The organism is Streptomyces sp. NPDC090077 (assembly GCF_044747545.1).
In the GTDB taxonomy this organism is placed as follows: domain Bacteria; phylum Actinomycetota; class Actinomycetes; order Streptomycetales; family Streptomycetaceae; genus Streptomyces.
This window is the reverse complement of the sequence record NZ_JBIVEG010000016.1, coordinates 1-113,295: the sequence shown is the minus strand read 5'-3', so window position 1 is coordinate 113,295 and position 113,295 is coordinate 1. Positions and strand designations below refer to the sequence as shown.

General features: G+C 72.2%; 111 protein-coding genes and 2 tRNA genes (1 of these 113 only partly in view). 92 read left to right on the top strand and 21 right to left on the bottom strand.

From position 1 onward, the window contains the following. Positions 1–400: the 5' portion of an SsgA family sporulation/cell division regulator gene (locus ACIPW5_RS24945; RefSeq protein ID WP_030011909.1), read on the bottom strand. 14 nt of this gene lie to the left of the window's left edge; the window shows 400 of its 414 coding nt (coding positions 1–400); its start codon is at positions 398–400; its stop codon lies beyond the left edge, outside the window. 177 nt (positions 401–577) lie between these two features. On the opposite strand from ACIPW5_RS24945, the gene ACIPW5_RS24940 reads away from it, so the two are divergent. Next, positions 578–1,015: a TIGR02611 family protein gene (locus tag ACIPW5_RS24940; protein WP_401248900.1), complete on the top strand. Its 438-nt coding sequence runs from the start codon at positions 578–580 to the stop codon at positions 1,013–1,015. A gap of 84 nt (positions 1,016–1,099) precedes the next feature. Further along, positions 1,100–1,171, top strand: a tRNA-Val gene (locus tag ACIPW5_RS24935). A gap of 68 nt (positions 1,172–1,239) precedes the next feature. Here ACIPW5_RS24935 and ACIPW5_RS24930 read toward each other — a convergent pair. After that, positions 1,240–3,588, bottom strand: a complete 2,349-nt coding sequence (locus ACIPW5_RS24930; RefSeq protein ID WP_401248898.1) for an SCO7613 C-terminal domain-containing membrane protein — start codon at positions 3,586–3,588, stop codon at positions 1,240–1,242. Between the two features lie 119 nt (positions 3,589–3,707). Here ACIPW5_RS24930 and ACIPW5_RS24925 point away from each other — a divergent pair, with 119 nt between their 5' ends. Both ACIPW5_RS24925 and ACIPW5_RS24920 read left to right on the top strand, forming a co-directional pair. Continuing rightward, a complete protein-coding gene (locus tag ACIPW5_RS24925; RefSeq protein WP_401248895.1) occupies positions 3,708–4,181 on the top strand; it encodes an SRPBCC family protein in 474 nt (157 codons plus the stop codon). A 38-nt stretch (positions 4,182–4,219) separates the two neighbouring features. Next, a tRNA-Val gene (locus ACIPW5_RS24920) sits at positions 4,220–4,291 on the top strand. A 75-nt stretch (positions 4,292–4,366) separates the two neighbouring features. On the opposite strand, the gene ACIPW5_RS24915 is transcribed toward ACIPW5_RS24920, so the two are convergent. After that, positions 4,367–5,092: a 3'-5' exonuclease gene (locus ACIPW5_RS24915; RefSeq protein ID WP_401248892.1), complete on the bottom strand. Its 726-nt coding sequence runs from the start codon at positions 5,090–5,092 to the stop codon at positions 4,367–4,369. A gap of 230 nt (positions 5,093–5,322) precedes the next feature. Here ACIPW5_RS24915 and ACIPW5_RS24910 point away from each other — a divergent pair, with 230 nt between their 5' ends. Both ACIPW5_RS24910 and ACIPW5_RS24905 read left to right on the top strand, forming a co-directional pair. Then, positions 5,323–5,901, top strand: coding sequence for a DUF4365 domain-containing protein (locus ACIPW5_RS24910; RefSeq protein ID WP_401248889.1), 579 nt, complete (start codon positions 5,323–5,325; stop codon positions 5,899–5,901). Further along, the gene (locus ACIPW5_RS24905; protein WP_401248887.1) at positions 5,901–7,109 is read left to right on the top strand and encodes a hypothetical protein; all 1,209 of its coding nucleotides are present in this window, start codon (positions 5,901–5,903) and stop codon (positions 7,107–7,109) included. The genes ACIPW5_RS24910 and ACIPW5_RS24905 overlap by 1 nt, the downstream gene beginning before the upstream one ends. A 9-nt stretch (positions 7,110–7,118) precedes the next feature. On the opposite strand, the gene ACIPW5_RS24900 is transcribed toward ACIPW5_RS24905, so the two are convergent. After that, positions 7,119–7,829 (bottom strand): hypothetical protein, encoded by a 711-nt coding sequence (locus ACIPW5_RS24900; RefSeq protein ID WP_401248884.1) that lies wholly within the window; start codon positions 7,827–7,829, stop codon positions 7,119–7,121. A 72-nt stretch (positions 7,830–7,901) separates the two neighbouring features. Further along, positions 7,902–8,369 (bottom strand): GNAT family N-acetyltransferase, encoded by a 468-nt coding sequence (locus ACIPW5_RS24895; RefSeq protein WP_401248881.1) that lies wholly within the window; start codon positions 8,367–8,369, stop codon positions 7,902–7,904. A gap of 358 nt (positions 8,370–8,727) precedes the next feature. Here ACIPW5_RS24895 and thrS point away from each other — a divergent pair, with 358 nt between their 5' ends. Both thrS and ACIPW5_RS24885 read left to right on the top strand, forming a co-directional pair. Next, a complete protein-coding gene (gene thrS, locus ACIPW5_RS24890; protein ID WP_007263076.1) occupies positions 8,728–10,704 on the top strand; it encodes a threonine--tRNA ligase in 1,977 nt (658 codons plus the stop codon). 85 nt (positions 10,705–10,789) lie between these two features. Next, on the top strand, positions 10,790–11,350 hold the full coding sequence (locus tag ACIPW5_RS24885; protein WP_401248879.1) for an HIT family protein: 561 nt from the start codon (positions 10,790–10,792) through the stop codon (positions 11,348–11,350). A 33-nt stretch (positions 11,351–11,383) separates the two neighbouring features. Here ACIPW5_RS24885 and ACIPW5_RS24880 read toward each other — a convergent pair whose 3' ends face one another. The 3 genes from ACIPW5_RS24880 to ACIPW5_RS24870 all read right to left on the bottom strand — a co-directional run bounded on the left by ACIPW5_RS24880 (position 11,384) and on the right by ACIPW5_RS24870 (position 15,962). Beyond that, positions 11,384–11,791 carry a DUF1992 domain-containing protein gene (locus ACIPW5_RS24880; RefSeq protein WP_401248876.1) on the bottom strand — a complete coding sequence of 136 codons (408 nt, stop codon included), beginning with the start codon at positions 11,789–11,791 and terminating at the stop codon, positions 11,384–11,386. Between the two features lie 51 nt (positions 11,792–11,842). Next, complete coding sequence (locus ACIPW5_RS24875) at positions 11,843–13,525, bottom strand: hypothetical protein (protein ID WP_401248873.1); 1,683 nt, start codon at positions 13,523–13,525, stop codon at positions 11,843–11,845. A 232-nt stretch (positions 13,526–13,757) separates the two neighbouring features. Beyond that, positions 13,758–15,962: an elongation factor G-like protein EF-G2 gene (locus ACIPW5_RS24870; RefSeq protein WP_401248870.1), complete on the bottom strand. Its 2,205-nt coding sequence runs from the start codon at positions 15,960–15,962 to the stop codon at positions 13,758–13,760. A gap of 254 nt (positions 15,963–16,216) precedes the next feature. On the opposite strand from ACIPW5_RS24870, the gene pgsA reads away from it, so the two are divergent. The 15 genes from pgsA to ACIPW5_RS24795 all read left to right on the top strand — a co-directional run bounded on the left by pgsA (position 16,217) and on the right by ACIPW5_RS24795 (position 31,317). After that, positions 16,217–16,882: a phosphatidylinositol phosphate synthase gene (gene pgsA / locus ACIPW5_RS24865; RefSeq protein ID WP_401248868.1), complete on the top strand. Its 666-nt coding sequence runs from the start codon at positions 16,217–16,219 to the stop codon at positions 16,880–16,882. Continuing rightward, entirely contained in the window at positions 16,882–17,784 is a 903-nt protein-coding gene (locus tag ACIPW5_RS24860; protein ID WP_401248866.1) for a phosphatidylinositol mannoside acyltransferase, read from the top strand. The genes pgsA and ACIPW5_RS24860 overlap by 1 nt, the downstream gene beginning before the upstream one ends. Then, positions 17,784–18,947 (top strand): glycosyltransferase family 4 protein, encoded by a 1,164-nt coding sequence (locus tag ACIPW5_RS24855; RefSeq protein ID WP_401248864.1) that lies wholly within the window; start codon positions 17,784–17,786, stop codon positions 18,945–18,947. Before ACIPW5_RS24860 ends, ACIPW5_RS24855 begins: the two co-directional genes overlap by 1 nt. 28 nt (positions 18,948–18,975) lie before the next feature. Further along, a complete protein-coding gene (locus ACIPW5_RS24850; RefSeq protein WP_401248861.1) occupies positions 18,976–19,518 on the top strand; it encodes a hypothetical protein in 543 nt (180 codons plus the stop codon). A gap of 136 nt (positions 19,519–19,654) precedes the next feature. Further along, on the top strand, positions 19,655–20,572 hold the full coding sequence (gene pdxS / locus ACIPW5_RS24845; protein ID WP_007263067.1) for a pyridoxal 5'-phosphate synthase lyase subunit PdxS: 918 nt from the start codon (positions 19,655–19,657) through the stop codon (positions 20,570–20,572). Positions 20,573–20,580: 8 nt separating this feature from the next. After that, entirely contained in the window at positions 20,581–21,171 is a 591-nt protein-coding gene (pdxT, locus tag ACIPW5_RS24840) for a pyridoxal 5'-phosphate synthase glutaminase subunit PdxT (RefSeq protein WP_401248858.1), read from the top strand. 57 nt (positions 21,172–21,228) lie between these two features. Then, on the top strand, positions 21,229–21,981 hold the full coding sequence (locus ACIPW5_RS24835) for a YebC/PmpR family DNA-binding transcriptional regulator (protein WP_389614386.1): 753 nt from the start codon (positions 21,229–21,231) through the stop codon (positions 21,979–21,981). Positions 21,982–22,101: 120 nt separating this feature from the next. After that, positions 22,102–22,638: a crossover junction endodeoxyribonuclease RuvC gene (ruvC, locus tag ACIPW5_RS24830; RefSeq protein WP_401248855.1), complete on the top strand. Its 537-nt coding sequence runs from the start codon at positions 22,102–22,104 to the stop codon at positions 22,636–22,638. After that, positions 22,635–23,270 (top strand): Holliday junction branch migration protein RuvA, encoded by a 636-nt coding sequence (ruvA, locus tag ACIPW5_RS24825; RefSeq protein ID WP_401248852.1) that lies wholly within the window; start codon positions 22,635–22,637, stop codon positions 23,268–23,270. The genes ruvC and ruvA overlap by 4 nt, the downstream gene beginning before the upstream one ends. Positions 23,271–23,328: 58 nt before the next feature. Beyond that, positions 23,329–24,390 (top strand): Holliday junction branch migration DNA helicase RuvB, encoded by a 1,062-nt coding sequence (gene ruvB, locus ACIPW5_RS24820; RefSeq protein ID WP_401248849.1) that lies wholly within the window; start codon positions 23,329–23,331, stop codon positions 24,388–24,390. A 164-nt stretch (positions 24,391–24,554) separates the two neighbouring features. Next, positions 24,555–24,998: a preprotein translocase subunit YajC gene (yajC, locus tag ACIPW5_RS24815; RefSeq protein WP_401248846.1), complete on the top strand. Its 444-nt coding sequence runs from the start codon at positions 24,555–24,557 to the stop codon at positions 24,996–24,998. A gap of 150 nt (positions 24,999–25,148) precedes the next feature. After that, a complete protein-coding gene (secD, locus tag ACIPW5_RS24810; protein WP_401248844.1) occupies positions 25,149–26,951 on the top strand; it encodes a protein translocase subunit SecD in 1,803 nt (600 codons plus the stop codon). A 3-nt stretch (positions 26,952–26,954) separates the two neighbouring features. Then, positions 26,955–28,004, top strand: a complete 1,050-nt coding sequence (secF, locus tag ACIPW5_RS24805) for a protein translocase subunit SecF (RefSeq protein ID WP_401248841.1) — start codon at positions 26,955–26,957, stop codon at positions 28,002–28,004. Then, on the top strand, positions 28,001–28,558 hold the full coding sequence (locus ACIPW5_RS24800; protein ID WP_401248838.1) for an adenine phosphoribosyltransferase: 558 nt from the start codon (positions 28,001–28,003) through the stop codon (positions 28,556–28,558). The genes secF and ACIPW5_RS24800 overlap by 4 nt, the downstream gene beginning before the upstream one ends. 332 nt (positions 28,559–28,890) lie before the next feature. Beyond that, complete coding sequence (locus ACIPW5_RS24795; RefSeq protein ID WP_401248835.1) at positions 28,891–31,317, top strand: RelA/SpoT family protein; 2,427 nt, start codon at positions 28,891–28,893, stop codon at positions 31,315–31,317. Between the two features lie 76 nt (positions 31,318–31,393). Here ACIPW5_RS24795 and ACIPW5_RS24790 read toward each other — a convergent pair whose 3' ends face one another. The 3 genes from ACIPW5_RS24790 to ACIPW5_RS24780 form a co-directional block, all read right to left on the bottom strand. After that, entirely contained in the window at positions 31,394–32,644 is a 1,251-nt protein-coding gene (locus ACIPW5_RS24790) for a hypothetical protein (protein WP_401248832.1), read from the bottom strand. Positions 32,645–32,898: 254 nt separating this feature from the next. Next, positions 32,899–34,128 carry a DUF349 domain-containing protein gene (locus tag ACIPW5_RS24785; protein ID WP_401248829.1) on the bottom strand — a complete coding sequence of 410 codons (1,230 nt, stop codon included), beginning with the start codon at positions 34,126–34,128 and terminating at the stop codon, positions 32,899–32,901. Between the two features lie 189 nt (positions 34,129–34,317). Next, entirely contained in the window at positions 34,318–35,100 is a 783-nt protein-coding gene (locus ACIPW5_RS24780; protein ID WP_401248826.1) for a peptidylprolyl isomerase, read from the bottom strand. Between the two features lie 152 nt (positions 35,101–35,252). Here ACIPW5_RS24780 and ACIPW5_RS24775 point away from each other — a divergent pair, with 152 nt between their 5' ends. From ACIPW5_RS24775 to ACIPW5_RS24755, 5 genes are all read left to right on the top strand, one after another. Then, a complete protein-coding gene (locus tag ACIPW5_RS24775; protein WP_401248824.1) occupies positions 35,253–35,963 on the top strand; it encodes an MBL fold metallo-hydrolase in 711 nt (236 codons plus the stop codon). Positions 35,964–35,971: 8 nt separating this feature from the next. Then, positions 35,972–37,231, top strand: coding sequence for a histidine--tRNA ligase (gene hisS / locus ACIPW5_RS24770; RefSeq protein ID WP_401248821.1), 1,260 nt, complete (start codon positions 35,972–35,974; stop codon positions 37,229–37,231). Positions 37,232–37,393: 162 nt separating this feature from the next. Next, positions 37,394–38,008, top strand: a complete 615-nt coding sequence (locus ACIPW5_RS24765) for a vitamin K epoxide reductase family protein (protein WP_401248818.1) — start codon at positions 37,394–37,396, stop codon at positions 38,006–38,008. A gap of 53 nt (positions 38,009–38,061) precedes the next feature. Continuing rightward, the gene (locus tag ACIPW5_RS24760) at positions 38,062–39,417 is read left to right on the top strand and encodes a replication-associated recombination protein A (protein ID WP_401248815.1); all 1,356 of its coding nucleotides are present in this window, start codon (positions 38,062–38,064) and stop codon (positions 39,415–39,417) included. Between the two features lie 159 nt (positions 39,418–39,576). Continuing rightward, positions 39,577–40,254: an HNH endonuclease family protein gene (locus tag ACIPW5_RS24755; protein WP_401248812.1), complete on the top strand. Its 678-nt coding sequence runs from the start codon at positions 39,577–39,579 to the stop codon at positions 40,252–40,254. 13 nt (positions 40,255–40,267) lie between these two features. Here the strand turns inward: ACIPW5_RS24755 and ACIPW5_RS24750 are convergent, their stop codons facing one another. Next, positions 40,268–40,948, bottom strand: a complete 681-nt coding sequence (locus ACIPW5_RS24750) for a DUF2470 domain-containing protein (RefSeq protein WP_401248809.1) — start codon at positions 40,946–40,948, stop codon at positions 40,268–40,270. 277 nt (positions 40,949–41,225) lie between these two features. Between ACIPW5_RS24750 and rpsD the strand changes: the two genes are divergently transcribed. From rpsD to nusB, 15 genes are all read left to right on the top strand, one after another. Then, a complete protein-coding gene (rpsD, locus tag ACIPW5_RS24745; RefSeq protein ID WP_385532979.1) occupies positions 41,226–41,837 on the top strand; it encodes a 30S ribosomal protein S4 in 612 nt (203 codons plus the stop codon). Between the two features lie 275 nt (positions 41,838–42,112). Then, positions 42,113–42,541 carry a DUF948 domain-containing protein gene (locus ACIPW5_RS24740; protein WP_401248805.1) on the top strand — a complete coding sequence of 143 codons (429 nt, stop codon included), beginning with the start codon at positions 42,113–42,115 and terminating at the stop codon, positions 42,539–42,541. A gap of 8 nt (positions 42,542–42,549) precedes the next feature. Continuing rightward, a complete protein-coding gene (locus ACIPW5_RS24735) occupies positions 42,550–42,894 on the top strand; it encodes a DUF6167 family protein (protein WP_401248802.1) in 345 nt (114 codons plus the stop codon). Next, complete coding sequence (alaS, locus tag ACIPW5_RS24730) at positions 42,894–45,563, top strand: alanine--tRNA ligase (protein WP_401248799.1); 2,670 nt, start codon at positions 42,894–42,896, stop codon at positions 45,561–45,563. Before ACIPW5_RS24735 ends, alaS begins: the two co-directional genes overlap by 1 nt. A 2-nt stretch (positions 45,564–45,565) precedes the next feature. Next, the gene (gene ruvX, locus ACIPW5_RS24725) at positions 45,566–46,036 is read left to right on the top strand and encodes a Holliday junction resolvase RuvX (protein ID WP_401248797.1); all 471 of its coding nucleotides are present in this window, start codon (positions 45,566–45,568) and stop codon (positions 46,034–46,036) included. A gap of 128 nt (positions 46,037–46,164) precedes the next feature. After that, complete coding sequence (gene mltG, locus ACIPW5_RS24720) at positions 46,165–47,880, top strand: endolytic transglycosylase MltG (protein WP_401248794.1); 1,716 nt, start codon at positions 46,165–46,167, stop codon at positions 47,878–47,880. Positions 47,881–47,887: 7 nt separating this feature from the next. Beyond that, a complete protein-coding gene (locus tag ACIPW5_RS24715; RefSeq protein WP_401248791.1) occupies positions 47,888–48,715 on the top strand; it encodes a shikimate dehydrogenase in 828 nt (275 codons plus the stop codon). Positions 48,716–48,902: 187 nt separating this feature from the next. Further along, entirely contained in the window at positions 48,903–50,087 is a 1,185-nt protein-coding gene (gene aroC, locus ACIPW5_RS24710) for a chorismate synthase (protein WP_401248788.1), read from the top strand. Beyond that, entirely contained in the window at positions 50,084–50,602 is a 519-nt protein-coding gene (locus ACIPW5_RS24705; protein WP_401248785.1) for a shikimate kinase, read from the top strand. The genes aroC and ACIPW5_RS24705 overlap by 4 nt, the downstream gene beginning before the upstream one ends. Next, the gene (gene aroB, locus ACIPW5_RS24700; protein WP_401248782.1) at positions 50,599–51,690 is read left to right on the top strand and encodes a 3-dehydroquinate synthase; all 1,092 of its coding nucleotides are present in this window, start codon (positions 50,599–50,601) and stop codon (positions 51,688–51,690) included. The genes ACIPW5_RS24705 and aroB overlap by 4 nt, the downstream gene beginning before the upstream one ends. Continuing rightward, positions 51,687–52,127: a type II 3-dehydroquinate dehydratase gene (gene aroQ, locus ACIPW5_RS24695; protein WP_007263037.1), complete on the top strand. Its 441-nt coding sequence runs from the start codon at positions 51,687–51,689 to the stop codon at positions 52,125–52,127. The genes aroB and aroQ overlap by 4 nt, the downstream gene beginning before the upstream one ends. A 46-nt stretch (positions 52,128–52,173) precedes the next feature. Beyond that, a complete protein-coding gene (locus tag ACIPW5_RS24690) occupies positions 52,174–52,905 on the top strand; it encodes an AAA family ATPase (protein WP_401248779.1) in 732 nt (243 codons plus the stop codon). A 77-nt stretch (positions 52,906–52,982) separates the two neighbouring features. Then, a complete protein-coding gene (locus ACIPW5_RS24685) occupies positions 52,983–54,089 on the top strand; it encodes an aminopeptidase P family protein (RefSeq protein ID WP_401248776.1) in 1,107 nt (368 codons plus the stop codon). 59 nt (positions 54,090–54,148) lie between these two features. Further along, positions 54,149–54,715: an elongation factor P gene (gene efp / locus ACIPW5_RS24680; protein WP_401248773.1), complete on the top strand. Its 567-nt coding sequence runs from the start codon at positions 54,149–54,151 to the stop codon at positions 54,713–54,715. 2 nt (positions 54,716–54,717) lie between these two features. Next, the gene (gene nusB, locus ACIPW5_RS24675; RefSeq protein WP_362472942.1) at positions 54,718–55,149 is read left to right on the top strand and encodes a transcription antitermination factor NusB; all 432 of its coding nucleotides are present in this window, start codon (positions 54,718–54,720) and stop codon (positions 55,147–55,149) included. 193 nt (positions 55,150–55,342) lie between these two features. Here the strand turns inward: nusB and bldD are convergent, their stop codons facing one another. Continuing rightward, positions 55,343–55,843, bottom strand: coding sequence for a transcriptional regulator BldD (gene bldD, locus ACIPW5_RS24670; protein ID WP_007263032.1), 501 nt, complete (start codon positions 55,841–55,843; stop codon positions 55,343–55,345). Positions 55,844–56,092: 249 nt separating this feature from the next. Between bldD and pyrR the strand changes: the two genes are divergently transcribed. The 14 genes from pyrR (at position 56,093) to ACIPW5_RS24600 (ending at position 72,554) form a co-directional block, all read left to right on the top strand. Further along, entirely contained in the window at positions 56,093–56,680 is a 588-nt protein-coding gene (pyrR, locus tag ACIPW5_RS24665) for a bifunctional pyr operon transcriptional regulator/uracil phosphoribosyltransferase PyrR (protein ID WP_401248770.1), read from the top strand. A 106-nt stretch (positions 56,681–56,786) separates the two neighbouring features. After that, entirely contained in the window at positions 56,787–57,782 is a 996-nt protein-coding gene (locus tag ACIPW5_RS24660; RefSeq protein WP_401248767.1) for an aspartate carbamoyltransferase catalytic subunit, read from the top strand. Positions 57,783–57,784: 2 nt separating this feature from the next. Beyond that, entirely contained in the window at positions 57,785–59,071 is a 1,287-nt protein-coding gene (locus ACIPW5_RS24655; protein WP_401248765.1) for a dihydroorotase, read from the top strand. Continuing rightward, a complete protein-coding gene (locus ACIPW5_RS24650) occupies positions 59,068–59,649 on the top strand; it encodes a hypothetical protein (RefSeq protein ID WP_401248762.1) in 582 nt (193 codons plus the stop codon). The genes ACIPW5_RS24655 and ACIPW5_RS24650 overlap by 4 nt, the downstream gene beginning before the upstream one ends. Beyond that, positions 59,646–60,794, top strand: a complete 1,149-nt coding sequence (gene carA / locus ACIPW5_RS24645; RefSeq protein WP_401248759.1) for a glutamine-hydrolyzing carbamoyl-phosphate synthase small subunit — start codon at positions 59,646–59,648, stop codon at positions 60,792–60,794. The genes ACIPW5_RS24650 and carA overlap by 4 nt, the downstream gene beginning before the upstream one ends. Next, positions 60,787–64,095, top strand: a complete 3,309-nt coding sequence (gene carB / locus ACIPW5_RS24640; RefSeq protein ID WP_401248756.1) for a carbamoyl-phosphate synthase large subunit — start codon at positions 60,787–60,789, stop codon at positions 64,093–64,095. Before carA ends, carB begins: the two co-directional genes overlap by 8 nt. Before the next feature lie 79 nt (positions 64,096–64,174). Beyond that, positions 64,175–65,284, top strand: a complete 1,110-nt coding sequence (locus ACIPW5_RS24635; protein WP_401248754.1) for a quinone-dependent dihydroorotate dehydrogenase — start codon at positions 64,175–64,177, stop codon at positions 65,282–65,284. After that, on the top strand, positions 65,281–66,123 hold the full coding sequence (gene pyrF / locus ACIPW5_RS24630) for an orotidine-5'-phosphate decarboxylase (protein ID WP_401248751.1): 843 nt from the start codon (positions 65,281–65,283) through the stop codon (positions 66,121–66,123). Before ACIPW5_RS24635 ends, pyrF begins: the two co-directional genes overlap by 4 nt. 282 nt (positions 66,124–66,405) lie before the next feature. Further along, positions 66,406–66,729: an integration host factor gene (locus ACIPW5_RS24625; protein WP_030234009.1), complete on the top strand. Its 324-nt coding sequence runs from the start codon at positions 66,406–66,408 to the stop codon at positions 66,727–66,729. 61 nt (positions 66,730–66,790) lie between these two features. After that, complete coding sequence (gene gmk, locus ACIPW5_RS24620) at positions 66,791–67,354, top strand: guanylate kinase (RefSeq protein ID WP_401248748.1); 564 nt, start codon at positions 66,791–66,793, stop codon at positions 67,352–67,354. Between the two features lie 28 nt (positions 67,355–67,382). Further along, positions 67,383–67,655 carry a DNA-directed RNA polymerase subunit omega gene (rpoZ, locus tag ACIPW5_RS24615; protein WP_004948662.1) on the top strand — a complete coding sequence of 91 codons (273 nt, stop codon included), beginning with the start codon at positions 67,383–67,385 and terminating at the stop codon, positions 67,653–67,655. A 90-nt stretch (positions 67,656–67,745) separates the two neighbouring features. Further along, a complete protein-coding gene (gene coaBC / locus ACIPW5_RS24610; RefSeq protein ID WP_401248745.1) occupies positions 67,746–68,972 on the top strand; it encodes a bifunctional phosphopantothenoylcysteine decarboxylase/phosphopantothenate--cysteine ligase CoaBC in 1,227 nt (408 codons plus the stop codon). A 194-nt stretch (positions 68,973–69,166) separates the two neighbouring features. Beyond that, positions 69,167–70,375, top strand: coding sequence for a methionine adenosyltransferase (gene metK, locus ACIPW5_RS24605; protein WP_125817760.1), 1,209 nt, complete (start codon positions 69,167–69,169; stop codon positions 70,373–70,375). A 79-nt stretch (positions 70,376–70,454) separates the two neighbouring features. After that, positions 70,455–72,554: a primosomal protein N' gene (locus ACIPW5_RS24600; RefSeq protein WP_401248742.1), complete on the top strand. Its 2,100-nt coding sequence runs from the start codon at positions 70,455–70,457 to the stop codon at positions 72,552–72,554. A 238-nt stretch (positions 72,555–72,792) separates the two neighbouring features. On the opposite strand, the gene ACIPW5_RS24595 is transcribed toward ACIPW5_RS24600, so the two are convergent. Continuing rightward, a complete protein-coding gene (locus tag ACIPW5_RS24595; protein WP_401248739.1) occupies positions 72,793–73,308 on the bottom strand; it encodes a hypothetical protein in 516 nt (171 codons plus the stop codon). Between the two features lie 247 nt (positions 73,309–73,555). Between ACIPW5_RS24595 and fmt the strand changes: the two genes are divergently transcribed. Then, complete coding sequence (gene fmt, locus ACIPW5_RS24590; RefSeq protein WP_401248736.1) at positions 73,556–74,500, top strand: methionyl-tRNA formyltransferase; 945 nt, start codon at positions 73,556–73,558, stop codon at positions 74,498–74,500. A 52-nt stretch (positions 74,501–74,552) separates the two neighbouring features. Beyond that, a complete protein-coding gene (locus ACIPW5_RS24585; protein ID WP_401248733.1) occupies positions 74,553–76,019 on the top strand; it encodes an RsmB/NOP family class I SAM-dependent RNA methyltransferase in 1,467 nt (488 codons plus the stop codon). 21 nt (positions 76,020–76,040) lie between these two features. On the opposite strand, the gene ACIPW5_RS24580 is transcribed toward ACIPW5_RS24585, so the two are convergent. Next, positions 76,041–77,294: an MFS transporter gene (locus tag ACIPW5_RS24580; RefSeq protein ID WP_401248730.1), complete on the bottom strand. Its 1,254-nt coding sequence runs from the start codon at positions 77,292–77,294 to the stop codon at positions 76,041–76,043. Between the two features lie 134 nt (positions 77,295–77,428). On the opposite strand from ACIPW5_RS24580, the gene rpe reads away from it, so the two are divergent. From rpe to ACIPW5_RS24555, 5 genes are all read left to right on the top strand, one after another. Then, a complete protein-coding gene (rpe, locus tag ACIPW5_RS24575) occupies positions 77,429–78,115 on the top strand; it encodes a ribulose-phosphate 3-epimerase (protein WP_401248727.1) in 687 nt (228 codons plus the stop codon). Between the two features lie 138 nt (positions 78,116–78,253). Further along, a complete protein-coding gene (locus ACIPW5_RS24570; protein WP_042800630.1) occupies positions 78,254–79,267 on the top strand; it encodes a sugar-binding transcriptional regulator in 1,014 nt (337 codons plus the stop codon). A 194-nt stretch (positions 79,268–79,461) separates the two neighbouring features. Beyond that, a complete protein-coding gene (locus ACIPW5_RS24565; RefSeq protein WP_401248724.1) occupies positions 79,462–79,611 on the top strand; it encodes a CarD family transcriptional regulator in 150 nt (49 codons plus the stop codon). 49 nt (positions 79,612–79,660) lie between these two features. Beyond that, positions 79,661–80,101 (top strand): ribonuclease domain-containing protein, encoded by a 441-nt coding sequence (locus ACIPW5_RS24560; protein WP_401248721.1) that lies wholly within the window; start codon positions 79,661–79,663, stop codon positions 80,099–80,101. Further along, a complete protein-coding gene (locus ACIPW5_RS24555; RefSeq protein ID WP_401248719.1) occupies positions 80,098–80,469 on the top strand; it encodes a barstar family protein in 372 nt (123 codons plus the stop codon). Before ACIPW5_RS24560 ends, ACIPW5_RS24555 begins: the two co-directional genes overlap by 4 nt. 154 nt (positions 80,470–80,623) lie before the next feature. Here ACIPW5_RS24555 and ACIPW5_RS24550 read toward each other — a convergent pair whose 3' ends face one another. The 5 genes from ACIPW5_RS24550 to ACIPW5_RS24530 all read right to left on the bottom strand — a co-directional run bounded on the left by ACIPW5_RS24550 (position 80,624) and on the right by ACIPW5_RS24530 (position 84,059). Beyond that, entirely contained in the window at positions 80,624–81,103 is a 480-nt protein-coding gene (locus ACIPW5_RS24550; RefSeq protein ID WP_401248716.1) for a group II truncated hemoglobin, read from the bottom strand. Next, a complete protein-coding gene (locus tag ACIPW5_RS24545; protein ID WP_401248713.1) occupies positions 81,100–81,429 on the bottom strand; it encodes a putative quinol monooxygenase in 330 nt (109 codons plus the stop codon). The genes ACIPW5_RS24550 and ACIPW5_RS24545 overlap by 4 nt, the downstream gene beginning before the upstream one ends. A 77-nt stretch (positions 81,430–81,506) precedes the next feature. After that, on the bottom strand, positions 81,507–81,998 hold the full coding sequence (locus ACIPW5_RS24540) for a hypothetical protein (protein ID WP_401248709.1): 492 nt from the start codon (positions 81,996–81,998) through the stop codon (positions 81,507–81,509). 55 nt (positions 81,999–82,053) lie between these two features. Next, complete coding sequence (locus ACIPW5_RS24535; protein WP_401249032.1) at positions 82,054–83,697, bottom strand: FAD-dependent oxidoreductase; 1,644 nt, start codon at positions 83,695–83,697, stop codon at positions 82,054–82,056. A 95-nt stretch (positions 83,698–83,792) separates the two neighbouring features. Then, positions 83,793–84,059, bottom strand: coding sequence for a UBP-type zinc finger domain-containing protein (locus ACIPW5_RS24530; protein WP_401249029.1), 267 nt, complete (start codon positions 84,057–84,059; stop codon positions 83,793–83,795). A 283-nt stretch (positions 84,060–84,342) separates the two neighbouring features. Between ACIPW5_RS24530 and ACIPW5_RS24525 the strand changes: the two genes are divergently transcribed. From ACIPW5_RS24525 to ACIPW5_RS24395, 27 genes are all read left to right on the top strand, one after another. After that, the gene (locus tag ACIPW5_RS24525) at positions 84,343–85,167 is read left to right on the top strand and encodes a type 1 glutamine amidotransferase domain-containing protein (RefSeq protein WP_401248706.1); all 825 of its coding nucleotides are present in this window, start codon (positions 84,343–84,345) and stop codon (positions 85,165–85,167) included. Positions 85,168–85,186: 19 nt separating this feature from the next. Next, on the top strand, positions 85,187–86,830 hold the full coding sequence (locus ACIPW5_RS24520) for a thiamine pyrophosphate-binding protein (protein ID WP_401248705.1): 1,644 nt from the start codon (positions 85,187–85,189) through the stop codon (positions 86,828–86,830). 65 nt (positions 86,831–86,895) lie between these two features. Continuing rightward, positions 86,896–87,327, top strand: a complete 432-nt coding sequence (locus ACIPW5_RS24515; protein ID WP_401248702.1) for a nuclear transport factor 2 family protein — start codon at positions 86,896–86,898, stop codon at positions 87,325–87,327. Between the two features lie 13 nt (positions 87,328–87,340). Continuing rightward, positions 87,341–87,796, top strand: a complete 456-nt coding sequence (locus tag ACIPW5_RS24510; protein ID WP_401248699.1) for a nuclear transport factor 2 family protein — start codon at positions 87,341–87,343, stop codon at positions 87,794–87,796. A gap of 16 nt (positions 87,797–87,812) precedes the next feature. Further along, complete coding sequence (locus ACIPW5_RS24505; protein WP_401248697.1) at positions 87,813–88,184, top strand: nuclear transport factor 2 family protein; 372 nt, start codon at positions 87,813–87,815, stop codon at positions 88,182–88,184. A gap of 15 nt (positions 88,185–88,199) precedes the next feature. Continuing rightward, positions 88,200–89,804, top strand: coding sequence for a GMC family oxidoreductase (locus tag ACIPW5_RS24500; protein WP_401248694.1), 1,605 nt, complete (start codon positions 88,200–88,202; stop codon positions 89,802–89,804). Continuing rightward, positions 89,797–90,408 carry a DJ-1/PfpI family protein gene (locus ACIPW5_RS24495; RefSeq protein WP_401248692.1) on the top strand — a complete coding sequence of 204 codons (612 nt, stop codon included), beginning with the start codon at positions 89,797–89,799 and terminating at the stop codon, positions 90,406–90,408. Before ACIPW5_RS24500 ends, ACIPW5_RS24495 begins: the two co-directional genes overlap by 8 nt. Next, positions 90,408–90,839: a VOC family protein gene (locus ACIPW5_RS24490; RefSeq protein WP_401248689.1), complete on the top strand. Its 432-nt coding sequence runs from the start codon at positions 90,408–90,410 to the stop codon at positions 90,837–90,839. The genes ACIPW5_RS24495 and ACIPW5_RS24490 overlap by 1 nt, the downstream gene beginning before the upstream one ends. A 1-nt stretch (position 90,840) precedes the next feature. After that, the gene (locus ACIPW5_RS24485) at positions 90,841–92,664 is read left to right on the top strand and encodes an AGE family epimerase/isomerase (protein ID WP_401248686.1); all 1,824 of its coding nucleotides are present in this window, start codon (positions 90,841–90,843) and stop codon (positions 92,662–92,664) included. 40 nt (positions 92,665–92,704) lie between these two features. Next, the gene (locus ACIPW5_RS24480; RefSeq protein ID WP_401248683.1) at positions 92,705–93,043 is read left to right on the top strand and encodes an STAS domain-containing protein; all 339 of its coding nucleotides are present in this window, start codon (positions 92,705–92,707) and stop codon (positions 93,041–93,043) included. Further along, positions 93,040–95,184 carry a glycogen debranching protein GlgX gene (gene glgX, locus ACIPW5_RS24475; protein WP_401248680.1) on the top strand — a complete coding sequence of 715 codons (2,145 nt, stop codon included), beginning with the start codon at positions 93,040–93,042 and terminating at the stop codon, positions 95,182–95,184. The genes ACIPW5_RS24480 and glgX overlap by 4 nt, the downstream gene beginning before the upstream one ends. A gap of 27 nt (positions 95,185–95,211) precedes the next feature. Then, on the top strand, positions 95,212–95,523 hold the full coding sequence (locus tag ACIPW5_RS24470) for an STAS domain-containing protein (RefSeq protein ID WP_007262990.1): 312 nt from the start codon (positions 95,212–95,214) through the stop codon (positions 95,521–95,523). 17 nt (positions 95,524–95,540) lie between these two features. Then, a complete protein-coding gene (locus tag ACIPW5_RS24465; RefSeq protein WP_401248677.1) occupies positions 95,541–96,008 on the top strand; it encodes an ATP-binding protein in 468 nt (155 codons plus the stop codon). Further along, positions 95,990–97,249: a PP2C family protein-serine/threonine phosphatase gene (locus ACIPW5_RS24460; RefSeq protein WP_401248674.1), complete on the top strand. Its 1,260-nt coding sequence runs from the start codon at positions 95,990–95,992 to the stop codon at positions 97,247–97,249. The genes ACIPW5_RS24465 and ACIPW5_RS24460 overlap by 19 nt, the downstream gene beginning before the upstream one ends. Continuing rightward, the gene (locus tag ACIPW5_RS24455; protein WP_401248672.1) at positions 97,249–97,995 is read left to right on the top strand and encodes an AAA family ATPase; all 747 of its coding nucleotides are present in this window, start codon (positions 97,249–97,251) and stop codon (positions 97,993–97,995) included. Before ACIPW5_RS24460 ends, ACIPW5_RS24455 begins: the two co-directional genes overlap by 1 nt. 69 nt (positions 97,996–98,064) lie before the next feature. Then, the gene (locus tag ACIPW5_RS24450) at positions 98,065–98,805 is read left to right on the top strand and encodes a type 1 glutamine amidotransferase domain-containing protein (protein WP_401248669.1); all 741 of its coding nucleotides are present in this window, start codon (positions 98,065–98,067) and stop codon (positions 98,803–98,805) included. A 26-nt stretch (positions 98,806–98,831) separates the two neighbouring features. Further along, positions 98,832–100,316 (top strand): aldehyde dehydrogenase family protein, encoded by a 1,485-nt coding sequence (locus tag ACIPW5_RS24445; protein ID WP_401248666.1) that lies wholly within the window; start codon positions 98,832–98,834, stop codon positions 100,314–100,316. Positions 100,317–100,340: 24 nt separating this feature from the next. Continuing rightward, positions 100,341–100,961: an NADPH-dependent F420 reductase gene (locus ACIPW5_RS24440; RefSeq protein WP_401248663.1), complete on the top strand. Its 621-nt coding sequence runs from the start codon at positions 100,341–100,343 to the stop codon at positions 100,959–100,961. After that, entirely contained in the window at positions 100,952–101,458 is a 507-nt protein-coding gene (locus ACIPW5_RS24435) for a (2Fe-2S)-binding protein (protein ID WP_401248660.1), read from the top strand. The genes ACIPW5_RS24440 and ACIPW5_RS24435 overlap by 10 nt, the downstream gene beginning before the upstream one ends. Positions 101,459–101,463: 5 nt before the next feature. Beyond that, positions 101,464–103,890, top strand: coding sequence for a xanthine dehydrogenase family protein molybdopterin-binding subunit (locus ACIPW5_RS24430; protein WP_401248657.1), 2,427 nt, complete (start codon positions 101,464–101,466; stop codon positions 103,888–103,890). Continuing rightward, a complete protein-coding gene (locus tag ACIPW5_RS24425; protein WP_401248655.1) occupies positions 103,887–104,708 on the top strand; it encodes an FAD binding domain-containing protein in 822 nt (273 codons plus the stop codon). The genes ACIPW5_RS24430 and ACIPW5_RS24425 overlap by 4 nt, the downstream gene beginning before the upstream one ends. Positions 104,709–104,787: 79 nt before the next feature. Beyond that, positions 104,788–106,002: an MFS transporter gene (locus ACIPW5_RS24420; protein WP_401248652.1), complete on the top strand. Its 1,215-nt coding sequence runs from the start codon at positions 104,788–104,790 to the stop codon at positions 106,000–106,002. Further along, entirely contained in the window at positions 105,999–107,486 is a 1,488-nt protein-coding gene (locus tag ACIPW5_RS24415; RefSeq protein ID WP_401248649.1) for an ATP-binding protein, read from the top strand. The genes ACIPW5_RS24420 and ACIPW5_RS24415 overlap by 4 nt, the downstream gene beginning before the upstream one ends. Before the next feature lie 13 nt (positions 107,487–107,499). After that, positions 107,500–107,841 (top strand): nuclear transport factor 2 family protein, encoded by a 342-nt coding sequence (locus tag ACIPW5_RS24410; protein WP_030656331.1) that lies wholly within the window; start codon positions 107,500–107,502, stop codon positions 107,839–107,841. An 85-nt stretch (positions 107,842–107,926) separates the two neighbouring features. Continuing rightward, positions 107,927–108,571, top strand: coding sequence for a TMEM175 family protein (locus ACIPW5_RS24405; protein ID WP_401248646.1), 645 nt, complete (start codon positions 107,927–107,929; stop codon positions 108,569–108,571). Between the two features lie 74 nt (positions 108,572–108,645). Continuing rightward, the gene (locus ACIPW5_RS24400) at positions 108,646–109,932 is read left to right on the top strand and encodes an IS701 family transposase (RefSeq protein WP_401248643.1); all 1,287 of its coding nucleotides are present in this window, start codon (positions 108,646–108,648) and stop codon (positions 109,930–109,932) included. Continuing rightward, complete coding sequence (locus ACIPW5_RS24395; RefSeq protein ID WP_401248641.1) at positions 109,932–111,098, top strand: XdhC family protein; 1,167 nt, start codon at positions 109,932–109,934, stop codon at positions 111,096–111,098. The genes ACIPW5_RS24400 and ACIPW5_RS24395 overlap by 1 nt, the downstream gene beginning before the upstream one ends. Here the strand turns inward: ACIPW5_RS24395 and ACIPW5_RS24390 are convergent. Beyond that, entirely contained in the window at positions 111,067–111,432 is a 366-nt protein-coding gene (locus ACIPW5_RS24390; protein ID WP_401248638.1) for a hypothetical protein, read from the bottom strand. The two genes, ACIPW5_RS24395 and ACIPW5_RS24390, sit on opposite strands and share 32 nt — an antisense overlap. Positions 111,433–111,670: 238 nt before the next feature. Between ACIPW5_RS24390 and ACIPW5_RS24385 the strand changes: the two genes are divergently transcribed. After that, on the top strand, positions 111,671–113,113 hold the full coding sequence (locus ACIPW5_RS24385; protein ID WP_401248635.1) for a GuaB1 family IMP dehydrogenase-related protein: 1,443 nt from the start codon (positions 111,671–111,673) through the stop codon (positions 113,111–113,113). Positions 113,114–113,295 lie beyond the last annotated feature (182 nt).

The following is a 113,295-nucleotide window of genomic DNA, read 5'->3' as shown; positions in this document are numbered from 1 at the left end:
GGATGTGGGACAGCTCCTTGTCGAGGTCGAAGTGCCGGTGCTCGGTCCCGGGTGGGACCGCGGCGTCCGTCCGCTTGAGGAACGACTCGAGGGCTCGGGCGGGTGCTTCGAGCAGCGCTTCTCCCTCCGGTGAGCTCAGGGCGATGCAGACGACGCCCTGGCCGTGGCTGCGGGACGGCCAGACGCGGACGTCGCCGGTGCCGGTGGGCCGGTGGAGGCCCTCCGCGAGGAGGTCGCGGGCGAATACCCATTCGACCGTCTCCTCGGCGCCGGTGTGGAAGGTGGCGTGCACGGCGTAGGGGTCGGCCGTGTCATACCGCAGGCCCGCCGGAACAGGCAGTGAGGACTCGCTCGACACAACGAGGCGCAGGTGCAGCTCGCAGCTGACCGTGGTGTTCATAAGCGCCAGGGCCTTTCGCTCAGTGTGCGCTCGGGGATTCGCACGTCGGCGAAATCGACATGCCACCTACGGTGCCGTTGTAAACCCCTCTGACCGTTTTGCGGAGCTCTGGGTCCCTCGGACGGCGGATCCAAAGCAGCATTCACGTGTGCTTCCGGCTCCGGTAGATTCGTCGCCATGAATACGGGGAGTGACCGCGGAACCAGCGAATCCGTCAGCACCGAGCCGGACGCCGAAGAGGCTCCGCACGAGTCGAAGGCGCCCGCCTTCATCAAGGCCAACCGCAGCCTGCACCTGAGCTGGCAGGTCGGCGTCTTCATCGTCGGCCTCGCCGTCATCGGCGCGGGCGTCGCCATGCTCGTCCTGCCCGGCCCCGGCTGGGTCGCGATCTTCGCGGGCCTGGCGATCTGGGCCACCGAGTTCGCCTGGGCCTCCCTCGTCCTGCGCTGGACGAAGCGCAAGGTGACCGAGGCCGCGCAGAAGGCGCTCGACCCGAAGGTGAGGCGGCGCAACATCATCCTCACCAGCGTCGGCCTCGCCATCGCGGCTGCGCTGATCGGCTTCTACCTGTGGAAGTACGGCCTCACCCTGCCGTGGAACATCAAGGACCAGTGACCGGCACGTCCGGCGCCCGCCCGGTGCCGGTCCGGGGGGTGTCACGGAGCACCGCTGACATGCGGTAATGTTTGCGGTGCGTCCGGGCGATTAGCTCAGTGGGAGAGCACTTCGTTCACACCGAAGGGGTCACTGGTTCGAACCCAGTATCGCCCACCCGGAGCAGCGGCCCGGAGACTCGGAAGAGTCTCCGGGCCGCTGTCGTACGCCCGGCCCCCGCACCCTCAGCGCAGCCGCCCGATCGCCTCCCGCAGCCGGCGGGCGTCGCGCAGCCGCTTCTCGTACGTCGCCCCCACCGCCAGCAACAACAGGCCCGCCAGCGCCGGCGGCAGCCAGCGCGGCAGCACCCCCGCCACCTGCACCACGTACGGGGCCAGCTCGTGCAGCGCCACCGCCGCCAGCACCGCACCGCCCAGCAGCAGCGGCGCCCCGAGCCGGCGCTGCGCACCTGCCAGGGTGACGGCCAGCGCGGCCGTCCCCAGCAGCAGCGGCCGCTGCCAGTGCGCGTCGCCCCAGACGGCGACCATGCTCGGCAGCAGCGCCGCCCCCAGCCCAGGCCCGTACGCGGACCAGGACGAGGCCCCCGGATCCCGGCGGCGGCGCAGCAGCCCCACCGCCAGCGCCGGCACCGCCACCGGCAGCGCGTACGCCTCGGGCACCGCCACCCCCCACGCCGCGAGCCGCACCCAGGCGCCCGCCACGCACAGCGCCCCCGCCGCCCAGCCCAGAGCGCGCCGCTCCACCCGCAGCGCCGCCCCCGCGCAGACCGCCCCGGACAGCCCGAGCACCAGCGCCAGCACCGGCGCGTCACCCGCCGCGAGCGCCACCGCCACCGCCAGGAGCCCCGCCCCGGCCGCCGCGGCCTCCGCCGCGACCCGCACCGGGCCCAGCCGGGGAGCCAGGGCCGCCACCAGCGCCGGGACCGCCAGCAGCGCCACCGCCCGCCAGGACCAGGGCAGCCCCGCCACCGCGCCCAGCGCCACCGCCAGCGCCGCCGCGTACCCGACGGCACCCACCGCGCAGCCCGCCCGCACCGGCACCGTCGCGGCCCCGTGGGCGGCCCCCAGGGCGCAGCAGGCGGCCAGCACCCCGAACACCGCGAAGGTCGCCGCCCGGCCGTCCAGGGCGGCCAGGGACACGCCGAGGGCCCCCACGGCCGCGCACCCCCCGGCTGCGAACGCCACCGCCCGCGCCGGAGCCCGCAACGCCGCCACCCCGGCCGCCGCCACCACCCCGAGCTGCGCGGCGAACACCGCCCAGGCCGGCAGGCCCGGCCGCATCGGCGCCGCGAAGAGCGCCGCAGCGGCGCACACCACCGCCGACGCCCCCGCCACCGGCCGCGGCAGCACCCCGCCCGGCAGCCACAGCGCGCCCGCCGCGAGCAGTAGCGCCACCGCGAGCCCCGCACCCGGCCCGCCCTGCTGCGGGGCCGTCGCCGCCCACACCTCGCGCAGCACCGCCCCCCGGGCCGCGAGCGCCACCGCCACCGCCGACAGCCCCGCGAGCGCCCCGAGGGCGGCCACCGCCGCCCCGGCCCGCAGCAGCCCGCGCCGCACCGCCCCCGGGACGGCGCCCGAGCCCGCCCGCACCGCCGCCGCCGACAGCGCGAGCGCCGCCGCCACCCGCGCCGCGACCGCCCACCACGCGGAGCCCGCCCCGGCCGGGACCAGTGCCCCGACCGCCGACACCGCCGCCAGGCCCCCCACCAGGGCGGCCGCCGAAGCCCGCGGCTCGCGCCATGCCACCGCCACGCCCAGCAGGCCCCCCGCCGCCAGCAGTAGCGCCGGCCCGGCCGCGCCCGGCTCCGCGAGGGACCGGGCCAGCCCCACCGCCAGCGCCGACCCGCCCAGCACCCCCGAGCACACCCAGGCGGGCACCCGTACCGCCTGGCGCGCCACCGCCGCCGCCAGGGCCGCGTCCAGCGCCGCCGTCGCCAGCAGCGCCGCGCCGGCCCCCAGCGGGCCCGCCCCCGCGGCGGCCGCCGCCAGCGGCAGCGGCAGCTGCGCGACCCCCACCGCGGCGAGCAGCGGCAGCCGCAGCCGGCCCAGGGCCGCCCCGTACCCGGCCCAGACCCCCGCCAGCACCGCCGAGGCCCACGCCGTGTACGCGACCCCGTCCGCACCGGGCAGCCCGACCGCGTGCACCGCGTACGCGTCCAGCACCGTCAGCAGCAGCCCGACCCCCGCGACCGCCTCCGCCGTCGACCGCAGCCCGCGCCGCAGCAGCGCGGCGGGCGCGGCCAGCGCCGCCGCCGTGAGCAGCGCCAGCACCGCCGAGCGCCCCCCGATCCCCAGGGAGCCCCAGCTGACCAGGGTGAACGCCAGCGCGGCCACCGCCAGCAGCACCGCGCCCAGGGTCAGCAGCACGTTCTGGGCGCCCCGCTTCGACACCGGGGCGACGGGCGCGGGCACGGGCACGGGCGGCGGGAACGGCGCCGACGGCAGCGGCTGCGCCGCCAGGAAGCGCAGCAGCCAGTCCCGGCGGGCCAGCAAGTACGCGCGCCGGGCGTCCAGTCGGGCCAGCTCGCCGTCGATGAGCGCCAGCTCGTGGGCCGGCGGCAGGGGGGAGTCCATGCTCGGAGTGTGGCGCCCGTCACGCCATCAGGACATGGGCGTGCGTACTCAGATGAACGGTGAGTACCTACTCGGGACACCGGCCGCACGGCAGCCCTCCGGCGGGCCAGACTGGAGCCATGCCGCGCTGGACGCACTACCGCTTCCGCAGCGTGTGGGACCTCGACGCCCCGCCCGCGCTCGTCTACTCCGTGCTCGCCGACGCCGCCCGCTACCCGGACTGGTGGCCCCAGGTCCGCGGGGCCGAGCGGATCGACGCGCGCACCGGGACCGCGCTGATCCGCTCGGTCCTCCCGTACGGGATCCGCGTCACCGTCACCGAGCTGCTCCACGACCCCGCGCACGGAGTCCTCGAAGCCGCCCTGAGCGGTGACATCGAGGGCTGGGCGCGCTGGACCGTCCGCCCCCGGGGCGGAGCCGGCACCGGCCGTACGCGGGCGGTCTACGAGCAGGAGGTCGAGGTGCGGGCCGCCCTGCTGCGCAGGTTCGCGCTCGCCGGCCGGCCGCTGTTCCGGCTCAACCACGCGCTGATGATGCGGGCCGGACGGCGCGGCCTGCGGGCCCTGCTGGCCGCTCCGCCGGAAGCGGTTTGATCCGGCCCCGAGGCTCTTGTATTGTTCAGTCCGTTCCCGGGCGATTAGCTCAGCGGGAGAGCACTTCGTTCACACCGAAGGGGTCACTGGTTCGATCCCAGTATCGCCCACCGGGACAGGCCGGTCCGTCTGATGACGGACCGGCCTTCCGCATGTCCGGCCCCGTTCCCGCAGGTCCCCCCGGATCAGGCGGCCTGCGGCAGCTCCGGGCGCAGCGGCCAGTGCGGATCCACCGCCTCCGGAGTGCCCTGCCGGGCGAACCACGCCTGCAGCCCCCGCGCCTGTGCCGCGTGCCACACCGCCTGGAGCGTGTGCAGCTCCGCCGGGGTCAGCCGCTCCAGCCGGGCCGCGAACCGCCGCCCGACCGCCCGTACGACCTCCAGCGCCGCCTGCGCGTCCACCGACGCGTCGTGCGCCCCCTCCAGGTCTATCCCGTAGTGCGCGCACAGGTCCCCGAGCGTGCGCCGGCCCTTGCGGTAGCGGTCCAGGTGCTTGTCCAGGACCCGCGGATCCAGCACCGTCAGCGGCCTGTTGTCCAGGTACCGCGCCAGCGTCGACGCCCGGTGCCGGCGCAACTCCCGGTCCAGCAGCGTCAGATCGAACGGCGCGTTCATCACCACCACCGGCCGCCCCGCCACCTGCTGCTCGCCCAGTGCGCGGGCTATCTCCTCCACCACCGGCGCCGGCCAACGGCCGTTGCGCTGGAGGTGCTCGTCGGTCAGGCCGTGCACTTCCGTGGCGCCCGGCGGCACCGGAACGCCCGGATTGACCAGCCACCGAGTGGAGCGGACCCGGCCGCCCGCACACTCCTGCACGACGAGCGCGGCGGACACGATCCGGTCCTGCTCGACGTCCACCCCGGTGGTCTCCGTGTCGAAAGCGGCCAGCGGCCCCTCGTACCAGCGTGTCATGGCGAACTCCTCGTCCCCGGTCGGCGGACGGGCCGCACCGGGCACCTCCGCCCCATGACGCGCCGACCCCCGCCGATTCCGTGATACCCGGGCTGTTTGCCCCGTACGCCGTTTGCGGGCAGCCGGGTGCGGAGACAACTCCCTCGGGGGGTCGCACGCATGACCGGTCGTCACCCCGCCACTCCCGTTCACCGTTCACGGCAGGGCCCGGAAGGCATGGGGAGCCGGCCATGGCGCTCACACAGCCCGAACCGGGCGGGGTGCTGCACGGACAGGGCGATCCGCTGACCGGACCGCTGCGCGGCACACTCGCCACCACCGCCTGCATGGAGACCCTCCAGGTGGGCTACCTGCACGCCGTAGCGGCCGCGGCCGGCTGCTCGCTCTCCCAGCCCTTCCCCGACAACGGCGTCGACTGGCACGTCAGCCACGGCGCGCCCGAGCACGTGGTCGACGACGAGGTGACCATCAAGGTGCAGCTGAAGGCGACCTACCAGATACCGCCCCGCCCCGCCGGGGCCAGCTTCGGCTTCACCCTGGACAACGAACACCTGGTGAAGCTGGCGCGGACACCCGTCGCCGTCCACAAGATCCTCGTGGTGATGCTCGTACCGCGGCAGCGGGACCAGTGGTTGAGCGCCGGGCACGACCGGCTCGACCTGCGGCACTGCTGCTACTGGACCAACCTCGCCGGCCACCCCGTGACCGGCCGCCGCCGCACCACCGTACGGATCCCGACGGACCGGATCTTCGACGACCGGGCGCTGTGCGAGATCATGACCCGGGTCGGGTCGGGAGGGACACCCTGATGGACCGGTACCCCGCGCACCTCGAACCGCTGCCCCGCCCCGGACCCGCACCGGGCACCCCCGATCCGGGGCAGGTCGACCCCCAGGTCCTCGGCGCGCTGCTGCACCGGCACGGCTGGCTGCGGCGCGGCGGCGCGGCGGGCCGCTACGGGCGGTGGACCCCGCCGGACCGGGCCGGGACCAGCCTGCTCGTCCCCGAGAACCGGGGCTTCCCCGACTGCGCCGACCTGCTGGAGGAGGCGCTCACCGCGCTGTCCCGCAGCGGGACCCCCGCCGCCCGGGAGGTGCTCCTCGGACTGAGCGTCCCCAGTGACGAGGTCCGCTGGGAGCGGGAGGTCCCGCAGGGGCCCTACGGCTTCCAGGGCGAGGCCGCCTGGCCCGCGCAGGAGCGGCTGCGCTCGGCCGCCCGCCGGCTGCTGCTGGCCGGGGCCCTCGCCGACCGGGCCCGCGCCGGGTACTACGGCGCCCGCCACCGCGCACAGGCCGAGCGCTTCCTGGACGGGGTGCTGGTGGGGCCCGCCCCGGGCGGGCGCAGGCTCGCCGCGTACGTACCCGTGGCGGTGGGGCGCGGGGCGGTGACCCGGCTGCACCACGCGCTGCACGCGGCGCGGGAGGCGGTGGACTACCAGCGGGCGACCGGCGGCATGGAGGCCTTCGACGCCGCCGTGGCCGCGGGGGTCAGCCGGGAGCTCGCCGAGGCGCTGATCTCCCTGGTCCGGGGCTCCGAAGGGGCCCGGATCGCACTGGCCTGGGCACCGGCGGCGGGGGTCCCGGCCGGGTGCGCGGCACGGCCCGAGCCGGTGGAGTTCTCCCCGGGCGACCTGCCGGTGCTGCGGGAGGCCGCCGCCCGCTACACCCGCGCCGAGCCGGCCGTCGCCGTCCGGCTCGCGGGGGCCGTGGTGCGGATGCGGCGCTCGGCGTCCGGCGGCGGGGGGACGGTCCGGCTGCGGGTGCTGTCCGGCGCGGACGTCCCGTACGTACGGGCCGCGCTGGACGAGGAGGGCTACCGGACCGCCGTCCACGCCCATCTGGCCGGACTCCCGGTCAGGGTCAGCGGCCGGCTCTCCCGCCGGGGCGGCTTCCGCCGCCTGGCCCGGGCCTCGGACGTGCAGCCGGTCCCGCTCGACGCGATGGAGCGGGACCGGCTGATGAAGACCCTGGACGCGTCCTACGACCCGGAGGAGGACGTCCTCCCGTCCGACGACTGACGCCGCCGGCTACGGCGCGACCGGGGCGGCGGTGTCGGGGCTCTCGGGGGGCTTGCTCCCCACGAGGGCCTCCGCGGGGTCGCCCCGCTCGACGGTGACCGGGACACCGCCGGTGATCTTCTCCAGGCGGGCCTTCAGGTCCTGCGACGCGGCCCCCGCCTCGGTGCTCGTCACCACGACCCCGGACGCGTCCCGGGCCGCCGCGAAGCTGTACAGCGGGAAGGCCGGCCGACCCTGGTCGGCGGTGAGCCGCTCCACGGCGGCCATGAGCGCGCGGTGCGTGTAGCGGCTGAGGTAGAGGTCGGCGCGGCCCGGATCCACGGACGGGTCGGCCTTCCGGGCGGCCTCCAGCAGCAGCCGGCCCCGGGCCAGGTCGGTCACGCACACCATGACCCGGCCCGCGGGCCGGTCGGTGGTGTGGGTGCCGTAGACGTCCGCGAAGGCCCCGTACCCCTGGGCGCCGACGGCTTGCGACAGGCGCGCGGCCTCGGGGGTGTTCGCCGGGGTCCCGTCGATGGTGGTGGGCGGGGCGCCGGGCCCGGAGCGGTCGGCACCCGGGCAGGGCCGCGCCCCGCCCGCGGACGGCGACCCGGACGGCGCTGCGGACAACGGCGCGGGCGGCGCCGGCGGCTTGGCCACCGGACCGGAACCGGCGGCGGCCCCGCAGCCGGTGAGCAGCGCGGCGGCGATGCAGGTGAGCGTGACGGCGGTACGGCGCATGGTTCCTCGTTCCCCCTGGGTTCCCTGTGCTTCGGGCGCCCCTCGGACGCACCCGCCCGCCGACCGGTTCCCCTAGGCCGTTCCGGCCGATGTGAAGGAGGCCATCCGCAGGCCGGGGACGGGGGAGAAGTCCGCGCCGCGGGTGAAGCCGAGGCGCTCGTACAGGGCCACCGCCGGGGCGTTGTCCGCGCCCGTCGTGACCTCGACCCGGCGGTCCGGGAAGAGCTCGGCCAGGGCGTGGCGCACCAGCAGCGAGGCCACGCCCCGGCGGAACCAGGCCGGGTCCACGCACAGCCGGTCGACGGACACGCCGTCGCGCGTCTCCTCCCAGGCCAGGAACCCGGCGACGGCGCCCGCCTCCGTCACCGCGCCCAGCCAGCGCAGCGGCCTCGCCCGCATCTCCTCCAGGCCCTCGCCGAGCGCCGGGATGCCGTCGAAGCCGATCAGCTCCGCCTCGACGGCGTAGGCGGCCAGGCCGATCCGGTGCACGGCGGTGGCCGTCGCGTCGTCGGAGAGGTCCAGCAGACGGGGGTGCGGCACGGGGGCGGGTCCTTCCGGGTACGGACGGGCGGGAACGGAGCAGGGGCGGGCCCGGCCACGCTACCCGGCACGCCGGGGCTGGACCGGTGGTTTTCCGGGCCGGACCGGCACGGCGCACGAGCCGGGTACGCCGTGGCGCGGCCGACCGCCCACGGCCCGGCTGCCGCGCACGCCAGCCGGTGCCCCCGGCGGCGCGCGGCCGGGGCGGGACAGCGGGGCCGGAAGGGGGGCCCGTCAGCCGCCCCGCGGCGGGGCTCGGGGGGCGCCCCCGTTAACCGTTTCGCGGCGCAGCCACTCGGCTCGGTACGATTCAGGCGCGCGGCGTTCGCTCGCGCGTCCCTTGAGTCAGGAGAGACCGGTGTCAGACGTCCGTGTGATCATCCAACGCGATTCCGAGCGGGACGAGCGCGTGGTGGCCACGGGCACTACGGCGGCGGAGCTCTTCGCCGGCGAGCGCACCATCGTCGCCGCGCGCATCGCCGGTGAGCTGAAGGACCTCTCGTACGAGGTGAAGGACGGCGAGACCGTCGAGCCCGTGGAGATCTCCTCCGAGGACGGCCTCAACATCCTGCGCCACTCGACCGCGCACGTCATGGCGCAGGCCGTGCAGGAGCTGTTCCCCGAGGCCAAACTGGGCATCGGCCCGCCGGTCCGCGACGGCTTCTACTACGACTTCGACGTCGCCAAGCCCTTCACTCCCGATGACCTGAAGACCATCGAGAAGAAGATGCAGGAGATCCAGAAGCGCGGGCAGAAGTTCGCCCGCCGCGTGGTCTCCGACGAGGCGGCCCGCGAGGAGCTCGCGGACGAGCCGTACAAGCTGGAGCTCATCGGCATCAAGGGCTCCGCGTCGACCGACGACGGCGCGAACGTCGAGGTGGGCGGCGGCGAGCTGACCATCTACGACAACCTGGACGCCAAGACCGGCGAGCTGTGCTGGAAGGACCTCTGCCGCGGTCCCCACCTGCCCACCACCCGCAACATCCCGGCGTTCAAGCTGATGCGCAACGCGGCCGCCTACTGGCGCGGCAGCGAGAAGAACCCGATGCTCCAGCGCATCTACGGCACCGCCTGGCCCTCGAAGGAGGAGCTGAAGGCGCACCTCGACTTCCTCGCCGAGGCCGAGAAGCGCGACCACCGCAAGCTCGGCAACGAGCTCGACCTCTTCTCCATCCCGGACGAGATCGGCTCCGGCCTCGCCGTCTTCCACCCCCGCGGCGGCATCATCCGCCGGGTCATGGAGGACTACTCGCGCCGCCGGCACGAGGAGGAGGGCTACGAGTTCGTCTACTCCCCGCACGCCACCAAGGGCGCCCTCTTCGAGAAGAGCGGCCACCTGGACTGGTACGCGGAGGGCATGTACCCCCCCATGCAGCTCGACGGTGGTACCGACTACTACCTCAAGCCCATGAACTGCCCGATGCACAACCTGATCTTCGACGCGCGCGGCCGCTCCTACCGTGAGCTCCCGCTGCGCCTGTTCGAGTTCGGCACCGTGTACCGGTACGAGAAGTCCGGCGTGGTCCACGGCCTGACCCGCGCCCGGGGCTTCACCCAGGACGACGCGCACATCTACTGCACCCGCGAGCAGATGGCCGAGGAACTCGACCGCACGCTCACCTTCGTGCTCAACCTGCTGCGCGACTACGGTCTGACCGACTTCTACCTGGAGCTGTCCACCAAGGACCCGGAGAAGTTCGTCGGCTCGGACGAGGTCTGGGAGGAGGCCACCGCGGTCCTCCAGCAGGTCGCCGAGAAGCAGGGCCTCCCGCTGACCCCCGACCCGGGCGGCGCGGCCTTCTACGGCCCGAAGATCTCCGTGCAGGCGCGCGACGCCATCGGCCGCACCTGGCAGATGTCGACCGTCCAGCTGGACTTCAACCTGCCGGAGCGCTTCGACCTGGAGTACACCGGCCCCGACGGCTCCCGCCAGCGCCCGGTCATGATCCACCGCGCGCTGTTCGGCTCCATCGAGCGGTTCTTCGCCGTGCTGCTGGAGCACTACGCGGGCGCCATGCCGCCGTGGCTGGCCCCGGTCCAGGCGGTCGGCATCCCGATCGGCGACGGCCACGTGGAGTACCTCCAGGAGTTCGCGGCCGCGGCGAAGAAGCAGGGTCTGCGGGTCGAGGTGGACGCCTCCTCCGACCGGATGCAGAAGAAGATCCGCAACCACCAGAAGCTCAAGGTCCCGTTCATGATCATCGTCGGTGACGAGGACATGGCCGCGGGCACCGTCTCCTTCCGCTACCGCGACGGTTCGCAGGAGAACGGCATCCCGAAGGACGAGGCGCTGGCCAAGCTGGCCAAGGTCGTCGCCGACCGCGTCCAGGTCTGATCCCGGGACCGGCCGGAGCAGGGGCGGGGCCCCCGGAAAGTGATCACTTTCCGGGGGCCCCGCTCGTTCGTCCGGGCGAGGTCATATGCTGCATGGCATGACGATTGAGCCGGAGCGGCAGAACGGTGTGGGCACGCACGACGGGTTCCAGCGCCTGTGGACCCCCCATCGGATGGCCTACATCCAGGGCGAGAACAAGCCGACCGGCCCGGAAGCCGGGGACGGCTGTCCCTTCTGCGCGATTCCGGAGATGTCCGACCAGGACGGCCTGGTCGTGGCGCGGGGCAAGCACGTGTTCGCGGTGCTGAACCTCTACCCCTACAACGGCGGCCACCTGATGGTCGTCCCGTACCGGCACATCGCCGACTACACGGAGCTCGACGGTCCGGAGACGGCCGAGCTGGCGGACCTGACCAAGCGGGCCATGGTCGCGCTGCGTAAGGCCTCCGGGGCGCACGGTTTCAACATCGGGCTCAACCAGGGCAGCGCCGCCGGCGCCGGCATCGCCGCGCACCTGCACCAGCACATCGTGCCCCGCTGGGGCGGGGACACGAACTTCATGCCGGTCGTCGGGCACACCAAGGTGCTCCCGCAACTGCTCGCGGACACCCGCCAGATGCTCGCGGACGCCTGGCCCAACGACTGAGCGGCAGACCGGCCGGCAGACCGGCCGGACCGGTCAGCCCGTACCGTCCCGGTCCCGGCGCCGCTCCGCCAGGACCGCATCCACGTCGAACTCGCCGATGCCCAGCGGCGGTCCCGGCGGGGGCCGCCGCAGGGCCGCGCGGATCTTCTCGTTGACCTCGGCCAGGATCTCCCGGGCCCGGCGCTCGCTCCCGGCCGCCAGGGCCGCCTCCCGGGCGTCCTCGGCCTCCTTGCGCAGGGCCAGCGCCGGCGGCAGCACGGCGAAGCCCTCGCCGTGCAGCTTGCCCCTGATCCACCACATCTCGTCGTACGGGGCGTCCAGCGAGGCCATCGGCTTGCCCCAGCCCGGCAGGTCCGCGAACTCGCCCCGGTCGGCGGCCTCCCTGATCTGCCGGTCCACGAAGGACTCGAAGCTGACTCCGGGCGGCTTGCGTTCGGTCATGACGGCTCCTCCCCGTGGCGGCAGGTACTCCTCCAGCCTACCCATCCGTCCCTAGCCGTCGTAGACGTCCGCCTTGCGCGGGGACGGCTCCTGGATGAGGCCGTTCATGATCGAGGACCGGTTGGTGAAGGCCGCGGTGTCCACGCCGTTCTCCTCCAGCACCTTGAACGTCGCCGCGTGGACGGACCGCAGCACCGGGGCCACGGTGCGCAGCGCGTCGTCCGCCATGAAGCGGTGGCGCCACATGGAGCCCGCCCAGACGTGCCGCAGGCCGAAGGGCTCGGGCAGGACCAGCTTGCCGCCGAAGTACTCCAGCAGCGGCGGGTACCAGGTCAGCGGGGCGCGCGCGGCGAGGCGGACCACCTCCATGGTGTCCACGAGCGGCAGCGGCCGTTCCACAGTCTCCCAGAAGCGGATGGACTTGGGGACCTCGACCACCGGGGGCTTGGACTTGGTGGTGAACAGCCCGTGTACCGGGCCGAGGGCGTGGGCGGTGACGTCCACGCGCAGGGTCTTGTAGAGGACGGTGACGGTGACCAGCATCGTGATGACGAGCTGGCCGTCCCAGAGCGGGTACTGGATGCCGAGGTAGTGCCGGTTGCCGGCGCTGAACTGCTGCTCGTTGCAGATGCGGGTGATCTCGTGCGGCTTGACCAGGAAGGTGTCGACGGTGTCGCCGCTCGGACGCGCCACCTCGCCGGCGCCCTCGCCGACGGGGGTGACGATCCAGTGCTGGATCGAGGCGGCCGGGAAGCCGCCGGTGTGCAGGGGCCCGCGCTCCAGCTTGCGCAGCTGCGCGTCGATCCCGCGTATGACGTCCCAGCTGCGGAAGGGGTGGATCTCGTGCCCGTCCTTCTTGGGGTTGAGCTCCTCGGCCATCTGCCAGCTGCCCCAGCGGATGCCCATGCCGAGGATGCCCTTGGGGCCGGCGTAGAAGACGGAGTTGCTGCGGTCCTCGGCGGTCAGCTTCGCCAGCTGGTGGCGCAGGTCCTCGCGGGCCTTCTCGTCGGGGTTGCCGGGCACCGCCTCCGGGATCTTGGCGGCGACGGGGGCGCCGCCCCCAAGCAGGCCGTCCCAGCGGGAGCGCAGGTCGGCGGCGGTCCTCTCGCAGATCCGGCGGGCCAGGAACCAGCCGAGGACGGGGGCGATGATCGCGCCGAGCAGGTAGAGCTCCAACAGGCCGCTGCCGGGCTGGCGGTACACCACCCGGTAGAGCAGCACGATGCCGACGAGGACCACGCCGACCACCAGGGCGGTGCCCACCCAGGTGCTCTTCTTGCCGTCGCCCTTGGCCAGCGTCTTGCGCAGCTGGAACAGGCCCAGCCAGAGCAGCAGCCCGGGGAGGAACACCACCCCGGCGACCAGCATGATCAGACGCAGCTTGCGGTCGCGTTCCTTGCGGATGCGGGAGGCCGCCAGGCAGTGCTCGACGACGGTCTGCGGGTCGGCGCCGAAGGACTGGATCAGCGGTTTGCGGCCGGCGCCGAGGGTGCGGGCCTCGACGGCGCGGCAGAAGGCCTCGCCGAGGTTGGGTTCGAGGAGGGAGATCTTCGGGGCCTTGACCGAGGCGGGGTGGTTCTCGCTGTTCGCCCCGAGTATGGAGGACAGCGCGGTGTCCTTGCCCCCGTCGCGGTACGCGGCGGAGGCGAGGGCATTGGTCGCCGCGGTCTGGCCGCCGCCCCCCTGGAGAGGAATCTGTGCTCCGGGCCTGAAGTCGAAACCGTCGTCCGCCACCGCTGCCCCCATCGCCGTGCCACTGTGCTCTTTGCCCGTGGTGCCGTCGTGCCGTCGTGCTGGTCGTACCGCCGCCGTTCGCGGCGTGTCGCGCCCTGCCGTGTCGCGCTCTGTCGTCGTCCGTTGTGCTCTCCGTCGCGGCGAAGAGCCTATATGCGGACCCGTCCCCATGGTCATGGGACAGGGAAATACCGCCCACCGCAAGCCGGTTGGGTGGGCGGTACCCGGTGCGCTATGTCAACTGGCTTCCCTTCTCTGCCTGTTCGCGCATCTTGTCCGCGAGGTGGGCCGGCATGGGCTCGTGCCGGGCGTACGCGCGGCTGAAGCGGCCCGTGCCGTGGGACACGGAGCGCAGGTCCACGGCGTAGCGGCCGATCTCGATCTCCGGGATCTCGGCGCGCACCCGGGACCGGCCGGGGCCGGCCTGCTCGGTGCCGACGACGCGGCCGCGGCGGCCGGCGAGGTCGCTCATGACCGGGCCGACGTACTCGTCGGGCACCTCGACGTCGAGTTCGGCGACGGGCTCCAGCAGGTGGATCGGGATGTCGGCGGCGGCTTCGCGCAGGGCGAGGGCGCCGGCGGTCTGGAAGGCGGCGTCGGAGGAGTCGACCGAGTGCGCCTTGCCGTCGCGCAGGGTGATGCGCACGTCGACCAGCGGATAGCCGGCCGCGATGCCGCGGGCGGCCTGGGCGCGCACGCCCTTCTCGACGGACGGGATGAACTGGCGGGGAACGGCGCCGCCGACGACCTTGTCGACGAACTCGATGCCGCTGCCCGGCGGCAGGGGTTCGACCTCGATCTCGCAGATGGCGTACTGGCCGTGGCCGCCGGACTGTTTGACGTGCCGCCCGCGTCCGGCGGCCTTGGCGCCGAAGGTCTCGCGCAGGCTGACCTTGTGGGGGACGGGGTCGACCTGGACCCCGTAGCGGGTCTTGAGCCGTTCGAGGACGAGGTCCTGGTGGGCCTCGCCCAGGCACCACAGGACGAGCTGGTGGGTGTGCGGGTTCTGCTCCAGCCGCAGGGTGGGGTCCTCGGCGACCAGGCGGGCCAGGCCCTGGGAGAGCTTGTCCTCGTCGGCCTTGCTGTGGGCCTCGACGGCGAGGGGGAGCAGCGGCTCGGGCATGGGCCAGGGCTCCATCAGGAGCGGGGCGTCCTTGGCGGAGAGGGTGTCGCCGGTCTCGGCGCGGGTGAGTTTGGCCACGCAGGCGAGGTCGCCGGCGATGCAGGTGCCGAGGGCGCGCTGCTGCTTGCCGAAGGGGGAGGTGAGGGTGCCGATGCGCTCGTCGACGTCGTGGTCCTCGTGCCCGCGGTCCTCCAGGCCGTGGCCGGAGACGTGGACGGTCTCCTCGGGGCGCAGGGTGCCGGAGAAGACGCGGACCAGGGAGACGCGGCCGACGTAGGGGTCGGAGGAGGTCTTGACGACCTCGGCGAGCAGCGGTCCGGCCGGGTCGCAGGTGACGTCGGGGCGGGGGGAGCCGTCGGGGGCGGTGACGGTCACGGGGGCGCGTTCGGCGGGGGTGGGGAAGCCGCCGGTGATCAGTTCGAGGAGTTCCACCGTGCCCAGGCCCTGGCGGGCGCCGTCGGGGGCGGGGGCGGCCATCAGGACGGGGTGGAAGGTGCCCCGGGCGACGGCCCGCTCCAGGTCGTCGATCAGCGTCTTGACGTCGATGTCCTCGCCGCCGAGGTAGCGGTCCATGAGGGTCTCGTCCTCGCTCTCGGCGATGATCCCCTCGATGAGGCGCGAGCGGGCTTCGTCGATGAGGGCGAGTTCGGCGGGGTCCGGGTCGCGTTCGGCGCGTTCGCCGGAGGTGTAGTCGTACACGCGCCGGGAGAGCAGGCCCAGCAGGCCGTGGACGGGGGCGTGGCCGTCGGGTCCGGCCGGTCCGTGCAGCGGGAGGTAGAGCGGGATGACGGCGTCCGGGTCGTCGGCGCCGAAGGTCTCCCCGCACACGGCGGTCATCTGGGAGTAGTCGGCGCGGGCTGCCTCCAAATGGGTGACGACGATGGCGCGCGGCATGCCGACGGCCTCGCACTCGTCCCAGACCATCCGGGTGGCCCCGTCGATCCCGTCGGCGGCGGAGACGACGAAGAGGGCGGCGTCCGCGGCGCGCAGACCGGCCCTGAGTTCCCCGACGAAGTCGGCGTATCCGGGGGTGTCCAGGACGTTGATCTTGATTCCGGCCCATTCGACGGGGACCAGGGACAGCTGGACGGAGCGCTGGCGGCGGTGCTCGATCTCGTCGTAGTCCGAGACCGTGCCCCCGTCCTCGACCCGTCCGGCCCGGTTCACGGCCCCCGCGGTCAGGGCCAGGGCCTCGACCAGAGTGGTCTTCCCGGCGCCGCTGTGGCCGACCAGCACGACGTTCCGTACGGAGTCGGGCCGGTCGGCCGTCAGTGCCCTGCCGGCGGCTCCGGCTTGGTGTGATGTGGCTCCCATGCTTCTCGTGCCTCCTGGTGTCGCGGTGAGGAGGGTGATCGGGGTCCTTCGAGCTTTGCACTGCCGTCACACTGCGTCCATACGTGGTACCGGCCACGGTCGGCCGCGCGGCGGGAGGGTGACGCGGGCCCGTGGTGGGCGGGGAGCCGGAGCGAACCGGTGGGTGCGCGGCGCTGCGGGCGCGGGGTGCTGGCTACGATGGGCCAGCCGGTGGCCGTGGTGGCCCCTCGGCCCAGCGACCCTCTGGGAAGGCCATGCTGAACAAGTACGCGCGTGCGTTCTTCACGCGTGTTCTCACGCCGTTCGCCGCATTTCTCCTGCGCCGGGGGGTGAGCCCGGACGCCGTCACCCTCATCGGCACCGCCGGAGTGGTGGCCGGAGCGCTGGTCTTCTTCCCCCGCGGCGAGCTGTTCTGGGGAACGATCACCATCACCCTCTTCGTCTTCTCCGACCTGGTGGACGGCAACATGGCCCGCCAGGCCGGGACGTCCAGCCGGTGGGGGGCGTTCCTCGACTCCACGCTCGACCGGGTGGCCGACGCGGCGATCTTCGGCGGCCTCGCGCTCTGGTACGCGGGCCTGGGCGACGACAACGCGCTGTGCGCGGTGGCGATCTTCTGCCTGGCCAGCGGGCAGGTGGTCTCGTACACGAAGGCCCGCGGCGAGGCGATCGGGCTGCCGGTCGCCGTCAACGGGCTCGTCGAACGCGCCGAACGCCTGGTGATCTCCCTGGTCGCGGCCGGCCTGTCCGGGCTGCAGACCTTCGGGGTCCCGTCGTGGATCGGGGTGCTGCTCCCGGTGGCGCTGTGGATCGTGGCGGCGGGCTCGCTGGTCACCCTGATCCAGCGGGTGGTCACCGTACGCCGCGAGGCGGCCGAGGCCGACGCGGCGGCCGCCGCCGCCGAGGGTGGCGCGCTCTGATGGGGACGGCACGGGACAAGCTGGTCGACGGGCTGTACGGGCTCGGCTGGGCCGGCGTGAAGAAGCTCCCCGAGCCGGCGGCGGTGGCCCTCGGCCGGAAGATCGCGGACGTGGCGTGGAAGCGGCGCGGCAAGAGCGTGCTGCGGCTGGAGTCCAACCTGGCCCGGGTGGTGCCCGACGCGACCCCCGAACGGCTGCGCGAGCTGTCGCACGCGGGCATGCGTTCGTACATGCGCTACTGGATGGAGTCCTTCCGGCTGCCCGCCATGGACCCGAAGCGGTTCGGCGAGGACGTCCAGCTGAAGGACGACCACATCCTGCGCGAGGCCATCGCCTCCGGCCGCGGGGTCATCGCCGCCCTGCCGCACCTGGCCAACTGGGACCTCGCCGGCGCGTGGGTCACCGGCCACCTCGGCGTTCCCTTCACCACCGTCGCCGAGCGGCTCAAGCCCGAGTCCCTCTACGACCGCTTCGTGGCCTACCGGGAGAGCCTCGGCATGGAGGTCCTGCCGCACAACGGCGGCGCCTCCTTCGGCACCCTGGCGCGCCGGCTGCGCTCCGGCGGCCTGATCTGCCTGGTCGCCGACCGGGACCTGTCGGCCTCCGGGGTCGAGGTGGACTTCTTCGGCTCCCGCGCCCGGATGCCCGCCGGTCCCGCGCTGCTGGCGCAGCAGACCGGGGCGGTGCTGCTGCCGGTCACCCTGTACTACGGCGACAGCCCGAAGATGTACGGCCGCTTCCACCCCGAGGTGGAGGTGCCCGAGCAGGGCACGCGCACCGAGAAGACCGCCGCCATGACCCAGGCGGTGGCGGACGCCTTCGCCACGGGCATCGCGGAGCACCCGGAGGACTGGCACATGCTGCAGCGGCTGTGGCTCGACGACCTGGAGGAACGCCCGTAGTGAAGATCGGCATCGTGTGCCCGTACTCGTGGGACGTGCCGGGCGGCGTCCAGTTCCACATCCGCGACCTGGCCGAGCACCTGATCCGCCAGGGCCACGAGGTGTCGGTCCTGGCCCCGGCGGACGACGAGACCCCGCTGCCCCCCTACGTGGTCTCGGCGGGACGGGCGGTGCCGGTGCCCTACAACGGGTCGGTCGCCCGGCTGAACTTCGGCTTCCTCTCCGCCGCCCGGGTACGCCGCTGGCTGCACGAGGGCGTCTTCGACGTGATCCACATCCACGAGCCGGCCTCGCCCTCCCTCGGCCTGCTGTCCTGCTGGGCGGCCCAGGGCCCGATCGTGGCCACGTTCCACACCTCCAACCCCCGCTCGCGCGCGATGATCGCCGCGTACCCGATCCTGCAGCCGGCACTGGAGAAGATCAGCGCCCGGATCGCGGTCAGCGAGTACGCCCGGCGCACCCTGGTCGAGCACCTCGGCGGGGACGCGGTCGTCATCCCCAACGGCGTCGACGTCGACTTCTTCGCCAAGGCCGACCCGAACCCCGAATGGTCCGGGCAGACCCTGGGCTTCATCGGCCGCATCGACGAACCCCGCAAGGGCCTCCCCGTCCTCATGGCGGCCTTCCCCGCCATCGTCGAGGCCTGCCCGGACGTACGCCTGCTCGTGGCCGGCCGCGGCGACGAGGAGGAGGCCGTGGCCTCCCTCCCGGAGCACCTGCGCTCCCGGGTGGAGTTCCTCGGCATGGTCTCCGACGAGGACAAGGCCCGCCTGCTGCGCAGCGTGGACGTCTACGTCGCGCCGAACACGGGCGGGGAGAGCTTCGGCATCATCCTGGTCGAGGCCCTCTCGGCGGGCGCGGCCGTCCTCGCCTCGGACCTCGACGCCTTCGCCCAGGTCCTGGACCAGGGCGCGGCGGGGCAACTCTTCGCCAACGAGGACGCCGCCTCCCTGGCCGCGGCGGCGACCGCCCTCCTGCACGATCCGGACCGCCGCGCGGAACTGAGCGCCCGCGGCTCGGCGCACGTACGCCGCTTCGACTGGTCGACGGTGGGCGCGGACATCCTGGCGGTCTACGAAACGGTCACCACCGGCGCGGCGGCCGTCGCCACCGACGAACGCGTCCCCCTCCGCACCCGCCTGGGCTTCACGCGGGACACGTAGGGGCCCGTAGCGGGTAGTGTCGCCGCCCGTGATCGAAAACCTTGTCTGGATCGCGGTGGCGCTCGCCGTCGTCGGGGTCTACCTCAGCTGGACCGCCGGGCGGCTGGACCGGTTGCACACGCGGATGGACGCCGCCCGGGCCGCACTCGACGCGCAGCTCGTGCGGCGGGCCTCCGTGGTGCTGGAGGTGGCCACCTCCGGGGCGCTCGACCCCGCCTCCTCGCTCGTGCTGTACGAGGCCGCGCACGCGGCGCGGCAGGCCGAGGAGGAGCAGCGGGAGGTCGCCGAGAGCGAGCTCAGCCAGGCGCTGCGGGCGGTGTTCGCCGACGCGGACCAGGTGGAGGTGCTGAAGGCGGCCCCGGGCGGGGTGGCGGCCGCCGAGGAGCTGGCCGCGGCGGTGCGCCGGGTGCCCATGGCGCGCCGGTTCCTGAACGACGCCGTACGGGCCGCCCGCGCGCTGCGCCGCCACCGCAAGGTCCGATGGTTCAGACTGGCGGGACACGCGCCGTTCCCGCTGGCCTTCGAAATGGACGATGAGCCTCCGGTGGACCTAGCGGACCGCCCCGCCTGAGGTTCATAGGGCCGCGGGGGACAAGTGAAAGAGCCACCGGCTCCACATTGGCCCTTGTAGTGGACTGGTCGGTGGGGTTTTCTCAGCCGAGTACCGCCCGTCTTTCCTTCGCGTTCGTTTCGAGTGAGGTCAACCCGTGAGCACGCTTCCCACCTCTTCCCAGTCCGCTGAGTCGGCGATCGGCACCTCCCGCGTCAAGCGCGGCATGGCCGAGCAGCTCAAGGGCGGCGTGATCATGGACGTGGTCAACGCCGAGCAGGCGAAGATCGCCGAGGACGCCGGCGCCGTGGCCGTCATGGCCCTGGAGCGGGTTCCCGCCGACATCCGCAAGGACGGCGGCGTGGCCCGCATGTCGGACCCGAACATGATCGAAGAGATCATCGAGGCCGTCTCCATCCCGGTCATGGCCAAGTCCCGCATCGGCCACTTCGTCGAGGCCCAGGTCCTCCAGTCCCTCGGCGTCGACTACATCGACGAGTCCGAGGTCCTGACCCCGGCCGACGAGATCAACCACTCCGACAAGTGGGCCTTCACCACCCCCTTCGTCTGTGGCGCCACCAACCTGGGCGAGGCCCTGCGCCGCATCGCCGAGGGCGCGGCCATGATCCGCTCGAAGGGCGAGGCCGGCACCGGCAACGTCGTCGAGGCCGTCCGCCACCTGCGCCAGATCAAGAACGAGATCGCCCAGCTGCGCGGCTACGACAACAACGAGCTGTACGCCGCCGCCAAGGAGCTGCGCGCCCCGTACGAGCTCGTCAAGGAGGTCGCCGAGCTCGGCAAGCTCCCCGTCGTGCTGTTCTCCGCCGGCGGCGTCGCCACCCCGGCCGACGCCGCCCTGATGCGCCAGCTCGGTGCCGAGGGCGTCTTCGTCGGCTCCGGCATCTTCAAGTCGGGCGACCCGGCCAAGCGCGCCGCCGCCATCGTGAAGGCCACCACCTTCTTCGACGACCCGAAGGTCATCGCGGACGCGTCCCGCAACCTGGGCGAGGCCATGGTCGGCATCAACTGCGACACCCTCCCCGAGGCCGAGCGCTACGCCAACCGCGGCTGGTAGTCACTGTCATGAGCAACCCCGTCATTGGTGTCCTGGCCCTCCAGGGCGACGTACGGGAGCACCTGATCGCCCTGGCCGCGGCTGACGCCGTGGCCAGGCCGGTCCGGCGCCCCGAGGAGCTCGCCGAGGTCGACGCCCTGGTGATCCCCGGCGGCGAGTCCACGACCATGTCGAAGCTCGCCGTGCTGTTCGGCATGCTGGAGCCGCTGCGCGAGCGCGTGCGCGCCGGCATGCCCGTCTACGGCACCTGCGCCGGCATGATCATGCTCGCCGACAAGCTGCTCGACGGCCGTGAGGACCAGGAGACGCTCGGCGGCATCGACATGATCGTGCGCCGCAACGCCTTCGGCCGGCAGAACGAGTCCTTCGAGGCGCAGATCGACTTCGCCGGCATAGACGGCGGCCCCGTCGAGGGCGTCTTCATCCGCGCCCCGTGGGTCGAGTCGGTCGGCGGCAGCGTCGAGGTGCTCGCCCGGTACGACGGCCACACCGTCGCCGTGCGCCAGGGCAACGTGCTCGCGACCTCGTTCCACCCCGAGCTGACCGGCGACGATCGCGTCCACGCGTACTTCGTCGACATGGTGCGCGCGGGGCTGTGACCCGGTCCCGGTAGGATCGGAGACGAACACTGTTGGTTACGCGAAGGAGACAGGCGGATGTCCGGCCACTCTAAATGGGCTACGACGAAGCACAAGAAGGCCGTGATCGATGCCAAGCGCGGCAAGCTCTTCGCGAAGCTGATCAAGAACATCGAGGTCGCGGCCCGTATGGGCGGTGCCGACATCGAGGGCAACCCGACGCTCTTCGACGCCGTCCAGAAGGCCAAGAAGCAGTCGGTCCCGAACAAGAACATCGACTCCGCGGTCAAGCGCGGCGGCGGCCTCGAGGCCGGCGGCGCCGACTACGAGACGATCATGTACGAGGGCTACGGCCCCAACGGTGTCGCGGTGCTCATCGAGTGCCTCACCGACAACCGCAACCGTGCCGCCTCCGACGTCCGCGTCGCCATGACCCGCAACGGCGGCTCCATGGCCGACCCGGGCTCGGTCTCGTACCTGTTCAACCGCAAGGGCGTCATCCTGCTGCCCAAGGCCGAGCTCTCCGAGGACGACGTCCTGGGCGCGGTCCTGGACGCCGGTGCCGAAGAGGTCAACGACAACGGCGACACCTGGGAGATCATCAGCGAGGCCACCGACCTGGTCGCGGTCCGCACCGCGCTCCAGGAGGCCGGCATCGACTACGACTCCGCCGACTCCAGCTTCGTCCCGACCATGCAGGTCGAGCTGGACGAAGAGGGCGCGCGCAAGATCTTCAAGCTGATCGACGCGCTGGAGGACAGCGACGACGTGCAGAACGTCTTCGCCAACTTCGACGTCTCGGACGAGGTCATGGAGAAGGTCGACGCCTGACCGGCGCCGCACCTCCGCTTTCCCTTCGGCGGGCCGACAGGACACACCCTGTCGGCCCGCCGTCGCATTGTCGGTGGGGGCGGATAGCCTGCACGGAAAGGTCTCGGAGGAGGGGGCGGAGTGCGCGTACTGGGTGTGGACCCGGGGCTGACCAGGTGCGGGGTCGGCGTGGTCGAGGGAGTCGCCGGGCGGCCCCTGACCATGATCGGCGTCGGGGTGGTCCGGACGCCCGCCGACGCCGAGCTGGGGCAGCGGCTCGTCGCGATCGAGGCGGGCATCGAGGAATGGCTCGATGCGCACCGCCCCGAGTTCGTCGCCGTGGAGCGGGTTTTCAGCCAGCACAACGTCCGCACCGTGATGGGCACCGCCCAGGCCAGCGCCGTCGCCATGCTGTGCGCCGCGCGTCGCGGGATACCGGTCGCCCTGCACACCCCGAGCGAGGTGAAGGCCGCCGTCACCGGCAGCGGCCGCGCCGACAAGGCACAGGTCGGGGCCATGGTCACCCGGCTGCTGCGGCTCGCCGAACCGCCGAAGCCGGCCGACGCCGCCGACGCCCTCGCCCTCGCCATCTGCCACATCTGGCGGGCCCCCGCCCAGAACCGCCTCCAGCAGGCGGTCGCCCAGCACGCCACCGCCCTGAAAGGCCGTACCCGATGATCGCCTTCGTCAGCGGCCAGGTCGCCGCGCTCGCCCCCACCCTCGCCGTGATCGAGGTCGGGGGAGTGGGCATGGCCGTGCAGTGCACGCCGAACACCATCGCCGGCCTGCGCGTGGGCGAGCAGGCGCGGCTGGCCACCTCGCTGGTCGTCCGGGAGGACTCGCTGACCCTGTACGGCTTCGCGGACGACGACGAACGCCAGGTCTTCGAGCTGCTCCAGACCGCGAGCGGGGTCGGCCCCCGGGTGGCCCAGGCGATGCTCGGGGTGCACAGCCCCGACGCGCTGCGGGTGGCCTTCGCCGCCGGGGACGCGAAGGCCCTGACGGCCGTGCCCGGGATCGGCCCCAAGGGCGCGCAGAAGCTGCTGCTGGAGCTGAAGGGCAAGCTGGGCGCCCCCGCCTCGGCCGCCGGCCCGGTGGTCGGTGCGCAGCGGGCCGCCGCGGCCGGCCCGGCGCCGTGGACCGAGCAGCTGACGGCCGCGCTGATCGGGCTGGGGTACGCCTCCCGGGACGCGGAGGAGGCGGTTTCGGCCGTGACCCCGCAGGCCGAGGAGGCCATCGCCGCCGGCGGTTCGGCTCCCGTCCCGCAGCTGCTGCGGGCCGCCCTCCAGTCCCTGAACCGGGCCCGCTGACCGGCTCCCCGCCCCTCCGGGCCACCACCGCAACGACGCAGAAGGCAGACTGAACACCGTGAACTGGGACGACGAGAGCGACGACCGGATCGTGGCGGCCGCCGCCGACGGGGAGGACACCGCCGTCGAGGCGGCGCTGCGCCCCAAGGACCTCGGCGAGTTCGTCGGCCAGGAGAAGGTCCGCCAGCAGCTGGACCTGGTGCTGAAGGCCGCCCGCCAGCGCGGTGCCACCGCCGACCACGTGCTGCTGTCCGGCGCGCCCGGACTCGGCAAGACCACGCTGTCGATGATCATCGCCGCCGAGATGGGCGCGCCGATCCGGATCACCTCCGGCCCCGCCATCCAGCACGCCGGGGACCTCGCGGCGATCCTGTCCTCCCTCCAGGAGGGCGAGGTGCTCTTCCTCGACGAGATCCACCGCATGTCCCGGCCCGCCGAGGAGATGCTGTACATGGCGATGGAGGACTTCCGCGTCGACGTGATCGTCGGGAAGGGGCCCGGCGCCACCGCGATCCCGCTCGAACTGCCGCCCTTCACCCTCGTGGGCGCCACCACCCGGGCCGGCCTGCTGCCCCCGCCCCTGCGGGACCGCTTCGGCTTCACCGGGCACATGGAGTTCTACGCCCCCGCCGAGCTGGAACGCGTCGTCCGCCGCTCCGCGGGCCTCCTCGACGTCGAGATCGACACCGCCGGGGCCGCCGAGATCGCCGGCCGCTCCCGCGGCACCCCCCGCATCGCCAACCGGCTGCTGCGCCGCGTGCGCGACTACGCGCAGGTGAAGGCCGACGGGGTGATCACCCGTGAGGTGGCCGCCACCGCCCTCCAGGTGTACGAGGTGGACGCGCGCGGCCTCGACCGGCTGGACCGGGCCGTGCTGGAGGCGCTGCTCAAGCTGTTCGGCGGCGGGCCCGTCGGGCTGTCCACCCTCGCCGTGGCCGTGGGGGAGGAGCGCGAGACGGTCGAGGAGGTCGCCGAGCCCTTCCTCGTCCGGGAGGGACTGCTCGCCCGCACCCCGCGCGGCCGGATCGCGACCCCCGCCGCATGGGCCCACCTGGGGCTCGTCCCGCCCCAGCAGGGCGGCAGTGGATCAAGCGGACAACAGGGCCTGTTCGGGGCCTGACGGCGCGGAGGTTCGACCGGTCAGGAACTGCGGTGCCATGCTGGGCGTTGTTCCATCGGTGCGGACTCGCCTAGACTCCGCCGATGCCGACCCTTCGGGTCGGCGTGCCCACCCCCGTAGAAATGGCCGCTCCCTGGCGCGGCCGTGCGAAGGATCCTCGTCCCGTGAACAACATCAGCTTCTTGCTCCCGTTCATCGTGCTCATCGGGGCGATGTTCCTGATGACCCGGTCCGCCAAGAAGAAGCAGGCCCAGGCCGCGTCGATGCGTGACCAGATGACGACCGGCACCGGCGTGCGCACCATCGGCGGCATGTACGCCACCGTCAAGGAGATCGGTGAGGACACCGTCACCCTCGAGGTGGCCCCGGGCGTCCACGCGGTCTACGCGAAGAACGCCATCGGCGCCGTCCTGGAGGACGCCGAGTACAACCGCATCGTCCACGGCTTCTCCGAGACGCCCGAGGACGACGCGCCGGTCGTCCCCGACGACGCCTCCTCGCTGACCGAGGGCGACGCCCCCAAGCTCGACCTGGGCAAGAAGGACGAGCCCAAGGGCGACGACGAGCCGAAGGACGGCAAGACCGACGGCGAGCCCGGCGCCAAGTAGCGGCCGGCAGGGGCCGCGGCGGTGTCCGACCGGCATCCGCCGCGGTTCCCGCAGTGAACTTCTGCGGGGGGCAGGGGTCCCCACCACACATTTCGTGGCCGTCCGCGCGCTGACCCGGCGCGGGACGGTTGGACAGGGAGAAACGACAAGGTGGCAGCACCGAAGAAGGGCCGGCGGCCCACGGGGGCTCAGGGGAGGCCGGGGCGCGCCCTGGCGTTCATCCTGATCGCGATGGTGGCGCTCACCGCGGGGATGTTCCTCACGAAGCAGACGACGCCCCGCCTGGGCATCGACCTCGCCGGCGGTACGAGCATCACGCTCAAGGCGAAGAGCGAGCCCGGCAAGCCGGACGCCGTCAACGAGACCAACATGAACACGGCGGTCGGCATCATCGAGCGCCGCGTCAACGGTCTCGGCGTCTCGGAGGCCGAGGTCCAGACGCAGGGCCGCGACCACATCATCGTGAACATCCCCAAGGGGGTGAACGAGCAGCAGGCCCGCCAGCAGGTCGGTACCACCGCCCAGCTGTACTTCCGCCCCGTGCTCGCCTTCGCGGACGGCGCCCCCGCCGCCCCCGAGACCAAGCCGAGCGCGTCCCCGAGCCCCTCCGCGAGCGGCTCCGGCGCTCCGAAGGCCGAGGGCAGCTCCAAGCCCTCCGCGTCGGCCACCCCGTCGTCCAGCGCCACTTCCCAGGGCCGTGTGCTCAGCGAGGCCCTCAAGGCCCCGGGCACCCCCACTCCCTCGCCCTCGGCGAGCGAGTCGAAGAAGGCAGACGACAGCAAGGCCACGCCCGCCGCCTCCGCCCCGGCCCCCGCCCCGACCCCGTCGGCCGATCCGGCCGTCGCGGACCTGCAGGCGAAGTTCGCCGCGCTGGACTGCACCAAGGAGGACCAGCGCGCCACGGCCGGCAAGGGCGTGAAGCCCACCGACCCGATGATCGCCTGTGGCCAGCGCGGCAACGCCTGGGGCAAGTGGGTCCTCGGTCCGGCCCAGGTCGACGGCCAGGACGTGAAGGACGCCAAGGGCGTCATCGACCAGCAGCGCGGTCAGTGGATCGTGCAGATGCAGTTCACCGACAAGGGCGCCGACAAGTTCGCCAAGATCACCGGTGAGCTGGCCGCCAAGCAGTCCCCGCAGAACCAGTTCGCGATCGTGCTCGACGGCGAGGTCATCTCCGACCCGTCCGTGAGCCAGGCGCTGACCGGCGGCAACGCCGAGATCTCCGGCGGCTTCACCCAGCAGTCCGCGCAGGACCTGGGCAACATGCTGTCGTACGGCGCCCTGCCGCTGTCCTTCCAGGAGGACAGCGTCACCACCGTCACCGCCGCGCTCGGCGGCGAGCAGCTGAAGGCCGGCCTCATCGCCGGTGCCATCGGCCTCGCGCTCGTGGTGATCTACCTGCTGGTGTACTACCGGGGCCTGGCTTTCATCGCCATCATCAGCCTCCTGGTGTCCGCGATCCTCACCTACACGATCATGGCGCTGCTGGGCAAGGGCATCGGCTTCGCCCTGAACCTGCCCGCCGTCTGCGGCGCGATCGTCGCGATCGGCATCACGGCCGACTCGTTCATCGTGTACTTCGAGCGCATCCGCGACGAGATCCGCGAGGGCCGCACCCTGCGTCCGGCCGTCGAGCGCGCCTGGCCGCGCGCCCGCCGCACCATCCTGGTCTCCGACTTCGTGTCGTTCCTCGCCGCAGCGGTGCTCTTCGTCGTCACCGTCGGCAAGGTCCAGGGCTTCGCCTTCACGCTGGGTCTCACCACCCTGCTCGACGTGGTCGTGGTGTTCCTCTTCACCAAGCCGGTCATGACCCTGCTGGCCCGTACGAAGTTCTTCTCCAGCGGGCACCCGTGGTCCGGGCTCGACCCGAAGCGGCTCGGCGCCAAGCCGCCGCTGCGCCGGTCGCGCCGCAGCGCGCCTGTCCCCGCCCCCGTCGACGCAAAGGAGGCGTGAGAGATGTCGAAGCTGGGAGATCTCGGCGCCAAGCTGTACCGCGGTGAGGTCGGCTACGACTTCGTCGGCAAGCGCTTTCTCTGGTACGGCGTTTCCATCCTGATCACCATCACGGCGATCGTGGCCCTGGCCGTCCAGGGCCTCAACATGGGCATCGAGTTCAAGGGCGGCGCCGTCTTCACCACCCCGAAGACGACCGTCTCCGTCGCCCACGCGACCGAGAGCGCGGAGAAGGCCTCGGGGCACGACGCGATCGTCCAGGAGCTCGGCACCGGCGGCCTGCGCATCCAGATCTCCGGTCTGGACACCGACTCCGCCGCCTCCGTGAAGAAGCAGCTCGGCACCGAGCTCAAGGTCGACGCCAACCAGATCAACGCCGACCTGGTCGGCCCGAGCTGGGGCGAGCAGATCGCGAACAAGGCCTGGACCGGCCTCGGCGTCTTCATGATCCTCGTGGTGATCTACCTCGCCATCGCCTTCGAGTGGCGGATGGCCGTCGCCGCGCTGATCGCGCTGATCCACGACCTCACCATCACCGTCGGCGTGTACGCGCTGGTCGGCTTCGAGGTCACCCCGGGCACCGTGATCGGTCTGCTCACCATCCTCGGTTACTCCCTCTACGACACCGTCGTCGTCTTCGACGGTCTGAAGGAGGGCTCGAAGGACATCACCAAGCAGACCCGCTACACCTACAGCGAGATCGCCAACCGCAGCATCAACGGCACGCTGGTCCGCTCGATCAACACCACCGTCGTCGCCCTGCTCCCGGTCGCCGGCCTGCTGTTCATCGGCGGCGGCTTCCTGGGCGCGGGCATGCTCAACGACATCTCGCTGTCGCTGTTCGTCGGCCTCGCGGCCGGTGCGTACTCCTCGATCTTCATCGCGACCCCGCTGGTCGTGGACCTGAAGGAGCGCGAGCCGGCGATGAAGGCGCTCACCAAGCGGGTGCTCGCCAAGCGCGCCGCCGCGGCCGCCAAGGGCGAGGACCCGGACGACGCGGACGAGGCCCCGCAGGTCGTGGCCCAGGGCGGCCAGGGGAGGCGGCGCCGGTGACCGGCACCTCCTCCACGCCCGAACTCCGCGAGCTGCTGCTCGGCCGGATCAAGGACGTCCCGGACTACCCGAAGCCCGGCGTGATGTTCAAGGACATCACCCCGCTGCTCGCCGACCCGAAGGCCTTCGCGGCGCTGACGGACGCGCTGGTGGAGCTGGCCGTCCGGTACGGCGCCACCAAGATCGTCGGCCTGGAGGCGCGCGGGTTCATCCTCGCCGCCCCGGTCGCCGTCCAGGCGGGCATCGGCTTCATCCCCGTCCGCAAGGCCGGCAAGCTGCCGGGCGCCACGCTCGCGCAGTCGTACGAGCTGGAGTACGGCACCGCCGAGATCGAGGTTCACGCGGAGGACCTGTCGGCCGGGGACAAGGTCATGGTCATCGACGACGTCCTCGCCACCGGCGGCACCGCCGAGGCCTCGCTGGAGCTGATCCGGCGGGCCGGTGCCGAGGTCGCCGGGGTGGCGGTGCTGATGGAGCTGTCCTTCCTCCCCGGTCGGGAGAAGCTGGCCCCCGCCCTCGCGGGCGCCCCGCTGGACGCGCTGATCGTGGTCTGACCCCTGCTCTGCCGATGCGGCGGGTGCCCGGGATTTCCCGGGTGCCCGCCGTTTTCGTGTGCGGCGCCGCTGCCGGGGGCTCCCCCGGCTACCGCCGGGGGGACCCCCAGCGCCTCGAACGCCGGCGGGGCCGGGGTGGCGCACACGCCGGCGGGGCCGGACCGCGTGCGGGCCGGATACAGGCGGGCCTGAGCGGGCCTCGGGTCGTGTCCCGGGGAGCGACCGGGGAGAACGGGGCGGCGGAACCCTCGCTACCATGGTTTATCCGGACCTGACCGGGGCCCCGGACACTCCCCCAGACTCCGTCCGGGGGGACCCCCAGAGGAGCGCTCTTGCCAGACGAGGTCCAGCCGCCACTCTCCGCCGCACAGCCCGACCCGAAGGCCGACCCGGCCGCGGCGGCCGCCGCCACGCCCCCGCCGGCCCCGCCGGTCAAGCCCGTTCCGGCCAGGCCGGGCGGGTCCTCCAACCGGGTGCGCGCCCGGCTGGCGCGCCTCGGCGTGCAGCGTTCCAACCCGTACAACCCGGTCCTGGAACCGCTGCTCCGCATAGTCCGCAGCAACGACCCGAAGATCGAGACGGCGACGCTGCGCCAGATCGAGCAGGCGTACCAGGTCGCGGAACGCTGGCACCGCGGTCAGAAGCGCAAGAGCGGCGACCCGTACATCACCCACCCGCTCGCGGTGACCACCATCCTCGCCGAGCTGGGCATGGACCCCGCCACCCTGATGGCGGGTCTCCTCCACGACACCGTGGAGGACACCGAGTACGGCCTGGAGCAGCTCCGGCGCGACTTCGGCGACGCGGTCGCGCTCCTCGTCGACGGCGTCACCAAGCTCGACCGGGTCAAGTTCGGCGAGGCCGCCCAGGCCGAGACCGTGCGCAAGATGGTCGTCGCCATGGCCAAGGACCCCCGGGTCCTGGTCATCAAGCTCGCCGACCGCCTGCACAACATGCGCACCATGCGGTACCTCAAGCGGGAGAAGCAGGAGAAGAAGGCCCGCGAGACCCTCGAGATCTACGCGCCGCTGGCCCACCGCCTCGGCATGAACACGATCAAGTGGGAGCTGGAGGACCTCGCCTTCGCGATCCTCTACCCCAAGATGTACGACGAGATCGTGCGGCTCGTCGCCGAGCGGGCGCCCAAGCGCGACGAGTACCTCGCCGTCGTCACGGACGAGGTGATGGTCGACCTGCGCGCGGCCCGGATCAAGGCCACCGTCACCGGCAGACCCAAGCACTACTACAGCGTCTACCAGAAGATGATCGTCCGCGGCCGTGACTTCGCGGAGATCTACGACCTGGTGGGCATCCGCGTCCTCGTGGACACCGTCCGGGACTGCTACGCGGCCCTCGGCACGGTGCACGCGCGCTGGAACCCGGTCCCCGGCCGGTTCAAGGACTACATCGCGATGCCCAAGTTCAACATGTACCAGTCGCTCCACACGACGGTCATCGGGCCCAGCGGCAAGCCGGTCGAACTCCAGATCCGCACCTTCGACATGCACCGCCGCGCCGAGTACGGCATCGCCGCGCACTGGAAGTACAAGCAGCAGACCGTCGCCGGCGCCTCCAAGGTGCGCACCGACGTCCCGCAGGCCGCCAAGGGCAGCGCCGGCCAGGACACCGTCAACGACATGGCCTGGCTGCGCCAGCTGCTCGACTGGCAGAAGGAGACCGAGGACCCGGGCGAGTTCCTCGACTCGCTGCGCTTCGACCTCTCCCGCAACGAGGTCTTCGTCTTCACCCCCAAGGGTGACGTCATCGCGCTGCCCGCCGGCGCGACCTCCGTGGACTTCGCGTACGCGGTCCACACCGAGGTCGGCCACCGCACCATAGGGGCGCGGGTCAACGGGCGGCTCGTCCCGCTCGAATCGACCCTGGACAACGGCGACCTGGTGGAGGTGTTCACCTCCAAGGCCGAGGGTGCGGGGCCGTCCCGCGACTGGCTCGGCTTCGTCAAGTCCCCGCGGGCCCGCAACAAGATCCGCGCCTGGTTCTCCAAGGAGCGCCGCGACGAGGCCATCGAGCACGGCAAGGACGCCATCGCGCGGGCCATGCGCAAGCAGAACCTGCCGATCCAGCGCATCCTGACGGGCGACTCCCTCGTCACCCTCGCGCACGAGATGCGCTACCCCGACATCTCCTCCCTGTACGCGGCGATCGGCGAGGGCCACGTGGCCGCGCAGGGCGTCGTACAGAAGCTGGTGCAGGCCCTCGGCGGCGAGGAGGCCGCCAACGAGGACATCGAGGAGAGCGTCCCGCCGTCGCGCGCCCGCACCAAGCGGCGCGGCAACGCCGACCCGGGCGTGGTCGTCAAGGGCGTCGAGGACGTGTGGGTGAAGCTGGCCCGCTGCTGCACCCCGGTGCCGGGCGACCCGATCATCGGCTTCGTCACGCGCGGCAGTGGCGTATCGGTTCACCGCGCCGACTGCGTCAACGTCGACTCCCTCTCCCAGCAGCCCGAGCGGATGCTGGAGGTGGAGTGGGCGCCGACCCAGTCCTCCGTCTTCCTGGTCGCCATCCAGGTCGAGGCGCTGGACCGGTCCCGGCTGCTGTCGGACGTCACCCGGGTCCTGTCGGACCAGCACGTGAACATCCTCTCCGCGGCCGTGCAGACCTCCCGCGACCGGGTGGCCACCTCCCGGTTCACGTTCGAGATGGGCGACCCCAAGCACCTGGGCCACGTCCTGAAGGCCGTACGGGGCGTCGAGGGCGTCTACGACGTCTACCGCGTCACCTCGGCCCGCCGCCCGTAGGGCGGGGCACCGCACACGGCAGTGGGCGCCACCCCCGAGGGGGCGGCGCCCACTGCCGTACGGGCGGACGGCCGGATCAGGGGCAGCCCCACCAGACGAAGTTGAGGTTGCCGCCGAAGAGCGCGGAGACGGCCGTGGCCGACCCGAGGATCCACACCACGGTGCTCCTGCGGGCCCGGGCGAGGGCCAGCGCGAACGGGAACAGCAGCGGGAACGCCGGCATGATGAAGCGCATCTTCGAGAAGTAGAAGCCCGCACCGCCCAGCGCCATCAGCATGATCATGGCGGCGAAGATCCAGACGACCATGGGGGGCCGGCGCCTGCGCGTCATCAGGACGAACAGCACCACGGCCGTGACCACCGTCAGCGAGACCACCACGTGGTTGAGGGTGGTGTGCACCTCGGTGAAGGTCTTCTTCAGCTCGGTGAGGGTGTCGAAGCCGCCGTCGTAGACCGAACCCCACCGGCGCTGGAGCTCGAAGTAGCCGTCCCAGCGGCCGAAGTGCCAGCCGACGTAGCCCACGTACCCGAACCAGCCCAGCGGGGCGATCAGCGAGGCCGCCACGATCCGGCCAACGGCCGGACGCTGCGAACGCCGCTTCCGGCGCCACTGCACGTACTCCCAGACGCCCGCCAGCACCACGGCCGCGACGATCGCCGAACCGGAGGGGCGGGTCGCCCCGGCGAAGAAGGCCAGCACGCCGGCCGTCAGCCAGGACTTCGTCATCACCGCGTACATCGCCCACACCGAAAGGGCGAGGAACAGCGGCTCGGTGTACGCCATCGACTGGACCAGGGCCGCCGGCACGATCGCGAACAGGGCACAGGTGAACAGCGCGACCCGGCGTCCGTAGATCTTGTCGGTGACGGCGAAGATGCCCCACGCGGCGATCACCGAGGCCAACAGCGCCAGCCCCATCGCCACCCAGCTCACGGGCAGGTGCGTGACGTACGAGGTCCACCGGATCAGTGTCGGGTAGACCGGGAAGAACGCCATCTGGCAGCTCGGCCCCGCGAAGGCACAGGGCGAAGGGGTCGCCAGCGGGGTCGTCAGCCCGTTCTCGGCGATGTGCAGGTAGTAGACGGCGTCCCAGCGGCCGCCCAGGATCTCCAGCGGCTTGACGCCCTTGCGCTCGGCCCAGACCGCCATCACGGCGAGTCCGGTGGCGCGCAGCGCGATGTGGACCAGCAGCGCCTTCCGGGCACGCTTCAGGCTGGCGAGCACCCGCCGTCCGGCGCCGCGGAGTCCCGATTCCTTCTTGCTGGTGACCGGCCGGGCGACGAGAAGCGAGTCTGGGACATCAGCGCGTATCTGGGTATGCGTCACATTCGATCCTGGTCGTGGCCCGGCAGAAGGCCGCCGGGGCGGCACCGTACAACGGTACACAGGAGACAGGTGCTGCCAGCGCGCACCCTGTGTCCGAACCGCGTAACGAATGGAACGTACAAACAGGACGAGTGTGAACCTCGTACGAACGCCACCCGCGGGGCGCCCGCCCCCGGAACGGCCGATGGGCACCACCGGAAGAGACCGGCGGTGCCCATCGGCTGCGGCCCTCCGAGAGGAAGGCCGCGGCGGCCTCAGCCGCCGAACTCCTCCAGGCCCTTCAGCGCCTGGTCGAGCAGGGCCTGCCGGCCCTCCAGCTCGCGGGCCAGCTTGTCGGCCTTCGCGTTGTTGCCGGCCGCGCGCGCCGCGTCGATCTGCTCACGCAGCTTGTCGACGGCCGCCTGCAGCTGCCCCGTCAGACCGGCCGCACGGGCCCGCGCCTCCGGGTTCGTACGGCGCCACTCGCCCTCCTCGGCCTCCTGGATCGCCCGCTCCACGGCGTGCATCCGGCCCTCGACCTTGGGACGGGCGTCGCGCGGCACGTGGCCGATGCCCTCCCAGCGCTCGTTGACGGAGCGGAACGCGGCCCGGGCCGCCTTCAGGTCCGTCACCGGGACGAGCTTCTCCGCCTCGACGACCAGCTCCTCCTTCAGCTTCAGGTTCTCGACCTGCTCGGCGTCGCGCTCCGCGAAGACCTCGCCGCGCGCCGCGAAGAACACGTCCTGGGCACCGCGGAAACGGTTCCACAGGTCGTCCTCGGACTCGCGCTGCGCCCGGCCCGCCGCCTTCCAGCTGTCCATCAGCTCGCGGTAGCGGGCGGCCGTCGGACCCCAGTCCGTCGACTTCGACAGCGACTCGGCCTCCGCGACCAGCTTCTCCTTGGCCTTGCGGGCGTCCTCGCGCTGCGAGTCCAGCGCGGCGAAGTGGGCCTTGCGGCGCTTGGAGAAGGCGGAGCGGGCGTGCGAGAAGCGGTGCCACAGCTCGTCGTCCGACTTGCGGTCGAGCCGGGGCAGGCCCTTCCAGATGTCCACCAGCGCGCGCAGCCGCTCACCGGCGCTGCGCCACTGGTCGCTCTGCGCCAGCTGCTCGGCCTCGGTGACCAGGGCGTCCTTGGCCGCACGGGCCTCGTCCGCCTGCTTGGCCTTCTGGACCTTGCGCTCCTCGCGCCGCGAGTCGACCGTCGCCACCAGCTTGTCGAGCCGGACGCGCAGCGCCTCCAGGTCGCCCACGGCGTGGTGCTCGTCCACCTGGGTACGCAGGTGCTCGATCGCCGTCTGGGCGTCCTTGGCGGACAGATCGGTGGTCCGCACCCGCCGTTCGAGGAGGCCGATCTCGACCACCAAGCCCTCGTACTTGCGCTCGAAGTAGGCCAGGGCCTCCTCGGGGGTGCCCGCCTGCCACGAGCCGACGACCTGCTCGCCCTCGGAAGTACGCACGTACACGGTGCCGGTCTCGTCGACTCGGCCCCACGGGTCGCTGCTCACAGCGCCTCCTCCACCTGATGCCCGCCGGGGGTGGACCCCCGGGCATCGTCCACAGTTTCCTGGGGCGGGCAGCGCCCGCCCTGCACAACGCCAACATAGGCGACCGCCGGGCCGGCTGTCCGCATCCCGCACGACGGAATATCGACGTACGGGCGGCGGGCCGGCCGGGCCCGCGGCCGCACCGCCCCGTCAGTTCTTGGTGACGGTGCCCTTCTCGATGGTCACCGGGGTCTTGGGGGCCCCGTCCTGGGCGCCGTCGGCGGTCCCGTTCTTGGCCACTTCCTCCAGCACCTTCAGGCCGGCCGCGTCGATCTTCCCGAAGGGGGTGTAGGACGGGGCGAGCGGGCTGTCCTTGTAGACCAGGAAGAACTGGCTGCCGCCGGTGCCGGGGCGGCCGGTGTTGGCCATCGCCACGGTGCCGGCCGGGTAGACCACCTGCCCCTGCTCGTTCGGCTTGCCCAGGGAGTCCAGGTTCTCGTCCGGGATGGTGTAGCCGGGGCCGCCCATACCGGTGCCCTCGGGGTCGCCGCACTGGAGGACGAAGATCCCGGAGGTGACCAGGCGGTGGCACTTGGTCTTGTCGAAGAAGCCCTTGTCGGCGAGCGACTTGAAGGAGTTGACCGTCTGCGGGGTCTTCGCGGCGTCCATCTCGAACTTCACGTCGCCCGCGCTCGTCTTCAGGTCGAAGGTGTACTTCGCCTTGTCGTCGATCGCCATGGCGGGGGAGGGCGACTTCTTCGGCGTCGGCGCCGAGGGGGAGGCCGAGGGGTCGGCCGCCGAGTCCTTCGTGTCGTCGGAGTCGAAGACACCGCCCACGACGAGGCCCACCAGCGTGGCGATCACCACGGCCGAGGCCGCGCCGATGACCGCCAGGCGCTGCCGCGATTTGCGCCGGGCCTCCGCGCGGCGCTTCTGCTGGCGCTCGTACTTCTCCCTGGCGAGCTGTCGCCGACGCTGATCGCTCGTGACCACCGGGTCGTCTCCTTGTACGTCTCTGGTACCGCTGTCCGGGCTGGGTTAGGCCGTACCGTATATGGGTTCGCTGTGTAATGAGGGGCGCCGGTAGGCTCTGAGCAGCAGATTCCGATCCGCTGCCTCCCTCCGGACGACGATTGAGGACGAACGTGCTGATTGCCGGATTCCCCGCCGGGGCCTGGGGCACCAACTGCTACCTGGTCGCCCCCGCCGCCGGTGAGGAGTGCGTCATCATCGACCCGGGCCACCAGGCCGCCCGGGGCGTCGAGGAGACGTTGAAGAAGCACCGTCTCAAGCCCGTCGCCGTCGTCCTCACCCACGGCCACATCGATCATGTGGCCTCGGTGGTCCCGGTGTGCGGAGCCCACGACGTACCCGCCTGGATCCACCCCGAGGACCGCTACATGATGAGCGACCCGGAGAAGGCGCTCGGCCGCTCCATCGGCATGCCGCTCATGGGCGAGCTGACCGTGGGCGAGCCGGACGACGTGCGGGAGCTGACCGACGGCGCCGCCCTGAAGCTGGCCGGAATGGAGTTCTCGGTGGCGCACGCGCCCGGGCATACCAAGGGGTCGGTGACCTTCCGGATGCCCGAGCTGGCCGACGTCCCGCCGGTCTTCTTCTCGGGCGACCTGCTGTTCGCCGGCTCCATCGGACGCACCGACCTGCCCGGCGGCTCCCACGCCGACATCCTCCAGTCGCTGGCCCGCGTGTGCCTGCCGCTGGACGACTCGACCGTGGTGCTGTCCGGCCACGGTCCCCAGACCACCATCGGCCGCGAGCGCGCGACCAACCCGTACCTGCGGGAAGTCGCCGCCGGCCTGGGGGACGGCACCGCCGCCCCACGACGAGGAATGTGACGAGTTTCGTGAGCACCTTCAAGGCCCCCAAGGGCACGTACGACCTGATCCCGCCGGTCTCGGTGAAGTACCTGGCGGTCCGCGAGGCCATCTCCGCGCCCCTGCGGAACTCCGGCTACGGCTACATCGAGACCCCCGGCTTCGAGGACGTCGGTCTCTTCGCCCGCGGCGTCGGCGAGTCCACCGACATCGTCACCAAGGAGATGTACGCCTTCGAGACCAAGGGCGGCGACCAGCTGGCCCTGCGCCCCGAGGGCACGGCCTCCGTGCTGCGCGCGGCCCTGGAGGCCAGCCTGCACAAGCAGGGCAACCTGCCGGTCAAGCTCTGGTACTCCGGCTCGTACTACCGCTACGAGCGCCCGCAGAAGGGCCGCTACCGCCACTTCTCGCAGGTCGGTGCCGAGGCCATCGGCGCCGAGGACCCGGCGCTGGACGCCGAGCTGATCATCCTCGCGGACCAGGCGTACCGCTCGCTGGGCCTGCGCAACTTCCGCATCCTGCTGAACTCGCTCGGCGACAAGGAGTGCCGCCCGGTGTACCGGGAGGCGCTCCAGGGCTTCCTGCGCGGCCTCGACCTCGACGAGGAGACCGTCCGCCGGGCCGAGATCAACCCGCTGCGCGTCCTCGACGACAAGCGGGCCGACGTGCAGAAGCAGCTGGTGGGCGCGCCGGTGCTGCGCGACTACCTGTGCGACGCGTGCAAGGCGTACCACGAGGAGGTCCGGGCGCTGATCACGGCCGCCGGGGTCGCCTTCGAGGACGACGAGAAGCTCGTGCGCGGCCTCGACTACTACACCCGCACCACCTTCGAGTTCGTCCACGACGGCCTCGGCTCGCAGTCCGCGGTCGGCGGCGGCGGCCGCTACGACGGCCTGTCCGAGATGATCGGCGGACCGGCGCTGCCGTCGGTCGGCTGGGCGCTCGGCGTGGACCGGACCGTCCTCGCCCTGGAGGCGGAGGGCGTGGAGCTGGACATCCCGGCCGCCACGTCGGTGTTCGCGGTCGCGCTGGGCGAGGCCAAGCCGGCCGTGTTCGCACTGGTGACCGAGCTGCGCCGGGCCGGGGTCGCGGCCGACCTGTCCTACGGTGGAAAGGGCCTCAAGGGCGCCATGAAGGACGCCAACCGCAGCGGTGCGCGCTTCGCCGTCGTCGCGGGCGACCGCGACCTCGCCGAGGGCGTCGTCCAGCTCAAGGACATGGAGTCCGGCGAGCAGGCCGCCGTGGCGTTGGCCGACGTGGTGGCCGAGGTCCGGGCCCGGCTGGCCTGACGCACGCGCCGTCCGCCGGGGGCGGGGCGGGGGAGTCCTCCCCGCCCCGCCCCCGGCGTTTTCGGGCCGTCCTTATCTCCCGCGAACGGATGGCGTCCGCCCCCGTACGGCACAATGGCCCGTGCTTGATGACCTTGCGGAAGCGGAGCGGGCGGGATCGGGATGACGACAACAGGCGCAGGCGCGGACACCGCTCCGCGGACCTTCGGCGGGAGCCGGGCGCTGGCCCTGCTGCTGGTCATCACCGGAGCGGCGGGGCTGCTGGCCGCCTGGGTGATCACCATCGACAAGTTCAAGCTCCTCGAAGACCCGAACTTCGTCCCGGGCTGCTCCCTGAACCCGGTCGTGTCCTGCGGCAACATCATGAAGAGCGAGCAGGCGGCCGTCTTCGGCTTCCCCAACCCGATGCTCGGCCTGGTCGCCTACGGCATCGTGATCTGCGTCGGCATGAGCCTGCTGGCCGGGGCCCGGTTCCGCCCCTGGTACTGGCTGACCCTGAACGCCGGCACCCTCTTCGGCGTCGTGTTCTGCGCCTGGCTGACGTACCAGTCGCTGTACAACATCAACTCGCTCTGCCTGTGGTGCTGCCTGGCCTGGGTCGCCACCATCCTGATGTTCTGGTACGTCACCTCGCACAACGTGCGCCAGGGCCTGCTGCCCGCCCCCGCCTGGCTGCGCGGCTTCCTCGACGAGTTCACCTGGGTGCTGCCCGCGCTGCACATCGGGATCATCGGCATGCTGATCCTGACCCGCTGGTGGGACTTCTGGACCTCCTGAGCCGGACCGTCCGAGCGGCCCTCGCTGTCGGTGGGCTCGCTTAGGCTTCCGGTGTGGAACCAGACCTCTTCACCGCAGCAGCCGAGGACCGTCGGGAGAAGGACCCCGCGAGCTCCCCGCTCGCCGTCCGCATGCGCCCGCGCAACCTGGACGAGGTCGTCGGCCAGCAGCACCTGCTGAAGCCGGGCTCGCCGCTGCGCCGGCTGGTGGGGGAGGGCGCCGGGGGACCGGCCGGAGCCTCGTCCGTGATCCTCTGGGGACCGCCCGGCATCGGCAAGACCACCCTCGCGTACGTGGTCAGCCAGGCCACGCAGAAGCGGTTCGTCGAGCTGTCCGCGATCACGGCGGGCGTCAAGGAGGTCCGGGCCGTCATCGAGGGCGCCAAGCGCGCCGCCGGCGGCTACGGCAAGGAGACCGTCCTCTTCCTCGACGAGATCCACCGCTTCAGCAAGGCGCAGCAGGACTCGCTGCTGCCCGCCGTGGAGAACCGCTGGGTCACCCTGATCGCGGCCACCACGGAGAACCCGTACTTCTCGATCATCTCCCCGCTGCTGTCCCGCTCGCTGCTGCTCACCCTGGAACCCCTCACCGACGAGGACCTGAGCGCCCTGCTGCGGCGCGCCCTGACGGAGGAGCGGGGTCTGGGCGGGGCGGTGACCCTGCCCGCCGACGCCGAGGCGCACCTGCTGCGCATCGCCGGCGGCGACGCCCGCCGGGCGCTGACCGCCCTGGAGGCGGGGGCCGGCTCGGCCATCGCCAAGGGCGAGGAGGAGATCACCCTCCAGACCCTGGAGGAGTCCGTCGACCGGGCGGCCGTCCGCTACGACAAGGACGGCGACCAGCACTACGACGTGGCGAGCGCCCTGATCAAGTCGATCCGGGGCTCGGACGTGGACGCCGCCCTGCACTACCTGGCCCGGATGATCGAGGCGGGCGAGGACCCCCGGTTCATCGCGCGGCGCCTGATGATCTCCGCGAGCGAGGACATCGGCCTGGCGGACCCGACGGCCCTGCCGCTGGCGGTGGCGGCCGCCCAGGCGGTGGCGATGATCGGCTTCCCGGAGGCCGCGCTGACCCTCTCGCACGCGACGATCGCGCTGGCGCTGGCCCCGAAGTCGAACACCGCCACGACCGCGATCGGCGCGGCGCTGGCCGACGTACGGGCCGGGCTGGCCGGGGCCGTGCCGGCGCACCTGCGGGACGGGCACTACAAGGGCGCGGCGAAGCTGGGGCACGCGGTCGGGTACGTGTACCCGCACGACGTGCCGGGCGCCATCGCCGCGCAGCAGTACGCGCCGGACGAGGTGCACGGCAAGCGCTACTACGAGCCGACGCGGTACGGGGCCGAGGCCCGCTACGCGGACGTGGTCGACAAGGTCCGCGAGCGGCTGCGGGGTCACGGGGCGTGACCTGAGCCCGGCCGGGCGGGTGCCGGTGCCTGCGGCGCTGCTCCCCTACCCGCCCTTCCTCCGTTCCCGGGCTCCGCCCGAGACCCCGCGCCTCACACGCTGGCGAGGCTGATTCGGCCAGCGGTGGCCCGAGCGGGGTGGACGGCCTAGGGTCCGGGCATGGGATGCCGTGCGCTCGTCGTCGTCGCCGCGCTGCTCGCCGCCGGGTGCCAGAACGCGGGGGCCGCGTACCGCCCCGTGCCCCTCGTAGGGGCGGGCTTCCCCCCGGACGCCGCGACGGCACGGGCGCAGCTCGCCGGGCTGACCGTCGAGTGGGGCCGGAACTGGCAGACGTACGAGCGGGAGGAGTTCGGCCGGTACTGGTCGGACGAGACCGACGGCGTCGGCGGGCGCAACGGCTGCGACACCCGGGACGACGTGCTGCGCAGGGACCTCTCCGAGCTGCGCGAGGGGGACCGCAACCCCTGCGTGGTGGTCTCCGGCGTGCTGCACGACCCGTACACCGGCAAGGAGCTCCCGTACTCCTACCGGCGGGCCTCGCAGATCCAGACCGACCACGTCGTCGCGCTGGGCGCGGCCTGGCGGGCGGGGGCGTACGCCTGGACGCCCGGGCGCAGGCTGGAGTACGCCAACGACCTCGACGTGCTGCTCGCCGTGGACAAGCAGACCAACCAGGACAAGGGGAGCCGGACGGCCGACAAGTGGCGGCCGCCGCGGCAGGCCTACTGGTGCGAGTACGGGCGCCGCTACACCGGCATCAAGGCCAAGTACCGGCTGTCCGTCACGCCTCCCGAGAAGCTCGCCCTCCAGGAGCTGCTCGGGTCCTGCCCGCCGTGAGGAACGTGAGGCATCAGTGCGCGGCGGCGGCGAACAGGGCGCGCATGGCCCGCCGCAGGCCGCAGACGTCCGCCACCGGCTCCGGGAAGTCGAACCGGGCGTCGAAGGAGGGCCGGCCGGGGCCGCCGGTGAAGCGCACGCGCAGCCCGAGGCGGTCGAGGGCCAGCGGGACGGCGGTCATTCCGGCCGTCTCCCGGGAGCCCAGCAGCCCGCACAGGTCGGCGACGCGCTCGGCGTGGGCGGCGGCGAGGTGCTGGAGCAGCTCCGTCTCGTGGCCGGTCAGCGGGTCGGGCTCGGCGTCCGCCAGCTCGTCCGGGTCCACCTGCGCGGCGCCCCACAGGTCCTCCAGCGCGATCTCGCCGACCTCCAGGCGCAGCATCATCCAGGCGGGGCGGCCGGTGTACGGCGGGTCCTGGGACTCGGCCAGGCCCAGCAGCTCGCCCACCGGGTGCCGCTCCGCGAGCAGCGCCGCGCAGACCGCGCGGTCGTCCCCGCGGACGGGGGTCAGCCACCCGGCCAGGCGGGCGCGGGCTCGGATACGATGGGGCACGGACACCGGCGCCACGTCCGTGATCTCGATCACGGCGGTGAGGTCGTCGTCCTGGGCGTGAGCGGCAGCCCTGGCAGCCGCGGATTCCCCTGATACCAGGAGGATCACGTCCCCGTCCGGGGTGACGGTCCGCGCGGCCGGCACCCCTGTCCACCACTCGGCCTGGTCAGGAGCATCCGGCAGCGTGAGGGATACTGAGGCGTTGGACTCTACGAGGGTTCGTACGCGTTCGGCTCCGGTGAGCTGCCGAACGCCTTCCCTGGGACGCGGCTGACCCTGCTTATCGTCGTCGAAAGCGGATTTCGTTTCGTTGAAATCCGAACTGCGGCGCGCACTGGGCAGGGGGATCCCATGTGGTCGAGACATTACGTCCTCCTCGCTAAGGTAAGCCTCACCTAACTTACATGGAGGTAGGTTCCCCGTGAACCAGAAGCGACCCAAGGTCAAGAAGTCTCGCGCTCTCGGCATCGCCCTGACGCCGAAGGCCGTCAAGTACTTCGAGGCCCGCCCCTACCCGCCGGGCGAGCACGGCCGTGGCCGCAAGCAGAACTCGGACTACAAGGTCCGTCTGCTCGAGAAGCAGCGTCTGCGCGCCCAGTACGACATCTCCGAGCGCCAGATGGCCCGCGCGTACGACCGCGCGAAGAAGGCCGAGGGCAAGACGGGCGAGGCGCTGGTCGTCGAGCTCGAGCGTCGTCTGGACGCCCTGGTCCTGCGTGCCGGCGTCGCCCGCACCATCTACCAGGCCCGCCAGATGGTCGTCCACGGCCACATCGAGGTCAACGGTGGCAAGGTCGACAAGCCGTCGTTCCGTGTGCGTCCCGACGACGTCATCACGGTCCGCGAGCGCAGCCGCGACAAGCACCCCTTCCAGGTTGCCCGCGAGGGTGGCTACGCCGGTGAGGGCGAGACCCCGCGCTACCTGCAGGTCAACCTGAAGGCCCTGGCCTTCCGCCTCGACCGCGACCCGAACCGCAAGGAAATCCCGGTCATCTGCGACGAGCAGCTCGTCGTCGAGTACTACGCCCGCTGATCCAGCGGCCGTAGCCCTCACAGGCTGGTCCAGGCCCGCCGTCCCCTCCGGGGGGCGGCGGGCCTTTGCGTTGCCGGGCGGGTCGCCGCCGCCCGGGACACGGGGAGTACTGTTTCGGATGCACCGCGTACGAGGAGGGTCCGCGGGGGCGGGCACCGGACCCGGAATTCCGGTACTGCGGCGGATCTCCGGCGCGATAGGGTCGGAGGGAGACTTTTCTCCGTAGTCGATCCGTAGTGAAACCCGTAGACAAGCAGATCAGGGAGCGGTGCAACGTGTCCGGTGGAGAGGTGGCCGGCATCCTCGTGGCCGTCTTCTGGGCCATCCTGGTGTCCTTCCTCGCCGTGGTGCTGGTGCGGCTCGCGCAGGTGCTCCGCGCGACCACCAAGCTCGTGGCCGACGTGACGGAGCAGGCCGTCCCGCTGCTGGCGGACGCCTCGACCACCGTCCGCTCCGCGCGCACCCAGCTCGACCGGGTCGACGCCATCGCGAGCGACGTCCAGGAGGTCACCTCCAACGCCTCCGCACTGTCCTCCACCGTGGCCACCACCTTCGGCGGACCCCTGGTCAAGGTCGCGGCCTTCGGCTACGGCGTCCGCAAGGCGCTGGGCCGCACCGAGGACGCCCCGCAGAAGACCACCCGGCGCAACGTGATCGTCGGCCGTACGGTGCCGCCGGCCCGGCGCCGGAAGCAGAAGGGCTGAGACCGCCGATGTTCCGCCGAGCCTTCTGGTTCACCGCCGGCGCCGCCGCCGGCGTGTGGGCCACCACCAAGGTCAACCGCCAGCTGAAGAAGCTGACCCCGGAGAGCCTCGCCGCGCAGGCCGCCGACAAGGCCGTCGAGGCCGGGCACCGCCTCAAGGACTTCGCCCTCGACGTCAAGGCGGGAATGACCCAGCGCGAGGACGAGCTGAACGACGCACTGGGGTTGCACCAGGACCCCGACCGGCCCGACAACGTCACCGCCCTCCCCGGGCCGCGGCGGCTGCGGGCCATCGAGCACCACCAGACCACCCACCGTTCGAGTTTTTCGTACAACCGGAATGAGGACCACTGATGGAGTCGGCTGAAATCCGCCGCCGCTGGCTGAGCTTCTTCGAGGAGCGCGGTCACACCGTTGTCCCTTCGGCGTCGCTCATCGCGGACGACCCGACTCTGCTGCTGGTCAACGCGGGCATGGTCCCGTTCAAGCCGTACTTCCTCGGCGAGACCAAGCCCCCGGCCCCCCGCGCCACCAGCGTGCAGAAGTGCGTCCGTACGCCGGACATCGAAGAGGTCGGCAAGACCACCCGCCACGGCACGTTCTTCCAGATGTGCGGCAACTTCTCCTTCGGGGACTACTTCAAGGAAGGCGCCATCAAGTACGCCTGGGAGCTGCTCACCAGCTCCGTGGCGGACGGCGGCTACGGCCTGGAGCCCGAGAAGCTCTGGATCACGGTCTACCTCGACGACGACGAGGCCGAGACGATCTGGCGCGACGTGATCGGCGTCCCCGCCGAGCGCATCCAGCGCCTGGGCAAGAAGGACAACTTCTGGTCCATGGGCGTCCCCGGCCCCTGCGGCCCCTGCTCCGAGATCAACTACGACCGCGGCCCCGAGTTCGGCGTCGAGGGCGGCCCGGCCGTCAACGACGAGCGCTACGTGGAGATCTGGAACCTCGTCTTTATGCAGTACGAGCGCGGCGCCGGCGACGGGAAGGAAGACTTCCCGATCCTCGGCGACCTGCCGTCGAAGAACATCGACACCGGTCTCGGCCTCGAACGCCTCGCGATGATCCTGCAGGGCGTGCAGAACATGTACGAGACCGACACCCTGCGCGTGGTCATGGACAAGGCCACCCAGCTGACCGGCGTGCAGTACGGCGCCGCCCAGGGCACCGACGTCTCGATGCGCGTGGTCGCCGACCACATGCGCACCTCCGTCATGCTCATCGGCGACGGCGTCACCCCCGGCAACGAGGGCCGCGGCTACGTGCTGCGCCGCATCATGCGCCGCGCCATCCGCAACATGCGCCTCATGGGCGCCACCGGTCCGGTCGTGCAGGACCTGATCGACGTCGTGATCGACACGATGGGGCAGCAGTACCCCGAGCTGGTCACCGACCGCAAGCGCATCGAGACCGTCGCCCTCGCCGAAGAGGCCGCCTTCCTGAAGGCCGTCAAGGGCGGCACGAACATCCTCGACACCGCCGTGACCGAGACCAAGGCCGCCGGCGGCACGGTCCTCTCCGGCGACAAGGCGTTCCTGCTCCACGACACCTGGGGCTTCCCGATCGACCTGACCCTGGAGATGGCCGCCGAGCAGGGCCTCTCCGTGGACGAGCCCGGCTTCCGCCGCCTGATGCAGGAGCAGCGCGACCGGGCCAAGGCCGACGCCAAGGCCAAGAAGACCGGCCACGCCGACATGTCGGCCTACCGGGAGATCGCCGACGGCTCCGGCGCCACCGAGTTCACCGGCTACGCCACCACCCAGGGCGAGTCCACCATCGTCGGCCTCCTGGTCAACGGCGTCTCCGCGCCCGCCGCCTCCGAGGGCGACGAGGTCGAGGTCGTCCTCGACCGCACCCCCTTCTACGCCGAGGGCGGCGGCCAGCTCGCCGACCAGGGCCGGATCAAGCTCGACACCGGTGCCGTCATCGAGGTCCGCGACGTCCAGCAGCCGGTTCCCGGTGTCTCCGTGCACAAGGGCTCCGTCCAGGTCGGCGAGGTCACGGTGGGCGCCTCCGCGTACGCCGCCATCGACGTCAAGCGCCGCCGGGCCATCGCCCGCGCCCACTCGGCCACGCACCTGACCCACCAGGCGCTGCGCGACGCCCTCGGCCCGACGGCCGCCCAGGCCGGCTCCGAGAACAGCCCCGGCCGCTTCCGCTTCGACTTCGGCTCGCCGAACGCCGTCCCCGGCTCGGTCCTCACCGACGTCGAGCAGAAGATCAACGACGTGCTCTCGCGCGAGCTCGAAGTGACCGCCGAGGTCATGAGCATCGACGAGGCGAAGAAGCAGGGCGCCATCGCCGAGTTCGGCGAGAAGTACGGCGAGCGGGTCCGCGTCGTCACCATCGGCGACTTCTCCAAGGAGCTGTGCGGCGGCACGCACGTCGGCAACACCGCCCAGCTGGGTCTGGTGAAGCTGCTCGGCGAGTCCTCCATCGGCTCCGGGGTGCGCCGTGTCGAGGCCCTGGTCGGCGTCGACGCGTACAACTTCCTCGCCAAGGAGCACACGGTCGTCGCCCAGCTCCAGGAGCTCGTCAAGGGCCGTCCGGAGGAGCTGCCGGAGAAGATCGCCTCCATGCTCGGCAAGCTGAAGGACGCCGAGAAGGAGATCGAGAAGTTCCGCGCGGAGAAGGTCCTCCAGGCCGCCGCCGGTCTTGCCTCGAACGCCCAGGACATCCGCGGCGTCGCCCTCGTCGTCGGCCAGGTGCCGGACGGCACGGGCGCCGACGACCTGCGCAAGCTGGTCCTCGACGTCCGCGGCCGCATCCAGGGCGACCGCCCGGCCGTCGTCGCCCTGTTCACCGTGGCGAACGACCGCCCGCTGACCGTCATCGCCACCAACGAGGCGGCCCGCGAGCGCGGCCTCAAGGCCGGTGACCTGGTCCGCACGGCCGCCAAGACCCTCGGTGGCGGCGGTGGCGGCAAGCCGGACGTGGCCCAGGGCGGCGGCCAGAACCCGGGCGCCGTGCCCGAGGCCATCGCCGCCGTCGAGCGCCTCGTGGCAGAGACGGCCTGACGATGACCCTGCGCCGCGGCCGCCGACTGGCCATCGATGTCGGAGACGCCCGGATCGGGGTCGCGTCCTGCGACCCCGACGGGGTGCTCGCCACGCCGGTGGAGACCGTCCCGGGCCGGGACATCCCCTTCGCCCACCGGCGGCTGCGGCAGCTCGTCGAGGAGTACGAGCCCCTCGAAGTCGTGGTCGGCCTCCCCCGCTCGCTCAGCGGGCGGGAGGGGCCGGCCGCGGCCAAGGTGCGCGCATTCGCGAACGAACTGGCCAAGGGGATCAAGCCGGTGACGGTCCGTCTGGTGGACGAGCGGATGACCACGGTCACCGCCGCCCAGGGACTGCGGGCCTCCGGCAAGAACGCGAAGAAGGGGCGTGCGGTCATCGACCAGGCGGCCGCCGTGATCATCCTTCAGAACGCTCTTGAGACCGAACGGGTATCAGGTAATCCGCCCGGCGAGTGCGTCGAAGTGGTTGTCTGATCGCGATACGGTAACGTTCCGCGCGATGAGACGGCATTCGAACAGCCGTCGCTCACCACCAAAGAGGCGGAACCGGGTGTCGCGGCCGAAAGAAGCCGCGGCCTTCGTCTCGCGGCTCTAGGGGACCGATGACTGACTATGGCCGGGGCCACGGCTCCGAACCGTGGAACCCCCAGGACCCCCTCTACGGGGACCAGGGGTGGACCGCGCACCAGACGCAGCAGGCGCAGGTGCCCTACGGCGGGGACCTCCAGCAGCAGTACCCGCAGGAGCCGCAGTACCAGCAGCAGTACGCGGGCCAGTATCCGCAGCAGTACGACGAGCAGGCGTACGCGCAGCAGCTCCAGTACCAGCAGATGGCCCAGCAGCAGATGGCCCCTCAGGCCATGGCCCCGCAGCCGGTGTACGAGGGCGGCGGCAACGGCCAGGGCTGGGACACCGGCCAGGGCCAGTACGCGGCCGCGGCCGTACAGGTCGACCCGTACGCCGGAGCGGACCCGTACGCCCAGCAGACCGCCGGGGCCTACCCCGGCGAGGCGCCGGACCTGTACGCCACGGCCGAGGCCTACCCGCCGCCGCAGCCGCCCGGTCTGCGCCACCTGGAACCGGAACCGGTCGAGGAGCCGCTCGCGGAGGAGGAGCCCGACGAGGCGCTCGTCGCGGCGGGCGGCACGGGCTCCGGCGACGCCGACGAGCCGGCCGGCCGCGGGCGCCGCGCCGGGGGCCGCACCAAGGGCGGCAAGGGCGGCAAACAGAAGAAACGGAGCGGCACGGCCTGCCTGATCGCCGCCGTGGTGATCATCGGTGTGGTCGGCGGTGGCGGCTACTACGGCTACAACTACCTCCACGACCGCTTCGCCCCGGCCGAGGACTTCGCCGGCGAGGGCGGCGAGGAAGTCGTCGACGTCGAGATCCCCAAGGACGCCGGCCTCGGCCAGATGGGCCGGATCCTCAAGCAGGCCGGCGTGGTCGCCAGCGCCCAGGCCTTCGTCGACGCGGCCAACGCCAACCCCAAGGGCAAGTCGATCCAGCCCGGCGTCTACCCGCTGAAGAAGCGGATGTCGGCCGCGGCCGCCGTCGCGGTGATGATCGACCCCACCAAGCTGAACGTCCTCACCATCACCGAGGGCATGCGCAACACCAAGGTGTACGAGGCGATCGACAAGAAGCTCGGCAAGCCCGACGGCACCACCAAGGACGTCGCCCAGCGCGAGGCCAAGAACCTCGGCCTGCCGGCCTGGGCCGGCAACAACCCGAAGCTCATCGACCCGCTGGAGGGCTTCCTCCTGCCGGCCCGCTACGACCTGAAGAAGGACAGCACCCCCGAGTCGCTGCTCCGCCAGATGGTCAAGAACGCGGCCGACAAGTACACGGAGATGGGCGTCGAGGCCAAGTCCAAGGAGCTGAACCTGGAGAACCCGCTCCAGGTGATCACCGTGGCCAGCCTCGTGAACGCCGAGGGCAAGAACCACGACGACTTCCGCAAGATGGCCGAAGTGGTCTACAACCGCCTCAAGAAGACCAACGACGTCACGAACCAGCGGCTCCAGTTCGACTCGACGTACAACTACGTCAAGAACCAAAGCGAGATCAACTTCAACCTGAAGGAAGCCCAGGCCTTCGACAACCCGTACAACACGCACTTCGTCAAGGGACTGCCGCCCGGCCCGATCGGGAACCCCGGCTCCGACGCGGTGGCGGCTACGCTCAACCCCGACCACGGCGGCTGGATGTTCTTCGTGTCGGTCGACGGCAACAAGACGACCTTCACCAAGACGTACGACGAGCACATGAAGCTCGCCGACGAGTTCCAGGCACGGCAGAAGCAGAAGAACGGCGGGTAGGCAGGACATGTCACGGATACGGGCCGCGGTGCTGGGTTCGCCCATCGAGCACTCCCTCTCACCGGTGCTGCACCGCGCCGCGTACCGGGAGCTCGGCCTCGACGACTGGTCCTACGGCCGGTTCGAGATCGACGAGGCCGCGCTGCCCGCCTTCGTGGCCGGCCTCGGCCCCGAGTGGGCCGGGCTGTCGCTGACCATGCCGCTCAAGCGGGCGATCATCCCGCTGCTCGACGGGATCAGCGACACCGCCGCCTCCGTGGAGGCCGTCAACACGGTGGTGTTCACCGACGACGGCCGCCGCGTCGGCGACAACACCGACATCCCCGGGCTGATCGCCGCCCTGCACGAGCGCGGCGTCGAGAAGGTGCCCGCCGCCGCCATCCTCGGGGCGGGCGCCACCGCCTCCTCGGCGCTCGCCGCCCTCGCCCGGATCTGCACCGGCGAGGTCACCGCGTACGTCCGCTCGCGCGCCCGCGCCGACGAGATGCGCCAGTGGGGCGAGCGGCTCGGCGTGTCCGTCCGCACGGCCGACTGGTCCCGGGCGGCCGAGGCCCTGACGGCCCCCCTGGTCATCGCCACCACCCCGGCCGGAGCCACGGACGAGCTGGCCGGCGCCGTCCCGGAGGTGCCCGGCACCCTCTTCGACGTGCTCTACGACCCCTGGCCCACCGCCCTGGCCGCCGCCTGGTCCGGGCGCGGCGGCACCCTCCTGGGCGGCCTCGACCTGCTCGTCCACCAGGCCGTGCTCCAGGTCGAGCAGATGACCGGCCGCACCCCCGGCCCGCTCGCCGCCATGCGTGCCGCCGGCGAGGCGGCCCTGCACGCCCGCCACTGACGCCCCCGCGCATAGGGAACCGATAGCCGGACGCGGCACCATCGCCGCGTCCGGGCCCTCCGGGCCGTCCGTCAGCTGGACCGAGATCCGCGGGACGCCCCGGACGTGGGAGGATTCGGGTACGGCCCTCCGGTCCGCGCACCCGGACAGGCCGTCGCAGTGCCAGGCGCGAGCATGAGGAGCATCGTTGAGCAGGTTGCGTTGGCTGACCGCAGGAGAGTCGCACGGACCGGCACTGGTCGCGACGCTGGAGGGTCTTCCCGCCGGCGTCCCGGTCACCACCGAGCTGGTGGCCGACCACCTGGCGAGGCGACGGCTCGGCTATGGACGCGGCGCCCGCATGAAGTTCGAGCAGGACGAGATCACCTTCCTCGGCGGCGTCCGCCACGGGCTGTCCCAGGGCTCCCCGGTCGCGATCATGGTCGGCAACACCGAGTGGCCCAAGTGGGAGACGGTCATGTCGGCCGACCCGGTCGACCCCTCGCTGCTCAAGGAGACCGGCCGCAACGCGCCGCTGACCCGGCCCCGCCCCGGCCACGCCGACCTCGCGGGCATGCAGAAGTACGGCTTCGACGAGGCCCGGCCGATCCTGGAGCGCGCCAGCGCCCGTGAGACCGCCGCCCGCGTCGCCCTCGGCGCCGTCGCCCGCTCCTTCATCAAGGAGGTCGCGGGCATCGAGATCGTCTCGCACGTGGTGGAGCTGGCCGCGGCCAAGGCCCCCTACGGCGTCTACCCGACCCCCGCCGACGTCGAGAAGCTCGACGCCGACCCGGTGCGCTGCCTCGACGCCGACGCGTCGAAGGCGATGGTCGCGGAGATCGACCAGGCCCACAAGGACGGCGACACCCTCGGCGGCGTCGTCGAGGTCCTCGCGTACGGCGTGCCCGTCGGCCTCGGCTCCCACGTCCACTGGGACCGGCGTCTCGACGCCCGTCTCGCCGCCGCGCTCATGGGCATCCAGGCCATCAAGGGCGTCGAGGTCGGCGACGGCTTCGAGCTGGCCCGCGTGCCCGGCTCCCAGGCGCACGACGAGATCGTCTCCACCCCCGAGGGAATCAAGCGCACCTCCGGCCGCTCCGGCGGCACCGAGGGCGGCCTGACCACCGGCGAGCTGCTGCGCGTACGCGCCGCGATGAAGCCCATCGCGACCGTGCCGCGCGCCCTGGCCACCGTCGACGTCGCCACCGGCGAGGCCACGGTGGCCCACCACCAGCGCTCCGACGTCTGCGCCGTGCCCGCCGCGGGCATCGTCGCCGAGGCCATGGTCGCGCTGGTGCTGGCGGACGCCGTCGTCGAGAAGTTCGGCGGCGACTCGGTCGCCGAGACCCGCCGCAACGTGCAGTCCTACCTCGACAACCTGCAGATCCGGTGACGGGCGGCCCCCTGGTCGTCCTCGTCGGACCCATGGGTTCCGGCAAGTCCACGGTGGGCGGCCTGCTCGCCCGCCGGCTCGGCGTCCCCTACCGGGACACCGACGCGGACATCGTCGCGGCCCAGGGCCGGGAGATCTCCGACCTCTTCGTCGACGAGGGCGAGCCGTACTTCCGCGAGCTGGAGCGGGCGGCCGTCGCGGCCGCCGTCGCCGAGCACACCGGAGTCCTCGCCCTCGGCGGCGGCGCCGTCCTCGACGAGGGCACCCGCGCCCTGCTGGCCGGGCTGCCCGTCGCCTATCTGTCGATGGACGTCGAGGAGGCCGTGCGCCGCGTCGGGCTCGGCGCCGCCCGACCGCTGCTCGCCGTCAACCCGCGCCGCCAGTGGCGCGAGCTGATGGAGGCCAGGCGCCACCTGTACACCGAAGTCGCGCGCGTCGTCGTGGCCACCGACGACCGCACCCCCGAAGAGGTCGCCCAGGCGGTCCTCGACGCTCTGGAGTTGAAGGACGTATGACAGACCAGGTGACGCGGATCAACGTCGGCGCCAGCGCCGGACACGACGCGTACGACGTGCTGGTCGGCCGGCAGCTGCTCGGCGAGCTCGGCACCCTGATCGGTACGAAGGCCCAGCGGGTCGCCGTGATCCACCCCGAGGCGCTCGCCGAGACCGGTGAGGCGCTCCGCGCGGACCTCGCGGACCAGGGCTACGAGGCGATCGCCATCCAGGTGCCGAACGCCGAGGAGGCCAAGACCGTCGAGGTGGCCGCGTACTGCTGGAAGGCGCTCGGCCAGTCCAACTTCACCCGCACCGACGTGATCGTCGGCGTGGGCGGCGGCGCCACCACCGACCTGGCGGGCTTCGTCGCGGCCAGCTGGCTGCGCGGGGTGCGCTGGATCGCCGTCCCGACCACCGTCCTCGCGATGGTCGACGCGGCCGTCGGCGGCAAGACCGGCATCAACACCGCCGAGGGCAAGAACCTCGTCGGGGCCTTCCACCCGCCGGCCGGGGTGCTCTGCGACCTCGCCGCGCTGGAGTCGCTGCCGGTCAACGACTACGTCAGCGGCCTCGCCGAGATCATCAAGGCCGGGTTCATCTCCGACCCGGTGATCCTCGACCTGATCGAGGAGGACCCGGCGGCGGCCCGTACGCCCGCCGGCCCCCACACGGCCGAGCTGATCGTCCGCTCCATCCAGGTCAAGGCCGACGTGGTCTCCAGCGACCTCAAGGAGTCGGGGCTGCGGGAGATCCTCAACTACGGCCACACCCTCGCGCACGCCATCGAGAAGAACGAGCGCTACAAGTGGCGGCACGGCGCGGCGGTCTCTGTCGGCATGGTCTTCGCGGCCGAACTCGGCCGGCTGGCCGGGCGGCTCGACGACGCCACGGCCGACCGGCACAAGGCGGTGCTGGCCTCGGTGGGCCTGCCGCTGACCTACCGCGGCGACCAGTGGACCAAGCTGCTCCAGACCATGCAGGTCGACAAGAAGTCCCGCGGCAACCTGCTGCGCTTCATCGTCCTGGACGGCCTGGCCAAGCCCACCGTGCTGGAGGGCCCGGACCCGGCGCACCTGGTCGCCGCCTACGGCGAGGTCTCCGCGTGAGCCGCCGGGTGCTGGTCCTGAACGGCCCGAACCTGGGCCGGCTCGGGTCCCGCGAGCCCGACGTGTACGGGGCCACCTCGTACGCGGGCCTCGTGGAGAGCTGCACCGCCCTGGGCGCGGAGCTCGGCTTCGACGTGGAGGTCCGCGAGACCAACGACGAGGGCGAGCTGGTGCGCTGGCTGCACGAGGCGGCGGACGGCAAGATCCCGGTCGTCATCAACCCGGGTGCCTTCACGCACTACTCGTACGCCATGCGGGACGCGGCAGCGCAGCGCACCGCCCCGCTGATCGAGGTGCACATCTCCAACCCGTACGCCCGGGAGGAGTTCCGGCACACCTCGGTCATCGCGGCCGTGGCCACCGGTACCGTCGCGGGCTTCGGGCTGGGCTCCTACCGGCTGGCGCTGCGTGCGCTGGCGGAAGAAGTCACGGCCTGAGATAACGTTCTCGCATCAGTCGCCTGAACGAGACGGAGTGGCGCGGATGCAGCACGGAGTGGGGGCCTGGGGTCCGCCGGGACAGCACCCGGCGGTTCCCCCGCAGCCGCCGATACCCCCTGCGCAGGGCTGGCCGGTGGTGCCGGTCCCCGACGCGACGGGGCACATCCCGCTGCCTCCCGCCGCGGCCCCCGCGGCGGCGCCCGCGCCCGGCACCGGCGGGGCCGTCCTCGCGGTCCTGCTCATCGGCCCGGCCGGCGCCGGCAAGACGACCGTGGCCCGGCACTGGGCGGGCACCCGCCCGGTGCCGACCGCGCACATCAGCCTGGACGACGTCCGCGAATGGGTCTGTTCGGGCTTCGCGGACCCGCAGGCCGGCTGGAACGAGCACTCCGAGGCCCAGTACCGCCTCGCCCGCCGCACCTGCGGCTTCGCCGCCCGCAACTTCCTGGCGAACGGCATCTCCTGCATCCTCGACGACGCCGTCTTCCCCGACCGGCCCGTGGTGGGCCTCGGCGGCTGGAAGCGCCACGTGGGGCCCGCCCTGCTGCCGGTGGTGCTGCTGCCCGGCCTGGACGTGGTCCTCGACCGCAACGCGGCCCGCTCCGGCAACCGCCGGCTCTCCGACGAGGAGGTCGCCCGCATCCACGGCCGGATGGCGGGCTGGTACGGCTCCGGGCTGCCGATCATCGACAACTCCCACCTCGACGTCGAGGGCACCGCACGGGCCCTGGACGAGGCGCTCGCGCGGGCGCTGACCAGCCCGCCCCGCTGGTAGGAACCCGAAGGGGCGTCCGGCCCCGTCCGGACGCGCTCGCCGGGCCGGATGCGCGGGGCGCTCGTAGGCTCGAAGACATGTCAGACGTGTACGGGGCCCGCAGGGGCCTGCTCCGCGAGCGCTGCGCCGCCGCGGGCAACTCCGCCGCACTGGTCACGCGTCCGGCGAACGTCCGCTACCTCGCCGGGGCGTCCCCGCTGGGCGCAGTCCTGCTGGTCGGGCCCGCCGAGGACGTGCTGTTCTGCCCCGGGGCGCCCACCGGCGAGGCCGAGGAGGGGCGGCTCGACGAGGGGCTGCGGGTGTCCGTGCTCCCGGCCCCCGGCGCCGATCCGGCCGTGGCCGCCGCCGACCTGGCCGCGGCGGGCCGGGCCGATTCCCTCGCCGTCGAGGAGCACCACCTCACCGTCGGCCGGCACCGGGCCGTGCACTCGGTCGCGCCCCGGCTGCGGCTGGCCGACCTGGGGACGGCCGTGGAGCAGCAGCGGCTGGTGAAGGACGAGGAGGAGATCGCCTGTCTGCGGATCGCCGCCGAGATCGCCGACCAGGCCCTCGGCGAGCTGCTGGAGTCGATCCTCGTCGGCCGCACCGAACGCCACCTGGCCCTGGAGCTGGAGCGCCGGCTCGTCGACCACGGCGCGGACGGCCCGGCGTTCCCGACCTCCGTGGGTACCGGCCCGCACTCGGGCCGCTCCCGGCACCGGCCCTCCGACCGGCGGGTGGAGGAGGGCGACTTCCTCTCCGTCTGCCTGGGCGCCAACTACCGGGGCTACCGCTGCGAGATCGGCCGGACCTTCGTGATCGGCACCACTCCGGCCGACTGGCAGATCGAGCTGTACGACCTGGTCTTCGCCGCCCAGAGGGCGGGCCGGCAGGCCCTGCTGCCCGGTGCCGCGTACCGGGAGGTGGACCACGCGGCGCGTTCCGTACTGGACTCGGCGGGGCACGGTGAGGCCCTGGCGGGATGGATGGGACACGGGGTCGGTCTCGAAATCGACGAGGACCCGCAGCTTGCACCTACGGCAATGGGTAAACTGGACGCTTGCGTGCCGGTCACCGTCGAACCGGGGGTTCACCTCCCCGGCCGGGGAGGTGTCCGGATCGATGACACGCTCGTCGTGCGCCCCGAGGCGGACGGCGGTCCCGAGCTACTCACCATTACGACCAAGGAGCTGCTCGCGCTCTAGTCCGTACCGCCGGACCGTGCGCGCATCCGTGGTCTTCCAGTGCAGGAGATTCCGCAACCGTGGCTTCCACGAACGACCTCAAGAACGGCATGGTGCTCAAGCTCGACGGTGACCAGCTCTGGTCCGTCGTCGAGTTCCAGCACGTCAAGCCCGGCAAGGGCCCGGCCTTCGTGCGCACCAAGCTCAAGCACGTGCTCTCCGGCAAGGTCGTCGACAAGACCTTCAACGCCGGCACGAAGGTCGAGACCGCCACGATCGACCGTCGTGACATGCAGTTCTCGTACATGGACGGCGACTACTTCGTCTTCATGGACATGACGGACTACGACCAGCTGATGGTCGACCGCAAGACCGTCGGCGACGCCGCCAACTTCCTCATCGAGGGCTTCACCGCCTCCGTGGCCAAGCACGAGGGCGAGGTGCTCTACGTCGAGCTCCCGGCCGCCGTCGAGCTGACCATCGAGCACACCGACCCGGGCGTCCAGGGCGACCGCTCCACCGGCGGCACCAAGCCCGCCAAGCTGGAGACCGGCCACGAGATCCAGGTCCCGCTCTTCGTCACCACGGGCGAGAAGATCAAGGTCGACACCCGTACCTCCGCCTACCTCGGCCGGGTGAACGGCTAACCGTGGCTGCCCGGAGCAACGCGCGCAAGCGCGCCTTCCAGATCCTCTTCGAGGCCGACCAGCGCGGCGTGCCCGTGCGCGAGGTCCTCGCGGACTGGATCCGCCACTCGCGGTCGGACGACCGGCAGCCGCCGGTCAACGCCTTCACGATGGACCTCGTCGAGGGCTACGCCGACAAGGTGAAGCGCATCGACGACCTGATCGTCACCTACGCCGTGGACTGGGAGCTCGACCGCATGCCGGTCGCCGACCGGAACATCCTGCGGCTGGGTGCCTACGAGCTGATCTGGGTGGACGAGACCCCTGACGTCGTGGCGATCGACGAGGCCGTGCAGCTGGCCAAGGAGTTCTCCACGGACGACTCGCCCGCGTTCGTGAACGGCCTGCTGGCCCGCTTCAAGGACCTGAAGCCGAGCCTGCGCCGGGGCGAATGACCCGGAGCCGGACGGCTGAGCGGAGGGCCCGCGGCGCGATGGCGCCACGGGCCCTCCGCCGTTCTCCGGCCGCCGTGCGGCCCCCGAGGGGGTTTCTGTCGGCCGGCCGACGAAAAACCGGCGGGTGCCGGCGCCCTGGGGCACCGGCACCCGCCGGTAACGTTTCTGCTGAGCCGGGACGGCTCTCCTGGGACTAGATGTCCTCGTGGGCCACCGCGCGACGCGCGTCGGCATCCAGGACGCCCCAGCTGATGAGCTGCTCGGTCAGGACCGAGGGGGACTGGTCGTAGATGACCGCCAGGGTCCGCAGGTCGTCCTGGCGGATCGACAGCACCTTGCCGTTGTAGTCGCCGCGCTGGCTCTGGATCGTGGCCGCGTAGCGCTGGAGCGGGCCGGCCTTCTCGGCGGGGACGCCCGCCAGGCGCTCCAGGTCGAGGCGCAGCTTCGGCGGCGGCTCGGCCGCACCGCCGGGGGTCGTGCCCGGCAGCAGTTCCTGGACCGGAACCCCGTAGAAGTCCGCCAGCTCGGCGAGGCGCTGGACGGTCACGGCGCGGTCCCCGCGCTCGTAGGAACCGACCACCACGGCCTTCCAACGGCCCTGGGACTTCTCCTCGACACCGTGGAGGGAAAGGCCCTGCTGGGTGCGGATGGCGCGGAGCTTGGCCCCGAGCTGTTTGGCGTATTCGCTGGACATAACGCTCCCGGACGCTGTGACGCTGTGACTACATGGAGACCATGCGGCTCCGCCGCGCGGCTGGTAACTCACTGTGAGGTTACGCAGCGTTACTTGGATGCGTCAAGCCGAATGCTCTTGCACGCCCTCTTACGAGGGGCGCCGCCGACCCCCGGTGCGAGGACCACCGCCCGCCCCTGGTACCGTGGGCGGCGTACATCAGACGTCCTTTAAGGTCCGTCCCGTGAGGCGGAGAAGGAGGTCCACTTCATGGACAGCACGACTTCCCAGGTCTCGGCCGACGAGGAAATGCGCCCCGTTCTGGAGGCGCAGGACATCGCCCGGGTCCTCACCCGTATCGCCCACGAGATCGTCGAACGCGCCAAGGGCGCCGACGACGTGGTGCTCCTCGGCATCCCCACCCGCGGTGTGTACCTGGCCCGCCGGCTGGCGGCCAAGCTGGAGGAGATCACCGGGACGAAGATCCCGGTCGGGTCCCTCGACATCACCATGTACCGCGACGACCTGCGCCTGAAGCCCGCCCGGGCGATCGGCCGCACCGAGATCCCCGGCGACGGCATCGACGGCCGCCTGGTGGTCCTCCTCGACGACGTCCTCTTCTCCGGCCGCACCATCCGTGCCGCCCTCGACGCGCTCGGCGCCATCGGCCGGCCCCGCGCCGTCCAGCTCGCGGTCCTCGTCGACCGCGGCCACCGCGAACTCCCGATCCGCGCCGACTACGTGGGCAAGAACCTGCCCACCTCGCTGCGCGAGACCGTCAAGGTCCAGCTCCAGGAGGAGGACGGCCGCGACGCCGTGCTGCTCGGCCAGCGGACCGCCCAGGCAGCAGGGCAGTAACCCCCTCACGCGTACGGGACCCCGCCCGGGGCCCGTACCGGGTTCCGCCCTGCCCGCACACCCGTCAGCACCGCCTGCCTGCCCTCCCGACTTACGGAGCACCCAGATGAAGCGCCACCTCATCTCGGCCGCCGACCTCACGCGCGACGACGCCGTCCTGATCCTCGACACCGCCGAGGAGATGGCCCGGGTCGCCGACCGGCCGATCAAGAAGCTGCCCACCCTGCGCGGCCTCACCATCTGCAACCTGTTCTTCGAGGACTCGACCCGTACCCGGATCTCCTTCGAAGCCGCCGAGAAGCGCCTCTCCGCCGACGTCATCAACTTCGCGGCCAAGGGCTCCAGCGTCTCCAAGGGCGAGTCCCTCAAGGACACCGCCCAGACGCTGGAGGCCATGGGCGTCGACGCCGTGGTCATCCGCCACCACGCCTCCGGTGCCCCCTACCGGCTGGCCACCTCCGGCTGGATCGACGCCCCCGTCATCAACGCGGGCGACGGCACCCACGAGCACCCCACCCAGGCCCTGCTCGACGCGTTCACCATGCGCCGCCGCCTGGTCGGCCGCGACGCCGGCCTCGGCAAGGACCTGAACGGCCGCCGCATCACCATCGTCGGCGACGTCCTGCACAGTCGCGTGGCCCGCTCCAACGTCCACCTGCTGCACACCCTCGGCGCCGAGGTCACCCTGGTGGCCCCGCCGACCCTGGTGCCGGTCGGCGTCGGGACCTGGCCCTGCGAGGTCTCGTACAGCCTCGACGAGGTGCTGCCGAAGTCCGACGCGGTCATGATGCTGCGTGTGCAGCGAGAGCGGATGAACGCCGCCTTCTTCCCGACCGAGCGCGAGTACTCCCGGCGCTACGGCCTGGACGGCGCCCGCATGGCGAAGATGCCCGAGCACGCCATCGTCATGCACCCCGGCCCCATGGTCCGCGGCATGGAGATCACGGCCGAGGTCGCCGACTCCGACCGCTGCACGGTCGTGGAGCAGGTCGCCAACGGCGTCTCGATCCGCATGGCCGTCCTCTACCTGCTGCTCGGCGGCTCCGAGCCCGCCGTCACCACCCCTGCCGCCCCCGCCGCCCGCACCGAGGAGAACAAGTAACCATGAGCAAGATCCTTATCCGCGGCGCGAAGGTCCTCGGCGGCGAGGCGCAGGACGTCCTGATCGACGGCGAGACCATCGCCGAGGTCGGCACCGGCCTGTCGGCCGAGGGCGCGACCGTCATCGAGGCCGAGGGGCAGATCCTCCTCCCGGGCCTCGTCGACCTCCACACCCACCTGCGCGAGCCCGGCCGCGAGGACTCCGAAACCGTCCTCACCGGCACCCGCGCCGCCGCCTCCGGCGGCTACACGGCCGTCTTCGCCATGGCCAACACCTTCCCGGTCGCCGACACCGCCGGCGTCGTCGAGCAGGTCTGGCGCCTGGGCAAGGAGTCCGGCTACTGCGACGTGCAGCCCATCGGCGCCGTCACCGTCGGCCTGGAGGGCAAGAAGCTCTCCGAGCTGGGCGCCATGCACGAGTCCGCCGCCCGCGTCACCGTCTTCTCCGACGACGGCAAGTGCGTGGACGACGCCGTGATCATGCGCCGCGCCCTGGAGTACGTGAAGGCCTTCGGCGGCGTTGTCGCCCAGCACGCCCAGGAGCCCCGCCTTACCGAGGGCGCCCAGATGAACGAGGGCATCGTCTCGGCCGAGCTGGGACTGGGCGGCTGGCCGGCCGTCGCCGAGGAGTCGATCATCGCCCGCGACGTCCTGCTCGCCGAGCACGTCGGCTCCCGCGTGCACATCTGCCACCTCTCCACCGCCGGCTCCGTCGAGATCGTCCGCTGGGCCAAGTCCCGCGGCATCGACGTCACCGCCGAGGTCACCCCGCACCACCTGCTCCTCACCGACGAGCTCGTGCGCTCGTACAACCCGGTCTACAAGGTCAACCCGCCGCTGCGCACCGAGCGCGACGTGATGGCCCTGCGCGAGGCGCTCGCCGACGGCACGATCGACATCGTCGCCACCGACCACGCCCCGCACCCGCACGAGGACAAGGACTGCGAGTGGGCCGCCGCCGCCATGGGCATGGTGGGCCTGGAGACCGCGCTCTCCGTCGTCCAGCAGACGATGGTGGAGACCGGGCTGCTCGACTGGGCGGGCGTCGCGGAGCGCATGTCGCACGCCCCGGCGCGCATCGGCGGCCTCGCCGGGCACGGCCGGCCCGTCTCGGCAGGTGAACCCGCGAACCTGACCTTGGTCGAGACCTCGTACCGTGGTGTCGTGGACCCCGCACACTTCGCCTCCCGCAGCCGCAACACGCCCTACGAGGGCCGCGAGCTGCCGGGACGCGTCACTCACACCTTCCTGCGGGGCCGGGCAACGGTCGTGGACGGGAAACTGGCGTGACACCTGCAGTGATCCAACTGGCCGCCGAGGCCGCCGAACGACAGTCGGCGGAGGTGACGGACTGGGGCGCCCGCATCGCGTGGGTGGCCGGTCTGCTCGTCTTCATCGCGTTCGTGTACTGGCTGATGCGGCAGGGCTGGAAATGGCGCGGCGCTCTGCAGAACGATCTGCCCGAGCTGCCCGCCGCCCCCGGCGGCCTCCCCGAGCACCGGCTGGCCCTGACCGGCCGGTACCACGGGTCCACCACCGCCGGGCAGTGGCTCGACCGGATCGTCGCCCACGGGCTCGGAGTCCGCAGCCGGGTCGAGCTCACCCTCACCGACGCGGGCCTCGACGTGGTCCGTCCGGGGGCAACCGACTTCTTCGTACCGGCCGCGCAGCTGCGCGGCGCCCGCCTCGACAAGGGAATCGCGGGCAAGGTACTCACCGAGGGCGGTCTGCTCGTCGTCACATGGGCGCACGGCGACAAGCTGATCGACTCCGGATTCCGCTCCGACCGGGCCGCCGAACACGCGGCCTGGGTGGAAGCGATCAACCTCATGAACTCAACCACCACGACGGAAGGCGCCGAACGATGACGACCTCCACCAGGGGAGCAGCCAAAGCTCCCGCCGTACTCGTCCTGGAGGACGGTCGGATCTTCCGCGGCCGCGCCTACGGCGCCGTGGGGGAGACCTTCGGCGAGGCCGTGTTCTCCACCGGCATGACCGGCTACCAGGAGACCCTCACCGACCCGTCGTACCACCGCCAGGTCGTCGTGATGACCGCCCCCCACGTGGGCAACACCGGCGTCAACGACGAGGACCCCGAGTCCTCCCGCATCTGGGTCGCCGGCTACGTCGTCCGCGACCCCGCGCGCGTCCCCTCCAACTGGCGCTCGCAGCGCTCGCTGGACGAGGAGCTCGTCAAGCAGGGCGTCGTCGGCATCAGCGGCATCGACACCCGCGCCCTGACCCGCCACCTGCGTGAGCGCGGCGCCATGCGCGTCGGCATCTTCTCGGGCGAGGCCTGGGCGGGCATCCGCGAGGAGGCCCTGATCGCGAAGGTCTGCTCGCAGCCCCTGATGAAGGGCGCGAACCTCTCCGCCGAGGTCGCCACCCAGGAGGCGTACGTCGTCCCCGCGATCGGCGAGAAGAAGTTCACCGTCGCCGCCGTGGACCTCGGCATCAAGGGCATGACCCCGCACCGGATGGCCGAGCGCGGCATCGAGGTGCACGTGCTGCCCGCCGCCTCCACGGTCGAGGACATCTACGCCGTCTCCCCGGACGGGGTGTTCTTCTCCAACGGCCCCGGCGACCCGGCCACCGCCGACCACGCCGTCTCCGTCATGCAGGGCGTCCTGGAGCGCAAGACCCCGCTCTTCGGTATCTGCTTCGGCAACCAGATCCTGGGCCGCGCGCTCGGCTTCGGCACCTACAAGCTGAAGTACGGCCACCGCGGCATCAACCAGCCGGTCCAGGACCGCACCACCGGCAAGGTCGAGATCACCGCGCACAACCACGGCTTCGCCGTCGACGCGCCCCTCGACAAGGTGTCCGAGACCCCCTACGGCCGCGCCGAGGTCTCGCACGTCTGCCTCAACGACAACGTCGTGGAGGGCCTCCAGCTGCTCGACCAGCCGGCCTTCTCCGTCCAGTACCACCCCGAGGCCGCCGCGGGTCCGCACGACGCCGCGTACCTCTTCGACCGCTTCACCGCCCTGATGGAGGCCGAGCGTGCCTAAGCGCACCGATATCCAGTCCGTCCTGGTCATCGGCTCCGGCCCGATCGTCATCGGCCAGGCCGCGGAGTTCGACTACTCCGGCACCCAGGCCTGCCGCATCCTCAAGGCCGAGGGCCTGCGGGTCATCCTGGTGAACTCCAACCCCGCGACGATCATGACCGACCCGGAGATCGCCGACGCCACGTACGTCGAGCCGATCACCCCCGAGTTCGTCGAGAAGATCATCGCCAAGGAGCGCCCCGACGCGCTGCTCCCGACCCTCGGCGGCCAGACGGCCCTCAACACCGCCATCTCCATGCACGAGCAGGGTGTGCTGGAGAAGTACGGCGTCGAGCTCATCGGCGCCAACGTCGAGGCCATCAACAAGGGCGAGGACCGCGACCTCTTCAAGGGCGTCGTCGAGGCCGTCAAGGCCAAGATCGGCTACGGCGAGTCCGCCCGCTCGGTCATCTGCCACTCGATGGACGACGTCATCAAGGGCGTCGACACCCTCGGCGGCTACCCCGTCGTCGTCCGCCCCTCCTTCACCATGGGCGGCGCCGGCTCCGGCTTCGCCCACGACGAGGACGAGCTGCGCCGCATCGCCGGCCAGGGCCTCACGCTCTCCCCGACCACCGAGGTGCTCCTGGAGGAGTCCATCCTCGGCTGGAAGGAGTACGAGCTGGAGCTGATGCGCGACACCAAGGACAACGTGGTCGTCGTCTGCTCCATCGAGAACTTCGACCCGATGGGCGTGCACACCGGTGACTCGATCACCGTCGCCCCGTCGATGACCCTCACCGACCGCGAGTACCAGCGGCTGCGCGACATCGGCATCGCGATCATCCGCGAGGTCGGCGTCGACACCGGCGGCTGCAACATCCAGTTCGCGATCAACCCGGACGACGGCCGCGTCATCGTCATCGAGATGAACCCGCGCGTGTCCCGTTCGTCGGCGCTCGCGTCGAAGGCCACCGGCTTCCCGATCGCCAAGATCGCCGCCAAGCTGGCCATCGGCTACACGCTGGACGAGGTCCCGAACGACATCACCGAGCAGACCCCGGCCTCCTTCGAGCCGACCCTCGACTACGTCGTCGTCAAGGCCCCGCGCTTCGCCTTCGAGAAGTTCCCGGCCGCCGACGCCACCCTCACCACCACCATGAAGTCGGTGGGCGAGGCCATGGCCATCGGCCGCAACTTCACCGAGGCCCTCCAGAAGGCCCTGCGCTCCCTGGAGAAGAAGGGCTCCCAGTTCACCTTCGTCGGGGACCCCGGCGACAAGGAGGAGCTGCTGGCCACCGCGGTCCGCCCGACCGACGGCCGCATCAACACGGTCATGCAGGCCATCCGCGCCGGCGCCACCCAGGAAGAGGTCTTCGAGTCCACGAAGATCGACCCCTGGTTCGTCGACCAGCTCTTCCTGATCAAGGAGATCGCGGACGAGCTGGCCGCCGCCGAGAAGCTCCACCCCGAGCTGCTCGCCGAGGCCAAGCGCCACGGCTTCTCGGACGCCCAGATCGCCGAGATCCGCGGCCTGCGCGAGGACGTCGTCCGCGAGGTCCGCCACGCCCTCGGCGTCCGCCCGGTCTACAAGACGGTCGACACCTGCGCCGCCGAGTTCGCCGCGAAGACCCCGTACTTCTACTCGTCCTACGACGAGGAGTCCGAGGTCGCGCTGCGCACCAAGCCCGCGGTGATCATCCTGGGCTCCGGCCCGAACCGCATCGGCCAGGGCATCGAGTTCGACTACTCCTGCGTCCACGCCTCCTTCGCCCTCAGCGACGCCGGCTACGAGACCGTGATGGTCAACTGCAACCCCGAGACCGTCTCCACGGACTACGACACCTCCGACCGCCTGTACTTCGAGCCGCTGACGCTGGAAGACGTGCTGGAGATCGTCCACGCCGAGTCCCTCGCCGGCCCGATCGCCGGCGTCGTCGTCCAGCTCGGCGGCCAGACCCCCCTCGGTCTCGCCCAGGCGCTCAAGGACAACGGCGTGCCCGTGGTCGGCACCTCCCCGGAGGCCATCCACGCCGCCGAGGACCGCGGCGCCTTCGGCCAGGTCCTCGCCGACGCCGGCCTGCCCGCCCCCAAGCACGGCACCGCCACCACCTTCGCGGGTGCGAAGGCGATCGCCGACGAGATCGGCTACCCGGTCCTCGTCCGCCCGTCCTACGTGCTCGGCGGCCGCGGCATGGAGATCGTCTACGACGAGACCCGCCTGGAGTCGTACATCGCGGAGTCCACGGAGATCTCCCCGACCCGCCCCGTGCTGGTCGACCGCTTCCTCGACGACGCGATCGAGATCGACGTCGACGCCCTCTACGACGGCACCGAGCTCTACCTCGGCGGCGTCATGGAGCACATCGAGGAAGCCGGCATCCACTCCGGCGACTCGGCCTGCGCCCTGCCCCCGATCACCCTCGGCGGCCACGACATCAAGCGCCTGCGCACCTCCACCGAGGCCATCGCCAAGGGCGTCGGCGTGCGCGGCCTGATCAACATCCAGTTCGCGATGGCGGGGGACATCCTCTACGTCCTGGAGGCCAACCCGCGCGCCTCCCGGACCGTCCCCTTCACCTCGAAGGCGACCGCCGTCCCGCTCGCGAAGGCCGCCGCCCGCATCTCGCTCGGCGCCACCATCGCCGAGCTGCGCGCCGAGGGCATGCTGCCCAAGGCCGGCGACGGCGGCACCCTGCCGCTGGACGCGCCGATCTCCGTCAAGGAGGCCGTGATGCCGTGGTCGCGCTTCCGCGACATCCACGGTCGCGGCGTGGACACCGTCCTCGGCCCGGAGATGCGCTCCACCGGCGAGGTCATGGGCATCGACTCGGTCTTCGGCACGGCGTACGCCAAGTCGCAGGCCGGCGCCTACGGCCCGCTGCCGACCAAGGGCCGCGCGTTCATCTCCGTCGCCAACCGCGACAAGCGCACGATGATCTTCCCGGCCCGCGAGCTCGTCGCCCACGGCTTCGAGCTGCTCGCCACCTCCGGCACCGCCGAGGTGCTGCGCCGCAACGGCATCAACGCCACCGTCGTGCGCAAGCTCAGCGAGGGCGAGGGCCCGGACGGCGAGAAGACCATCGTCCAGCTCATCCACGACGGCCAGGTCGACCTGATCGTCAACACCCCGTACGGCACCGGCGGCCGCCTCGACGGCTACGAGATCCGTACGGCCGCCGTGGCGCGCAGCGTCCCGTGCCTGACCACGGTCCAGGCGCTCGCCGCCGCCGTGCAGGGCATCGACGCGCTCAACCACGGTGGCGTCGGCGTGCGCTCCCTCCAGGAGCACGCGGAGCACCTGAACGCCGCCCGCGACTAGCAGCCCGTACGAGAGGGGGGCACCGGCCACAGTGACCGGTGTCCCCCCTTTCATGAGGACGTAAGGGATATTTCGGACGATGTACAAGCTGTTCTTCAACCTCGTCTTCAAGCGGATGGACCCCGAGCAGGCCCACTACGCCGCCTTCCGGTGGATCCGCCTCGCCTCCGCCACCCCGGTGCTGCGCACCTTCGCCGCCGCCGCCCTCGCACCCCGGTACGAGTCCCTGCGCACCGAGGCCCTCGGCCTGCGGATGCACGGCCCCTTCGGGCTCGCGGCCGGCTTCGACAAGAACGCCGTCGCCATCGACGGCATGTCGATGCTCGGCTTCGACCACGTGGAGATCGGCACGGTCACCGGCCAGGCGCAGCCCGGCAACCCCAAGAAGCGGCTCTTCCGCCTGGTCCCGGACCGGGCCCTGATCAACCGCATGGGCTTCAACAACGAGGGCTCCGAGGCCGTGGCGGCCCGCCTGGCCGCCCGCAACCCGGTCTTCAGGACCGTCGTGGGCGTCAACATCGGCAAGACCAAGGTCGTGCCGGAGGCCGAGGCCGCCGCCGACTACGTGGTCTCCACCGAGCGCCTGGCCCGCCACGCCGACTACCTGGTCGTCAACGTCTCCTCGCCGAACACCCCGGGCCTGCGCAACCTCCAGGCCACCGAGTCCCTGCGGCCGCTGCTGACCGCCGTGCGCGAGGCGGCGGACCGCTCGGTCACCGACCGCCGCGTCCCGCTGCTGGTCAAGATCGCCCCGGACCTCGCGGACGAGGACGTCGACGCGGTCGCCGACCTCGCCCTGGAGCTGGGCCTGGACGGCATCATCGCCACCAACACCACCATCGCCCGCGAGGGCCTGGGCCTGAAGTCCGACCCGGCCCTGGTCAAGGAGACCGGCGGACTGTCCGGCGCCCCGGTCAAGGAGCGCTCCCTGGAGGTCCTGCGCCGCCTGTACGCGCGCGTGGGCGACCGGCTGGTCCTGGTGGGCGTCGGCGGCATCGAGAACGCCGAGGACGCCTGGCAGCGCATCCTGGCGGGCGCCACGCTGATCCAGGGCTACAGCGCCTTCATCTACGAGGGCCCGTTCTACGCCCGCGCCATCCACAAGGGCCTGGCCGCGCGCCTGGCCGCCAGCCCGTACGCGACCCTGGCCGAGGCCGTGGGCGCCGAGACCCGAAAGGCCGCGCTGTGAGCCCTGTGACCCCCTTCGGAAGCCGTCTGCGCGCCGCCATGGACGCCCGGGGCCCCCTGTGCGTGGGGATCGACCCGCACGCCGCCCTGCTGGCCTCCTGGGGCCTGTCGGACGACATCGCCGGTCTGGAGCGGTTCTCCCGCACGGTGGTCGAGGCCCTGGCCGACTCCGTCGCCGTCTTCAAGCCGCAGGCCGCCTTCTTCGAGCGCTTCGGCTCGAAGGGCGTCGCCGTGCTGGAGCGGACCGTCGCCGACGCCCGCGCCGCCGGGAGCCTGGTGGTCATGGACGCCAAGCGCGGCGACATCGGCTCCACGATGGCCGCCTACGCCTCGGCCTTCCTGGACCCGTCCTCCCCGCTCTTCTCGGACGCCCTGACGGTCTCCCCGTACCTCGGCTACGGCTCGCTCGCCCCGGCCGTGGAGCTGGCCCGGGAGTCGGGCGCCGGCCTCTTCGTGCTGGCCCTGACCTCCAACCCGGAGGGCGCGGAGGTCCAGCGCGCGGTCCGCGAGGACGGCCGCTCCATCGGCGCGACCATGCTGGCCCACCTGGCGGCGGAGAACGCGGGCGCCGAGCCCATGGGCTCCTTCGGTGCGGTGGTGGGCGCCACGCTGGGCGACCTCTCCTCCTTCGACCTGGACATCAACGGCCCGCTGCTGGCCCCCGGCATCGGTGCCCAGGGCGCGACCGCGGCCGACCTCCCGGCGGTCTTCGGCGCGGCGGTCGCCAACGTGGTCCCGAACGTCTCGCGGGGGGTCCTGAAGCACGGTCCGGACGCGGCCGCCCTGCGCTCCTCCGCGAAGCGCTTCGCGGACGAGGTGCGGGAGGCCGTCGCGGGCTGATCCCGGGGCGCCGGACCGGCGCGTGCACACGCGATCTCGAAAATCGAACGTCTTTCCCCGGACAAAACCGGGGTGATATGTCTGTGATGTACGGTTCAGTGGAGGCTGACCAGGACTTTTCGTCCGTTCTCGCTGACTGGAGCGGCCTTGGCCGCTAGTCTCCGACCAGAGTGAACGAGCAGCGAGCGAATTCCATCGCTGTTCGCGACCTCGCCCGGCGTGGTGCCCACGGGCTCCCCGCCGGTCCGTATCCGACAGTTCGACATCCGAGGTGACGTAGGCGTGGCTCTTCCGCCCCTTACCCCTGAACAGCGCGCAGCAGCGCTCGAAAAGGCCGCCGCGGCTCGCCGGGAGCGGGCCGAGGTGAAGAATCGACTCAAGCACTCCGGCGCCTCCCTCCACGACGTCATCAAGACGGGCCAGGAGAACGACGTCATCGGCAAGATGAAGGTCTCCGCCCTTCTCGAGTCGCTGCCCGGCGTGGGCAAGGTCCGCGCCAAGCAGATCATGGAGCGCCTCGGCATCTCCGAGTCCCGGCGTGTCCGAGGTCTCGGCTCCAACCAGATCGCCTCTCTGGAGCGCGAGTTCGGCGGTAGCGGCGCCTGAGGCGTCGCCCGAAGTTCTCCCGGCGTTCTCAGGCAGTCCCGAGAACCTGGATAATCGCTCTATGGCAGCAGAGGTTCGTCCGCGGCTGACCGTGCTCTCCGGCCCTTCGGGTGTCGGCAAGAGCACGGTCGTCGCGCATATGCGCAAGGTCCACCCCGAGGTATGGCTCTCGGTGTCGGCCACCACCCGCAAGCCGCGGCCCGGTGAGCGACACGGAGTCCACTACTTCTTCGTCAACGACGACGAGTTCGACAAGCTGATCGCCAACGGCGAGCTGCTGGAGTGGGCCGAGTTCGCGGGCAACCGCTACGGCACACCGCGCGGCGCGGTACTGGAACGCCTGGACAACGGCGAACCGGTGCTGCTGGAGATCGACCTCCAGGGCGCCCGGCTCGTCCGCGAGTCGATGCCCGAGGCCCAGCTGGTCTTCCTGGCCCCGCCGAGCTGGGACGAGCTGGTCCGCCGGCTCACCGGCCGGGGCACCGAGTCCGCCGAGGTCATCGAGCGGCGGCTCGAAGCCGCCAAGACCGAACTCGCTGCCGAGTCGGAGTTCGACACCACCCTCGTCAACACCTCCGTCGAGGACGTAGCACGTGAGCTGCTAGCCTTGATGGCAGTTGTCTGATCTTTTATCCATCTTCGGAAGGTAGAGCGTGTCCTCTTCCATCACCGCGCCCGAGGGCATCATCAACCCGCCGATCGACGAGCTGCTCGAGGCCACTGACTCGAAGTACAGCCTCGTGATCTACGCGGCCAAGCGTGCGCGTCAGATCAACGCGTACTACTCGCAGCTCGGTGAGGGCCTGCTGGAGTACGTCGGCCCGCTGGTGGACACCCACGTCCACGAGAAGCCGCTCTCGATCGCACTGCGCGAGATCAACGCGGGTCTGCTGACCTCCGAGGCCATCGAGGCCCCGGCCCAGTAAGGCACGACATCGTCACCACAGGCCCGGCAGCACCGCTGCCGGGCCTGTGGTGTGTCATAGATACCGATGCAACCGATCACGGGAGAAGCAGTGGACAAGCCGAAGGTCGTGCTGGGGGTCAGCGGCGGGATCGCCGCCTACAAGGCCTGTGAGCTGCTGCGCCGGCTGACCGAGTCCGGGCACGACGTACGGGTGGTGCCCACCGCGGCCTCCCTGAACTTCGTCGGCGAGGCCACCTGGGCCGCCCTCTCCGGGAACCCGGCCTCCACCGAGGTCTGGGAGACCGTCCACGAGGTGCCCCACGTGCGCATCGGCCAGGCGGCCGACCTCGTCGTCGTCGCCCCGGCCACCGCCGACATGCTGGCCAAGGCCGCCCACGGACTGGCCGACGACCTCCTCACGAACACCCTGCTCACGGCCCGCTGCCCGGTGGTCTTCGCGCCCGCGATGCACACCGAGATGTGGGAGCACCCCGCCACCCGGGAGAACGTGGCCACGCTGCGCCGGCGCGGCGCCGTCGTCATCGAGCCGGCCGTCGGACGCCTCACCGGCAAGGACACCGGCAAGGGCCGGCTGCCCGACCCGGAGGAGATCTTCGAGGTCTGCCGCAGGGTCCTGGCCCGGGGCGCCGCGGAGCCCGACCTCGCCGGACGGCACGTGGTGGTCAGCGCCGGCGGCACCCGAGAGCCGCTGGACCCGGTCCGCTTCCTCGGCAACCGCTCCTCCGGCAAGCAGGGCTACGCCCTCGCCCGCACCGCCGCCGCCCGCGGCGCCCGGGTCACCCTGGTCGCCGCCAACACCGCGCTGCCCGACCCGGCCGGGGTGGACGTCGTGCGCGTGGGCACGGCCCTCCAGCTGCGCGAGGCGGTCCTCAAGGCCGCCGCCGACGCCGACGCCGTGGTGATGGCCGCCGCCGTGGCGGACTTCCGGCCCGCCCGGTACGCCGACGGCAAGATCAAGAAGAAGGACGGCCGGGACCCCGAGCCCGTGGCCCTCGTGCGGAACCCCGACGTCCTCGCGGAGGTCTCCGCCGAGCGGGCCCGGGAGGGCCAGATCGTCGTCGGCTTCGCCGCCGAGACGGACGACGTGCTCGCCAACGGCCGGGCGAAGCTCCTGCGCAAGGGATGCGACCTCCTCGTGGTCAACGAGGTCGGCGAGTCCAAGACCTTCGGTTCCGAGGAGAACGAGGCCGTCATCCTCGCTTCGGACGGGGCCGAGACTCCCGTACCCTATGGTCCGAAGGAAACTCTGGCGGACATCATCTGGGACCAGGTCGCCCCGCGACTCGCCCCCGGACGTGATCTTCGCCGCGACTGAGCGTTTCCCTTCTCGCGGGTACCTCCGTAGGCAAGAATGGAGTGCCGCAGGTCACACGGCTCCCATAGGGCGAGACGGGTGGTCCCGCGGACGGTGGCGACCGATAAACTGCACTTGGAACGTGATCGGGCGCAGCCCCCGGTGTGGTTCCGCCAAATGATCAGCCAGCAGCCGCTGCAACCCCAGGGAGCGTTGTGTCCCGTCGCCTGTTCACCTCGGAGTCCGTGACCGAGGGTCACCCCGACAAGATCGCTGACCAGATCAGCGACACGATCCTCGACGCGCTCCTCACCGAGGACCCGACCTCGCGTGTGGCCGTGGAGACTCTCATCACGACCGGTCTCGTGCACATCGCGGGCGAGGTGACGACCAAGGCCTACGCGCCGATCGCCCAGCTCGTCCGCGACAAGATCCTCGAGATCGGCTACGACTCGTCCAAGAAGGGCTTCGACGGCGCCTCCTGCGGCGTGTCGGTGTCCATCGGTGCCCAGTCCCCCGACATCGCTCAGGGCGTGGACACGGCCTACGAGTCCCGGGTCGAGGGCGACGAGGACGAGCTCGACAAGCAGGGTGCGGGCGACCAGGGCCTGATGTTCGGCTACGCCACGGACGAGACGCCCGAGCTGATGCCGCTGCCGATCCACATCGCGCACCGCCTCTCGCGCCGCCTGTCCGAGGTCCGCAAGAACGGCACCATCCCGTACCTGCGCCCCGACGGCAAGACCCAGGTCACCATCGAGTACGACGGCGACAAGCCGGTCCGCCTCGACACGGTCGTCGTCTCCTCGCAGCACGCCGCCGACATCGACCTCGACTCGCTGCTCGCGCCCGACATCCGCGAGTTCGTCGTCGAGCACGTGCTCGCGCAGCTCGTCGAGGACGGCATCAAGCTGGACACCGAGGGCTACCGGCTGCTGGTGAACCCGACCGGCCGCTTCGAGATCGGCGGCCCGATGGGCGACGCCGGCCTGACCGGCCGCAAGATCATCATCGACACGTACGGCGGGATGGCCCGCCACGGCGGCGGTGCCTTCTCCGGCAAGGACCCGTCGAAGGTGGACCGCTCGGCCGCGTACGCGATGCGCTGGGTCGCCAAGAACGTGGTCGCCGCCGGCCTGGCCGCGCGCTGCGAGGTCCAGGTCGCCTACGCCATCGGCAAGGCCGAGCCCGTCGGCCTCTTCGTCGAGACCTTCGGCACCGCCAAGGTCGACGTCCAGAAGATCGAGGACGCCATCGCCGAGGTCTTCGACCTCCGCCCGGCCGCGATCATCCGCGACCTCGACCTGCTGCGCCCGATCTACGCCCAGACCGCCGCGTACGGCCACTTCGGCCGCGAGCTGCCGGACTTCACCTGGGAGCGCACGGACCGCGTCGACGCCCTGCGCGCCGCCGCCGGCCTGTAACACCGGACGAACACGAACGGCCCCGGACCACCACGGTCCGGGGCCGTTCGCTGTCAGTGGGGTTTGCCAGAATGCCTCTGTGAGCAGCGCCAACGAGTCCCAGCCGGAACAGCTCGCCCTGATCCGGGAGATGGTCGCCGAGGCGAAGGCCAAGGCGCCCAAGGCCAAGCCGCGTACCTGGCGGGGGGCGGCCGTGGCCGAGGAGCTGCCCGTCGCCCGCGTCCTCGTGAACAAGGGCGTGCTCCACCTCGACCGGCTCTTCGACTACGCGGTGCCCGCCGAGCTGTCCGAGGCCGCGCAGCCCGGCGTACGGGTCCGCGTGCGCTTCGGCGCGGGCGGGCACCGGGTGCACGGGGGCCGCCGGGAGGGCGGCGGGCTCATCGACGGCTTCATCGTGGAGCGGCGCGCCGAGTCCGACTACAACGGCGCCCTGGCCGCCCTCGCCCAGGTCGTCTCGCCCGAGGTGGTCCTCGGGCCCCGGATGCTGGCCCTCGCCCGGGCCGTCGCCGACCGGTACGCCGGGAGCCTCGCCGACGTGCTCCAGCTGGCCCTGCCCCCGCGCAGCGCCCGCGCCGAGGCCAAGCCCTCGCCCGAGCCGCTGCCGCCGCCCGCCGCGCCCGAGCCCGGCGGCTGGGCGCGCTACGGGGCCGGGCCGGCGTTCCTGCGCGCCCTGGCCGGCGGCGGCACCCCCCGCGCGGTGTGGACGGCGCTGCCCGGTCCCGGCTGGGCGGACGAGCTGGCCCGGGCCATGGCCGCCACCCTCGCCTCCGGGCGCGGGGCCCTCGCCGTGGTGCCCGACGGCCGCACCGCCGCCCGGGTCGACGCCGCCCTCACCGCCCTGCTGGGCGAGGGCCGGCACGCGCTGCTGACCGCCGACTCCGGCCCCGAGAAGCGCTACCGGGAGTGGCTCGCGGTGAGCCGGGGCTCGGTCCGCGCGGTGGTCGGGACCCGGGCGGCGATGTTCGCCCCCGTACGGGACCTCGGGCTCGTGGCGGTGTGGGACGACGGCGACTCCAGCCACGGCGACGACCACGCCCCCTTCCCGCACGTGCGGGAGGTGCTGGAGCTGCGCGCGGTCAGCGACGGCTGCGGCTTCCTGGCCGGGAGCACCAGCTGCACCGTGGAGGCCGCCCAGCTGGTGGAGTCCGGCTGGGCCCGGCCGCTCGTCGCCGACCGGGAGACCGTACGGGCCGCCGCGCCCCGCATCCGCACCGTCGGGGACGAGCTGCTGGCCCGCGACGGGGCGGCCCGCGCGGCGCGGCTGCCGAGCCTGGCCTGGGAGACCGTGCGGGAGGGCCTGAAGAGCGGACCCGTACTGGTCCAGGTGCCCCGGCGGGGGTACGTGCCCCGGCTGGCCTGCGAGCGCTGCCGGACGCCGGCCCGCTGCACGGTGTGCGCCGGGCCGCTGGAGGCCCCCGACGAGCGGGAGCTGCACTGCGGCTGGTGCGGGCGGGCCGAGAGCGCCTGGCACTGCGAGGAGTGCGGGTCGTTCCGGCTTCGGGCCCAGGTGGTGGGCGCTCGCCGGACCGCCGAGGAGCTCGGCCGGGCCTTCCCCGCCGTGCCGGTGCGCACCTCCGGGCGGGACCACGTGCTGGACGAGGTGTCCGACCGGCCCGCCCTGGTGGTGTGCACCCCGGGCGCCGAGCCGGTCGCCGCGGGCGCCGGGTACGCGGCCGCGCTGCTGCTGGACGGCTGGGCGATGCTGGGCCGGCCCGACCTGCGGGCGGGGGAGGACGCCCTGCGCCGCTGGATCGCCGCCGCCTCGCTGGTCCGCGCCGACGGGCAGGTGGTGGTGGTCGCCGAGCCGACGCTGCGGCCGGTGCAGGCCCTGGTGCGGTGGGATCCCGTCGGGCACGCGGTGCGGGAGCTGGCCGAGCGGGCCCAGCTGGGCTTCCCGCCGGTGTCCCGGATGGCCGCGGTGGCGGGCCGGGGGGACGTCCTGGAGGCCTTCCTCGACGCGGTCGAGCTGCCGGCGGACGCGGAGGTACTGGGTCCGGTGCCGCTGCCGGGGCGGCGGGGGGAGGCGTCGGCGGGGGAGCGGGCGCTGGTGCGGGTCCCGCCGGGGAGCGGGGCGGCGCTGGCCGCCGCGCTGAAGTCCGCGCAGGCGGCGCGGATGGCGCGGGGGGTGCCGGTGGGGGAGGCGGTGCGGGTGCGGATCGATCCGCCGGACATCGGGTGAGCCTTTGCCCTGGCCGGGCGGTGCGGGAGCTGGCCGGCGGGGTGGTGTGCCGCTGCGCGGGGCCGGGGTCCCCTACCCGCCCTTCGCCCGTTCCCTGGGGGCTCCGCCCCCAGACCCCCGCGCCTCAAACGCCGGCGGGGCTGGATCCTCCAGCCCGCGCGGCGTTTGAGCGCAACGGGGTCAGGGGCGGAGCCCCTGGGATGCCGTCGGGGGTCGGCGGCCCGGCGGCGGGGGTGGGTCAGCCGTTGCGGGGGCCGGGGAAGGCCGAGGGGCGGGCCGCGGCGGCCTGGGCCTCCTCGCGGACCGGCTGCGGGGGTACCGAGCGCGCCGCCGGGATGGTGGGCAGCGGGCCCAGCGTCCGCGTCGTGGTGCCCTCGGCCAGCGGCTCCGCGGCCTCGGCGGCCTGCGCGCGGCGTGCCCCGTAGCGGCGGTGCACGGCCTGCTTGGTGACGCCGAGCGCCGAGCCGACGGCGTCCCAGGAGAAGCCGAGGGAGCGGTCGAAGTCCACCGCCGCGGTGACCAGCGTCTCGACGCTGTCCCTCAGTTCCTGGGCGAGCCGCACGGTCGGGGCGGGGGCCCTGCCGTAGACGACGAAGCCCGTGGAGGGCCCGGAGCGGCGCGGGCGGTACACGTTGCCGAGCTGGGCCGTGAGCGTACGCAGTGCGTCCACCTGTCGGCGAACCCGCTCGATGTCCCGCACCAGGAGGTGCAGGCTGGCCCGTGCTTGGGCGTCATGGGTGGCGTGGTCGGCCATGGAGAAGCCTCTCGAACCGGTGCTGGAGAGCGGATCGGGCCGCAGTCACCGTCTTGATCGCGGCCCGTTTCGGTCAATCTCTCTTGACCAACGCGCCAGCGGGCGCCCAGGTCACGCACTGGGGGCGTGTCGGCATATGCGAGAGGCGCGCGTGTGTGCGTACGCCCCCCGACATCGCAGGTGGGCCGGGGTGGGCGTCCCCTAGACTGGTGCGCTGCTGACAGCCGAGATAGCGAGGTAGGACCCAGTGAAGCTGGTCTTCGCAGGCACCCCCGAGGTCGCCGTACCCGCCCTGGACGCCCTGATCGCCTCCGGGCGCCACGAGGTCGCCGCCGTCGTCACCCGGCCCGACGCCCCCGCGGGGCGCGGCCGCCGGCTGGTCGCCAGCCCCGTCGCCGAGCGTGCCGAGGAGGCGGGGATCGAGGTCCTCAAGCCGGCCCGGCCCCGTGACGAGGAGTTCCAGGCCCGGCTGCGGGAGATCGCCCCGGACTGCTGTCCCGTCGTCGCGTACGGGGCGCTGATCCCGAAGAGCGCGCTCGACATCCCCCGCCACGGATGGGTCAACCTGCACTTCTCGCTGCTGCCGTCCTGGCGCGGCGCGGCCCCCGTGCAGCACTCGATCATGGCGGGCGACCAGGTCACCGGCGCCTCCACCTTCCGCATCGAGGAGGGCCTCGACACCGGCCCGGTCTTCGGGGTCCTCACCGAGGAGATCCGCCCGACCGACACCAGCGGCGACCTGCTGACCCGACTCGCCTTCGCCGGCTCCGGACTGCTGTCCGCGACCATGGACGGGATCGAGGACGGCAGCCTGCGCGCCATGGAGCAGCCCGCCGACGGGGTCTCCCACGCCCCGAAGATCACCGTCGAGGACGCCCGCGTCGACTGGAACGCCCCCGCGCTGCGCGCCGACCGCGTGGTGCGCGGCTGCACCCCGGCCCCCGGCGCCTGGACCGTCTTCCGCGGCGAGCGGCTCAAGCTGATCTCCGTCGGGCTGGTCCCCGACCGCACCGACCTCGCCCCGGGCGTGCTGGCCCCGGCCAAGAACAACGTGTACGTCGGCACCGGCTCGCACGCCGTCGAGCTGCTCTGGGTGCAGCCGCAGGGCAAGAAGCCGATGAAGGGCGCCGACTGGGCCCGCGGGGTGCGCATCGCTCCCGGCGAGCGCCTGGGCGCCGCCGACGTAGGCTGATCCCGAGCCGCCCGAACGCAACCGCACCTCGTAACTCCGGAGCACCTTTCACGTGAGCGAACAGCCCCGTCGTCGTCCCGCCCCCAAGACGGGCACCGGCAAGCAGGCCAAGCCCTACCGCCGGCCGCAGAAGGACCCCGTCCGGATGCTGGCCTTCGAGGCGCTGCGGGCGGTGGACGAGCGCGACGCGTACGCCAACCTCGTCCTGCCCCCGCTGCTGAAGAAGGCCCGGCAGGACGAGCGGTTCCAGGCGCGGGACGCGGCGCTGGCGACCGAGCTGGTCTACGGGACGCTGCGCCGGCAGGGCACGTACGACGCGGTCATCGCGGCCTGCGTGGACCGGCCGCTGCGCGAGGTGGACCCGCCGGTCCTGGACGTGCTCTCGCTCGGCGCGCACCAGCTCCTGGGCACCCGCATCCCCACCCACGCGGCGGTCTCCGCCAGCGTGGAGCTGGCCCGCGTGGTGCTCGGCGACGGGCGGGCGAAGTTCGTCAACGCCGTGCTGCGCAAGATCGCCGCGCACGACCTGGACGGCTGGCTGGAGCGGGTCGCGCCGCCGTACGAGGAGGACGCCGAGGAGCACCTGGCGGTCTACCACTCGCACCCCCGCTGGGTGGTCAGCGCCCTGTGGGACGCGCTGGGCGGCGGCCGGGCCGGCATCGAGGACCTGCTGGAGGCCGACAACGAGCGGCCCGAGGTGACGCTGGTGGCCCGTCCCGGCCGGTCCACGCCGGAGGAGCTGGTCGAGGCGCTGGGCGAGGAGTCGGCGCTGCCGGGGCGCTGGTCCCCGTACGCCGTCCGGATGGCCGAGGGCGGCGAGCCGGGTGCGCTGGAGGCGGTCCGCGAGGGGCGCGCCGGCGTGCAGGACGAGGGCAGCCAGCTGGTGGCCATGGCCCTGGCGGCGGTGCCGGTCGAGGGCCGCGACGAGCGGTGGCTGGACGGCTGCGCGGGCCCCGGCGGCAAGGCGGCGCTGCTGGGCGCGCTGGCGGCGGAGCGCGGGGCGTTCCTGCTGGCGTCGGAGAAGCAGCCGCACCGGGCGCGCCTGGTGGAGAAGGCGCTGGCCGGCAATCCGGGCCCGTACCAGGTCATCGCGGCCGACGGCACCCGTCCGGCGTGGCTGCCGGGCTCCTTCGACCGGGTCCTGATGGACGTCCCCTGCTCCGGCCTGGGCGCGCTGCGGCGCCGCCCGGAGGCCCGCTGGCGGCGCCGCCCGGAGGACCTGGAGGGCTTCGCGCCGCTCCAGCGGGCGCTGCTGCGCGAGGCTCTGTCCGCCGTCCGCGTGGGCGGCATCGTGGGCTACGCGACCTGCTCCCCGCACCTGGCGGAGACCCGGGTGGTCGTCGAGGACGTGCTGCGGGGCCGGGGCGCGGGCAACCAGCCGGTGGCGGCCGAACTGGTCGACGCCCGCCCGTACATGGCGGGCGTACCGGCGCTGGGCGACGGCCCGGACGTCCAGCTGTGGCCGCACCTGCACCGTACGGACGCCATGTACCTGGCCCTGCTGCGCCGCACCGCGTAGGGCGGTTCCGGCGCCGCACCCTCAGTGCGGCGCCGTGCGGCGGCTGCGGACCGGCGACAGCAGGGTCGGCAGGAACGAGAGCGCCATGACGGCCGCGCCGGCCCAGAGGGCGCCGCGCAGGCCGACGGCTTCGGCGAGCAGGCCCGAGGCGGCGGAGCCCAGGGCGATGGCGCCGGTCAGCATGAACCGGAAGGTGGCGTTCATGCGGCCGAGGAGCGGGTCCGGGGTCAGGTGCTGGCGCAGGCTGACGCCGAGGACGTTGCCGGAGCCGACGGTGACGGTGGACACCAGCCAGCCCGCCCCGGCCGCCCACAGCCAGGGCCCGCGGTCCGCCGCCGGGACCAGCAGGGCCGCCGGGACCAGGCTCAGGGTCAGGGCGCGGCCGTAGCCGGCCCGGGCCGCGAAGGGCCGGGCCAGCCGGGCTCCGAGCAGCAGTCCCACCCCGCCGGCGGCCCAGAACAGGCCGAGCGCCGCGGCGGACAGGCCCAGCTCCTCGACGAAGAGCACCGGCAGCATGGCGTTGACCACGCCGCCGCCCAGGTTGATCAGGCTCGCGGTGAGGGCGAGGGCGCGCAGCTCCGGGTGGCCCAGTACGTGCGCCAGCCCCTCCGAGATCTGGGTGCGCAGCCGGGTCCGCCCGGTGGCGGGCGGCTTCGGGGCCGGCCGGACGCCGAGCAGCCGCAGGGCCGAGCAGAGGTGGGCGACGGCGGCGCAGGCGAGGGCGAGGGGGGCCGTCAGGAGGGCGATCAGGGCCCCGCCGGCGCCCCGCCCGGCGATGTTCGCGACGGCCATCAGGGTCGTCATGGCGGCGTTCGCCCGCACCAGGCCGGCCCGGCCGACGAGCCGGGGCAGCACGCTCTGGGCGCCGACCTCGCCGAACACGGTGGCGCAGCCGGTCAGGAGGACGACGGCGTAGAGCTGGGTCAGGGTGAGCAGGTCCAGCCAGCCGGCGAGCGGCAGGGAGCCGACGAGGGCGGCCCGGGAGAGGTCGGCGGCGATCAGCACCCGGCGGGTGCGCATGCGGTCCACCCAGGCTCCGGCCGGGAGTCCGATGAGCAGGAAGGCGGCGGTGGAGAGGGCCGCGAGCGCGCCGACCTGGGCGGGGCCCGCGTCGAGGGCGGTCAGGGCGAGCAGCGGGACGGCGATGTAGCCGGTGTTGGCGGCGAACTGGCTCAGGGTCGCGGCGCCGAACAGGGCGCGGAAGCCGGGGTCGCGCCAGGGGTCGTCCGGGGGCGGCGGAGCGGTGGGGGAGCCGGTGGCGGCGGCGGTTGTCATGTCCGTAACGGTGTTCACAGTCCACCGCGAAGGACAAGCGATATTCCGCGCCATGATCAATTAAGTTCCGCTACGAGGACACCGAGTTCCGGGGCCGTGGCCGGAAGTGCCCGCAGGCATGGCAGGCTTGGGGCATGGCCGTTCAGATCAATCCCAGCATCCTGTCCGCCGACTTCGCCCGTCTCGCCGAGGAGGCCAGGGCCGTCGAGGGGGCCGACTGGCTGCACGTCGACGTCATGGACAACCATTTCGTCCCGAACCTCACCCTCGGCGTCCCGGTCGTGGAGTCCCTCAGCCGGGCCACGGACATCCCGCTGGACCTGCACCTGATGATCGAGGACCCGGACCGCTGGGCGCCGCAGTACGTGGAGGCCGGGGCCGGATCGGTCACCTTCCACGCCGAGGCCGCCGCGGCCCCGGTGCGCCTCGCGCGCGAGATCCGGGCCAAGGGCGCCCGGGCGGCCATGGCCCTCAAGCCCGGCACCCCGATCGAGCAGTACGAGGACATCCTCCCCGAGCTCGACATGGTGCTGATCATGACGGTCGAGCCCGGCTTCGGCGGCCAGTCCTTCCTGGACATCATGCTGCCCAAGGTCCGCCGCACCCGGGAGCTGATCGCCAAGCACGGGCTGGACCTCTGGCTCCAGGTCGACGGCGGGGTCTCGGCCTCGACGATCGAGCGGGTGGCCGAGGCCGGCGCCGACGTCTTCGTGGCCGGCAGCGCGGTCTACGGGGCGGTCGATCCGGCCGCCGCGGTCCGTACGCTGCGCGACCAGGCGGGTGCGGCGATCGCCGCCGCACCCTGGGCCTGCGACCACTGAGGCGGGCGCCAGGGGACGGCTCGGTGAACGGAAGCCGTCCAGGCTGATCAATGGCCGTTGGATCTGACAGGATGAACGGCGAGTCGAGAGTGTGAACACGACAGTGTGAACAGCAGTGAGGAGAGCGCGGTGTCTGCAATGTCGGCGGGACGGTCAGCCCTGCGGATGGGACCCGCGGAGCTGGTGCAGGCGGCGGCCATGGCGCGCCGCTTCTACCTGGAGGGCAAGTCCAAGATCCAGATCGCCGAGGAGTTCGGCGTGAGCCGCTTCAAGGTGGCCCGGGTCCTGGAGACCGCCCTCGAACGGGACCTCGTCCGCATCGAGATCCGGGTGCCGGCGGAGCTGGACGCGGAGCGCTCCGACGCGCTCCGCGCCCGGTACGGGCTGCGGCACGCCGTCGTGGTGGAGTCGCCGGCCGACGCGAGCGAGGACGCCCCGGACCCGGAGAACCTCGGAGCGGTCGCGGCCGACCTGCTCGGCGAGCTGGTCAACGAGGGCGACGTGCTCGGCCTGGCCTGGGGCCGGTCGACCATCCACATGGCGGCCTCCCTGCACCGGCTGCCCCCGTGCACCGTGGTCCAGCTGACCGGCGTGTACGACGCGGGGACCGCCGAGCGCGGCTCCGTGGAGGCCGTGCGCCGGGCCGCGCAGGTCTCCGGCGGGGACGCGCACCCCATCTACGCCCCGATGCTGCTCCCGGACCCGGCGACCGCGGCGGCGCTGCGCAGCCAGACCGGCATCGCGCGGGCCTTCGAGTACTTCGACAAGGTCACCGTCGCCGCCGTGTCCATCGGCTCCTGGGAGCCGGGCATCTCGACCGTCCACGACATGCTCACCGACGAGGAGCGGGCGCACTACGCCTCGCTCGGCGTCGCGGCCGAGATGTCCGCCCACCTCTTCGACAAGGAGGGCCGCCGGGTCGGCCGGGACCTGGGCGAGCGCTGCATCACCGTCGAGGCCGACCGGCTGCGCCGGATCCCCGAGGTCGTGGCGATCGCGGGCGGGCTGCGCAAGGCCTCGGCGATCGGCGCGGTGCTCCGCTCCGGGCTGGTGACCAGCCTCGTGACGGACACGGCGGTCGCCGACTACCTGCTGACCGAGTCCGAGCCGGGGCTCCGGCCCGCGCTGGACCGGGCCGACCCGGACGACTGACCGGTCCCGGCCCGCGCTCCGGCCCCGCCGCGGAGGCCCGTGGGCGGCGCGTGGGGCGAATGGTGCTCCAATCGAGACCGGGGGAGCCGATGCCGGGACGGCTCCGCGGGCGCATACTGGCGTTGATGACCACATCAGGAGTACCTCGCCGCCATTTGCCGTCCAGCCCGTTCAGGGCGCCCGTGGAACCGCCGGTGCGGCGGTTCGACGTAGGCGACCGCGTCAGCCACGACCAGCACGGCCTCGGCCGGGTCATCGGGGTGGAGCAGGAGGCCGTCCTCGTCGACTTCGGTTCCGTGCAGAAGCGCGTACTGAGTCCCTACGGCAAGATGTCCGTCCTCTGACCCCGCCGGGCGATTCGCCACCGAATCGGATATTTGACACGATCGGGGCATGATCCTCAGGAACGTGCCCCGGTCGTTGTCACGCGTGCTCGGGGCCCTGTTCCTGTGCGCCGCGCTGACCGCCGCCCTGGCGGGCTGCGGCGGCGGGGCCGCCCCGGGGCGGCCGTCGTCCGCCGCGAGCACCGCCGCCTCGGCTCCCGCCTGGGCGAAGGGGATGCCCACCGTACGGGCCGACGCGCTGCCCCCGCAGGCGCGCGAGGTGCTCGCGCTCATCGACCGGGGCGGGCCGTACGCCCACCGGCAGGACGGGACCGTCTTCGGGAACTTCGAGAAGCGCCTGCCGAAGCAGAAGCGCGGCTACTACCACGAGTTCACGGTGAAGACGCCGGGCGAGCGCGACCGCGGGGCCCGCCGGATCGTGACGGGCGACGGCGGCGAGTTCTACTACACCGACGACCACTACGAGACCTTCAAGGCGGTCCTGCGATGACCCTCGACCCGCAGCCGCTCGCCCCCGCCCTGGCCGCCGCCGAGGAGGCCGGCTGGAGCGTCGTACGACTGGACCTGGACGGCGTGCGCAGCAAGGCGGCGCTGATGCGGCGGTGCGCGCGGGCCCTCGCGGCGCCCGACTGGTTCGGCGGGAACTGGGACGCGCTCGCCGACGTCCTGGCCGACCTGTCCTGGCTGCCCGGGGCCCCCGGACGGCTCCTGGCGGTGACCTCCTGGCGCGGCTACGCGGCCGAGCGGCAGGAGGACTGGGAGACCCTGACGGAGGTCCTGGAAGGGGCCGAGGACTTCTGGCGGGAGCAGCGGGAGCGCGACGGGGCGCCCCCGCTGACGGTCCTGCTCTCTTCCTAGCCCTTCGGCCGGAACAGCTGGTCCTCCACCGCGCGGAGGTCCTTGTTCCAGTACGTCACCCCGGGGTTGCCGCCGACGTCGAGGTCACCGTTCCGCCCACGTGGCGGTGGTGCCTCCGGTCGGGGGCCGGTCCGCACCGGCCCCCGGCCGGGTGTCACTCCGCTCCGGACGCCTTCGGCTGCCAGGGCGGTGTCTGGCCCCAGGACCAGACCGGGATCTTCGCCGCGTCCACCGGCGGCGGGTTCGGGCCCGAGTAGATCAGGGCCATCCGGGTGCCCCACTCGACGTAGTACACGAACACCGCCCGGAACTCCGGGTCCGTCGGCAGGCCGACCTCGTCCGCCGTGTCCAGCAGCAGGTCCACCCAGCGGCGGCGCTGCTGCTCGGTGATGCCGCGCCCCAGGTGCTTGGTGGCCATGTGCTGGTGGCCGCCGTGGTGCGCCGTGTAGTCGGTCGGGCCGCCGAAGACCTCCGCCAGCCAGACCGCGACGTGCTGGGGGTGCTCCGAGTCCATGCCCGCGAAGACGGGGGCCAGGATCTCGTCGCGCAGCGCATGGGCGTAGAAGGCGTCGGTGAGCCTCTGCAGGGCCTCGGCCCCGCCCATCCACTCGTAGATCGTGGGAGTCGTGCTCATGACTGTGCTGAGGCCTTTCCCGGACCCACCACGCCGGTGACGGAGTAGTGCTGCATCTCCTCGATGTTCGTCACGTACGGGCGGATCGCGCTGAAGAACGCCGGGAAGTGCTCACCCTTGCGGAACCCGTTCAGGTGGTCGTCGACCGAGGTCCAGCGGATGCGCAGGATGTACCGCTCGGTGTCGTCCGTGTTGTGGGCCAGCTCGTAGTCGATGCACTCGGGAGACGCGGCCAGGGCCTCGGCGGCCCTCGCGTACGCGTCCTCGAACGCCTTCTGGTCCTGCGAGGCGATCCGGTAGCGGATGTACTCGACGGTGGTGGTCATGGGTTGCGTGCCTCTCCCTGGGTTCAGGTCGTCCCGGCTACCTTTCCGGGATCATGCGTACCCGGACAGGTTTTCCGTCACTCGGACCCAGACTTCTGGATGTCCGGGCCCTGGGCGCGCACCTGCCGCACCTTGTCGAGGGAGTCCCGCAGCTCGGTGAGCCACGCGTCGGTGTTGTCCCCGACGAGGCGCACGCACCACGCCAGGGCGTCCGCCCGGCTGCGTGCCACGCCGCCGGCGACCAGGGTGTCGAGCACCTGGCGCTCGGACTGGCGCAGCCGGGTCATGACGGGGACGGCGAGGTGGGTGAAGAGGACGGTCTCCTCACCCGACCGCACGCCCCAGGCGACCTTGCGGCGGTAGAGCTCCTCCGCCTCGCGGGCCACCTCCATCCGCTGCTCGCGGGTGCGCTCGCGGAACTCCTTGACCGACTCGGACGCCGGGACCCTGCCGACGACCGTGATCTCCTCCCGGTCGACGGTGACCGAGACGAGTGACTCGTAGACGTCCACCGGCAGGCGCTCGGCGAACCACGCGCGGAGCTTCTCGCTCTGTTCGGCTGTAATCATGTAATCAACGTTGCATCCGCTCTCCTCTTGATCGCAAGGGTCCTCCCGTTCGCTCTCAGCCCATCGAGCGGTAGCGGTGGATCAGCGAGACCGCCATCGCCCCCTCGCCCACGCCCGAGGCGACCCGCTTGACCGAGTGGGCGCGCACGTCGCCCGCCGCGAAGACGCCGGGGACGCTGGTCTCCAGCGGGTACGGGGCGCGCTCCAGGCTCCACTCCGCCGGGAGCTCGCCGCCGTTGGCGATCAGGTCGGAGCCCGTGAGGACGAAGCCGTACTCGTCCCGCTCCACCACCCCGGCCAGCCAGTCCGTGTGCGGGCGGGCCCCGATGAAGGTGAACATGAACCGCGCGGGCACCTCGCGGTCCTCGCCCGAGTCGGCGTCGTGCAGGGTGATCCGCTCCAGGTGCTCCCCGCCGTGCAGGGCGGTGACGGTGGTGCGGACCTTCACCTCGATGTTGGGCGTGCGGTCGATCTCGTCGATCAGGTAGCGGGACATGCTCGCGTCCAGGGAGGCCGCGCGCACCAGGATCGTCACCCGCGCCGCGTACTTGGCGAAGTGGACCGCCGCCTGCCCGGCCGAGTTGGCGCCGCCCACGATGAACACGTGCTGGGAGATGCAGGCCGAGCTCTCCGTCGTCGCCGCGCCGTAGTAGAGGCCGGCGCCCTCGAAGCGGTCGGCGCCGGGGGCCTGGAGCCGGTTGTACGAGACCCCGGTCGCCAGCAGCACCGTCTCCGCGCTGATCTCCGTGCCGTCGGCCAGGGTCAGGATCTTCGCCGGGTCGTCCCGGGTCAGCGAGACCACCTCGACCGGGTGCAGGATCTCGGCGCCGAACCGGGAGGCCTGGATGGTGGCCCGGCGGGTCAGGTCCCCTCCGGAGAGGCCCGAGGGGAAGCCCAGGTAGTTCTCGATCAGGCTGGAGGTGCCGGCCTGGCCGCCCGGGGCGCGGGAGTCCAGCATCAGCGTGGACAGGCCCTCGGAGGCCGAGTACACCCCGGCGGCCAGCCCCGCCGGGCCGGCGCCGACGATCACGCACTCGTAGTGCGGGCGGGAGGCGGTGGTGGCCAGGCCCAGCCGCCGGGCGAGCTCCGTGTCCGTCGGGGCGGCCAGCACCGAGCCGTCCGGGAAGCGGACCAGCGGGAGCGCCGCGTCGGCCTGCGCGGCGGCGATCACCGTCAGGGCCTCGGGGTCCCGCTCGACGTTCAGGAAGCGGAACGGCTGCCCGTTGCGGGTGAAGAAGTCCCGGACGGCGTGGGTGCCGGGGGAGACCAGGTGGCCCGCGACGATGATCCCGTCGTAGGCCGGACGGTAGGTGGCCAGCCAGTCGGAGAGCAGGTCGTCCAGTACCGGGAAGAGCCGCTCGTGCGGCGGGTCCCACGGCTTGAGCAGGTAGTAGTCCAGCCGTACCCGGTTGATGGCGGTGATGGCCGCGTCGGTCTCCGCGTAAGCCGTCAGCAGGACCCGGCGGGCGTCCGGGAACCGGCTGACCGCCTCCAGCAGGAACTCCACCCCCGTGACGTCGGGCATCCGCTGGTCGACGAGGAACAGCGCGGGGTCGTGGCCGCGTTCGTCCAGGGAGTCCAGGATCTTCAGCGCGTCGGCGGCCGAGGAGGCGCCGAGCACCCGGTAGCGGTCGCCGTAGGCGCTGCGCAGGTCGCGGCGGACGGCCCGCAGCACCTGCGGGTCGTCGTCCACGGCCAGGATGACGGGCTTGCGGCTCTCGGCGCGCTCGGCGGCGCCCTTCGCCGTCGCGGCCGCCGTGGTGGCGGGGGCGGCGGCGCCCTCCGGGGCCGCGCTCACGCCGGGTCCAGCATCAGCTGGTCGGCGTAGCACCAGGCCCAGTCCTCGCCGGGCTCGTGCGAGGCCGCGATCGGGTGGGTGCTCGTCCGGTAGTGCCGGGTGGCGTGGCGGTTCTTCGACGAGTCGCAGCACCCGACGTGTCCGCAGCTCAGGCACATCCGCAGGTGCACCCAGCCGTCACCCAGCCGCAGGCATTCCCCGCAGCCCTCCGCGGATGGCTTCACCGGACGTATCTGGTCGATGTGTGTGCACAACAACTCCATCGTCATCGTCCCCGTCCCTCTCCTCGCGCAGTCGTACGCCCCGTCGCGCCCGTCCATCACGGCGCGTCCAGACCATAAATCGGGGATCCCGAAACGGTTCACCGATCCGGCCGAGGTCAGGAAGTCCGGCGGGTACTTCCTGACCTCGGCGGGTGACTAGGTGAGGTGCCGCCACGACCTTGCCCGCTACCTCACGAAGTCGCCTTCACGCACTTTGACGAGGGCCCCGGGCGCACGCAGTGTGGGGAACGCAAACGACAACAGGCGGCGCCTGGAGGAATCTGTGAGCAGAAAGATTCTGGTCATTGTCTCCGAACACGGCTACTGGTCCGAGGAACTGATCGGACCCGTTTCCAAGTTCGACGAGCGGGGCTACGAGATCGTATTCGCCACGCCGACCGGAAAGCGCGCGCACGCACTTCCGCCGAGCCTCGACGCGAACTACGTCGACCCCCCGCTGGGCCGCTCGGTGACCACCGAGGAGAACGCCCGGCTGGGTCGAGAGTTCGAGCAGTCGAACCGGCTCGACTCCCCGCTCGACATCGAGGCGTGGGTCCCCGAACGCCCGTACACGAGCGACGAGGGGTACCTGCGCAAACTGGAGCAGTACCACCGGGATCTGGACAAGATCGACGCCGACATCGCGGACTACGACGCGATCCTCATCGTCGGCGGCAGCGGTCCGATCGCCGACCTCGCCAACAACGAGCGGGTGCACGCCCTGATCCTGGCCTTCGAGAAGGCCGGCAAGGTCGTCGCCGCCGAGTGCTACGGCGTGGCCTGCCTGGCCTTCGCCCGGGACTGGGGCGACCGCAAGAGCATCATCTGGGGCAAGCACGTCACCGGCCACTGCAAGGAGTACGACTACAAGGACGGCACCGGATTCCTCGGCACCGACTTCAACATGGGCCCGCCCCCGTATCCGCTGGAGTACATCCTGCGCGATGCGACCGGCCCGCGCGGCGCCTATCACGGGAATTTCGGCCACCCCCTTTCGGTGATAGTCGACTATCCCTTCGTGACCGGCCGCTCCACCCCCGACTCGTACCTCACGGGGCAGAAGATCGTGGAAGTCCTGGAGGACGGTCTCACCCGCTACGGGTGGTAGGGGAAAGAGGGGGAGTCCGATGAATACCGAAGCCACTCCCGGACGGGAAAGGCTGATCGAACAGTTCAAGGCCGACGGTCTGAACGTCATGTTCGGAAATCCGGGAACGGTGGAACAGGGATTCCTCGACGCGGTCGACGCGGCGGCGGACTTCCAGTACGTCCTCGCCCTCCAGGAAACCGTGGCCGCGGGCATCGCCGACGGCTATGCCCGCGCCACCGGCGGTGCGGCCCTGCTCCAGCTGCACTCCGGCGTGGGGCTGGGCAACGGCATCGGCATGCTCTACCAGTCGCTGCGCGGCCACACCCCGCTCGTGGTGGTCGCCGGCGACGCCGGGGTGCGCTACGACGCCATGGACGCGCAGATGGCCTCCGACCTGGTGGCCATGGCCAAGCCCGTCACCAAGTACGCGACCCGGGTCACCGACCCCCGCTCCGTGCTCCGCACGGTCCGGCGGGCCGTCAAGATCGCCCTGACCCCGCCGCGCGGCCCGGTGTTCGTGGCCCTGCCGATGGACGTGCTGGACGAGCTCAACTCCGAGCCCGTGCTGCCCGCCACGGTGCCCCTCACCGACGTGGCGCCCTCCCCGGCCTCCGTCGCACGGGCGGCCGAGCTGCTCGCCGGCGCCGAGCGCCCGGTGGTCCTCGTCGGCGACGGGGTCGCGCTCTCCGGAGCGCAGGCCGAACTCGCCGCCGTCGCCGAACTGCTCGGCGCCGACGTGTACGAGGTCGACTCGTCCGAGGTGAACATCGCCGCCTCGCACCCGCTGCGCCGCGGCCAGACGGGCCACATGTTCGGCCCGCACAGCAAGGAACTGGTCGCGGACGCGGACGGGGTGCTGATCGTCGGCACCTACGTCTTCCCCGAGGTGTTCCCCGAACTGGAGAACCCCTTCCGGCCCGGCGCCCGGGTCGTGCACATCGACCTCAACGCCTACGAGATCGCCAAGAACCACCCCGTGGACCTGGGCCTGGCCGCCGACCCGCGGCACGCGCTGCGCGCCCTGGCCGGCGTACTGGAACAGCGGCTGACCCCGGCCCGGCGGGCGGCGGCCGCGGCCCGGCTGGACGTACGGACCCGTGAGCGGGCCCGCGCGGCCCTGGAGCGGACGGACGACGACTCGCCGATGGCCGTCTTCCTGCGGACGCTCGCCGAACGCACCGGCGGCGACCTGATCGTCTTCGACGAGGCGCTCACCACCTCCCCGCTGGTCACCCGCCACCTGCCGCCCGAGCGGCCCGGCGACTACCACCTCACCCGCGGCGGCTCGCTGGGCGTCGGCTTCCCGGGAGCCGTCGGCGCCAAGCTCGCCCATCCCGACCGGCTCGTCGTCGGCTTCGCGGGCGACGGCGGGTCGATGTACACCTACCAGGCGCTGTGGACGGCGGTCCGGCACGGCATCGCCGCCAAGTTCGTGGTCTGCAACAACCGCAAGTACCGGCTGCTCGACGACAACATCGCCCAGTACTGGCGGGAGCGGGACATCGCGGAGCACCCCTTCCCGGGCTCCTTCGACCTCTCCCACCCCGAGATCGACTTCGCCGGGCTGGCCCGGGCGCTGGGCGCCGAGGGGACCCGGGTGGAGAAGCCCGACGAGGCCGCGGCCGCCGTCACCCGGATGCTGGCCCACCCCGGCCCGTACCTGGTCGACGTCCAGGTCTGAACACCGCCCGCACCCGGCCCGGCCGGGCACACCACGCGACACACCGACGGACAGGAGGAGACCGCATGCCCGCCGAGCGGCTGACCGAGGACGCCATCCGCGCCTTCGCCGAGAACTGGTACGTGGCCCTGGACCGGCACCTCCCGCTGGAGCAGGTCCTCGCCCTCATCACCGAGGACCTGGAGTTCAAGGTCCCCGAGGACACCTTCCTCGGACACCAGGGCTTCGGCCGCTGGTACGACGCCGTCACCCACCGGTTCTTCGACGAGGTGCACACGGTCACCAAGGTGGAGCCGGTCATCGAGGGCGACCGCGCCGTCGTGCGGGTCCTCGTCAACTGGCAGGCCAAGATCTGGGACCCGCCGGCCGCCCGCAGCCAGTGGCTGGGCTTCGACGCCGACCAGACCTGGACGCTCGTCGCCGGCGACGACGGGCCGCTGATCAAGCAGTACACCGTCAACGAACTGGCGCCGATGCCCGGTTCGGGCTCGCTCTGAGGGGGCGGCGGCGATGACCGGAGTGACACGCGAGCGGGTCGAGGCCGCCTACCGGGCGCTGGGCTCCGGCGACCGCGCGCGGATCCTGGAGTACTACTCCGAGGACCTGCGCTGGCTGGTGCCGGGCAACCACCCGCTGGCCGGCTGGTACGAGGGCCTGGACGCCTTCCTGGAGCTGATGGGCCAGACCCACAAGCTCACCGGCGGCACCTTCCGGATGGACCTGGAGGCGGTCCTCGTCGGGGAGGACTGCAGCGCCGACGTGTGCCGCAACGTCGCCCGGCGCGACGGGGCCGACCCGGAGAGCGCCTCCCCGTACGAGCGGATGGACTACCAGGTCTTCCACTTCATGCGGTGGCGGGACGGCCGGATCACCGAGGGCCGCGACGGGCTCTTCGGGGACACGGCGGCCGCCTTCAGCCAGTTCTGGGCACCGTTCGCGCCGGACGGCACCCGCAGGGACCGATAGGGGGATGAGAGACGCGATGGACGCCCGAGAGATCCTGACCAAGTACTACGAGTACGCCAACGCCGGGGACTGGGACCGCTGGTGCGACCTGTTCGCCGACGACCAGGTGATGGACGAGCAGCTCGCCGGACACATCGAGGGCCTGGAGACCCTGCGCTCGATGATGAAGGGCATGGGGACCATGTACCGGGTCTTCCGCAACGAGCCCGTGCACTTCCTGGTCGACGGGACCAAGGCCGCGGCCGTTTCCCACCTCAGCGCCGTCAGCGCCTCCGGCGAGGCCATCGAGGCCGAGGTGATGAACTACTTCGAGATCGTGGACGGACGGATCGCCTACATGGCGAACTACCACGACACCGCCCCCTTCCAGGTGCTCGGCCAGGGTTGAGGGGGGACCGGACTCGTGGCCACGGAACAGTACGACTACGTGATCGTCGGCTCCGGCACCGCCGGCAGCGTCCTCGCGAACCGCCTGTCCGAGGACCCGGACGTCTCCGTCCTGGTCCTGGAGGCCGGCGGCCCCCGCATCCCGCCCGAGGTGGACGACCCGTCCTCCTGGTACAAGCTGCTCGGCGGGCCCGTGGACTGGGGCTACACCAGCGTCCCGCAGCCGGGCCTCGGCGGACGCCGTACGTACGAACCGCGCGGGAAGGCCCCCGGCGGCAGCAGCAACCTCTACATCATGATGCACATCCGGGGCCACGCCTCGGACTTCGACAACTGGGCCTACCAGGGCGCGGCCGGCTGGGCGTACGAGGACGTACTGCCCTACTTCGCCCTGCTGGAGGGCCAGGAGGACGCCACCGCCGCCACCACCGGCACGACCGGACCGCAGCGGATCACCAACGCCGGACGGCACGGCCCCAACCCGGTCTCCCGCGCCTTCATCGACGCCGCCGTCGAACTGGGCCACCAGGAGATCGCCGACTTCAACACCGACGGCCCCCGGCGCGGCCTCTTCGGCACCGGCTGGCACCACATCGACGTCGCCGACGGCCGCCGCCAGGGCACCCTGGCCGCCTACCTGGAGCCGGCCCTCGCCCGCCCCAACCTCACCCTGCGCACCAGCGCCCAGTCCACCCGGCTGCTCTTCGAGGGCGACACCTGCACCGGCGTCGAGTACACCCAGCTCCAGGCGCCCGCGGAGATCCCCGGCCGCACGGTACGGGACGGCCACAGCACCGCCGCGGCCCCCGGGCCGCACACCGTACGGGCCCGGCGCGAGGTGATCGTCGCCGCCGGGGCCATCGAGTCCCCGAAGCTGCTGCTGCTCTCCGGCATCGGGCACCCCGAGCGGCTGCGCGAACACGGCATCGCCGTCACCGCGGCCGTCCCCGGAGTGGGCGAGAACTTCCACAACCACGTCCTGACCGGGCTGATGGCCGAGGTCACCCAGGAACTCCCGGCTCCCGCGCAGAACCTCTCCGAGAGCGCCCTGTTCCTGTCCTCCCGGCCCGGACTGCCCGCCCCGGACCTCCAGATCGCCTTCGTCCACGTCCCGTTCGACGTGATCGTCGGCAAGGACCACCCGAACACCGTCTCCATCCTGCCCGGCGTCGTACGCCCGGTCTCGCGCGGCTGGATCAGGCTCGCGAGCGCCGATCCGCTGGCCCACCCGCTGATCCACCCGAACTACCTCGGCGACCGGTGGGACCTGGAGCGCATGGTGCAGGGCGTCAAGCTCGCCCGCGAGCTCTTCGCGACCTCCGCCTTCTCGCCCTGGTACAAGCAGGAGCTCCAGCCCGGACCGGGCTTCGCCTCCGACGAGGAACTGCGGACCTTCGTACGGCAGAAGTCCGAGAGCTACCACCACCAGGCCGGCTCCTGCCGCATGGGCGTCGACGACCTCGCCGTCGTCGACCCCGAACTGCGGGTGCACGGCGTACGGAACCTGCGCGTCGTCGACGCCAGCGTGATGCCCGCCGTCCCGTCGGGCAACTGCCACACCGCCATCGCGATGATCGCCGAACGCGCGGCGGACTTCCTGAGGGGGATCTCCCGTGCCTGACGTGGTCCTGCGCGAGGGGGCGCTGACCGGGACCAGGATCGCGGTCCTGGTCGAGAGCGACTACTACGAACCGGAGATCTTCTACTACCAGCGCCGGTTCGCCGAGGAAGGGGCCGAGGTCGACTTCCTGACCCGGCTGTGGGGCAACGACTCCATCACCTTCACCGGGCACGAGTACCGGGCGCCCTTCACCGCGACCCAGTCCCTGGAGGGGCTGGACGACGAGGAACTGCGCCGCTACGCCGCGCTGATCGTGCCCTCCGGGATGGTCGCCGACCGGCTGCGCTACACCGAGGACGTGGACGTCCTCGCGCCGGCGACCGAGCTGCTGCGCCGGGCCTTCGAGGAGCCGACCGTCCTCAAGGGGATCATCTGCCACGGCATGTGGCTGGCCTCCTCGATCCCGGCCAAGGTGCGCGGCCGCAAGGTGGTCTGCCACAACAACCTCATCGGGGACGTCCGCAACATGGGCGCCCAGTACGTCGACGAGGACGTGGTGGTCGACGGGGACCTCGTCACCGGCCGCACCGGCGCCCACCACCACCTCTTCGCCCGCCGGATCATCGAACTGCTCGCGGCGGGCCGGGGCCGGGGGAGCGCCTGATGGGCGCGATGGCCTGGTCCCACGTCGGCCTCAACTGCGCCGACCAGAAGACCACCGAGGAGTTCTACACCCGGTACTTCGGCTTCACCCGGGCCCGGGTCGTCGACCTCGGGGAGGCGCGGATCGTGTTCCTGCGCAAGGGGGACGCGTACCTGGAGCTCTTCGCGGCGGCGGCCGAACCGGCCCGGCCCGCGCACGAAGACGGCCCGCCGGCCCCGGGCCGGATACGCCACCTGGCCTTCCAGACCGACAGCGTCGACGCCTTCCTCGCGGAGCTGGGCGACGCGGCCGAGGTGACCCTGGGGCCGCTGGACTTCGACGACTTCATCTGCGGCTGGCGGACCGTCTGGGTGCGCGACCCCGACGGGGTGATCGTCGAGGTCAGCCAGGGGTACGAGGACGACCGCTCACACGACAAGGACGGTGCATGACATGGCGGGCTCGCCGAACTTCTCCTTCTCCGACACGATCGCGGGCTACGTCGTCCGCTTCGACTCCTCCGCCCGGCTGCTGCGGCTGAAGACCACCGACGACCGCGAGTTCGAGGTCTCCCTCGCCTCCGGGCCCAGCGCCGAGCTGGTGCGCAACCTGGACGAGCCGTACGTCGACGCCTCCGGGCACGTCGACGAGATGCTCTCCCCGGGCCGGTTCCTCTTCGCCTACGGGGTCCACTACCCCGAGCAGGGCGGGCGCTTCGACGCCAAGCGGCTGGTGTTCCTGGGCCGCGGCGCCGAGGACTACCGCTTCGAGGAGGCCGGCTGGTGGATCCGGCAGATCGAGTCCCTCGCCGACTTCTACAAGCGGGCCCAGTTCGGCGACGGACCGGTGGACTTCACCGAGTACCGCACCGAGATCCGCCTCGGCGGCGACAAGACCGCGAGCCACGTCCAGGAGACCGACACCATCTCCCGCCTGGTCTACGGCATGGCCTCGGCCTACCTGCTCACCGGCAAGGACGAGTACCTGGAGATCGCCGAGCGCGGCACCGAGTACCTGCGCAAGCACATGCGGGTCGTGGACAGCGAGGAGGACGTGGTCTTCTGGTACCACGGCATCAGCGTCGACGGCGACAGCGAGCGCAAGCTGTTCACCTCGGAGTTCTCCGACGACTACGACGCGATCCCGATGTACGAGCAGATCTACGCGCTGGCCGGCCCCATCCAGACGTACCGGGTCACCGGCGACGTCCGGATCAGGAACGACGCCGACGCCACCATCCGGCTCTTCGACAAGTTCTTCAAGGACGAGGAGCAGGGCGGCTACTACTCGCACATCGACCCGATCCTCTTCAGCGCCGACCACGAGTCCCTCGGCGAGAACGCCGAGCGCAAGAACTGGAACTCGGTCGGGGACCACGCGCCCGCGTACCTCATCAACCTGTACCTGGCGACCGGCGAGCAGAAGTACGCCGACTTCCTGGAGTACACCTTCGACACCATCGCGGACCGGTTCCCGGACTACAAGAACAGCCCGTTCGTCCAGGAGCGCTTCTTCCGCGACTGGTCGCACGACACCGCGCACAGCTGGCAGCAGAACCGCGCGGTCGTCGGGCACAACCTGAAGATCGCCTGGAACCTGATGCGGATGAACTCGCTGAAGGCCAAGCCCGCCTACGAGCAGCTCGCCCGAAAGATCGGCGAGATCATGCCGGCCGTCGGCAGCGACCGGCAGCGCGGCGGCTGGTACGACGTCGTGGAACGGGTCAAGGAGGGCGACCAGGAGTCGTACCGGTTCGCCTGGCACGACCGCAAGGCCTGGTGGCAGCAGGAGCAGGCGATCCTCGCCTACCTCATCCTGAACGGCACGGTCGGCGGCGACGCCAGCCTGCGCGAGGCCCGGCAGGCCCAGGCCTTCTACAACACCTTCTTCCTCGACCACGACGAGGGAGCCGTCTACTTCAACGTGCTCGCCAGCGGTACGCCGTACCTGCTCGGCACGGAGCGGCTCAAGGGCAGCCACTCGATGTCCATGTACCACTCGGCGGAGCTCTGCTACCTGGCCGCCGTCTACAACAACCTTCTCATCAACGGCCGGGAGATGGACTTCCACTTCCAGCCCGACCCGACCGACCTGCCCGACCGGATCCTGCGCGTCTCGCCCGACCTGCTGCCCGCGGGCTCGGTGCGGATCGCGTCCGTGGAGATCGACGAGAAGCCCTACGAGGAGTTCGACGCCGAGGCGCTGACCGTCCACCTCCCCGACGTCCAGGGCCGGGTCAAGGTCAAGGTCCGGCTCCGGCCGGTGAACAAGCAGTAGTGCCCACGGGGGGCGCCCCAACAAGAGGGGAATGCAGGCCATGAGTCTGAACGTCAAGGAACGCCGGAACAAGACGGCCACCGTGCTGGTCGCCACCGGCGAGATCAACAGCGAGACATCCGGCACCCTGCTGGAGTCCCTGCTGCCGCTGGTCCGCGAGGGCCGGCCGCTGCGCATCGACCTGACCGCCGTCACCTACGTCTCCAGCGCCGGGCTGCGCACGCTGCTCGTCGTCTACCGCGAGGCGCAGCACGCCGGGGTCGCGGTCACCCTGTACGGGGTGAGCGAGGAAGTCCGGTTCGTCATGTCGGCCACCGGGTTCCTCGACTTCTTCGAGACCGGCGAGGCGGCCGCCGCCCGGGCCAAGGCCGTGCGATGAGCGAGGCCCGCTCCGAGCAGGTGCTGCGCGTGGACGCGTACCCGACCCACGAGGTGGGCGGGTACCGCGTCCGCGCGGGCAAGCCGTTCCCCTTCGGGGCCAACGTGGTCCCCGGCGGGGTCAGTTTCTCCGTCTTCTCCGACCAGGCGACCTCCATGTCCCTGGTCATCTACAAGCGCGGAGAGCCCGAGCCGATGGCCGAGCTGGAATTCCCCGAGGAGTTCCGCACCGGCAGCGTCTTCTCCATGACGGTCTTCGGCCTCGACCACGAGAACATCGAGTACGGGTACCGGGCCGACGGCCCCTACGACCCGGCCACCGGCCACCGCTTCGACGCCCGGCAGGTCCTCTCCGACCCCTACGCCCGGCTGATCGCCGGCCGCGACGTGTGGGGCGTGGAACCGGACCGCAGCCGCGGCTACCAGTACCGTTCGCGGGTCTGCCTCCAGGACTTCGACTGGGGCGACGACACCCCGCTGCGGATCCCCGCCGAGGACCTCGTCGTGTACGAGGCCCACGTGCGCGGCTTCACCCGGCACCCCTCCTCGCAGGTCACGGCCCCCGGCACGTTCGCGGGGCTGCGGGAGAAGATCCCGTACCTGAAGGAGCTCGGGATCAACTGCATCGAGCTGCTGCCCGTCTTCGAGTTCGACGAGAGCGACAACCCGCGCACCAACCCCGAGACCGGCGAGAAGCTCTACGACTACTGGGGCTACAACACCGTCTCCTTCTTCGCGCCGAAGGCCGGCTACGCGGCCACCGGACGCTACGGGATGCAGGGCGACGAGTTCCGCACCCTGATCAAGGACCTGCACGCCGCCGGCATCGAGGTCATCCTCGACGTCGTCTTCAACCACACCGCCGAGGGCAACGAGCAGGGCCCGACCATCTCCTTCAAGGGCCTGGACAACGCCACGTACTACATGCTCACGCCCGAGGGGTACTACTTCAACTTCAGCGGCACCGGCAACACGGTCAACTGCAACCACCCCGTGGTCCGCAACTACGTCCTGGACTGCCTGCGCCACTGGGTCGCCGACTACCACATCGACGGCTTCCGCTTCGACCTCGCGGCCATCCTCGGCCGGGACCTGGACGGCACCCCGCTGCCCAACCCGCCGCTGCTGGAGATGCTCGCCTTCGACCCGGTCCTGCGGCACACCAAGCTCATCGCCGAGGCGTGGGACGCGGGCGGCCTCTACGAGGTCGGCAACTTCCCGGCCTACGGGCGCTGGGCCGAGTGGAACGGCAAGTACCGCGACACCGTCCGCCGCTTCCTCAAGGGCGACCCCGGGGTGACCGGCGAACTGGCCACCCGGGTCGCGGGCTCGCCCGACCTGTACACCGGCCGCGGGACCTCGGCCTCCGTCAACTTCCTGACGGCGCACGACGGCTTCAGCCTCGCCGACCTGGTCGCGTACAACGACAAGCACAACGAGGCCAACGGCGAGGGCAACGGCGACGGCGCCAACGACAACAACAGCTGGAACTGCGGAGCCGAGGGACCCACCGACGATCCCGAGGTCAACGCGCTGCGGCTGCGGCAGATGAAGAACGCCCTCGCGATCCTGTTCACCAGCCAGGGCATACCGATGCTGCTGTCGGGGGACGAGGTCGCGCGGACCCAGCAGGGCAACAACAACACGTACTGCCAGGACAACGAACTGTCCTGGTTCGACTGGGACCAGGTCGACGAGAACACCGAGCTGCTCCGGTTCACCCGCCAGATGATCGCCTTCCGGGGTCACCACCGGGAGCTGCGCTCCACCTCCCACCCCACGGGCCGGCTCCGGGACGGCCTCGGCCTGCCGGACATCAGCTGGCACGGGGAGCGGGCCTGGCAGCCCGACTGGTCGCAGGACAGCCGGCTGATCGCGGTGGCCCGCTGCGGCACCGGCGACCAGGACGTGGTGTACGTGGCCATGAACTCCCACTGGGAGGCGCACGACCTGGAACTGCCCGCACTGCCCGGCGGCCGCAGCTGGCACCTGTTCGCCGACACCGGCGCCGAGGCACCGTACGACATCCGCACCCCGGGGGCGGAACAGGAGCTCGACAACGCCGGCAAGTACCTGATCGGCCCGCGCTCGGTCGTGATCCTGGTCGGCCGAGCCAACGGTCCCGAGCCCCGAGACGACTGACACGTCCCGACCGAAGGAGACCCTGACATGCCGCTTTCCGTGTCCCTGAGCATCGAGGGCGACACCACCGTGATCGAGCTGACGGGCGAGCTGGACGCCAAGACCGCTCCGGAGTTCCACCAGACGATCGAGAAGGCCGCCGGGCACGGCACCGGCACCGTCGAGATCCGGATGGCCGGCGTCGGCTACATGGCCAGCGCCGGGCTGCGCTCCCTGGTCTTCGCCCAGCAGAAGGTGGGGGGCGAGGTCACCATCAAGGTGACCGGCGCCATCGAGCCCGTCGCCCGGACCATACGTACGGCCGGGCTCGACCGCAGCATCGTCCTCTCCGATGACTGAGCACGACGCCCGGAACGGTGACTGAGACGGTGGAACTGGCGAGGAAGCCCGCCGTACTGGAGGTGCCCGCGACGGTGGGGGCACTGGGCGACATCGCCGCGTTCGTCCTGCGGCTGGCCGGCCGGGCGGGCCTCGGCAAGGGGGCCACGTACCGGATCCGGCTGGCCGTGGACGAACTGGCCACCAACATCGTGATGCACGGGTACCGGGGCGGCGACGGACGGATCACCGTCCGCGGCCGTTCCGGTCCCGACGGGGTGCGGATCGTCATCGAGGACACCGCCCCCGCGTTCGATCCCGTCGCCGGCCGCCTGCCCCCCGACCCCGGGATCCCCCCGGAACGGCGCCGGGTCGGCGGCCTCGGCATCCACCTGGCCCTGACCAGCGTGGACTCGTACGCCTATGCCCGCAGGGACGGCCGGAACGTCAGCACGCTGACCGTGAAGGCCGATGAGGGGACGGACGCATGCCCTCCACGACCGTGATCATCCTGGACGTGTACCCGCCGCCGCCCATCGAGCTGCTGGACGCGCTGCGGCGGATGGACGCCGAACTGGTCCCCCGCACCCTGGGGGAGCTGCTGCGCGGCCGCCTCGAACTGCTGCCCGTCGCGGACGTGCTGCTCGCCCCCGCCGAAGCCGACGGGGAGACCGTGCGCAGCGCCGTGCGCCGGCTGCGGCGCTGGGCCGGGGCGCCCATCGTGGTCGTCTGGACCGTCCGCGACTTCGCCGCCCTGGAGCGGCACGTCCGGCTCGGCCACGACTACCTGGTCCCGCCCTTCCTGCCCGCCCTGGTCGGAGCGCGGGTGCACAGCTGCAGCGAACGGGCCGGCCTCGGCCGCACCCTGCGGGAGGCCGACGCCCGCGCCGAACTCATGGGCTACGAGAAGGAGCTGGAGATCGGCCGCGAGATCCAGGCCGGCTTCCTGCCCGAGGCGCTGCCCGTGCCCGACGGGTGGGAGATCGACGTGCGCTTCCGGCCCGCCCGGCAGGTCGCCGGGGACTTCTACGACGTCTTCGAGATCTCCCGGGGCCGGCGCCTCGCGGTGGTCGTCGCCGACGTCTGCGACAAGGGCGTGGGCGCGGCCCTGTTCATGGCCCTCATCCGCTCCCTGCTGCGCCACACCGCCGAGAACAGCGGACTCCAGCACCTGATGGCCGCCGGCCGGACCGGCGGCAGCCGGCGCACCCCGGTCGTCGGCGCCACCCCGCTGCTCAACGCGGTCACCGCCACCAACGGCTACCTCACCCGCAACCACCTCAGGCAGGGCTACTTCGCCACCCTGTTCTTCGGCGTCCTGGACCCGCTGACCGGCAGCCTCGTCTACATCAACGGCGGCCACAACCCACCGCTGCTGCTCTCCGGCGACGGCTCCGTGCCCCGGGCCCTGGAAGTCACGGGACCGGCGGTCGGGGTACTGCCCGACTGCGTCTACACCCTCGGCTACGCCCAGCTGGACCCCGGCGACACCCTCTTCGTGTTCACCGACGGAGTGCCCGAGGCCCGCTGCCCCGACGGCAGCTTCCTCGGTGACGAGCGGATGCTGGAACTGCTCTCCGGCCCCCCGGCGAGCGGCCGGGACGCGGTCGACCTGATGGACCGGGCGGTGCGCGAGCACACCGGCACCGCCGAACAGCACGACGACGTCACCATGCTGGCCGTGCACCGGCCGCGTGCGGCGCGGGGGCCGCACGCGGACGACACCGGCTACCGGGTGGTGGCGTGATGACCCGGACCATCGTGGTGCACTCGCACCGCGGCGGCACCGGGAAGTCCTCGGTGCTGGCGAACCTCGCGCTGCTGCTGGCGGCCGCGGGGCGCCGGGTGGGGGTGGTCGACACCGACCTCCAGTCGCCCACCCTGGACCTGCTGTTCCGGCTCGGTCCCGGCACCGGCTCGCTGGCCGACTACCTGCTCGGCCGCTGCGAGATCGAGACCGCGGCCCGGGGCACGGCCCTGCCCGGGCTGTACGTCGTACCGGCCCGGACCGGCACGGCGGCCCTGCGGGAGCTGATGACCACCGGGTACGACGTCGGACTCCTCCCGGAGGGCTTCGACCGGCTGGCGCAGAGCCACGCGCTCGACGTCCTGCTGCTCGACACGCACGCCGGGCTGAACAACGAGTCGGTGACCGCCATGGGCAGCGCCGACACGGTGCTGATCATGGCGAGGGCCGACCGGGTCGACCTCTCCGGAGCGGAGGAGACCATCGCCCTGGCCGGGCGGCTGGCCTGCCGGCGGGCCCTGGTGCTGAGCATGGCACCCGAGGGCGTGGACCGGGAGGCGGTGGCCCGCAGGGCGGAGGAGGTGTACGGCGCCCCCCTGGCCGGAATTCTCCCGTACGTTCCGGAAATGGCGGCTCTCTACGGAGAACGCATATTCGCGGAAGCCCTTCCCGGCCACCCCCTGGTCGGTGAATTCCGCGCGATCCTCACGGCGTTGGGCGCACGTGACGAAGTATCACGGGCCTGACGCCGCCCCCTTACGCCCCTCGCGAGGGGCCGTGTTGAATCGGCAGCGATCCAGAACAAGGAGAGAATCATGAGGATTCTCGTCGTCATGACGGCGAAGGCCACCCTCCACCTGCTGGACGGGGAACAGCACCCCTCGGGATTCTGGGCCGAGGAATTCGTCGTCCCCTACACCCTCTTCCGCGCGGCCGGCCACACCGTCGACGTGGCGACCATCGGCGGCGAGGCCCCCACGCCCGACCAGACCAGCATCGACCCCGGCTTCCTGCGGTGGGTCCGCCCCGAGGGCTCCCCCGACGAGGACGCGGCCAACGCCGCCGAGTACCTCCGCGTCATCGGGAACACCCCCCAGCTCGCCCGTCCCCTCGCGGTGGAGTCCCTCGGCGAGAAGGACGTCGCCGGCTACGACGGCATCTACATCAGCGGCGGCCACGGAGCCATCGGCGACCTGCCCAAGTCCGACGAACTGGCGCAGCTGCTGCGCTGGGCCATCGGCCAGGACAAGCCGATCGCCACCGTCTGCCACGGCCACACCGCACTGCTGTCCCTGCGGGACGGCGAGGGCCGCTGGCCCTTCGAGGGATACCGGATGACCGCGTTCTCGCACAGCGAGGAACTGGTCACCAACATGGCGGGCCGGCTCCCGCTGATCCTGGAGGCCGAGCTGACCAGACTCGGCGCCCGCTACGAGAAGGCCGACGTGATCTGGGACTCGCACGTCGTCGTGGACCGCAGGCTCACGACCGGTCAGAACCCCTACTCCTCCAAGGCCCTCGCCGAGACCTTCTTGCGGCAGCTCTCCGAGGGCTAGCCCCCGCGACACCGGAAGGTGCAGCCATGACCAAGCGCGTGCTCAGCGACCAGCCCCTGGCCAACCCCGGGAAGCTGTTCATCGGCGGCCAGTGGGTCCCCGCCCGGGACGGCCGTACGGAACCGGACATCAGCCCGATCGACGGCCAGGAGATCGTGCCGGTGGCCCAGGCCGCCGCGACCGATGCGGACGCCGCCGTGGCGGCCGCCCGCGCCGCGTACGAGGAGGGCCCATGGAGCCGGCTGTCCGCCCAGGAGCGCGCGCTGCGGCTGAACCGCGTCGGTGAGCTGATCGAACGGGACCTGGAGGAGATAGCCCTGCTGGAGACGGTGGACATGGGCAAACCGTTCGCCTTCTCCAGCACCGTCGACGCCCCGATGGCCGCCCAGCTGATGCACTACTACGCCGGCGCGGTCACCCGGGTCGACGGCTCCTCCCGGGCCCCGGCCGGCGGACAGCTCGCCTACACCCTGCGCGAACCCCTGGGCGTGGTCTGCGCCATCACCCCGTTCAACTTCCCGCTGCTGCTGTCGATGACCAAGATCGCCCCGGCCCTCGCGGCCGGGAACACCGTGGTCCACAAACCCTCCCCGGCCACTCCGCTCACCGCCCTGAAGATCGCCGAACTCTTCCAGGAGGCGGAGATCCCCGACGGCGTCCTCAACGTCGTCACCGGACCCGGAGTCGAACTGGGCGAGACCCTCACCGGACACCCGGACATCGACAAGATCGCCTTCACCGGCTCCACCGCGGTCGGCCAGTCGATCATCCGCAAGTCCGCCGGAACCCTGAAGAAGGTGACGATGGAACTCGGCGGCAAGTCCGCCAACATCGTCTTCGCCGACGCCGACCTCGACGCCGCCGAGGATCTCGCCTTCTTCGGCATCTACTACAACAAGGGCGAGATCTGCACCGCCGGCTCCCGGCTCCTGCTGCACCGCCCCATCCACGACGAGATGGTCGAACGCCTCGTCAGCCGGGCCGCCGCCCTCAGGCCCGGAGACCCCCGGGACCCGGAGACCCTCTTCGGCCCGCTCGCCCACCGCGCCCAGTTCGACAAGGTCAGCTCCTACATCGAGGTCGGGGAGAAGGAAGGCGCCCTGCTGCGCACCGGGGGCACCGGCTGGACCCCCGAAGGGGCCTCCAGCCAGGGCCTGTACTTCCTGCCCACCGTCTTCACCGGCGTGGACAACGGCATGCGCATCGCCCAGGAGGAGATCTTCGGCCCGGTCCTGTCGATCATCCCCTTCGACACGGAGGAGGACGCCGTGCGCATCGCCAACGACAGCGCGTACGGCCTGGCCGCCGGGGTCCACACCAAGGACCTGCGGCGGGCCCACCGGGTCGCCTCCCAGATCAAGGCCGGGACGGTCTGGGTCAACTGCTATAACCAGTACGACCCCTCGGTCCCCTACGGCGGCTACAAGGCCTCCGGCTACGGGCGCGAGTGCGGACCGGAATCCCTTGAGAGCTACACCCAGACCAAGTCGGTCTGGATCGGCATGGACTGACACCACACCATCGAGGAGCCACTCATGCGGACAGGCATCATCGGCACCGGCCGGATCGGCTCGGCCCTCGCGAGGATCCTGGTGGCGGCCGGCCACCCGGTCGTCCTCGCCAACGCCACCGGGCCGGGCACGCTCGGCCCGCTCCTGGCCGAACTCGGCCCCGACGCCACGGCGGCACGACCCGTCGAGGCGGCCGGCGAGGCCGACCTGCTGGTGCTGATGGTGCCCTTCGCCGGCGTGCGCGGACTGCTGCCCCCGCACGTGGTGCAGGACAAGGTGCTGGTGGACGCCACCAACGCGTTCAACGGCCCCGGCACCCCCGCCGACCTCGGCGGGCGCGGCTCCAGCGAACTCGTCGCCGAGTGGTACCCCGGCGCCCGGGTCGTGAAATCCCTGAACACCATGCATTTCGAAACCCTCGCCGTCGCCGGCGCCGCCTCCGGCCGCACGGCGTCCGAGCGCCTCGCCCATTACACGGCGGGCGACGACCCCAAGGCGAAGGAAATCGTCGCCGGAATCATCACCGACCTCGGATACGCCCCCGTCGACACCGGCCCGCTGCACTCCGGAGGAATTCTCCAGCAGCCCGGCGGTCCCCTCTTCAACCGGTCGCTCACGGAAGCGCAGGCGCTCGCATGGATCTGACGCGCATCGAACTCACCCTGCACGTGAACGGAAGACCCGAGGAGTTCACGGCCCCGCCGAACGAGCTCCTCGTGGAACGGCTCCGCGACGGCCTCGGCCTCACCGGCACCAAGGTGGGCTGCGACACCGGCCAGTGCGGGACCTGCGTGGTCCGCCTGGACGGCAGGTCCGTCAAGAGCTGCCTGATCCTCACCGCCTCCGCCGCGGGCTCCGAGGTCACCACCATCGAGGGCGTCACCGCCCCCGGCGGGGAACTGACCGGCCTCCAGGAGGCACTGCGCCAGGAGCACGGCACCCAGTGCGGCTTCTGCACGCCCGGCATGGTGATGGCCCTCGGCGAGCTCGTCGACAACGCCGCGGACGGCCCGCCCCCCACCGAGCCCGAGATCCGCGAATGGCTCACCGGCAACCTGTGCCGCTGCACGGGCTACCACAGCGTGGTCCGCGGCGTGCAGCGCGCCTGCGCCCCCGCCTCCGCCGAACCCGAAGGGCGGTGACCGCGATGACCACCACCGCGGACGAGCGGGAAACGGCCCGGCAGGAGTCCCCGGACCCCGGCGGAGTCCTCGGCCGGCCCCTGGACAGCCGCGAGGACCCCGGACTGCTGCGCGGCGAAGCCGTGTACGTCGCGGACATCGACCTGCCGGGCACCACCCACATGGCCATCCTGGGCAGCACCGTGGCCCACGCCAGGATCCTGTCCATCGACACCAAGGCCGCCGAGCAGCTCCCGGGCGTACTGAAGGTGGCCACCGCCGCCGACTTCCCCGACGTGATGCCGCTGCCCTGCATCTGGATACCCGGCGGGGTGGAGAGCCACTTCCCGCCCCACCCCTACGGCCTCCCCGGCGCCCGCCCCGTGCTCACCGGCGACACCGTCCGCCACGTCGGCGACGCCATCGCCGTCGTCGTCGCCGAGACCCCGCGCCAGGCCGCCGCCGCGCTCGCCGCGATCAGCGTCGACTACGAGCCGCTGCCCGTGGTCACCCGCGCCGACCAGGCCCTCGCCGAGGGCGCGCCCCAGCTCCACGAGGCCGTCCCCGGCAACCTGAACGCGTACTGGACCTGCGGGGACCAGGAGCGCACCGACGCGGCCATCGCCGCCGCCGAGGTCACCGTCGAGCTCGACCTGGTCAACCAGCGCACCATCAACAGCCCCATCGAGCCGCGCGGAGCCGTCGGCGTGTACGACCCGGCCACCGGCGACTACACCCTCCACGCCTCCACCCAGGGCCCGCACAACCACCGCTTCCTGCTCGCCGCGCTGGTCCTCGGCATCCCCTTCAACAAGCTCCGGGTGGTCGCCCCCACCGTCGGCGGCAGCTTCGGCACCAAGGGCTACCTGTACCCCGACATGGCGCTGGTCCTGCTCCTGTCCAAGGCGCTCGGCGGCCGCCCCGTCAAATGGGTCGACACCCGCACCGGCCTGATGAACTCCACCGTGCAGGGCCGCGACCACCGCCAGCACGTCACCCTCGCCGGCACCCGCGACGGCCGCATCACCGCCGTGCGCTGCACCAGCTACGCCAACCTCGGCGCCTACCCCTCCACCATCGGCCCCGGAGTCGCCACCGCCCTGATGGGACGCTCCATCAGCGGCATGTACGACATCCCCGCCGCCTTCTGCGAGGTGTACGCGGCCTTCACCAACACCGTCCCGCTCGGCGCCCAGCGCGGCAGCGGGCGCGCCGAGGCCGCCTTCCTGATGGAACGGCTCGTCGACCGCTACGCCGCCGAGATCGGCATGGACCCGGCGGAGGTCCGGCGCCGGAACCTGGTGCCCAAGGAGAAGTTCCCGTACGACAACGGCCTCGGCTGGACCTACGACTCCGGGGACTACCGGCTCAACTTCGACCGGGCCGTCGAACTGGCCGGCTACGACGCGATGCCCGCCCGCAAGGCCGCGGCCCGCGCCCGCGGCAAGCGCCTCGGCGTCGGCATCGCCACCTACGTGGCCGTCTGCGGCGTCGGTCCCTCCACCCGGATGTCCAAGGAGGGCATGCTCGGCGGCACCTGGGAGAGCGCCAACATCCGCGTCCACCCCACCGGCGAGGTCACCGTCACCGTCGGCTCCGCCTCCACCGGCCAGAGCCACGGCACCGTCTTCGCCCAGGTGGCCGCCGACGAGCTGGGCATCGACCCCGGCCAGGTCCAGGTCTACGAGGGCGACACCCTCAAGGCCCCCTACGGGCAGGGCACCTACGGCTCCCGCTCCTACAGCATGGCCGCCCCCGCCATCGCCCTCACCGCCCGCAAGATCAAGGCCAAACTGGTCCGCGCCGGAGCCGTCTTCCTGGGAATCCCCGAGGAGAAGGTCGTCTACGAGAACGGCGGCGTCCACGAGGACGGCAACCCGGACAACGCCAAGACCTTCCCCGAACTGGCCATGGCCATGTGGTACGGCTGGGGACTGCCCCCCGAGATCGAACCGGCCCTCGACGAGACCACCCACTTCGACCCGCCGGACTTCAACTACCCCTTCGGCACGCACATCGCCGTCGTCGAGGTGGACGAGCTCACCGGCGAGACCGAGGTCGTCGACTACACCGCCGTCGACGACGCCGGCCACATCGGCAACCCCAAGATCGTCCACGGCCAGATCGAGGGCAGCATCGTGCACGGCCTGGGCCAGGCCCTGATGGAAGCCGCCGAGTACGACGAGAACGGCATCCTCATCACCTCCGACCTGGACCGCTACGCCCTGCCCCGCGCCGCCGACGCGCCCTTCTTCACCCTGGACAAGACCGTCACGCCCTCCCCGCACAACCCGCTCGGCGCCAAGGGGGCCGGGGAGATCGCCACCGTGCCGCCCGCCGCCGCGGTCGTCAACGCCGTCGTCGACGCCCTGTCCGACCTCGGCGTACGGCACATCGACATGCCGCTCACCCCCGAGAAGGTCTGGCGCCGCCTGAGAGGGGAAGCCCCGTGATCCTCACCGACTTCGACTACGCCCGGCCCGCCGCCCTGGACGAGGCCCTCGCCCTGCTCGCCACCCCCGGAGCCCGGGTGCTGGCCGGCGGACAGAGCCTGCTCCCGGGGCTGCGCACCGGCGCGGAGCGGGCCGGCCTGCTCGTCGACGTACGGCACCTGGAGGAGCTGCGCGGCGTCGACCGCAGCGGCGGGGCCCTGCGCATCGGGGCCCTGACCACCCTCGCCGAACTCGCCGCGCACCCGTTGGTGCTCGCCGAGGCCCCCGAGCTGGCCGCCGCCGCCCGCGCCAACGGCGACCCCCAGGTCCGCAACCTCGGCACCGTCGGCGGGAACCTGGCTGCCACCGGCCGCGCCACCGACCTGCCCGTGGCGGCCCTGGCCGCCGACGCCTGGGTGGAACTCGCCGGACCCGGCGGGCACACCACCGTCGGCGCCGAGCGGCTCGCCGCCTCGGGCGTGCCCGGCGGATCGGTGGTCACCGCCCTGCTCGTGCCCGCCGCCGGCCCGGCCGCCGCCTTCGAGAAGGCCGCCGACCGGGCCACCCGCTACCCGCTGTGCGCCGCCGCCGTACGCATCACCCCCGACGGGCCGCGGATCGCGGTCACCGGAGCCACCCCGCGCGCCCTGCGCCTGCGCGGGGTCGAGGACCGGCTGCGCGGGGGCCCGTACACGACGGAGGCGGTGCTCGCGGCCTTCCGAGCCGAGCCCCGGGAGCTGTTCGTCCCCGGGCGCGGCACCTCGGCCGAATACCTGGGCCACCTCGCGGGCGTACTCACCGCCCGCGCGCTGGGCCGGGCGGCCCTGATCACCGCCTGACCGCCCCCAGGGGCCGCCGGGAGGAGGGGAGTTGACCGCAGTGGCCGAACCGACCGAGACGAGGGACACGGGAGACACCGTGAGCGGGGGCGCCGCCCGCACGGCGGGGGCCACCGGCTTCCGGGTGGTGGGCGCGGTCCTCGTCCTGCTGATGCTCTCCTCCTCCGTGCCCTCGGCCCTGTACGTGCTCTACCAGCAGGAATGGGGGCTCTCCTCCGGCGTGGTCACGGTGGTCTTCGCCGTGTACGCCGTCACCGTGCTCGCCGGCCTGCTGCTGTTCGGGTCCCTCTCGGACACCCTGGGCCGGCGGCCCGTGCTGGCCGCCGCCCTGGTCCTCGCGATCGTCTCCATGGGCCTGTTCGCCGGGGCCCGGGGCCTCGGCCTGCTGCTCGCCGCCCGCGCCGTGCAAGGGCTGGCGGTGGGCCTGGCCACCGGGGCGATGGGCGCCGCCCTGCTGGAGCTGAGCCCGCGCTCGCGGCCCGCGCTGGGCGCCCAGGTCAACAGCGCCGGACCCACCGTGGGCATCGGCCTGGGCGGCCTCGGGGCGGGACTCCTCGTCCAGTACGCGCCCGCACCGACCGTGCTCAGCTACCTCCTGCTGGCCGGGGCCTTCGCGCTCGCGCTGGTCGGGGTCGCCCGCATGGCCGAGAGCGCCCCCGGGGCGGACGGGCGGATGCGGGTGGTGCCCCACCGCATCCGGGTACCGGCCGCCGTCCGGCGGAAGTTCGCGGTGCTCGTCCTGACCGTCGTGGCCGTCTGGACCGTCGGCGGCTTCTACCTCTCCCTCGGGCCGCACCTGGCCCTGGCCCTGTTCCAGAGCACCAACTACCTGCTCGGCGGGGCCACCGTGGCCCTGCTCGCCGGCGCCGCCACCGCCGCCCAGCTGCTGCTGGGCCGCACCGAGGCGCTGCGCACCGCCGTCCTCGGCCTGCTCGGGCTGCTCGCCGGGCTCGCCCTGGTGCTGCTCTCGCTCGGCACCGGCTCGGCGGCCGTGTTCCTCGCCGCCACCGCCGTCCTCGGCAGCGGCTGGGGAGCCGCCTTCCTCGGCTCCTTCCGCGCCCTCAGCTCGCTCGCCGAGCCGGAGCACCGCGGCGAACTCACCGCCGCCGTCTACGTCTTCGCGTACCTCGCCATGAGCGTCCCGGCGGTCCTCGCCGGACTCCTGACCAACATCCACGGGCTGCAGCGCACCTCGGTCGGCTTCATGGCGGCCGTCGCCGGGGTGTGCGCGCTGGCCCTGCTGACGACCCTGCGGCTGGCCGCGCGCACCAGGGCCGAGGGGAGCAACGGGTGAACACCGGGGAACTGCGCACGGCCCTGCGCGGACTGGAGATCTTCGCGCAGATCACCGAGGAGCAGCTGGACTGGCTGGCCTCCGTCTCCGAGCCGCGCGTCCTGGCCGACGGGGAGGCCCTCTTCCGCGACGGGGAGGAGGCCACCGGCTTCCACGTGCTGCTCTCCGGCGGACTCGTCGTCACCAAGGTCGTCGACGGCCGGGAGGAGGTCCTCACCCGGCACTCCACCGAGGAGGAGAGCGCGGCCGCCGAGGACCACGACGGCAAGCCCTCCGCCGCACACCGCTTCACCGGGGAACTGCCCCTGCTGACGGACGGCGCCTACGTGGCCACCGCGTCCGCGAGCGGGCCCGCGACCACCGTCGTGGCCTACCCGAAGCCGGTGTTCTTCGAGATGCTGACCCGCTGCCACGGGGTGGCCGCCGTACTCATCCCGGTGCTCGCCTGGCGGATCAAGTCCTCCGAGGTGCAGGCCCGCAAACGGGCCACCGTCGAGGCCCTCGGCACCCTGGCCGCCGGCCTCGCGCACGAGCTCAACAACCCGGCCGCGGCGGTCGCCCGCGCCGCGCAGGAGCTCGCACCCGCCCTGGACCGGCTCACCGCCACCGCCTGCACCTGGGGCGCGGCCGCCTCCGGCGCGGAGCGCCCGGTCCTGGACCGAATCGCCGAGGAGCTGGACAAGCTCCCGCCGCCGGACACCACCGATCCGCTCGCCCAGGCGGACGCCGAGGAGGAGATCGCCGACTGGGCCGAGGAGGCCGGCGCCGAACGCCCCGGGCTGCTCGGCTCCGGCGCCGCCGACCTCGGGCTGGAACTGGGCTGGCTGCTGGAGCGGCTGGAGGGGGTCGGTGAGGCCGCCCTGCCCGCCGCCCTCGACCACCTGGCGGCGCTGCTGGAGGCCCGTTCGCTGGCCGCCGAGCTGCGGGCGGCCGGGCCCCGGATCTCCCAGCTGGTCTCCGCCACCCGGGACTACGCCAACCTCGACCGGGCCCCCGAACAGCGGTTCTCCGTGCCCGACGGCCTGGAGAACACCCTGATCGTGCTGCGCTCCAAGCTGCCGGGCATCACCATCGTCCGCGAGTACGAGGCCGACCTGCCCGAACTGGACGGCTACCCGAGCGAACTGAACCAGGTGTGGACCAACCTGGTCGACAACGCAGCCGAGGCCATGGAGGGCTCCGGCACCCTGACCCTGCGGGTGCGCACCGAGGGCGTCTGCCTGGTCGTGGAGATCACGGACACCGGCCGCGGGATCCCCCCGGACTCCCTGCCGCGGATCTTCGAGCCCTTCTACACCACCAAGGACGTCGGCAAGGGGACGGGCCTCGGCCTGCACCTGAGCTACCGCATCGTGACCCAGCGCCACCGCGGGTCGATCACGGCCCGCTCGAAGCCGGGGGAGACCCGGATGGTCGTCCGGCTGCCGCTCAGCGGGACCGCCGCCTGCGCCGAACCGCCCGTCGAGTCAACTTCCACACCCTGAAAGGGAGTCGAACATGGCCAAGTACGACATCTCCAAGCTGCACCCGGTCTTCGTCCGCCAGATGGAGGCACTGGCCGCCCTGGACATCGAGGCGGTGATGAAGAACTACACCGACGACGCCGTACTGCTGCGCTTCGAAGGCGTGTCGGTGGGCATCGAGGCCGTTCGCGAGACGTTCACCGGCTATCTCACCGTGAAGCCCACGCTCGTCGAACTGCAGGAGTACATCGAGACCGAGGACACCATCTTCTACCGGGCGATCATGAACCTGAACGGCGAGCCGGAGCACGCGTTCGGGACACTCGTCGTCCGCGATGGCCGGATCTGGCGCCAGACGGCCGGCTTCGGCGGCTGAAGGCCCTTTCCTGGGTAGCGTGAGCGGGGAGGGCGGCGACCACGCCCTCCCCGTACCCGTGAACGAATGTCACGAAGGGGAGGCCATGGAGCAGGAAACCAACCGGGTGGAGGCGTTCAGCGACGGCGTATTCGCCATTGTGATCACCATTCTGGTGCTGGAGTTAAAGGTTCCGGAAGAGCAGGGGTCGGAGCTGTGGCACGGACTCTGGCAGCAGTGGCCGCACTACGCGGCCTATATCGTGAGTTTCCTCATCATCGGCGTCATGTGGGTGAACCACCACACGATCTTCAGTCACCTCAAGCGGGTGGACCGTCCGCTGTTGTTCCTGAATCTCCTGGTGCTGATGGTGGTGTCGGTGATTCCCTACACCACCAACGTGCTGGCCGAGCACCTCACGGACGGGAAATCGGCCAATGTGGCCGCAATCCTCTACAGCGCGTGGACCGTCGTGTACGCTCTCGCATTCCTGGCGTTCTGGTGGTACGTCACCAAGGTCGGGCACCTCTTCCACGAAACGGTGGACAAGGAAGGGGCCAGGGCCACCCGCGTCCGATTCGGGCTCGGCGCGGTCGCCTACCCCTTGACCGTGGTTCTGTCCTTCTTCTCGGCACCCCTCACTCTCGTCGCACACTTCCTGATCGCGCTCTACTATGCAGCGAACCAAATCCCGATCCCGCTCGTGGTAGAGGAAGAGCGGCTCGAATCTGCCAGCGACCTCAGGAAGTAGCCGCCCGGGCCTACGGCCGTTCTCCGCGGTCCAGTAGGGTCAAGGATCTAGTCTGGTCGCGGGGGAGGCTCCAGATGGTTCGCGCAGTGCTGCCGGAGGATTCCACCAGGGATATCTCCGAATTGATCGACGTATTGATCTCGCTATTCTTCGAGTCCTTACCCCGGCGGGACCAGCGAAACTGGGCCCGCGTTTATCTGAACGGGCTCGTGCGCACCACCGGGAAGAAAACAATCCGAAACATCGCCGGAACCGGGGCGAGTTCCGTCGAGCAGAGCCTCCAGCAGTTCATCAGCAAATCGCCCTGGGACTGGACCCCCGTACGCCGCTCCCTCGCCCAGCACCTCGAACGCACCGCACAGCGCCCGCTCGCCTGGGTGGTGCAGCCCATGGTCATCGAGAAGGCCGGCGACCGCTCCGTGGGCGTCGGCAGGCAGTTCGTACCCCAGCTCGGCCGCACCGCCAACTGCCAGCAGGCCTCCGGGATCTGGCTCGCCTCCAGCGAGGCCAGTTTCCCCGTCGAATGGACCCTCACCCTCCCCGCCCCGTGGACCAGCGAACTGCTGCGCCGCCGGGCCGGGATCCCCGACACCGCACGGTCCCTCACCCCCGCACAGGACGCCGTGCACGCCGTCCAGCGCATGGCGGCGACCTGGCAGCTCCAGCGCCGCCCGGTCGTCATGGAGGTCTCCAACGGCGACCTCCCGCAGACCATCGAGGCCTTCGCCCTCCAGGACATCCCCTTCGTCCTCAAGGTCGACGGCTCCCTGCCTGTCTCCTTCGGCGGCACCGGCCGCCACAAACCCGGGCCGTACACCGCGCCCGCCCGCGAACTGATCGACTCGCTCCGCTCCCAGCGGCGGGTCGTCGAATGGACCCGGCACGGCCGCACCGAGGGAGCGGTCACCCTGCTCACCTCGGCCGCCATACTCGCCACCCCCGGCGAGGAACGCCCCGCGCCCGCGCCGCCCACCCCCCTGCTCCTGATGGGCGCCTGGACCGAAACCTCCCTGCTGCCCTCCGAGTTCTGGATCACCAACATCGGCGACCGGCCGCTCGCCCAGCTCTTCCTGCTGGCCAAGCTCACCGACCGGGTCGCGCTGGACTTCACCGAGACCTGCGAACCCGTCGGCATCCGCGACTTCGAGGGCCGCTCCTTCCGCGGCTGGCACCACCACGCCACCCTCGCGAGCGTGGCCCACGCGGCCCGGCTCCTCGGCACCGGCGGGCGGACCCCCGACCCGGTGCCCCGCAGCGCCCCCGCCCGCTACCCGGGCCCCGGCCCCGCCCGGCCGCCGGCCGTACTGCCGCCCCGGCCTCTGATCCCCGGCCAGTCGGCGCGCCGCGCCTACATCCGCTGATGCTCGACATCACCGCCGGGCTGCGGGCCTGGTACGCCGAGCACCGCGAGTTCGCCCTGGCCACCGTCGTCGCCGTCAGCGGCAGCGCGCCCCGAGGACCCGGGGCCTCGCTGGCGGTGGACGCCGGGGGCACCGCCCTCGGCTCCCTCTCCGGCGGCTGCGTGGAGTCCGCCGTGCACGAGCTGTGCCTGGAGGCCATCGCCACCGGGTCCGGCGGCGTGCACCGCTTCGGACACAGTGACGACGACGCCTTCGCGGTGGGGCTGACCTGCGGCGGCACCCTGGACGTCCTGGTCACCCCGGTGCGCGGGCACGACCCCGTGCGGCCCGTGCTCGGCGCGGTGCTGGACGCCGCCGCCGGCGGGGCCCGCACCGCCCTGGCCCGGGTGGTCTCCGGCCCGCCCGGCCGGCTCGGACGGGCCCTGGCCGTCCACGCCGACGGCTCCTGGGAAGGCGGCCTCGGCGGCGGCGCCGCCCTGGACCTGGCCGCCGCCGAGCGCGTCCGGGGCCTGCTGCTGGCCGGGCGGACCGGCACCGCCGAACTGGGCACCGCCGGCGGGCTCTGCGGCGACCCGCTCACCCTGCTGGTGGAATCCGCCGCCGACCGGCCCCGGCTGATCGTCTACGGGGCCGTCGACTTCGCCTCCGCCCTCGCCCGGATCGGGGCCTTCCTCGGACACCGGGTCACCGTCTGCGACGCCCGGGGCGTCTTCGCGACCCCGGACCGCTTCCCCGGCGCCGACGAGGTGATCGTGGACTGGCCGCACCGGCACCTGGCCGCGGAGGCCGCCGCCGGACGCCTGGACACCCGTACGGCCGTGTGCGTACTGACCCACGACGCCCGGTTCGACGTACCCGTCCTCACCCGGGCGCTGCGGCTGCCGCTCGCCTACGTCGGCGCCATGGGCTCGCGCCGCACCCACGAGGACCGGACGGCCCGGCTGCGCGCGGAGGGGGTGACCGAGGCCGAGCTGGCCCGGCTCAGATCCCCGATCGGCCTGGACCTGGGCGGCCGCACCCCCGAGGAGACGGCCCTGTCGATCGCCGCCGAGTTCACCGCGGCCCGCCACGCGGCCCCCGCGACCCCGCTCACCGGCGGCCGGACCCCCATCCACCGGCCCGACCGGGCCCCCGCTACCCCGACCGGCCCTTCACGTGGTCGATGACCTCGCGGAACTCCGCGGTCGGGGAGAAGTCCACGTACTCCGTGTCGGCCAGGGCCACCGGGATGTGCCCCGGCCCCCAGTAGAAGGCCTCACCGGCCCCGTACTCCTCGTCGCCCTCGGCGGTCCGCATCAGCAGGCGCCCCTTGAGCACGTACCCCCAGTGCGGGCACGGGCACATGTCACCCGGAAGCCCCTGCACCGCCCCGGTCATGTCCGTCCCAGCCGGAAGGCGGAAGAAGCCCGCGCTCAGACCCCCTCCGATCTCCGCGACCCGCACCTCCAGGCCCCCGCCCTCGATCTCCACCGGCGCCGCTTCCCGTGTCGTCTTCGCCATGGCTCCTCCTGTCCGGCAGGTGGGAATACCCTCATCCCAATGTCGGCCAGGCGCCCCGGAACCGCGCTACGGGACCAAGGTCCCGTAGGAAAGGACCATGCGGCCCGGAATGTCCTGGACGATCAGCCGGGGCGGCGTGAACGCCAGGTCGTGGGAGAATGAAGTACGTGCGTTTCCTCGGCTGGCTGCCCCGTCGAGGCCGTAGAAAGATCCTTCGATCGACTGGGATGTTCAGCACGTGCGTTTCCTCAATGACCTGAAGCCGCCGTACGACCTGACGTACGACGATGTGTTCATGGTGCCGAGCCGCTCCGCGGTCGGCTCCCGCCAGGGCGTGGACCTCTCTTCGCCCGACGGCACCGGCACCACCATTCCGCTCGTCGTGGCGAACATGACCGCCATCGCGGGCCGCCGGATGGCCGAGACCGTCGCCCGCCGCGGTGGAATCGTCGTCATTCCCCAGGACATCCCGATCGAGGTCGTCACCGACGTCATCTCCTGGGTCAAGACCCGCCACCTCGTGCTCGACACCCCGATCACGCTGGCGCCCACCCAGACCGTCGCCGACGCGCTGTCGCTGCTGCCCAAGCGCGCCCACGGCGCCGGCGTGGTCGTCGACGCGGACAACCGTCCCGTCGGCGTGGTCACCGACCACGACCTCACCGGCGTGGACCGCTTCACCCAGCTCTCCGAGGTCATGTCGAAGGAGCTCCTGCTCATCGACGCCGACATCGACCCGCGCGAGGCCTTCAACCAGCTCGACGCGGGCCACCGCAAGCTGGCCCCGGCCGTCGACGAGGACGGCAAGCTGGTCGGCATCCTGACCCGCAAGGGCGCCCTGCGCGCCACCCTGTACAGCCCCGCCACCGACGCCAACGGCAAGCTCCGCATCGCGGCCGCCGTCGGCATCAACGGCGACTTCGTCGGCAAGGCCAAGCAGCTCCTCGACGCCGGCGTGGACACGATCGTCATCGACACGGCCCACGGCCACCAGGAGTCGATGATCAACGCGATCAAGGCCGTCCGCGCCCTGGACCCGAAGGTCCCGATCGTGGCCGGCAACATCGTCGCCGCCGAGGGAGTCAAGGACCTCATCGACGCCGGCGCCGACATCATCAAGGTCGGCGTGGGCCCCGGCGCCATGTGCACCACCCGCATGATGACCGGCGTGGGCCGCCCGCAGTTCTCCGCGGTGCTGGAGTGCGCGGCCGAGGCCAAGAAGTACGGCAAGCACGTCTGGGCCGACGGCGGCGTCCGCCACCCGCGCGACGTGGCGATGGCGCTGGCCGCCGGCGCCTCCAACGTCATGATCGGCTCCTGGTTCGCCGGTACGTACGAGTCCCCGGGCGACCTCCAGCAGGCCGCCGACGGCCGCCTGTACAAGGAGTCCTTCGGCATGGCCTCGGCGCGCGCCGTGCGCAACCGCACCTCGGAGGAGTCCGCCTACGACCGCGCCCGCAAGGCGCTGTTCGAGGAGGGCATCTCCACCTCGCGGATGTTCCTCGACCCGGCCCGCCCGGGTGTCGAGGACCTGATCGACTCGATCATCGCGGGCGTCCGCTCCTCCTGCACGTACGCCGGTGCGGGCTCGCTGGCCGAGTTCGAGGAGAAGGCCGTCGTCGGCATCCAGTCCGCCGCGGGCTACGCCGAGGGCAAGCCGCTGCACGCCAGCTGGAGCTAGCCACCCCGTCCCCGTGGCCCCGCCCCCGCCCTTCCCGGCGGGGCCGGGGCCACGGGCGCACCCGCCGCTGCGCGGGGCTGGGGTCCCCTACCCGCCCTTCGCCCGTTCCCTGGGGCTCCGCCCCAGACCCCGCGCCTCAAACGCCGGCGAGGCTATATGTAGCCTCGCCGGCGTTTGAGGCG

Bases quoted from the DNA above. Each gene is read 5' to 3' on its own strand.
- ACIPW5_RS24735 (WP_401248802.1), top strand. From the start codon at position 42,550: ATGTTCCGCCGAGCCTTCTGGTTCACCGCCGGCGCCGCCGCCGGCGTG.
- ACIPW5_RS24440 (WP_401248663.1), top strand. From the start codon at position 100,341: ATGCGGACAGGCATCATCGGCACCGGCCGGATCGGCTCGGCCCTCGCG.
- ACIPW5_RS24455 (WP_401248672.1), top strand. From the start codon at position 97,249: ATGACCCGGACCATCGTGGTGCACTCGCACCGCGGCGGCACCGGGAAG.
- gmk (WP_401248748.1), top strand. From the start codon at position 66,791: ATGGCAGCAGAGGTTCGTCCGCGGCTGACCGTGCTCTCCGGCCCTTCG.
- ACIPW5_RS24485 (WP_401248686.1), top strand. From the start codon at position 90,841: ATGGCGGGCTCGCCGAACTTCTCCTTCTCCGACACGATCGCGGGCTAC.
- ACIPW5_RS24435 (WP_401248660.1), top strand. From the start codon at position 100,952: ATGGATCTGACGCGCATCGAACTCACCCTGCACGTGAACGGAAGACCC.
- ACIPW5_RS24410 (WP_030656331.1), top strand. From the start codon at position 107,500: ATGGCCAAGTACGACATCTCCAAGCTGCACCCGGTCTTCGTCCGCCAG.
- ACIPW5_RS24635 (WP_401248754.1), top strand. From the start codon at position 64,175: ATGTACAAGCTGTTCTTCAACCTCGTCTTCAAGCGGATGGACCCCGAG.
- ACIPW5_RS24690 (WP_401248779.1), top strand. From the start codon at position 52,174: ATGCAGCACGGAGTGGGGGCCTGGGGTCCGCCGGGACAGCACCCGGCG.
- ACIPW5_RS24490 (WP_401248689.1), top strand. From the start codon at position 90,408: ATGGGCGCGATGGCCTGGTCCCACGTCGGCCTCAACTGCGCCGACCAG.
- ACIPW5_RS24715 (WP_401248791.1), top strand. From the start codon at position 47,888: ATGTCACGGATACGGGCCGCGGTGCTGGGTTCGCCCATCGAGCACTCC.
- ACIPW5_RS24480 (WP_401248683.1), top strand. From the start codon at position 92,705: ATGAGTCTGAACGTCAAGGAACGCCGGAACAAGACGGCCACCGTGCTG.
- ACIPW5_RS24460 (WP_401248674.1), top strand. From the start codon at position 95,990: ATGCCCTCCACGACCGTGATCATCCTGGACGTGTACCCGCCGCCGCCC.
- glgX (WP_401248680.1), top strand. From the start codon at position 93,040: ATGAGCGAGGCCCGCTCCGAGCAGGTGCTGCGCGTGGACGCGTACCCG.
- ACIPW5_RS24515 (WP_401248702.1), top strand. From the start codon at position 86,896: ATGCCCGCCGAGCGGCTGACCGAGGACGCCATCCGCGCCTTCGCCGAG.
- ACIPW5_RS24580 (WP_401248730.1), bottom strand. From the start codon at position 77,294: ATGACAACCGCCGCCGCCACCGGCTCCCCCACCGCTCCGCCGCCCCCG.
- ACIPW5_RS24445 (WP_401248666.1), top strand. From the start codon at position 98,832: ATGACCAAGCGCGTGCTCAGCGACCAGCCCCTGGCCAACCCCGGGAAG.
- ACIPW5_RS24530 (WP_401249029.1), bottom strand. From the start codon at position 84,059: ATGGAGTTGTTGTGCACACACATCGACCAGATACGTCCGGTGAAGCCA.
- ACIPW5_RS24870 (WP_401248870.1), bottom strand. From the start codon at position 15,962: ATGGGAGCCACATCACACCAAGCCGGAGCCGCCGGCAGGGCACTGACG.
- ACIPW5_RS24545 (WP_401248713.1), bottom strand. From the start codon at position 81,429: ATGACCACCACCGTCGAGTACATCCGCTACCGGATCGCCTCGCAGGAC.
- ACIPW5_RS24880 (WP_401248876.1), bottom strand. From the start codon at position 11,791: ATGACCGAACGCAAGCCGCCCGGAGTCAGCTTCGAGTCCTTCGTGGAC.
- pyrR (WP_401248770.1), top strand. From the start codon at position 56,093: ATGGACAGCACGACTTCCCAGGTCTCGGCCGACGAGGAAATGCGCCCC.
- ACIPW5_RS24860 (WP_401248866.1), top strand. From the start codon at position 16,882: ATGGGGACGGCACGGGACAAGCTGGTCGACGGGCTGTACGGGCTCGGC.
- pgsA (WP_401248868.1), top strand. From the start codon at position 16,217: ATGCTGAACAAGTACGCGCGTGCGTTCTTCACGCGTGTTCTCACGCCG.
- ACIPW5_RS24940 (WP_401248900.1), top strand. From the start codon at position 578: ATGAATACGGGGAGTGACCGCGGAACCAGCGAATCCGTCAGCACCGAG.
- ACIPW5_RS24755 (WP_401248812.1), top strand. From the start codon at position 39,577: ATGGGATGCCGTGCGCTCGTCGTCGTCGCCGCGCTGCTCGCCGCCGGG.
- ACIPW5_RS24900 (WP_401248884.1), bottom strand. From the start codon at position 7,829: ATGCGCCGTACCGCCGTCACGCTCACCTGCATCGCCGCCGCGCTGCTC.
- ACIPW5_RS24395 (WP_401248641.1), top strand. From the start codon at position 109,932: ATGCTCGACATCACCGCCGGGCTGCGGGCCTGGTACGCCGAGCACCGC.
- ACIPW5_RS24550 (WP_401248716.1), bottom strand. From the start codon at position 81,103: ATGAGCACGACTCCCACGATCTACGAGTGGATGGGCGGGGCCGAGGCC.
- ACIPW5_RS24685 (WP_401248776.1), top strand. From the start codon at position 52,983: ATGTCAGACGTGTACGGGGCCCGCAGGGGCCTGCTCCGCGAGCGCTGC.
- ACIPW5_RS24540 (WP_401248709.1), bottom strand. From the start codon at position 81,998: ATGATTACAGCCGAACAGAGCGAGAAGCTCCGCGCGTGGTTCGCCGAG.
- ACIPW5_RS24905 (WP_401248887.1), top strand. From the start codon at position 5,901: ATGGACCGGTACCCCGCGCACCTCGAACCGCTGCCCCGCCCCGGACCC.
- ACIPW5_RS24570 (WP_042800630.1), top strand. From the start codon at position 78,254: ATGTCGGCGGGACGGTCAGCCCTGCGGATGGGACCCGCGGAGCTGGTG.
- ACIPW5_RS24400 (WP_401248643.1), top strand. From the start codon at position 108,646: ATGGTTCGCGCAGTGCTGCCGGAGGATTCCACCAGGGATATCTCCGAA.
- ACIPW5_RS24405 (WP_401248646.1), top strand. From the start codon at position 107,927: ATGGAGCAGGAAACCAACCGGGTGGAGGCGTTCAGCGACGGCGTATTC.
- ACIPW5_RS24885 (WP_401248879.1), top strand. From the start codon at position 10,790: ATGCTGCATGGCATGACGATTGAGCCGGAGCGGCAGAACGGTGTGGGC.
- ACIPW5_RS24930 (WP_401248898.1), bottom strand. From the start codon at position 3,588: ATGGACTCCCCCCTGCCGCCGGCCCACGAGCTGGCGCTCATCGACGGC.
- carA (WP_401248759.1), top strand. From the start codon at position 59,646: ATGACGACCTCCACCAGGGGAGCAGCCAAAGCTCCCGCCGTACTCGTC.
- ACIPW5_RS24925 (WP_401248895.1), top strand. From the start codon at position 3,708: ATGCCGCGCTGGACGCACTACCGCTTCCGCAGCGTGTGGGACCTCGAC.
- bldD (WP_007263032.1), bottom strand. From the start codon at position 55,843: ATGTCCAGCGAATACGCCAAACAGCTCGGGGCCAAGCTCCGCGCCATC.
- ACIPW5_RS24450 (WP_401248669.1), top strand. From the start codon at position 98,065: ATGAGGATTCTCGTCGTCATGACGGCGAAGGCCACCCTCCACCTGCTG.
- ACIPW5_RS24510 (WP_401248699.1), top strand. From the start codon at position 87,341: ATGACCGGAGTGACACGCGAGCGGGTCGAGGCCGCCTACCGGGCGCTG.
- ACIPW5_RS24835 (WP_389614386.1), top strand. From the start codon at position 21,229: ATGTCCGGCCACTCTAAATGGGCTACGACGAAGCACAAGAAGGCCGTG.
- ACIPW5_RS24555 (WP_401248719.1), top strand. From the start codon at position 80,098: ATGACCCTCGACCCGCAGCCGCTCGCCCCCGCCCTGGCCGCCGCCGAG.
- ACIPW5_RS24655 (WP_401248765.1), top strand. From the start codon at position 57,785: ATGAGCAAGATCCTTATCCGCGGCGCGAAGGTCCTCGGCGGCGAGGCG.
- ACIPW5_RS24470 (WP_007262990.1), top strand. From the start codon at position 95,212: ATGCCGCTTTCCGTGTCCCTGAGCATCGAGGGCGACACCACCGTGATC.
- alaS (WP_401248799.1), top strand. From the start codon at position 42,894: ATGGAGTCGGCTGAAATCCGCCGCCGCTGGCTGAGCTTCTTCGAGGAG.
- ACIPW5_RS24915 (WP_401248892.1), bottom strand. From the start codon at position 5,092: ATGACACGCTGGTACGAGGGGCCGCTGGCCGCTTTCGACACGGAGACC.
- ruvA (WP_401248852.1), top strand. From the start codon at position 22,635: ATGATCGCCTTCGTCAGCGGCCAGGTCGCCGCGCTCGCCCCCACCCTC.
- ACIPW5_RS24520 (WP_401248705.1), top strand. From the start codon at position 85,187: ATGAATACCGAAGCCACTCCCGGACGGGAAAGGCTGATCGAACAGTTC.
- ACIPW5_RS24910 (WP_401248889.1), top strand. From the start codon at position 5,323: ATGGCGCTCACACAGCCCGAACCGGGCGGGGTGCTGCACGGACAGGGC.
- pdxT (WP_401248858.1), top strand. From the start codon at position 20,581: ATGAGCAACCCCGTCATTGGTGTCCTGGCCCTCCAGGGCGACGTACGG.
- ACIPW5_RS24430 (WP_401248657.1), top strand. From the start codon at position 101,464: ATGACCACCACCGCGGACGAGCGGGAAACGGCCCGGCAGGAGTCCCCG.
- aroB (WP_401248782.1), top strand. From the start codon at position 50,599: ATGACAGACCAGGTGACGCGGATCAACGTCGGCGCCAGCGCCGGACAC.
- ACIPW5_RS24595 (WP_401248739.1), bottom strand. From the start codon at position 73,308: ATGGCCGACCACGCCACCCATGACGCCCAAGCACGGGCCAGCCTGCAC.
- ACIPW5_RS24765 (WP_401248818.1), top strand. From the start codon at position 37,394: ATGACGACAACAGGCGCAGGCGCGGACACCGCTCCGCGGACCTTCGGC.
- ACIPW5_RS24505 (WP_401248697.1), top strand. From the start codon at position 87,813: ATGGACGCCCGAGAGATCCTGACCAAGTACTACGAGTACGCCAACGCC.
- ACIPW5_RS24660 (WP_401248767.1), top strand. From the start codon at position 56,787: ATGAAGCGCCACCTCATCTCGGCCGCCGACCTCACGCGCGACGACGCC.
- mltG (WP_401248794.1), top strand. From the start codon at position 46,165: ATGACTGACTATGGCCGGGGCCACGGCTCCGAACCGTGGAACCCCCAG.
- ACIPW5_RS24390 (WP_401248638.1), bottom strand. From the start codon at position 111,432: ATGGCGAAGACGACACGGGAAGCGGCGCCGGTGGAGATCGAGGGCGGG.
- rpe (WP_401248727.1), top strand. From the start codon at position 77,429: ATGGCCGTTCAGATCAATCCCAGCATCCTGTCCGCCGACTTCGCCCGT.
- secF (WP_401248841.1), top strand. From the start codon at position 26,955: ATGTCGAAGCTGGGAGATCTCGGCGCCAAGCTGTACCGCGGTGAGGTC.
- ruvX (WP_401248797.1), top strand. From the start codon at position 45,566: ATGACCCTGCGCCGCGGCCGCCGACTGGCCATCGATGTCGGAGACGCC.
- ACIPW5_RS24560 (WP_401248721.1), top strand. From the start codon at position 79,661: ATGATCCTCAGGAACGTGCCCCGGTCGTTGTCACGCGTGCTCGGGGCC.